General features: G+C 62.0%; 114 protein-coding genes and 2 tRNA genes (2 of these 116 only partly in view). 50 read left to right on the forward strand and 66 right to left on the reverse strand.

What is annotated here, in order from left to right; all coding sequences use genetic code 11:
* On the forward strand, positions 1–593 hold the 3' portion of the coding sequence (locus tag M4J40_RS01055; protein ID WP_251751383.1) for a hypothetical protein. The gene continues 1,585 nt to the left of window position 1, outside the view; the window shows 593 of its 2,178 coding nt (coding positions 1,586–2,178); its start codon lies beyond the left edge, outside the window; it ends in the stop codon at positions 591–593.
* 81 nt (positions 594–674) lie between these two features.
* On the opposite strand, the gene aspS is transcribed toward M4J40_RS01055, so the two are convergent.
* Positions 675–2,456 (reverse strand): aspartate--tRNA ligase, encoded by a 1,782-nt coding sequence (gene aspS / locus M4J40_RS01060; RefSeq protein WP_251751385.1) that lies wholly within the window; start codon positions 2,454–2,456, stop codon positions 675–677.
* Positions 2,457–2,802: 346 nt separating this feature from the next.
* Here aspS and M4J40_RS01065 point away from each other — a divergent pair, with 346 nt between their 5' ends.
* Positions 2,803–4,032, forward strand: a complete 1,230-nt coding sequence (locus tag M4J40_RS01065; protein ID WP_251751387.1) for a DUF3419 family protein — start codon at positions 2,803–2,805, stop codon at positions 4,030–4,032.
* The gene (locus M4J40_RS01070) at positions 4,029–4,691 is read left to right on the forward strand and encodes a class I SAM-dependent methyltransferase (RefSeq protein ID WP_251751388.1); all 663 of its coding nucleotides are present in this window, start codon (positions 4,029–4,031) and stop codon (positions 4,689–4,691) included. The genes M4J40_RS01065 and M4J40_RS01070 overlap by 4 nt, the downstream gene beginning before the upstream one ends.
* A 2-nt stretch (positions 4,692–4,693) precedes the next feature.
* Here the strand turns inward: M4J40_RS01070 and M4J40_RS01075 are convergent, their stop codons facing one another.
* The 4 genes from M4J40_RS01075 to M4J40_RS01090 form a co-directional block, all read right to left on the reverse strand.
* Positions 4,694–5,074 carry a VOC family protein gene (locus tag M4J40_RS01075; protein WP_251751390.1) on the reverse strand — a complete coding sequence of 127 codons (381 nt, stop codon included), beginning with the start codon at positions 5,072–5,074 and terminating at the stop codon, positions 4,694–4,696.
* Positions 5,075–5,124: 50 nt separating this feature from the next.
* Positions 5,125–5,517, reverse strand: a complete 393-nt coding sequence (locus M4J40_RS01080; RefSeq protein WP_251751392.1) for a VOC family protein — start codon at positions 5,515–5,517, stop codon at positions 5,125–5,127.
* A gap of 81 nt (positions 5,518–5,598) precedes the next feature.
* On the reverse strand, positions 5,599–6,630 hold the full coding sequence (locus M4J40_RS01085; protein ID WP_251751394.1) for a histone deacetylase family protein: 1,032 nt from the start codon (positions 6,628–6,630) through the stop codon (positions 5,599–5,601).
* A 103-nt stretch (positions 6,631–6,733) separates the two neighbouring features.
* Positions 6,734–8,323, reverse strand: coding sequence for a hypothetical protein (locus M4J40_RS01090; protein WP_251751396.1), 1,590 nt, complete (start codon positions 8,321–8,323; stop codon positions 6,734–6,736).
* A gap of 264 nt (positions 8,324–8,587) precedes the next feature.
* Between M4J40_RS01090 and M4J40_RS01095 the strand changes: the two genes are divergently transcribed.
* The 3 genes from M4J40_RS01095 to M4J40_RS01105 all read left to right on the forward strand — a co-directional run bounded on the left by M4J40_RS01095 (position 8,588) and on the right by M4J40_RS01105 (position 11,575).
* Complete coding sequence (locus M4J40_RS01095; protein WP_251751398.1) at positions 8,588–10,477, forward strand: ABC-F family ATP-binding cassette domain-containing protein; 1,890 nt, start codon at positions 8,588–8,590, stop codon at positions 10,475–10,477.
* 61 nt (positions 10,478–10,538) lie between these two features.
* A complete protein-coding gene (locus M4J40_RS01100; protein WP_251751399.1) occupies positions 10,539–11,228 on the forward strand; it encodes a DUF599 domain-containing protein in 690 nt (229 codons plus the stop codon).
* Entirely contained in the window at positions 11,225–11,575 is a 351-nt protein-coding gene (locus M4J40_RS01105; RefSeq protein WP_251751401.1) for a DUF3253 domain-containing protein, read from the forward strand. Before M4J40_RS01100 ends, M4J40_RS01105 begins: the two co-directional genes overlap by 4 nt.
* Before the next feature lie 9 nt (positions 11,576–11,584).
* On the opposite strand, the gene M4J40_RS01110 is transcribed toward M4J40_RS01105, so the two are convergent.
* From M4J40_RS01110 to M4J40_RS01140, 7 genes are all read right to left on the reverse strand, one after another.
* A complete protein-coding gene (locus M4J40_RS01110; protein ID WP_251751403.1) occupies positions 11,585–12,385 on the reverse strand; it encodes a YdcF family protein in 801 nt (266 codons plus the stop codon).
* A gap of 40 nt (positions 12,386–12,425) precedes the next feature.
* Entirely contained in the window at positions 12,426–12,767 is a 342-nt protein-coding gene (locus tag M4J40_RS01115; RefSeq protein ID WP_251751405.1) for a hypothetical protein, read from the reverse strand.
* Between the two features lie 237 nt (positions 12,768–13,004).
* On the reverse strand, positions 13,005–13,628 hold the full coding sequence (locus tag M4J40_RS01120) for an ATP-dependent Clp protease proteolytic subunit (RefSeq protein ID WP_251751407.1): 624 nt from the start codon (positions 13,626–13,628) through the stop codon (positions 13,005–13,007).
* Positions 13,629–13,763: 135 nt separating this feature from the next.
* Positions 13,764–14,252, reverse strand: coding sequence for a lysozyme inhibitor LprI family protein (locus M4J40_RS01125; RefSeq protein ID WP_251751408.1), 489 nt, complete (start codon positions 14,250–14,252; stop codon positions 13,764–13,766).
* A 110-nt stretch (positions 14,253–14,362) separates the two neighbouring features.
* On the reverse strand, positions 14,363–15,115 hold the full coding sequence (locus M4J40_RS01130; RefSeq protein ID WP_251751410.1) for a glycoside hydrolase family 25 protein: 753 nt from the start codon (positions 15,113–15,115) through the stop codon (positions 14,363–14,365).
* Between the two features lie 47 nt (positions 15,116–15,162).
* Positions 15,163–16,575 (reverse strand): magnesium transporter, encoded by a 1,413-nt coding sequence (gene mgtE / locus M4J40_RS01135; RefSeq protein WP_251751412.1) that lies wholly within the window; start codon positions 16,573–16,575, stop codon positions 15,163–15,165.
* 187 nt (positions 16,576–16,762) lie between these two features.
* Positions 16,763–18,172, reverse strand: coding sequence for a bifunctional diguanylate cyclase/phosphodiesterase (locus M4J40_RS01140; protein WP_251751414.1), 1,410 nt, complete (start codon positions 18,170–18,172; stop codon positions 16,763–16,765).
* A gap of 674 nt (positions 18,173–18,846) precedes the next feature.
* On the opposite strand from M4J40_RS01140, the gene M4J40_RS01145 reads away from it, so the two are divergent.
* Positions 18,847–20,901 (forward strand): methyl-accepting chemotaxis protein, encoded by a 2,055-nt coding sequence (locus M4J40_RS01145; RefSeq protein WP_251751415.1) that lies wholly within the window; start codon positions 18,847–18,849, stop codon positions 20,899–20,901.
* Between the two features lie 62 nt (positions 20,902–20,963).
* Here M4J40_RS01145 and M4J40_RS01150 read toward each other — a convergent pair.
* Together M4J40_RS01150 and M4J40_RS01155 are read right to left on the reverse strand one after the other, a co-directional pair.
* Positions 20,964–21,048 (reverse strand) — tRNA-Leu (locus tag M4J40_RS01150).
* A gap of 125 nt (positions 21,049–21,173) precedes the next feature.
* Positions 21,174–21,440 carry a FliM/FliN family flagellar motor switch protein gene (locus M4J40_RS01155; RefSeq protein WP_251751416.1) on the reverse strand — a complete coding sequence of 89 codons (267 nt, stop codon included), beginning with the start codon at positions 21,438–21,440 and terminating at the stop codon, positions 21,174–21,176.
* A gap of 154 nt (positions 21,441–21,594) precedes the next feature.
* Between M4J40_RS01155 and lipB the strand changes: the two genes are divergently transcribed.
* The 5 genes from lipB (at position 21,595) to yjfF (ending at position 27,513) form a co-directional block, all read left to right on the forward strand.
* Positions 21,595–22,272 (forward strand): lipoyl(octanoyl) transferase LipB, encoded by a 678-nt coding sequence (gene lipB, locus M4J40_RS01160; protein ID WP_251751417.1) that lies wholly within the window; start codon positions 21,595–21,597, stop codon positions 22,270–22,272.
* 567 nt (positions 22,273–22,839) lie between these two features.
* Positions 22,840–23,796: a galactofuranose ABC transporter, galactofuranose-binding protein YtfQ gene (ytfQ, locus tag M4J40_RS01165; protein ID WP_251751418.1), complete on the forward strand. Its 957-nt coding sequence runs from the start codon at positions 22,840–22,842 to the stop codon at positions 23,794–23,796.
* A 155-nt stretch (positions 23,797–23,951) separates the two neighbouring features.
* Positions 23,952–25,472, forward strand: coding sequence for a galactofuranose ABC transporter, ATP-binding protein YtfR (ytfR, locus tag M4J40_RS01170; RefSeq protein ID WP_251751419.1), 1,521 nt, complete (start codon positions 23,952–23,954; stop codon positions 25,470–25,472).
* Positions 25,472–26,506, forward strand: coding sequence for an ABC transporter permease (locus M4J40_RS01175; RefSeq protein WP_251751420.1), 1,035 nt, complete (start codon positions 25,472–25,474; stop codon positions 26,504–26,506). Before ytfR ends, M4J40_RS01175 begins: the two co-directional genes overlap by 1 nt.
* Positions 26,503–27,513: a galactofuranose ABC transporter, permease protein YjfF gene (gene yjfF / locus M4J40_RS01180; RefSeq protein WP_251751421.1), complete on the forward strand. Its 1,011-nt coding sequence runs from the start codon at positions 26,503–26,505 to the stop codon at positions 27,511–27,513. The genes M4J40_RS01175 and yjfF overlap by 4 nt, the downstream gene beginning before the upstream one ends.
* An 84-nt stretch (positions 27,514–27,597) precedes the next feature.
* On the opposite strand, the gene M4J40_RS01185 is transcribed toward yjfF, so the two are convergent.
* From M4J40_RS01185 to araC, 3 genes are all read right to left on the reverse strand, one after another.
* Positions 27,598–28,638: a UDP-glucose--hexose-1-phosphate uridylyltransferase gene (locus tag M4J40_RS01185; protein WP_251751423.1), complete on the reverse strand. Its 1,041-nt coding sequence runs from the start codon at positions 28,636–28,638 to the stop codon at positions 27,598–27,600.
* Positions 28,639–28,748: 110 nt separating this feature from the next.
* Positions 28,749–29,933, reverse strand: coding sequence for a galactokinase (locus M4J40_RS01190; RefSeq protein WP_251751424.1), 1,185 nt, complete (start codon positions 29,931–29,933; stop codon positions 28,749–28,751).
* 211 nt (positions 29,934–30,144) lie between these two features.
* Positions 30,145–31,011, reverse strand: a complete 867-nt coding sequence (gene araC, locus M4J40_RS01195; RefSeq protein WP_251751426.1) for an arabinose operon transcriptional regulator AraC — start codon at positions 31,009–31,011, stop codon at positions 30,145–30,147.
* Between the two features lie 451 nt (positions 31,012–31,462).
* Here araC and araD point away from each other — a divergent pair, with 451 nt between their 5' ends.
* The 5 genes from araD (at position 31,463) to M4J40_RS01220 (ending at position 36,632) form a co-directional block, all read left to right on the forward strand.
* Positions 31,463–32,164 carry an L-ribulose-5-phosphate 4-epimerase AraD gene (gene araD, locus M4J40_RS01200; protein ID WP_251751428.1) on the forward strand — a complete coding sequence of 234 codons (702 nt, stop codon included), beginning with the start codon at positions 31,463–31,465 and terminating at the stop codon, positions 32,162–32,164.
* A 64-nt stretch (positions 32,165–32,228) separates the two neighbouring features.
* A complete protein-coding gene (locus M4J40_RS01205; protein WP_251751430.1) occupies positions 32,229–33,635 on the forward strand; it encodes an L-fucose/L-arabinose isomerase family protein in 1,407 nt (468 codons plus the stop codon).
* A 191-nt stretch (positions 33,636–33,826) separates the two neighbouring features.
* The gene (locus tag M4J40_RS01210) at positions 33,827–34,813 is read left to right on the forward strand and encodes an aldo/keto reductase (protein ID WP_251751432.1); all 987 of its coding nucleotides are present in this window, start codon (positions 33,827–33,829) and stop codon (positions 34,811–34,813) included.
* 176 nt (positions 34,814–34,989) lie between these two features.
* Positions 34,990–35,083: transfer RNA gene (locus tag M4J40_RS01215), tRNA-Ser, on the forward strand.
* A 280-nt stretch (positions 35,084–35,363) separates the two neighbouring features.
* Positions 35,364–36,632 carry a DNA polymerase thumb domain-containing protein gene (locus M4J40_RS01220; RefSeq protein WP_251751434.1) on the forward strand — a complete coding sequence of 423 codons (1,269 nt, stop codon included), beginning with the start codon at positions 35,364–35,366 and terminating at the stop codon, positions 36,630–36,632.
* Positions 36,633–36,931: 299 nt separating this feature from the next.
* Here the strand turns inward: M4J40_RS01220 and M4J40_RS01225 are convergent, their stop codons facing one another.
* The 14 genes from M4J40_RS01225 to M4J40_RS01290 all read right to left on the reverse strand — a co-directional run bounded on the left by M4J40_RS01225 (position 36,932) and on the right by M4J40_RS01290 (position 51,267).
* Positions 36,932–38,272, reverse strand: coding sequence for a HEPN domain-containing protein (locus M4J40_RS01225; RefSeq protein WP_251751436.1), 1,341 nt, complete (start codon positions 38,270–38,272; stop codon positions 36,932–36,934).
* A 133-nt stretch (positions 38,273–38,405) separates the two neighbouring features.
* The gene (locus M4J40_RS01230) at positions 38,406–38,777 is read right to left on the reverse strand and encodes a hypothetical protein (protein WP_251751438.1); all 372 of its coding nucleotides are present in this window, start codon (positions 38,775–38,777) and stop codon (positions 38,406–38,408) included.
* Positions 38,778–38,960: 183 nt separating this feature from the next.
* Complete coding sequence (locus M4J40_RS01235) at positions 38,961–39,245, reverse strand: hypothetical protein (RefSeq protein WP_251751440.1); 285 nt, start codon at positions 39,243–39,245, stop codon at positions 38,961–38,963.
* Positions 39,242–40,081: a glycoside hydrolase family 108 protein gene (locus M4J40_RS01240; protein ID WP_251751441.1), complete on the reverse strand. Its 840-nt coding sequence runs from the start codon at positions 40,079–40,081 to the stop codon at positions 39,242–39,244. Before M4J40_RS01240 ends, M4J40_RS01235 begins: the two co-directional genes overlap by 4 nt.
* Positions 40,082–40,159: 78 nt before the next feature.
* A complete protein-coding gene (locus M4J40_RS01245; protein WP_251751443.1) occupies positions 40,160–40,582 on the reverse strand; it encodes a hypothetical protein in 423 nt (140 codons plus the stop codon).
* Positions 40,583–40,584: 2 nt separating this feature from the next.
* Positions 40,585–41,640, reverse strand: a complete 1,056-nt coding sequence (locus tag M4J40_RS01250; RefSeq protein ID WP_251751445.1) for a hypothetical protein — start codon at positions 41,638–41,640, stop codon at positions 40,585–40,587.
* Between the two features lie 8 nt (positions 41,641–41,648).
* Positions 41,649–44,909, reverse strand: coding sequence for a host specificity protein J (locus tag M4J40_RS01255; RefSeq protein WP_251751447.1), 3,261 nt, complete (start codon positions 44,907–44,909; stop codon positions 41,649–41,651).
* Positions 44,906–45,496 carry a tail assembly protein gene (locus M4J40_RS01260; protein ID WP_251751448.1) on the reverse strand — a complete coding sequence of 197 codons (591 nt, stop codon included), beginning with the start codon at positions 45,494–45,496 and terminating at the stop codon, positions 44,906–44,908. Before M4J40_RS01260 ends, M4J40_RS01255 begins: the two co-directional genes overlap by 4 nt.
* Positions 45,486–46,214 (reverse strand): NlpC/P60 family protein, encoded by a 729-nt coding sequence (locus tag M4J40_RS01265; RefSeq protein ID WP_251751449.1) that lies wholly within the window; start codon positions 46,212–46,214, stop codon positions 45,486–45,488. The genes M4J40_RS01260 and M4J40_RS01265 overlap by 11 nt, the downstream gene beginning before the upstream one ends.
* Positions 46,215–46,227: 13 nt before the next feature.
* A complete protein-coding gene (locus tag M4J40_RS01270; RefSeq protein ID WP_251751451.1) occupies positions 46,228–46,944 on the reverse strand; it encodes a phage minor tail protein L in 717 nt (238 codons plus the stop codon).
* Positions 46,941–47,288, reverse strand: coding sequence for a phage tail protein (locus M4J40_RS01275; protein ID WP_251751452.1), 348 nt, complete (start codon positions 47,286–47,288; stop codon positions 46,941–46,943). Before M4J40_RS01275 ends, M4J40_RS01270 begins: the two co-directional genes overlap by 4 nt.
* Entirely contained in the window at positions 47,285–50,512 is a 3,228-nt protein-coding gene (locus M4J40_RS01280; RefSeq protein ID WP_251751454.1) for a phage tail length tape measure family protein, read from the reverse strand. The genes M4J40_RS01275 and M4J40_RS01280 overlap by 4 nt, the downstream gene beginning before the upstream one ends.
* 3 nt (positions 50,513–50,515) lie before the next feature.
* Positions 50,516–50,743, reverse strand: a complete 228-nt coding sequence (locus tag M4J40_RS01285; RefSeq protein ID WP_251751456.1) for a hypothetical protein — start codon at positions 50,741–50,743, stop codon at positions 50,516–50,518.
* A gap of 119 nt (positions 50,744–50,862) precedes the next feature.
* Positions 50,863–51,267: a hypothetical protein gene (locus M4J40_RS01290; protein WP_251751458.1), complete on the reverse strand. Its 405-nt coding sequence runs from the start codon at positions 51,265–51,267 to the stop codon at positions 50,863–50,865.
* Here M4J40_RS01290 and M4J40_RS01295 point away from each other — a divergent pair.
* The gene (locus M4J40_RS01295) at positions 51,266–51,733 is read left to right on the forward strand and encodes a hypothetical protein (protein WP_251751459.1); all 468 of its coding nucleotides are present in this window, start codon (positions 51,266–51,268) and stop codon (positions 51,731–51,733) included. The genes M4J40_RS01290 and M4J40_RS01295 overlap by 2 nt on opposite strands.
* Before the next feature lie 3 nt (positions 51,734–51,736).
* On the opposite strand, the gene M4J40_RS01300 is transcribed toward M4J40_RS01295, so the two are convergent.
* From M4J40_RS01300 to M4J40_RS01370, 15 genes are all read right to left on the reverse strand, one after another.
* A complete protein-coding gene (locus M4J40_RS01300) occupies positions 51,737–52,660 on the reverse strand; it encodes a phage tail tube protein (RefSeq protein WP_251751461.1) in 924 nt (307 codons plus the stop codon).
* A gap of 17 nt (positions 52,661–52,677) precedes the next feature.
* The gene (locus tag M4J40_RS01305; protein WP_251751463.1) at positions 52,678–53,091 is read right to left on the reverse strand and encodes a hypothetical protein; all 414 of its coding nucleotides are present in this window, start codon (positions 53,089–53,091) and stop codon (positions 52,678–52,680) included.
* A gap of 3 nt (positions 53,092–53,094) precedes the next feature.
* A complete protein-coding gene (locus tag M4J40_RS01310) occupies positions 53,095–53,772 on the reverse strand; it encodes a hypothetical protein (protein ID WP_251751465.1) in 678 nt (225 codons plus the stop codon).
* Positions 53,772–54,089 (reverse strand): hypothetical protein, encoded by a 318-nt coding sequence (locus M4J40_RS01315; RefSeq protein ID WP_251751467.1) that lies wholly within the window; start codon positions 54,087–54,089, stop codon positions 53,772–53,774. Before M4J40_RS01315 ends, M4J40_RS01310 begins: the two co-directional genes overlap by 1 nt.
* Before the next feature lie 20 nt (positions 54,090–54,109).
* Positions 54,110–54,751, reverse strand: coding sequence for a hypothetical protein (locus M4J40_RS01320; protein ID WP_251751470.1), 642 nt, complete (start codon positions 54,749–54,751; stop codon positions 54,110–54,112).
* Entirely contained in the window at positions 54,748–54,894 is a 147-nt protein-coding gene (locus M4J40_RS01325) for a hypothetical protein (protein WP_251751471.1), read from the reverse strand. Before M4J40_RS01325 ends, M4J40_RS01320 begins: the two co-directional genes overlap by 4 nt.
* A gap of 52 nt (positions 54,895–54,946) precedes the next feature.
* Entirely contained in the window at positions 54,947–56,272 is a 1,326-nt protein-coding gene (locus M4J40_RS01330) for a phage major capsid protein (protein WP_251751473.1), read from the reverse strand.
* Between the two features lie 19 nt (positions 56,273–56,291).
* On the reverse strand, positions 56,292–56,984 hold the full coding sequence (locus M4J40_RS01335; RefSeq protein WP_251751474.1) for an HK97 family phage prohead protease: 693 nt from the start codon (positions 56,982–56,984) through the stop codon (positions 56,292–56,294).
* Positions 56,981–58,216, reverse strand: coding sequence for a phage portal protein (locus tag M4J40_RS01340; protein ID WP_251751476.1), 1,236 nt, complete (start codon positions 58,214–58,216; stop codon positions 56,981–56,983). The genes M4J40_RS01335 and M4J40_RS01340 overlap by 4 nt, the downstream gene beginning before the upstream one ends.
* A gap of 1 nt (position 58,217) precedes the next feature.
* Positions 58,218–59,933 (reverse strand): terminase large subunit domain-containing protein, encoded by a 1,716-nt coding sequence (locus M4J40_RS01345; RefSeq protein ID WP_311134045.1) that lies wholly within the window; start codon positions 59,931–59,933, stop codon positions 58,218–58,220.
* A complete protein-coding gene (locus tag M4J40_RS01350; RefSeq protein ID WP_251751478.1) occupies positions 59,933–60,379 on the reverse strand; it encodes a hypothetical protein in 447 nt (148 codons plus the stop codon). The genes M4J40_RS01345 and M4J40_RS01350 overlap by 1 nt, the downstream gene beginning before the upstream one ends.
* 77 nt (positions 60,380–60,456) lie before the next feature.
* Positions 60,457–60,771, reverse strand: a complete 315-nt coding sequence (locus tag M4J40_RS01355; protein ID WP_251751479.1) for an HNH endonuclease — start codon at positions 60,769–60,771, stop codon at positions 60,457–60,459.
* A gap of 110 nt (positions 60,772–60,881) precedes the next feature.
* On the reverse strand, positions 60,882–61,409 hold the full coding sequence (locus M4J40_RS01360) for a hypothetical protein (protein ID WP_251751480.1): 528 nt from the start codon (positions 61,407–61,409) through the stop codon (positions 60,882–60,884).
* On the reverse strand, positions 61,406–62,572 hold the full coding sequence (locus tag M4J40_RS01365; protein WP_251751481.1) for a helix-turn-helix domain-containing protein: 1,167 nt from the start codon (positions 62,570–62,572) through the stop codon (positions 61,406–61,408). The genes M4J40_RS01360 and M4J40_RS01365 overlap by 4 nt, the downstream gene beginning before the upstream one ends.
* Positions 62,569–62,877, reverse strand: a complete 309-nt coding sequence (locus M4J40_RS01370; RefSeq protein ID WP_251751482.1) for a hypothetical protein — start codon at positions 62,875–62,877, stop codon at positions 62,569–62,571. Before M4J40_RS01370 ends, M4J40_RS01365 begins: the two co-directional genes overlap by 4 nt.
* A gap of 285 nt (positions 62,878–63,162) precedes the next feature.
* On the opposite strand from M4J40_RS01370, the gene M4J40_RS01375 reads away from it, so the two are divergent.
* Positions 63,163–63,387, forward strand: coding sequence for a type II toxin-antitoxin system HicA family toxin (locus M4J40_RS01375; RefSeq protein ID WP_405030704.1), 225 nt, complete (start codon positions 63,163–63,165; stop codon positions 63,385–63,387).
* 42 nt (positions 63,388–63,429) lie between these two features.
* Positions 63,430–63,825 (forward strand): type II toxin-antitoxin system HicB family antitoxin, encoded by a 396-nt coding sequence (locus tag M4J40_RS01380; protein WP_251751483.1) that lies wholly within the window; start codon positions 63,430–63,432, stop codon positions 63,823–63,825.
* A gap of 23 nt (positions 63,826–63,848) precedes the next feature.
* Here M4J40_RS01380 and M4J40_RS01385 read toward each other — a convergent pair whose 3' ends face one another.
* The 7 genes from M4J40_RS01385 to M4J40_RS01415 form a co-directional block, all read right to left on the reverse strand.
* Entirely contained in the window at positions 63,849–64,682 is an 834-nt protein-coding gene (locus tag M4J40_RS01385) for a DNA adenine methylase (RefSeq protein WP_251751484.1), read from the reverse strand.
* Positions 64,679–65,119 (reverse strand): ASCH domain-containing protein, encoded by a 441-nt coding sequence (locus M4J40_RS01390; RefSeq protein ID WP_251751485.1) that lies wholly within the window; start codon positions 65,117–65,119, stop codon positions 64,679–64,681. Before M4J40_RS01390 ends, M4J40_RS01385 begins: the two co-directional genes overlap by 4 nt.
* The gene (locus tag M4J40_RS01395) at positions 65,116–66,954 is read right to left on the reverse strand and encodes an MT-A70 family methyltransferase (RefSeq protein ID WP_251751645.1); all 1,839 of its coding nucleotides are present in this window, start codon (positions 66,952–66,954) and stop codon (positions 65,116–65,118) included. Before M4J40_RS01395 ends, M4J40_RS01390 begins: the two co-directional genes overlap by 4 nt.
* Positions 66,954–67,241 carry a hypothetical protein gene (locus tag M4J40_RS01400; protein ID WP_251751486.1) on the reverse strand — a complete coding sequence of 96 codons (288 nt, stop codon included), beginning with the start codon at positions 67,239–67,241 and terminating at the stop codon, positions 66,954–66,956. The genes M4J40_RS01395 and M4J40_RS01400 overlap by 1 nt, the downstream gene beginning before the upstream one ends.
* Complete coding sequence (locus tag M4J40_RS01405) at positions 67,238–67,753, reverse strand: hypothetical protein (RefSeq protein WP_251751488.1); 516 nt, start codon at positions 67,751–67,753, stop codon at positions 67,238–67,240. The genes M4J40_RS01400 and M4J40_RS01405 overlap by 4 nt, the downstream gene beginning before the upstream one ends.
* 95 nt (positions 67,754–67,848) lie before the next feature.
* Positions 67,849–68,142, reverse strand: coding sequence for a hypothetical protein (locus tag M4J40_RS01410; RefSeq protein WP_251751490.1), 294 nt, complete (start codon positions 68,140–68,142; stop codon positions 67,849–67,851).
* Positions 68,139–68,279: a hypothetical protein gene (locus M4J40_RS01415; RefSeq protein ID WP_251751492.1), complete on the reverse strand. Its 141-nt coding sequence runs from the start codon at positions 68,277–68,279 to the stop codon at positions 68,139–68,141. Before M4J40_RS01415 ends, M4J40_RS01410 begins: the two co-directional genes overlap by 4 nt.
* 410 nt (positions 68,280–68,689) lie before the next feature.
* On the opposite strand from M4J40_RS01415, the gene M4J40_RS01420 reads away from it, so the two are divergent.
* The gene (locus M4J40_RS01420) at positions 68,690–69,394 is read left to right on the forward strand and encodes an XRE family transcriptional regulator (protein ID WP_251751493.1); all 705 of its coding nucleotides are present in this window, start codon (positions 68,690–68,692) and stop codon (positions 69,392–69,394) included.
* Between the two features lie 16 nt (positions 69,395–69,410).
* Here M4J40_RS01420 and M4J40_RS01425 read toward each other — a convergent pair whose 3' ends face one another.
* Positions 69,411–70,028: a hypothetical protein gene (locus M4J40_RS01425; RefSeq protein ID WP_251751495.1), complete on the reverse strand. Its 618-nt coding sequence runs from the start codon at positions 70,026–70,028 to the stop codon at positions 69,411–69,413.
* A gap of 213 nt (positions 70,029–70,241) precedes the next feature.
* On the opposite strand from M4J40_RS01425, the gene M4J40_RS01430 reads away from it, so the two are divergent.
* From M4J40_RS01430 to M4J40_RS01455, 6 genes are all read left to right on the forward strand, one after another.
* The gene (locus M4J40_RS01430; protein WP_251751496.1) at positions 70,242–70,553 is read left to right on the forward strand and encodes a hypothetical protein; all 312 of its coding nucleotides are present in this window, start codon (positions 70,242–70,244) and stop codon (positions 70,551–70,553) included.
* A 623-nt stretch (positions 70,554–71,176) separates the two neighbouring features.
* On the forward strand, positions 71,177–72,301 hold the full coding sequence (gene dnaN, locus M4J40_RS01435; protein WP_251751498.1) for a DNA polymerase III subunit beta: 1,125 nt from the start codon (positions 71,177–71,179) through the stop codon (positions 72,299–72,301).
* Positions 72,298–72,591, forward strand: a complete 294-nt coding sequence (locus M4J40_RS01440; RefSeq protein WP_251751500.1) for a hypothetical protein — start codon at positions 72,298–72,300, stop codon at positions 72,589–72,591. The genes dnaN and M4J40_RS01440 overlap by 4 nt, the downstream gene beginning before the upstream one ends.
* Positions 72,591–73,091, forward strand: coding sequence for a hypothetical protein (locus M4J40_RS01445; protein WP_251751503.1), 501 nt, complete (start codon positions 72,591–72,593; stop codon positions 73,089–73,091). The genes M4J40_RS01440 and M4J40_RS01445 overlap by 1 nt, the downstream gene beginning before the upstream one ends.
* Positions 73,084–73,566, forward strand: coding sequence for a hypothetical protein (locus tag M4J40_RS01450; protein ID WP_251751504.1), 483 nt, complete (start codon positions 73,084–73,086; stop codon positions 73,564–73,566). Before M4J40_RS01445 ends, M4J40_RS01450 begins: the two co-directional genes overlap by 8 nt.
* On the forward strand, positions 73,559–74,062 hold the full coding sequence (locus M4J40_RS01455) for a hypothetical protein (protein ID WP_251751506.1): 504 nt from the start codon (positions 73,559–73,561) through the stop codon (positions 74,060–74,062). The genes M4J40_RS01450 and M4J40_RS01455 overlap by 8 nt, the downstream gene beginning before the upstream one ends.
* A gap of 284 nt (positions 74,063–74,346) precedes the next feature.
* Here the strand turns inward: M4J40_RS01455 and M4J40_RS01460 are convergent, their stop codons facing one another.
* Together M4J40_RS01460 and M4J40_RS01465 are read right to left on the reverse strand one after the other, a co-directional pair.
* The gene (locus M4J40_RS01460; protein WP_251751508.1) at positions 74,347–75,657 is read right to left on the reverse strand and encodes a tyrosine-type recombinase/integrase; all 1,311 of its coding nucleotides are present in this window, start codon (positions 75,655–75,657) and stop codon (positions 74,347–74,349) included.
* 476 nt (positions 75,658–76,133) lie between these two features.
* On the reverse strand, positions 76,134–76,379 hold the full coding sequence (locus M4J40_RS01465; protein WP_251751509.1) for a hypothetical protein: 246 nt from the start codon (positions 76,377–76,379) through the stop codon (positions 76,134–76,136).
* A 95-nt stretch (positions 76,380–76,474) separates the two neighbouring features.
* Here M4J40_RS01465 and M4J40_RS01470 point away from each other — a divergent pair, with 95 nt between their 5' ends.
* Positions 76,475–76,669 (forward strand): hypothetical protein, encoded by a 195-nt coding sequence (locus M4J40_RS01470; protein WP_251751510.1) that lies wholly within the window; start codon positions 76,475–76,477, stop codon positions 76,667–76,669.
* Positions 76,670–76,785: 116 nt separating this feature from the next.
* Here the strand turns inward: M4J40_RS01470 and M4J40_RS01475 are convergent, their stop codons facing one another.
* Positions 76,786–78,336, reverse strand: coding sequence for an amidohydrolase family protein (locus tag M4J40_RS01475; protein ID WP_251751513.1), 1,551 nt, complete (start codon positions 78,334–78,336; stop codon positions 76,786–76,788).
* Between M4J40_RS01475 and M4J40_RS01480 the strand changes: the two genes are divergently transcribed.
* The 12 genes from M4J40_RS01480 (at position 78,308) to M4J40_RS01535 (ending at position 91,701) form a co-directional block, all read left to right on the forward strand.
* Entirely contained in the window at positions 78,308–79,432 is a 1,125-nt protein-coding gene (locus M4J40_RS01480; RefSeq protein ID WP_251751515.1) for a LysR family transcriptional regulator, read from the forward strand. The genes M4J40_RS01475 and M4J40_RS01480 overlap by 29 nt on opposite strands.
* A gap of 89 nt (positions 79,433–79,521) precedes the next feature.
* Positions 79,522–80,565, forward strand: a complete 1,044-nt coding sequence (locus M4J40_RS01485; protein WP_251751516.1) for an extracellular solute-binding protein — start codon at positions 79,522–79,524, stop codon at positions 80,563–80,565.
* Between the two features lie 182 nt (positions 80,566–80,747).
* On the forward strand, positions 80,748–81,590 hold the full coding sequence (locus M4J40_RS01490; protein WP_251751517.1) for an ABC transporter permease: 843 nt from the start codon (positions 80,748–80,750) through the stop codon (positions 81,588–81,590).
* On the forward strand, positions 81,587–82,405 hold the full coding sequence (locus M4J40_RS01495) for an ABC transporter permease (RefSeq protein ID WP_251751519.1): 819 nt from the start codon (positions 81,587–81,589) through the stop codon (positions 82,403–82,405). Before M4J40_RS01490 ends, M4J40_RS01495 begins: the two co-directional genes overlap by 4 nt.
* Positions 82,406–82,412: 7 nt before the next feature.
* Entirely contained in the window at positions 82,413–83,231 is an 819-nt protein-coding gene (locus tag M4J40_RS01500) for a nucleoside phosphorylase (protein ID WP_251751521.1), read from the forward strand.
* Positions 83,228–84,313, forward strand: a complete 1,086-nt coding sequence (locus M4J40_RS01505; protein WP_251751522.1) for an ABC transporter ATP-binding protein — start codon at positions 83,228–83,230, stop codon at positions 84,311–84,313. The genes M4J40_RS01500 and M4J40_RS01505 overlap by 4 nt, the downstream gene beginning before the upstream one ends.
* A complete protein-coding gene (locus M4J40_RS01510) occupies positions 84,310–85,260 on the forward strand; it encodes a carbohydrate kinase family protein (RefSeq protein ID WP_251751524.1) in 951 nt (316 codons plus the stop codon). The genes M4J40_RS01505 and M4J40_RS01510 overlap by 4 nt, the downstream gene beginning before the upstream one ends.
* Positions 85,257–86,297, forward strand: a complete 1,041-nt coding sequence (locus M4J40_RS01515) for an ADP-ribosylglycohydrolase family protein (protein ID WP_251751526.1) — start codon at positions 85,257–85,259, stop codon at positions 86,295–86,297. Before M4J40_RS01510 ends, M4J40_RS01515 begins: the two co-directional genes overlap by 4 nt.
* Before the next feature lie 2 nt (positions 86,298–86,299).
* Positions 86,300–87,106, forward strand: coding sequence for a creatininase family protein (locus tag M4J40_RS01520; protein ID WP_251751529.1), 807 nt, complete (start codon positions 86,300–86,302; stop codon positions 87,104–87,106).
* 446 nt (positions 87,107–87,552) lie between these two features.
* On the forward strand, positions 87,553–88,599 hold the full coding sequence (locus tag M4J40_RS01525) for an ABC transporter ATP-binding protein (RefSeq protein WP_251751530.1): 1,047 nt from the start codon (positions 87,553–87,555) through the stop codon (positions 88,597–88,599).
* Between the two features lie 382 nt (positions 88,600–88,981).
* Positions 88,982–89,992 carry a Fe(3+) ABC transporter substrate-binding protein gene (locus tag M4J40_RS01530; RefSeq protein ID WP_251751532.1) on the forward strand — a complete coding sequence of 337 codons (1,011 nt, stop codon included), beginning with the start codon at positions 88,982–88,984 and terminating at the stop codon, positions 89,990–89,992.
* A gap of 41 nt (positions 89,993–90,033) precedes the next feature.
* Positions 90,034–91,701, forward strand: a complete 1,668-nt coding sequence (locus tag M4J40_RS01535; RefSeq protein ID WP_405030705.1) for an ABC transporter permease — start codon at positions 90,034–90,036, stop codon at positions 91,699–91,701.
* Between the two features lie 21 nt (positions 91,702–91,722).
* On the opposite strand, the gene pdxY is transcribed toward M4J40_RS01535, so the two are convergent.
* Both pdxY and M4J40_RS01545 read right to left on the reverse strand, forming a co-directional pair.
* Positions 91,723–92,571 carry a pyridoxal kinase PdxY gene (pdxY, locus tag M4J40_RS01540; RefSeq protein ID WP_251751534.1) on the reverse strand — a complete coding sequence of 283 codons (849 nt, stop codon included), beginning with the start codon at positions 92,569–92,571 and terminating at the stop codon, positions 91,723–91,725.
* Positions 92,572–92,708: 137 nt separating this feature from the next.
* A complete protein-coding gene (locus M4J40_RS01545) occupies positions 92,709–93,896 on the reverse strand; it encodes an ROK family transcriptional regulator (RefSeq protein ID WP_251751646.1) in 1,188 nt (395 codons plus the stop codon).
* 306 nt (positions 93,897–94,202) lie between these two features.
* On the opposite strand from M4J40_RS01545, the gene M4J40_RS01550 reads away from it, so the two are divergent.
* From M4J40_RS01550 to M4J40_RS01570, 5 genes are all read left to right on the forward strand, one after another.
* Complete coding sequence (locus M4J40_RS01550; RefSeq protein WP_251751535.1) at positions 94,203–95,447, forward strand: ABC transporter substrate-binding protein; 1,245 nt, start codon at positions 94,203–94,205, stop codon at positions 95,445–95,447.
* A gap of 85 nt (positions 95,448–95,532) precedes the next feature.
* Positions 95,533–96,432 carry a carbohydrate ABC transporter permease gene (locus M4J40_RS01555; protein ID WP_251751536.1) on the forward strand — a complete coding sequence of 300 codons (900 nt, stop codon included), beginning with the start codon at positions 95,533–95,535 and terminating at the stop codon, positions 96,430–96,432.
* Complete coding sequence (locus M4J40_RS01560; RefSeq protein ID WP_251751537.1) at positions 96,429–97,301, forward strand: carbohydrate ABC transporter permease; 873 nt, start codon at positions 96,429–96,431, stop codon at positions 97,299–97,301. Before M4J40_RS01555 ends, M4J40_RS01560 begins: the two co-directional genes overlap by 4 nt.
* Positions 97,302–97,323: 22 nt before the next feature.
* Positions 97,324–98,838, forward strand: coding sequence for a DUF5060 domain-containing protein (locus tag M4J40_RS01565; protein ID WP_251751538.1), 1,515 nt, complete (start codon positions 97,324–97,326; stop codon positions 98,836–98,838).
* Between the two features lie 10 nt (positions 98,839–98,848).
* Positions 98,849–99,931, forward strand: coding sequence for an ABC transporter ATP-binding protein (locus M4J40_RS01570; protein ID WP_251751539.1), 1,083 nt, complete (start codon positions 98,849–98,851; stop codon positions 99,929–99,931).
* Between the two features lie 156 nt (positions 99,932–100,087).
* On the opposite strand, the gene M4J40_RS01575 is transcribed toward M4J40_RS01570, so the two are convergent.
* From M4J40_RS01575 to M4J40_RS01600, 6 genes are all read right to left on the reverse strand, one after another.
* The gene (locus tag M4J40_RS01575) at positions 100,088–100,318 is read right to left on the reverse strand and encodes a hypothetical protein (RefSeq protein ID WP_251751540.1); all 231 of its coding nucleotides are present in this window, start codon (positions 100,316–100,318) and stop codon (positions 100,088–100,090) included.
* Positions 100,319–100,412: 94 nt separating this feature from the next.
* Complete coding sequence (locus M4J40_RS01580; protein WP_251751542.1) at positions 100,413–101,123, reverse strand: TfuA-like protein; 711 nt, start codon at positions 101,121–101,123, stop codon at positions 100,413–100,415.
* Complete coding sequence (locus tag M4J40_RS01585; RefSeq protein WP_257235034.1) at positions 101,120–102,283, reverse strand: YcaO-like family protein; 1,164 nt, start codon at positions 102,281–102,283, stop codon at positions 101,120–101,122. Before M4J40_RS01585 ends, M4J40_RS01580 begins: the two co-directional genes overlap by 4 nt.
* Before the next feature lie 55 nt (positions 102,284–102,338).
* Positions 102,339–102,599, reverse strand: a complete 261-nt coding sequence (locus tag M4J40_RS01590; RefSeq protein WP_251751546.1) for a hypothetical protein — start codon at positions 102,597–102,599, stop codon at positions 102,339–102,341.
* A 26-nt stretch (positions 102,600–102,625) separates the two neighbouring features.
* Positions 102,626–104,596 (reverse strand): BTAD domain-containing putative transcriptional regulator, encoded by a 1,971-nt coding sequence (locus M4J40_RS01595; RefSeq protein ID WP_251751548.1) that lies wholly within the window; start codon positions 104,594–104,596, stop codon positions 102,626–102,628.
* Positions 104,597–104,635: 39 nt separating this feature from the next.
* The gene (locus M4J40_RS01600; RefSeq protein ID WP_251751549.1) at positions 104,636–105,082 is read right to left on the reverse strand and encodes a helix-turn-helix domain-containing protein; all 447 of its coding nucleotides are present in this window, start codon (positions 105,080–105,082) and stop codon (positions 104,636–104,638) included.
* Between the two features lie 338 nt (positions 105,083–105,420).
* Between M4J40_RS01600 and M4J40_RS01605 the strand changes: the two genes are divergently transcribed.
* The gene (locus tag M4J40_RS01605; protein ID WP_251751550.1) at positions 105,421–106,980 is read left to right on the forward strand and encodes an FGGY-family carbohydrate kinase; all 1,560 of its coding nucleotides are present in this window, start codon (positions 105,421–105,423) and stop codon (positions 106,978–106,980) included.
* 7 nt (positions 106,981–106,987) lie between these two features.
* Here M4J40_RS01605 and M4J40_RS01610 read toward each other — a convergent pair whose 3' ends face one another.
* Positions 106,988–107,896, reverse strand: coding sequence for an AraC family transcriptional regulator (locus M4J40_RS01610; protein ID WP_251751551.1), 909 nt, complete (start codon positions 107,894–107,896; stop codon positions 106,988–106,990).
* 262 nt (positions 107,897–108,158) lie between these two features.
* Here M4J40_RS01610 and M4J40_RS01615 point away from each other — a divergent pair, with 262 nt between their 5' ends.
* From M4J40_RS01615 to M4J40_RS01630, 4 genes are all read left to right on the forward strand, one after another.
* Positions 108,159–109,070, forward strand: a complete 912-nt coding sequence (locus M4J40_RS01615) for a substrate-binding domain-containing protein (RefSeq protein ID WP_311134049.1) — start codon at positions 108,159–108,161, stop codon at positions 109,068–109,070.
* Positions 109,071–109,175: 105 nt separating this feature from the next.
* Positions 109,176–110,669 carry a sugar ABC transporter ATP-binding protein gene (locus M4J40_RS01620; protein WP_251751553.1) on the forward strand — a complete coding sequence of 498 codons (1,494 nt, stop codon included), beginning with the start codon at positions 109,176–109,178 and terminating at the stop codon, positions 110,667–110,669.
* The gene (locus tag M4J40_RS01625) at positions 110,662–111,660 is read left to right on the forward strand and encodes an ABC transporter permease (protein ID WP_251751554.1); all 999 of its coding nucleotides are present in this window, start codon (positions 110,662–110,664) and stop codon (positions 111,658–111,660) included. The genes M4J40_RS01620 and M4J40_RS01625 overlap by 8 nt, the downstream gene beginning before the upstream one ends.
* A 203-nt stretch (positions 111,661–111,863) precedes the next feature.
* Positions 111,864–112,482, forward strand: the beginning of a protein-coding gene (locus M4J40_RS01630; RefSeq protein WP_251751555.1) for an FGGY family carbohydrate kinase. Its footprint extends 875 nt past the window's final position; 619 of the gene's 1,494 nt are visible here — the first part of the coding sequence; its start codon is at positions 111,864–111,866; the stop codon falls past the right edge of the window.

Consider the following 112,482-nt stretch of genomic DNA (forward strand, 5'->3'; position numbering starts at 1 on the left):
CGTTTACCTCGCTGTCCTTGCCTGTGGCACTGCTGTCCGACGAGACAGTCGTTTCCGAGCTGACCAGCATGGGTTACGAAACCCTCGATATATCTGGCGGTTTGACGTTGTCCTGGGATGCCGACAAGGGCGACCTGCATCTTGAGGACTTGACCCTCAAGGCTGCCGATATGGGGGTCATCTCCAGTGACTTCCATCTGAACGGCCTGCCCCTGTCTCTTGTGGACAGGCCTTCCGAGATCGAGTCTCGCATCAAGAAGGCAGCGCTTGTGTCCGCTTCGGTCACCTACGGCAATGCCGGCATCGTCGAGAAGGCCTTCGAGGCGCAAGCGAAGAAACTGGACCAGGATGGCGACAAGTTCCGTGAGAACACCGCCGGCGCCCTGCCGCTCTTGCTCAACTTCCTTGAGGATCCCAAGCTGCAGGCGAGGTTTGAGAAGCCGATCTCGGATTTCATTCGGGATCCGAAGTCGATCACCCTGAGTGTGGCGCCTGAAACGCCGGTCGCCTTCGATCAGTTGGAGAAGGTCAATACCGATAAGCCGAATGACCTCATTCGGGTGCTGAATGTCGGGGTGACCGCCAACGAGTGATACCTGACTGGCTGCAAAGATCCACGCAGACAAAAGGCCGGGGAGTCGCCTCCCCGGCCTTCTCCTTTGAGATACAGCCGATCAGTTCGGCAGGTTCAGCTTGAGATGCAGTTCACGCAGCTGCTTGGTCGAGGCTTCCGACGGCGCTCCCATCAGCGGGTCCTCGGCGCGCTGGTTCATCGGGAACAGCGTGATTTCGCGCAAGTTCTGCGCACCGCACAGCAACATCACCACCCGATCGACGCCGGCCGCCATGCCACCATGCGGAGGGGCGCCATATTGGAACGCGCGATACATGCCGCCGAAACGCTCCTCGACTTCGGCCTTCGAGGTGCCGACCAGTTCGAAGGCCTTCACCATGGTCTCGGGCGACTGGTTACGGATCGAGCCGGAGGCCATCTCGTAGCCGTTGCAGACCATGTCATACTGGAAGGCCTTGATCGTCAGGGGATCCTGATTGTTCAGTGCCTCCAGGCCACCCTGCGGCATCGAGAAGGGGTTATGGGCGAAGTCGAGCTTCTTCTCGTCGTCGTTCCACTCGTAGAAGGGGAAATCGACAATCCAGCAGAGTTCGAACCGCTCGGTATCGACAAGGTTGAGATCGGAGCCGACGCGAGTGCGGGCTTCACCGGCGAACTTGTAGAACTTCTGGGGATCGCCGGCCACAAAGAACACGGCGTCGCCCTCGCCAAGACCGAGCTGCACGCGAACGGCTTCCGTCCGCTCCGGTCCGATGTTCTTGGCCAGCGGGCCGGCACCCTCGAGAGCGCCGTTTTCCGATCGCCAGAAGATGTAGCCAAGGCCGGGCTGGCCCTGTCCTTGCGCCCAGGAGTTCATGCGGTCGCAGAAGGCGCGGCTGCCGCCGGTCTTGGCCGGGATGGCCCATACTTCCGTCTTGGGATCGGCCTCGATCATGCGCGCGAACACCTTGAAGCCCGAGCCGGCGAAATGCTCGGTCACCGCCTGCATCTCGATCGGGTTGCGAAGGTCCGGCTTGTCAGAGCCATAGAGGCGAATGGCATCGTCATACTTGATGCGACGGAACTGCTGGGAAACCGGCTTGCCTTCGGCGAACTCCTCGAACACGCCCCGGATCACCGGCTCCATCGTGTTGAACACGTCGTCCTGCGTTACGAAGCTCATTTCCAGGTCGAGCTGGTAGAACTCGCCCGGCAGGCGGTCGGCGCGCGGATCCTCGTCGCGGAAGCAGGGCGCGATCTGGAAATAGCGGTCGAAACCGGCGACCATCAGCAGCTGCTTGTACTGCTGCGGCGCCTGCGGCAGGGCATAGAACTTGCCGGCGTGGATACGGCTCGGCACCAGGAAGTCGCGCGCGCCTTCTGGCGAGGAGGCAGTCAGGATCGGCGTCGAATACTCGGTGAACCCGGCGTCCTCCATGCGGCGGCGCATCGAGCGGATGATCTTCGTCCGCTTGACGATGTTGCCATGCAGTGTTTCGCGACGAAGGTCCAGGAAGCGGTACTTGAGGCGCACGTCTTCCGGATAGTCCGGCTCGCCGAACACAGGCAGCGGCAGGTCCTTGGCCTGGCCGAGAACGACGATCTCGTTGGCAAAGACCTCGATTTCACCAGTGGGAAGGTTGGCGTTGACTGTTTCGGGCGTACGGGCGCGAACAAGGCAGTCGACGCGGATGACCCACTCGGCGCGCAGCGTCTCCGCCAGCTTGAACGATCCGCTGTCGGGATCGACCACGACCTGCGTCATGCCGTAGTGGTCGCGCAGGTCGATGAACAGCAGACCGCCGTGATCTCGCACGCGATGCACCCAGCCGGACAGCCGCACATTCTGCCCGACGTCGCTGGCTCGAAGCTGGCCGCAGGTGTGGGTGCGATAGGCGTGCATGGTTATCGTCCTGTCTCTTTGAATCCGTTGGGAACGGCTCCGGATTCCCACCTTGGGGAGGCCGGATCTGTGGGCGCGACAAGCGCACGGCGGGGCGGATTTGTCAAGAATTCTGACAGCCTCTTGCACGCTTCACCTGTTCGTCAGGCCTCCCGACCGGAGCCGGAAACCGGCCCGATGGGCGTGAAGAGAAACTCCGTTGCGGGCGTTTTGCTGGGCAACCGCTCGGCGCTTTGCCGACTTCGTCGGAATAGTGTCATTCGATTGTGAGAAAAGCCTTCGCTCAGACGGCAGGCCGCACAGGCGACTCGCAAGGGGTACCCCGCCGGCTGACAGGGATTTTTCCATGAGCAAGCAAAAGACCAAGGACCTTTTGGCCAACGCGGTGCATGCCAACAAGCTGACCAGCCGGGAAGGCATTCTCGAACGCCTGTTCACCCTGGCGTTCTCCGGTCTTGTCTATCCGCAGATATGGGAAGATCCGGCCGTTGACATGACGGCGCTCGAACTCGGACCGGACAAGCGCATCATCACCATTGCCTCCGGCGGCTGCAACGTCATGAACTATCTGACGGCTTCGCCGGCGGAGATCATCGCCGTCGATCTCAATCCAGCCCATATCGCGCTGCTCAAGCTGAAGCTGGCCGCTGCCTGCCGCCTGCCGAACCACGAGAGCTTCTTCCGCTTCTTCGGTCACGCCGACGAGCGAGAAAATACCGACCGTTACGATCGCTTCCTGCGCGACCATCTCCCGGACGATGCGCGTGCCTATTGGGAAAAGCGCGGCTTGACGGGCCGTCGGCAGATATCGATCTTCACCCGGAACATCTACCGCTACGGCTTGCTGGGGCGGTTCATTGGCGTCATGCACCTGCTCGCCCGCGCCTATGGCAAGAACCCGCGGCTCATGCTGACCGCGCAAGGCCTCGACGAACAGCGTCGCCTGTTTGAGGAGAATCTTGCCCCGGTCTTCGACTCCCGGCTCATTCGCTGGCTGTGTCGCATGCCGGTGTCACTCTATGGCCTTGGCATCCCGCCGGCCCAGTTCGCCTATCTTTCGGCCGACGCCGGTGGCGACCTCGCCGGTTTGTTGCGGAAGCGCCTGTCGCGCTTGGCCTGCGACTTCCCGCTTGAGGACAACTATTTCGCCTGGCAGGCCTTCGGCCGCCGTTATGACCGCGAGAGTCGCCGCGCCGTGCCCGCCTACCTCACTCGTGGGGCTTACGACGCCATCCGCGCCAACGCCGACCGCGTGACCGCCGTGCAGGCCTCGATGACCGACCGTCTTGCGACCATGCCCGACGAGTGCCTCGACGGCTATGTGTTGCTTGACGCTCAGGACTGGATGACGCCGGCGCAGATGGTCGCCCTGTGGACCGAGATCAGCCGCACGGCTCGCCCGGGGGCTCGCGTCATTTTCCGTACCGCCGGGCTCGACAGCCCGCTTGAGACGGTCCTGCCCGCCAAAATACGCTCGCGCTGGTCTTACGATCCCTCGACCGTGCCCGAATATGTCGCCCGCGATCGCTCGTCGATCTACGGAGGGTTCCACCTCTATCTGAGAGATACCGCGTGAGCGCGCCCACCTCTGCGTCTCCGCCCTCGGCCGGCCAGAAGGCGGCGATGGACCGCATGTACCGGCTGACCCGGCACATCTACGACCTGACGCGCAAGCCCTACCTTCTCGGCCGAGATCGCATGATCGGGGCGCTTGAGGTTCCTCCGGGCGGGAGTGTGCTGGAAATGGGGTGTGGCACCGGTCGCAACCTGGTGGCGGTCGGTCGCCGCCATCCGGACGCGCTTCTCCATGGCTTCGACATCTCCGGCGAAATGTTGAAGACCGCCCATCGCAATGTCGAAAGGTCAGGTCTCGACATTCGATTGGCCGAGGGCGATGCTTGTTTTTTCGATCCGGAGGCGACCTTCGGCGTAGCGAGCTTCGACCGTGTCTATTTCTCATACACGCTGTCGATGATCCCCGATTGGACGGCGGCGTTGGCTCACGGTCTCTCTCTGGTCAAGGATGGCGGCCGTCTTTCGGTCGTCGATTTCGGCTTCTGCGAAGGGTTGGGGGCTCCGATCCGCAGCCTCCTGCACGGTTGGCTGTCTCTCTTTCACGTCGCGCCGCGCGTCGCTCTGGAGACGGAAATGGCCCGACTGGCGCAAATGAGCGGCCGGACACTCCATTTCGAACGACCGGCGCGCGGCTATGCGCAGCTTGGCAGCATCCTCTGACGTCAACCTACCGCGCGGCACACGGCCTCAATGTTGTGGCCGTCTGGGTCGATAATGTAGGCGGCGAAATAGTTGGCCGCATACGGCCTCAAGCCCGGCCCACCGTTGTCCTCGCCACCCGCCGCCAAACCTGCGGCATGGAAGGCTGCCACGGCATCACGCGTCGTGGCCGAAAAGCCGACGTGAAGCCGTCCCCTGCGACTGGCATTCGAAAGCCAGAATCCGGCGTGACCATCCCGGCCGTAGCCTGCATTCGACGCACCGCCCGAACCGGGAGCGACTCTCGTGATCAGCCGGGAAACACCGAGTGGCGCGAGCAAAGCGTCATAGAAGGCAATGGACCGGCGAATGTCGGTCACCGGACAGTCGACATGATCGAACATGATGGTTCAGGACGAACCGCGACAATCCGTCGCAGCCCGTCCTCCTTTTCTCATTCCGGCTTGTGGCAGACCGCCTCGATGTTGTTGCCATCGGGGTCCAGGACAAAGGCGGCGTAGTAGTTGGGGTGGTAATGAGGGCGAAGCCCCGGTCCTCCGTTGTCACGCCCACCGGCAGCCATCGCCGCGGCATAGAAAGCGTCGACCGTTGCCCGGTCCTTTGCCGCGAAGGCGACGTGAAAATGCATGATCTCACCAGCAGGGCGACCCGTCGCGACCCAGAAGTCAGGCTTGCCGTCGCTGCCGTAGCCTGCGAAGGCGTCTCCGCCCGTCTCCTCGGCCGATACGGACATCACCACTTCGATGCCAAGTGGTGCCAAAGCCTTGTCGTAGAAGGCCTTCGACTTTTCGTAGTCGACGGCGGGAAAACCCATATGATCCAGCATCTTTGCCTCCGTGAATGACGATGGCAGACATAGCCGCCCCCCATGCCAGACCGTGTCAGGAGTACCTACTGACACAATCCGTCACGCTCCCTCGAAGCCGGAGAGCACGCCGACGGCGTTGTAGCCGATATCCTCGACCGCATAGCCGCCCTCCTGCACGAACAGCGTCGGCTTTCCGAGAGCGGCGATGCGGGCGCCGATCTTGGGGTAGTCCTCGCGCTTCAGCTTGAACTTGGAGATGGGGTCGCCCTCGAACGTGTCGAGGCCGAGCGACACCACGACGACGTCCGGGCCAAAGGTCTCGATCGCCCGGCAGGCATGATCGAGGGCAGCGCCCCACGTCTCCCAGTCGGTCCCGAAAGGCATGGGCAGGTTGAGGGTGAAGCCCTCGCCCTCCCCTTCGCCGATCTCGTCGGCACGGCCGGAAAAGAAGGGGTAGGCGACTGCAGTGTCCGCGTGGAGGTTGACCATCTGCACGTCTCCGCGCCGGTAGAAAATCTCCTGCGTACCGTTGCCGTGGTGATAGTCGACGTCGAGGATGGTGACTCGCTTCGCACCACGATCGAGAAACCACTGCGCCGCGACGGCGGCGTTGTTGATGAAACAGTAGCCGCCCATGGTCGACGAGCCCGCATGATGCCCAGGTGGCCGGCAGAGCGCGTAGGCGGCTTTCTCACCGCCGTGGATCAGCTCGGCGGCGCCAACCGCAGACCAGACGGCCGACTGTACGGCATCCCAGGTTCCCTCCACGAAGGAAGCGCCGCCATCGAAGGAATAATAGCCCATCAAACCATTGAGGTGCTCGGGGCGGATATCCCGCTGGCCGCGAGCAGGCCAGACGTAGGGCATCGTCGGTCCGGTACGCCCTTCGGCGAGCCATAGCTTCCAGAAATCCGCCATGAACCGGAGGTAGCCGGCATCGTGAACCTTCGACGCCGCCGCAACGGCGTCGATGGGTGTTGCCTCGATCACGTCGCCAAGACCAACCGCCGCGATCCGCCGCAAGATGAAGTCGACGCGCGCCGGCAGCTCGAAGGCAGGCGTTATGACCCCGGCGTTGAGTTCCTGGTTGTCGGCGTGGAGACGATGACGGGGGGAGTAGACGGTTTTCATGACGTGAGGCTTTTCGATGCGCCGACGGGTCCGCCGTCGGTTTCGCACCGACAGTAGCCGGTCGATGGCGAACGGCAAGGCGAAACGCGCGGCTTTTCGAAGGTCAGTTCTCGATGTGGCAATGACGTGCGAAGACAGGTCGCTGGAAGACGTCGTAGCCGACGAACAGAAGGTCTGACGCGCCCTTGCCGATATCACCTAGGGCGTCACCGAGCGTACGGTCGATCGTCATCACGGGAACTATGGGCGCCGAACTGTCAGGATGCAGCGCCGAACCGCGGATGCTATCGGCGGTCGACCAGTTCCCGAAGCTGGCGCCTGCGCTCGCCAGGAAACGCCCAACGCTCTGCCTGAGATCGATCACGTCGAGTACCGCCCCCTTGTTGGGCGGATACAGAACGGCGATGGGCTGATCCCGATCGGTGTCCGTTAGCACCGAACCGACGTAAAGACGGAACGAGTTGACGACCGGGTCGTCGGGCAACTCGATCGCAGCTGAAGACTCGACCGAGATGCTATCCACAGCCGGTGCTTCGATATCGCCCCACAGGCGAACCCGGTCAGCCGTTCCCGGCAGGCTGCCCGTTGCCTCGATGAAGCGGAGCGCTGTCGTCGTGCCATCAACGTCGGAGGGCGAACCGGGGTAGATGGCAAAGCCGCCGGTTGCTTCGTCAAGCAGGCGATATCGTTCGGTCAGCGCCACTTCGAGTGCCGAGCGCACCGCTGCCCTACCCGCCTCGTCGAGGTGTCCCCACAGGTGGCGCGTCAGGAGTTGCGTCGCCTGTGCCTGTTCGAGGCTCCATGCGTGTTGCTCGTCCTCGCCGGTCGGCATGGGCGCGGCCATCGCTCCCATCAGGCTACTGGCCAGCTCGCTGGCGTAGAGTAGCGGATGCGATGGATCGCGGTCGGCGCCATCGTCGGTCAGCAGATAGTGCAGAATATGATAGGTGGAGTTGGCGTCTCGCTTGGTCTCGAAGGCGCGAGGCGTCCCCATGCGGGCGCCCCACATGCCGGACTTCGGGTCCTGCGTTGCATCGAGCCAACTACGAAACGCCGCGTGCCAAGCGGGCGTAAAGTGATAGGTGCCTGTCGTCTCGAGGAGATCGACATAAGCCAGTTCCGAAATGCCGGGCCCATAGACTCCCGGTCCAGGGAGGTGCTCCGCCCAGAAACGGCCGATGTAGAGGTGGGCGTCGAGGTAGGCGCGAAGAGCCTCCGGTGTGGCAATTCTGTCAAGGAAGCGAAGAGGGTAGCGGAGCCGCAATGGCTCTCCTACCTCCCTGGCCAATCCGTCGAGCGCTTCGATGACATTGAGCGTCGGTGCGATAAAAGTGAACGAGGGATAGTCCGGGTCCATGAAGGCGCCGGTGGTCTGATCCTGTCGAGCAAGAAGGAACTCGTAGCGCGCCTTGGCTGATTTATCGGCGGGCATTTTGATCAGACCTTCGCCGCTTTCCATCTGCCGCCGCAAGCGACGCAAGGTCGAGTAGGCATCGAGATAGTCGCCGTCGGACAACTTCTTGACGATGCTGAGCATCCTGAACTCGAACTCGGCCATGTAGTAACCGTCGGCCTTGAGTTCGGCGTTGCGATGAAAGAGATAAGGCACCGATCCGATTATCTGGTGGGTTTGGTAGCCGAGGATGCCGACTCCCACGGCGATGGTCGCCAAAAGGGCCGCTGCAAGCTTCAACTTCGGTTTCCGCATCGCGCTCCCCCGATGACGCCGCTCGATTGGAAACGAGGTGGGGATGTCGCGCGATCACCACAAGTGCGGGTTAACAGCGATGGCAGCATGCTCCGATACGTCACAAAGCCAAAGTCTGCGACCACTTCTCCTTCCCGCCTTTGGCCGCGAGCCCGTCTGACCGCCGGACGACCGCATCTAGCCGCTGGGTGCGAATTTTCCTTCGCTGTGTCTTGCCTTTCCTCGCAGTTCGGGCGAAATCGCCGGGCCATGCTGATCATATCCGATCTCACCTATCGTATCGCCGGCCGCACCCTCATCGAGGGCGCCTCCGTCACCATCCATGACGGCGCCAAGGTCGGTCTTGTCGGCCGCAACGGTACCGGCAAGACGACCCTGTTCAACATCGTCGCTGGCGATCTCGCGGCCGAGAGCGGCTCGGTGGATCTCAAGCGCGGTGCTCGCATCGGTCGCGTTGCCCAGGAAGCGCCGGGGTCCGACATCTCCCTGATCGACTTCGTGCTGGCCGCGGATACCGAACGGACGGCTTTGATGGCCGAGGCCGAAACGGCGTCCGATCCACACCGTATCGCCGAGATTCAGCTGCGGCTTGCAGACATCGAGGCGCACTCCGCCGAAGCGCGCGCTGCCACCATCCTGTCCGGTCTCGGGTTCGATGCCACCGACCAGCGTCGCCCCTGCGCCGATTTTTCCGGCGGCTGGCGCATGCGCGTGGCACTGGCCGCCGTGTTGTTCACCGAACCGGATCTGCTGCTGCTCGACGAGCCGACCAACTACCTCGATCTCGAAGGCACGCTCTGGCTGACCAACTACGTTCAGCGCTATCCCTATACGGTCGTTCTGATCAGCCACGATCGCGACCTTCTCGACAGTGCCGTCGATCACATCTGCCATCTGTCCGAGGGCAAGCTGACGCTGTGGAAGGGCGGATACACGTCATTTGCGCGGCAGCGGCAGGAGAAGATGCTGCTGCAGGAAAAGGCGCGCGAGAAGATCGAGGCGCGACGCAAGCACTTGCAGGCTTTCGTCGACCGCTTCCGCTACAAGGCCAGCAAGGCCACGCAGGCACAATCGCGCATCAAGATGCTGGAGAAGCTCGACATCATCGCCGAGGTGGTGGAGGAGCACGTCCAGCAGATCAGCTTTCCCAATCCGAAGGCCAAGCTGGCGCCGCCCATCGTCACCTACGACAAGGTCGACCTTGGCTATGATCCTGACAAGCCGGTGCTCAAGCGCCTGACGCTGCGTATCGACGATGACGACCGCATCGCTCTTCTTGGCAAGAACGGCAATGGCAAGTCGACCTTCGCCAAGGCGTTGGCCGACCGGCTGGCGCCCTTTTCCGGCAACGTCGTCAAGGCCGGCAAGCTGGAGGTCGCGTTCTTCGCCCAGCACCAGCTTGATGAGTTGCGCCCCGACGAGTCGGCTGTCGCCCATGTCCGCCGTCTGATGCCCGATGCGCCCGACGCCCGCGTCCGGTCGCGCGTCGCCCAAATGGGCCTCGACACCAACAAGATGGATACGCCGGCGCGCGAGTTGTCGGGCGGCGAGAAGGCACGCCTTCTTCTCGGTCTCGCCACCTTCCACGGGCCGAACCTGTTGATCCTCGACGAGCCGACCAACCATCTCGACATCGACAGCCGCGAAAGCCTCATACAGGCTCTCAATGACTTCGAGGGTGCCGTCATTCTCGTCAGCCATGATCGACATCTGGTCGAGGCGACCATGGATCGTCTATGGCTGGTGGACAAAGGGACGATTACTCCCTTCGACGGTGATATGGACGATTACAAACGTTTCATTCTCTCCGGTCCGGGCGATGCCGACAGGGCGGCTAAGGGCGATGAGCAGAGGGTCACCAATGCCGATCGCCGTCGTCTGGCCGCCGAGCGACGGGCCCAGCTTGCCCCGCTCAGGAAGCGCATCCAGGGCATTGAGGCGGAGATGGACAAGACGAGGAAACTGATCGCCCGCATCGATGCCGCCCTCGCGGATCCAGTTCTGTTCACCAACGACCCGGCCAAAGGCGCCAAGCTCTCCAAGGAGCGGGCGGACGCCGTACGTAGCCTTGATACGTTCGAAGAAGAGTGGCTGACCTTGTCGGCCGAATACGAAGAGGCCGAGGCGGCGGAGAACTGATCGTCGCACGGCCCGCTTTGCGCTGGATCGCAAGCCTATCCCGTCAATCCGGAAGCCTGCCATGACGATCGCTTTTACGCCTTTCGATATCGCCGCCTTCGTCTGGTTCCTGGCCATGTGGTTCGGGCAGGCCTGGCTTACGGAGCACAGCCCCTGGGCCAAGCATTCGCTGACCCACTTCATCAACATCGGCCGTCACGGCTGGGTACGGCAGGCCGCGACTCGAGACTTGCGGATGGTCGACACGGCGATCGTCGCCGGCCTTCAGAACGGCACGGCTTTCTTCGCGTCGACCTCGCTTCTCGCCATTGGTGGCGGGTTCACCTTGCTGAACTCGGTCGACCATGCTGTTGGCGTCGTTTCGGCGTTGTCTGATCTTACGGCCACCGACCGGACGGCCTTCGAGTACAAGGTGGTTGGGCTGCTCGGCATCTATGCCTACGCCTTCTTCAAGTTCGGCTGGGCCTACCGAATGTTCAACTTCGGCTCGATCTTGCTCGGCGCGTTGCCGCCGCCGGCCGAGGCCGATACCAAGGAAATGGACAAGGCGGTGGCGCGAGCCTCTTCGATCATCGTTGTGGCCGGTACGAACTTCAATCGTGGCCTGCGTGCCTTCTTCATGTCGATCGGCTATCTCGGCTGCTTCCTTGGGCCGATCCCCCTGATCGCCAGTTCCACCTTCATCGCGGTGGTGCTCGCCCGCCGCCAGTTTACCTCCAATGCCGTGAAGGCCATGAGGAGATACGAGTGACCGACGTCGACCCGCACCGCGTCAAGGCAGGACAGATCCGTGATGTTCTGTTGCTGATGGCTTCTGAATCTCCCTCCGGCAAACCGATCGGTCCGGACGCCGTTGCCCGCGCCATTGCCGGCAAGGACGAAAAGATATGGCGCCGGCTGATGAAGCCGATCAAGGACGAGGCGGCGCGCCTCGCCAAGGAGGGCAAGGTCATCCTCCTCAGAAAAGGCAAGCCGGTCGACCCCGACCGAGTGCGGGGGCTTTATCGCATTCGTCTCCGGGCCGAAGGAGAGTCTATGCCCGTCTACGAGGTCCCGAAGTCGGACGATGATCTGCTTGAAGACGATGACGAGGCGTAAACGGCCGACCTACGGTCGCGGTAGCAGCGCGTCGGAATAGCCGGCGAACCGGTAGGCGGCGAGGCCTATCCATTCGCGGACCGCCATGTCGGTCATTGTCAGCCCTTCGGCTGCGGTGCGTCCGCCCAACCAGTCGGTTGCGGCGCCGTTGCGGTAATCGACTGGCCAGGCCACCACGCCGCTCCAGCCGGCAGCGCGAAAGGTGCCGATGGCGCGTGGCATGTGGAAGGCCGAGGTGACGAGTAGCCACTGCTCCCGTGGCTTTGGCTCGACCGTGCTGAAGCTGTAGATTGCGTTCTCTCGCGTGTTGCGGGACCGATCCTCAATCGTAATCCGCTCTGCCGACACGCCGAACTCGACAAGCAGGTCGCGCGCAATGGCCGACTCGGCACGCTCGTCGTTCGCGAAAACGCCATTCGAGCCGCCCGAGAGCACGATGCGCGCGCCCGGATATCGCCGAGCGAGTTCTGCAGTGGCGATCAGACGCTCCGCGCCATCGACCAGCTCCGCCGAGCCTCGTTCAGTCGACAGCCCCGTATCGACAACACCCCCCAAGACCAGAATCCCGGCAGGGGCCAGCCGGTCAGGATCGGCCGGTACCGAGAAGCGCTGTTCGAGGGGACGAAGAAGAAGCGTGGGAACACCGGTCCACGCGCAGATGACGAGCAAGGTCAATGCGATGCCGATCAACTCGGCACCCCGCCGCCGCCAACCAAGCAGCCGCAACCCCACTCCCAGCAGCAGTGCCAAAACAAAGGCATTGGAGGGGCGCAAAAACAGGAACCCAAGCTTGGAGAGCACATAAAACACGCCGCCTGCACTCCCCCTCGAAGCTTTCCTGTCGTTTCGGTTATTGCGGTGTCAGTACCTTGCCCGGCACATTGCCGACCACGCCCTTGTAGGAGACTTCGCACCACCGTGCGTCGAGCAGGGCAAGCTGCGTTTTGCGGCTACCGAACTGCCAGGACCCGAATGGAATCTCGTCGCGGCACCAGCGCAATACGATGCCCTTGGCATCACCTGGAATAGTGCCCTTCTTCGCCGCCTTCTCGCTCATGTCTGCGTAAAGCGAAGTCGCTTTGCCGTCCCGCAGCGCGTAGGTCATGTCGTAGGGACTGGGCGACTGGGCCTGAACGCCCCCGGCAACAAGGACGAGGCCAATCGAAAGAGCGATCTTTTTCAATGCGTTCAATCTCGTCCTCCCGGCCGCCACCCGGCCCGCTGTCACCCCGACAGGGAGATGACCCGACGAACACGAGGTGGTCAATCCGTTGATCGGCCTAGAACGTTCATGTTCCTCAACGAGACGCCGGCTTGGCAAACCAGCTTCTGGCGTCGGTATTTGAGTGCATCAGTTCTCCCCGTGGTCGGGGGCGAACGCGGTAAACAGAAAGAACGGGGCGGTTGTGCCGCCCCGTTCTGAATATCGTCAGATGTCCGAAGCGGTGCGAACCACCCGGCCGACCAGACCGTAGGCGATGCCCTCTTCGGCGCTCATCCAGTAGTCGCGGTCGGTGTCCTTCTCGATGCGCTCGACCGGCTGGCCCGTCGCATCGGCGAAAATCCGATTGAGGCGGTCGCGCATCTTGATGATCTCGCGCGCCTGGATCTCGATGTCGGTCGCCATGCCACCGGTACCACCAGACGGCTGATGCAGCAGGAAGCGGGTGTTGGGGGTGCAGAAGCGACGCTCCTTGGGCACCGACACGTAGATCAGCGCGCCGGCGCTTGCGACCCAACCCGTCCCGATGATGTTCACCGGCGCCGGCACGAAACCGATCATGTCGTGGATCATGTCACCGGATTCGACATGGCCGCCCGGCGACGAGACGATGACGGTGATTGGATCGGTGGCACTCGCTTCCGCCAATGCCAACAGGCGCGAGGTCACTTCCTTCGCCATCTCCTGGGTCACCTGGCCGGTGATCAGAACAGTGCGCGACTTGAAGAGATACTTGTCAACCTGTGGGGCCGGCGCTCCGTCCTTGGCCTTCTCGTCCTTCTCCTCTTCCTCATCGTCGAGGCGGACGTATTCCTGATCCTTGGAAATCATGTGGACCTTCTCGTGGGGTGGCGGCCGCGACGAAGGGGTCGGGCCTCGGGACTCGCAAATCCTGATGGAGTCCATTCGTATCTCATCAGGGGAGCGGACGGCAACCCGACCGGAAAGACAGGGTGAACGGCTCGCTCATTGATCGAGATAGGTACGAAGGGTGGCGAGCGAAACATCGCGGGCGCCAGTTTCACGCAACATGCAGCCCGCAATCGCACCGCCATAGCCCGTGCCGCCCTGCCAGAAGGAGGCCTCGATGTCGCAGGTGGCGTCGCGCACTGTCAGCCAGGACCGCTGGCTGTCGCGCAGCTTGGCGGCCTCGGCCTTGTCGAGGCCTTTCATCAGCGCCTGATAATCGTCGTTGAGGCGCTCGTCCCAGATCGTTGCTTCACGTTCAAGGCAGGCGGCCATCATCGGCGTATTGTCGTTGTCCGGATCGGCAAGGCAGGGATCGGAAACCATGCCGATGCAGCCAAGCGGACTGATATTCTCATGCGGAGCGCTTGCCACGCATTCGGCGATCACCTGCCGATCGGCGTCGGTCGGCTCGGCCGGGTTGCCTTCATCGGCCTGAGCAAGGCCGCCAATGGCCATTGCCAAGCAGAAAGCGACGATACCGCGCATCCTCGTCTCCTATGGAAATGCCGGCGAGGAGAGCTCACCGGCATTTCTTTATCTCCGCGTTTTCAGGCAAATTCCAGCGGAAACCGCCAAGAGTTCGGGCTGACCTTGGCTCACCCGCCCGGAGGGAGACGGCCTTCGAGGAAAGCCTGCCATTCGCGAGGCGATCCGTTGAAGACATTGCGATCCACCCTACCCCGAATGCCGGCAACGCGTCCGGCTTCCGTATGCTGCCAGAAGTTCCAGCGCAGGCTCGGGTCGCGCACCACCGGATGCCCCTTGTAGGAGGCGATCCAGATGAAGTAGCCGGGAAAAGCGCCGCGCAAACGGTCGTTGTAGAAGCTGATCGACGTGTAGATGATCGGACGCTTGCCGTAGTAGCTCTCGATGGCGTCGAGCCAGCTCTTGACCTCCGGAATGATCGCCTCACGCGGAGGATGGCCCGGACACGTCTTGGAGTCGACCCATTCGATGTCGAGGACCGGCGGCAGCGCGTAGGGGTCATAGGGCACGTTCTGCAGGAACCAGCTCACCTGCTCCATCGCCGGACGACAAAAGTACCAGAAGTGATAGGCGCCGCGCGGCAACCCCGCCATGGCGGCACCATCCCAGTTCTGCTGGAATTTCGGATCCGACCAGTCGCCGCCCTCCGTCGCCTTCAGCCATGCGAAGGCGGTGTTGTCCGCCACCACCGAACGCCAGTTGATGTCGTCCTGATAGTAGGAGACGTCGATGCCCTTCACAGGGTAGTCGTCCGGTCCTGGTGGCTCATAACTGAACAGAGCACACGCGGAGAGACCGATAGCAAGCGAGCCGAGTGCGAGCGGATTGACCAAACGGGCGGCAAGGCTGACCCAACGACCCATGCCGATCGGCTTGTCGCGGCGCCGCCGCTTCGTTTGAAACGCCGTCTTTACCCAAGCAAAATCCATGACGCGAGCCCGAGGAACGCCAGAAACCCCACGACATCGGTCACCATCGTCACGAAAACCCCCGAAGCAACCGCCGGATCGATGTCGAGCCGTTCGAACGCCAGGGGTATCAGGATGCCGGCCGTTGCCGCAGACAACAGGTTGACGATCATCGCGGCGCCGATCACGCCTCCAAGGAGCGGATCCTGGAACCAGAGCGCGGCGGCCGAACCGACGATCAATGCGAAACTGCCGCCGTTGAGTAAACCAACGCTTAATTCTCGACCGAAAATCCGCCAAACATTGTGGGCATCGAGATCGCGGGTCGCCAGGGCCCGCACGGTCACCGTCATGGTCTGGGTGGCTGCGTTACCGCCCATCGACGCGACGATCGGCATCAGCACGGCAAGCGCCACCATCTTCGAGATCGACCCCGAGAACATGCCGATCACCGACGACGCCAGGAAGGCGGTCAGCATGTTGAACAACAGCCAGACCCACCGGGTCCGCAGAGTGTAGAAGACGGAGTCCGAGATCTCCTCGTCGCCGACGCCTGCCAGGGCGCGGATGTCTTCCTCCGCTTCGGCCTGGATGACGTCCACCACGTCGTCGACGGTAATGACGCCCACCAGTCGCTCCGACTCGTCGACCACGGCCGCCGAGACGAGATTGTAGCGCTCGAACATGCGCGCCACGTCTTCCTGGTCGTCGGTAGCGAGGACACGCTGTCGCTCGTCGTTCATGATGTCCGACATGCGCGTGGGGCGCGGCGCCCGCAAGAGCCGATTAAGCGCCACGGCTCCCAGGAACCGAAATCCCGGATCGATGACGAACACCTCGTAGAACTCGTCCGGCAGGTCCTTCTGGTTCCTAAGGTAGTCGATCGTCTGCCCGGCGGTCCAGAATGGCGGCACGGCGATGAAGTCGGTTTGCATCCGACGCCCCGCCGTCTCCTCGGGAAAGTCGAGGCTGCGGCGCAGCGCCATGCGGTCGACCGCCGGCAGCTTGGCGAGGATCTCCTCCTGATCCTCGTCGTCGAGGTCTTCCAGAATGTAGACCGCGTCATCCGAGTCGAGATCGCGAACGCCCTCAGCCACCGCTTCGGGCGGCAGTTCCTCGATGAGCTGAACACGAACGGTCTCGTCGACCTCGGTCAGGGCCGCGAAGTCGAAGTGCTCGCCGAGCAGCTGAATGAAGGGCGCGCGCTCGTCGGCCGAGAGTGCTTCGATGATGTCGCCAACGTCGGCCTCGTGAAGATCGGCGGCCAGCGCTTCGACAGTCGGAGCATCCGCCGCCTCGATCGCCGCGGTGATGGCATTGAGGAAAGACGGATCGAGTTCACCCTCCTCCGTTCTGAGCGGCGGCAAGCCGTCAAAGCTCCGCGTTTCAGGCGCGTTGGGCTCGGTTTCGGCCATGGCGCGTCTCCCGTGAATCTCGAGGTGGCGAACAGATTGAATCGACGGCGACGATCAGCACCGTCGCGCGGGAGTTAAGGCCGACAAACCGGATGGTGCAAGGGAGAAATTCCCGAGAGGGCTCGACAGCCAGAGACGGACTCCGCCTCACGTGGCAAACCACTCTCCGCGCAGGTCAGCTCCGCGATCAGTTTGCCGCGGTGCTGTCCTCAGATCTCACGGGCCAGGTCATCTGAAGCATGGAAGCCGCCTGTTCGGCGGGGACGGCGCGGCTGAACAGAAACCCCTGCCCTTGATGGCACCCCAGAAGCTGAAGCGTCTCGGCCTGGGATGCTTCTTCGATTCCTTCGGCGATGGTCTTCATGCCCAACCCTCGCCCAAGGCCGATCATTGCCCGAATGATCATGGCCTGCCGCGCGTCGTCGAGGAAGGACGACACGAAGCTGCGATCGATCTTGAGCTTGTCGAACCTTAGCCGAGACAGTTGCGAGAGGCTCGAGTAGCCGGTTCCGAAGTCGTCGATTGCGATATGAACACCCGCCCCACGAAGTTCCTCGAGCATGGCCGATACCAGCTGCACGTCCTTCACGAACATCGACTCGGTCAACTCGATCTCGAGTTGTTGAGGCGAGAGCCCCGTCTCGGCAAGTGTCTCCAGCATCTTGCGGCCGAAGCTTCGGCTGCTGAACTGGGCTGGAGAGACGTTGAAGGACAACCGAATGGCTCGCGGCCATTTTGCAGCGTCACGACAGGCTTGGCGGAACAGTACATCCGACAACTCGCCGATCATGCCGGTTTCTTCCGCCAAAGTTATGAACTCGGATGGCGGAACGAAGGTCCCGTCCTGACGGCGCCACCGCGCGAGAGCTTCAAACCCGACGATACGCCCGGAGGTCAAGTCAATCATCGGCTGGTAATACGGCCTCACTTCTCCGGACTTGAGCGCTGCGCGCAGTTGCTTGTCGAGTTCCGCATATCTAGCCGTCGCCTCGTCAACGGCGGGGTCAAACCATTTCGGCTCGCTGGAATGCTCTCTCTTTGCCGAGGAGACCGCGGACAGTGCGCATCGAAGAAGAAACTTGATATTGGCGGCATCGTCCGGATACCGCGCCATTCCAATATAGGCAGAGACCTCGTAGTAGCGCTCGTTGACCAGGATGGGTTCGGAGATCTGCTTGACGGCCCGGCGGGCCAGCTTCTCCCAGTCCTTGGTCTGAGAGCCCTCCAGTGCGGCGTAGAACTGGTCGCCACCAAGCCTGAACAGGTAACAGTCGACGAAGATCTCGCGCAATCGGTCGGCAATGTTTACCAGGATCTCGTCGCCTGCCTCGTTTCCGTAGATGTCATTGATATATCTGAAGCCTTGGACATCGATCACCATGGCCAGGTGAGGCTTGCCAGCTTTGTCACTCGCCCTCAGTCGCTCGATCTCCTGCTTGAGTCCGACACGATTGGGAAGGCGGGTCAACGGATCATGGGCCGCGATCCAAGAGACGTCGCGCTCGGCCCGGCTGCGATGTGCCACCTCGTCTTGCAAGTCTCGTAGTCGGCGGTAGCCGAAGACGAAGCCCAGCAGCCCAGCGATCAGCAGTGCCATCAGCACTTCGTCGAGCTGGACGAACTCGTTCCTTCTCAGGAAAGCGGAAAGCGTCTCGAAGAAATCAAGCTGTTCGAAGCCGACAAAGAGAAAAATGCCGACGACAATGAGGGCTGTTGCATCTCGAGCTGCTCGTCCCGCCCTCAAGAGTCGCATTTGCTCACCTCTTCGCTACGCCTTCGCGAACCGCAACGCGTACTTTTCGGTCGATGAATACAAGAAACCACAACCTCAACAAGCATACTTTGTACGCAGATGCATGTTTAATTAATATTTTACGATCCGTTTCAGTGAAATTGGCGAGGACTGGCATTGATGAAGCTCATCGGATGCCGGCAAAGCCTGGGCTCGATTGAATGCGCCAAAGGCATTTGATGACTAGGGAGATAACGACGGTATCTTCAAATTCGTTGATGTTTTTGGACGGCGGATAAGCCGAAATGTATTGTCAGATCATGACGCATCGTGCAATTTCCGTTGTCAACGGTAGAATTGACATGGGTAAAATATAGGATGGCAAGTAGAAATTGCCGGAATACCCCATAAACGTGCGATTAAGACTTTCATGCAATTCGTTATTTCGGGCGCACGGTTTGGGTAAGCAAGTCGACGGCGATTGTCACTTCCCCATGAAACTGTGGCTTTCAATCTCCTTGCGATGAAAAGGCCATAGGATGCAAATCCGCTGGAAGCTCTATCTGACGTTTGCCGCAATGACCGCCTTGTTGGCCATTGAGTTGAAGGAAACGCTTGTCTCCGCCCTTGAAGCCAAATCAAGCGCGAACGCCATTCTTCAATCGCAGCTTGTGCAGGACCAGGCGTTGGCGATTACCACGGCATTCGCGGTGGACCGGGGACAGACGAGTGGAGTTGCCAGCGGAAAGCAGCTTTCTGCGGCGGTCGCCGACAAGCTGGACCAGTCCCGCCGTCAGGCTCGGGAAACTCTCGGTCAGCTTCTGAGCGAGGCGAACCAAGATCAGGCGGATGGGCTGAACTCTCTCGTCTCGGCTGCGGAGGACCTGCGTCGCCAGATCTATGCCGCTGCTTCATCCGGCGCAAAGGCGCCGTCAGATCTCGGGGCACGTTGGTTCGCGGCTCAGTCTCGCATCATCGAGGCGGTTGATGACCTCGCTAGACGTACGGCGGCCGATGGGGTTGGAACGACAAGCTTGGCGCTTGCCCGCGCCATGGAAGCGCGCCGCCAGATATGGGAGGCCAGCGAGTATGTGGGCCGGGAACGGGGCATGCTCAACGGCATCCTTTCGGCTGGTCGCGTTGCGAGTGCCGCGGAACTCGCAACGCTTGCCGAGTATCGTGGTCATGTCATGTCGGCTTGGAACGCGGCCTATTCCCGCCTTGAGATGATCGGCGAACCTGTCCGAACCCGCGCGAAAGAAGCCAATGAGGCCGTCTTCGAACGGTTCGAGACGACCCGCCAGTCGGTGTACTCCGCATTGACGAGCGGCGCCCCCGCCACCCTGCCCGCGCCCGACTGGTTTTCGCAGGCAACCGAGGCGGTAAATATGCTTGCCGGCGTCCAGTCCGAGCTGGGCGAGTATATCTCCTCGCAAACCGCCGAACGATTGACGGTGGCGAACCGATCGCTGGTCTGGGCGATGCTGACCTTGTCTGCCGTCCTCGCCGTGGTGGTTCTGACGGCTGGAGTTATCCATTTCGGACTGGCGAAGCCTTTGGCCAGACTGACTGCCATTACGCGGTCGCTTGCTGGGGGGCACCTTGAGGATGAGATCGACGTTCCGAAGCGGCGCGATGAGATCGGTCAACTGTTCCATGCGACGGCCGAGTTTCGGGCAGCACTTCTGGATTCCGGCCAACTGCGCGCCGAGCAGGAGCAGACCAAGCGCCTGACCGCCGAGAAGAAGACTCGTGAGATGTTGCAACTGGCCGACAAATTCGAGGCAACAATCGGCATGGTCGTCGCTACGCTGGGAGCGGCGAGCCAGCAGTTGGAGGTCGCGGCCAACACCCTCGCAGCCGGCGCCGAAGAAACGTCCAGTCAATCGACGGCCGTGGTCAGGGCCGCGAGTTTTGCGGCTTCGGGCGTACAATCGGCCGCTGGCGCCGCCGAAGAGCTGGCGGCTTCAGTTCGGGAAATCGGGCGGCAGGTTGAGGTGTCGACGGTGGCGGCGACCTCGGCCGTTGCAATGGCCGACGACACCGCAAGAGGGGTTCTTGGACTTGCCGAGTCCGCCGCCCAGATCGGAAACGTGGTGACGCTTATCAGCGATATCGCCGCCCGAACCAATCTGTTGGCTCTCAACGCGACGATCGAAGCGGCCCGCGCTGGCGAGGCGGGACGTGGTTTTGCCGTGGTCGCGCAAGAGGTGAAGCAGCTTGCCGAGCAGACTGCACGGGCGACATCGGAAATCTCCTCTCAGGCCGCGACAATCCAGTCGGCGACCCGCACCTCAGCTGACGCCATCGGCACGATCGCCGCCCAGGTCCGCGACATCGGCCAAACTTCGACGGGTATCGCGGCAGCCGTGGCCGAGCAGGAGGCCGCCACATCCGAGGTGGCAAGAGCCGTGGCCCTCGCCTTCCAGTCGACGCGGGAGGTGGATGCCAACATAGCAGGGGTCGCGACTGCCGCGCGGGAGACCTCTCAAGCCTCCGCCGAGGTCAAGGAGTCGGCGTCGAGCCTTACGGAGCAGATAGACCAGTTGAAGACGGAAGTGTCGAAGGTTCTCGCGGGACTAAGGGCGAGTTAGGCCTATCGATCATCTTCATAGATACAAAAAAGCCGGGCACTCAAATGCCCGGCTTTTTTGTTTGGTGCGGTCGAGAAGACTCGAACTTCCACGTCTTGCGACACAGCGACCTCAACGCTGCGCGTCTACCAATTCCGCCACGACCGCATCTTGGTAGTTGCCACCCCTTCCGGGCCGGCGCCGGGTATCTAGCAAGAGATTCTCCGGGGCACAAGAGGGAGCCAAGAAGAATTTTGCCAGCGTCGGAAAAATCCCGCTAATCCGGGAAAAACTTAGATCTTCACAACCTCGTCGACGCGGCGGTAGGAGGCCGGTCGGGCCAGGACTTCGGTAATCGACACGGTCACGCGATCCCCCTTCAGCACGACCTGCCCCTTGGCGACCGGCAGATTGTTGGCGAGGATATCGACGTCATCGTCGGCGGAATGGTCCAGCTCGATCACCGCGCCGCGCCCCATGCGCAACAGCTGGTGGATCGGCATGGTCTGTCCGCCGAGCACGACAGAGATCTCGACTTTGATCTTCTCCAAATTGGCCATCAGTCCTATCTTCCGTCTCGCCGTCGGCGGGGGCTTGCTCGACCACCGGCGCCACCCGGAACACGAAGCGGCAAACCGACGCGTCGTCGTCCGTTGAGTGTTTGCGGCATAAGGTTACCGAATGGTTAATGAACGATCCGAAATCAGGACGGACATGCACGCCGTCCCCGGTTCACCGCCTGTCGAGTGGCTTATCGAGCCTGATCTCGTCGACTATGAGTTCGCTGTCGCCTTCATGGAGGCGCGTGTCGCGGCGATCGCCGAGGGGCGCGCAAGGGAACTCGTCTGGCTGGTCGAGCACCCTCCTCTTTATACCGCCGGAACGAGCGCGGATCCGAACGACCTTGTCGAACCGGACCGTTTCCCCGTCCACCAGACTGGGCGCGGCGGGCAGTATACATATCATGGGCCGGGCCAAAGAGTGGCCTACGTCATGCTCGACCTCGAACGGCGCGGCAGGGACATAAGGGCCTTCGTCGCAGCGCTGGAGCGGTGGATCATCGGGGCGTTGGCCACTTTCAACATTCGGGGCGAGAGGCGCGAAGATCGCGTGGGCGTCTGGGTCCGCCGGCCGGACAAGGCAAGCACCGCCGAGGACAAGATCGCCGCCATTGGTATCCGGGTTCGCCGCTGGGTCAGCTTCCACGGAATTAGCCTTAACGTCGAGCCAAACCTCGATCATTTCACCGGGATCGTGCCTTGTGGCATCCGGGACCATGGTGTCACCAGCCTCGTCGACCTGGGGTTACCGGTGACCATGGAAGACGCCGACGCGGCGCTGAGATCCAGCTTCATCGAGGTGTTCGGGCCTTGCGAGGGGCCAGCAGGCTGATCGCCTGACGACGACAAGAGAAGACTGTCCCCAACATGGACGGAAGCATTGGCCGTCCGGCGCGAAGCCTCGTCTACGGGAACCAAATCCATCGACGGCACGCGCTTCCATGGCGGATAACCATATGTAGAGCGAATATGAGATCCTCACTCAGACCTGTCGGGGAGGCGTTGGCCGCAAAATCGAGAAACAGGCCTTGGTTGCCGGGGATGAGGCAGACTTTTCAATATATTTGGTACCGATCCCATTCATTTGTCATACTTAAGAAATCGATTCAAAATCGCAAGTCGAAAAGTGGGTATGGTTGGTCATCAATGTACAGGAAGGTGGATGTGCCCGTATTTTGCCAGAAGAGCCCTGAAAAATCCAAAATCGGACACGGATATTATACCTTAGTATAGGTATTGAATTCATGCGGATCAGCAGAATATTCCATGAAGGAGACCGATTTGTCTCTTTTGTGGGGGAGCTCGCTGGGTTAACTTGCCCTTAGCCGGTGTGGAGGCCGGCGTCCGGGGAGTGAAATGGAGTCTTCCGGTTGCTCCCGGAACAAATGTGGAGGAGAGAATGCGCACTCTTAATTTGCTCGCCGCGACCGCCTTTGCGACGGCTCTTTCCGTTTCATCTGCCTTTGCGCTGACCGTTGGTTTCTCGCAGATCGGTTCGGAATCCGGCTGGCGCGCCGCCGAGACGAGCGTCACCAAGCTCGAAGCCCAGAAGCGCGGCATCGACCTGAAGTTCGCTGACGCGCAGCAGAAGCAGGAAAACCAGATCAAGGCTGTTCGTTCGTTCATCGCCCAGGGCGTTGACGCGATCCTGATCGCCCCGGTGGTCGCCACCGGTTGGGACGCCGTCCTCAAGGAAGCCAAGGAAGCCGAAATTCCGGTGATCCTGCTCGACCGTACCGTCGACGCTCCCGAGGACCTCTATCTCACCGCCGTCACGTCCGACACGGTCTTCGAAGGCAAGGTTGCCGGCGACTGGCTCGTGAAGGAAGTCGGCGACAAGCCGTGCAACATCGTCGAGCTGCAGGGCACGACGGGCTCGTCGCCGGCCATCAACCGCAAGAAGGGTTTTGACGAGGCCATCGCTGGCCACGACAACCTGAAGATCATCCGCAGCCAGACCGGTGACTTCACCCGCACCAAGGGTAAGGAAGTCATGGAAAGCTTCATCAAGGCCGAAGGCGGCGGCAAGAATATCTGCGCCCTTTACGCCCACAATGACGACATGGCCGTCGGTGCCATCCAGGCGATCAAGGAAGCTGGCCTGAAGCCGGGCAAGGACATCCTCGTCGTCTCCGTCGACGCCGTTCCGGATATCTTCCAGGCGTTCGTCGCTGGTGAAGCCAATGCCACCGTCGAACTGACCCCGAACATGGCCGGCCCGGCCTTCGATGCCCTTGACGCCTATCTCAAGGACAAGAAGGAGCCTGCCAAGTGGATCCAGACCGAGTCCAAGCTCTATACGCCGGCTGATGACCCGCAGAAGGTCTACGACGAGAAGAAGGGCCTCGGCTACTGATAGCAACCCGGAACGCCGCCCTCCTCGGAACGGGCGGCGTTCACCTTCATTGCCGGGCCGCTTTTCCGGCTGCCGGCGGGCTTGTCCCTCGGGGTGAGGCCGCCGCATCGGAGGGCGGCCCGTTTCTTTGATCGGTAATAGTTGGACCAGCTACCATGGCGAACGCTCAGCCGCTGCTATCCGTGCGCGGAGTCAGCAAGGCCTTTCTCGGCGTATCCGCGCTCGAAAATGTCGACTTCACGCTCAAGGCCGGTGAAGTACATGCCCTTCTCGGCGAGAATGGTGCGGGCAAATCGACACTCATCAAGATCATCACGGGTGCTTATCGTCGCGACGAGGGCGAGGTCCTGCTGGATGGAACGCCCATCTATCCGCGCGACGTCGTCGATGCCCAGAAGCTCGGGATTGGCACCGTCTATCAGGAGGTCAACCTCCTGACCAACCTTACCGTGGCCGAGAACCTGTTTCTCGGGCGCCAGCCCAAGCGTTTTGGCCTGACCGACGTGCGCGAGATGAACCGCCGCTCACGCGCCATCCTCGATACTTACGGCCTCAGCATCGACGTCACCGCACCGCTCGCCAACTTCTCGGTTGCCATCCAGCAGGTCGTCGCCATCGCCCGCGCCGTGGATATTTCCGGCAAGGTGCTGGTGCTGGACGAACCAACCGCGAGCCTCGATGCCCACGAAGTGGAGATGCTTTTCGCCGTGGTCCGGCAGCTCCGTGAGCGTGGCATGGGCATCATCTTCATCAGCCATTTCCTCGACCAGGTCTATGAGATCGCCGACACCATCACGGTGTTGCGCAATGGTCGGTTGATCGACACCGTACCGGTCGCCGGTCTCGACCGTCTGAAGTTGGTTTCCATGATGCTCGGCCGCCAGCTCGAAGCCGACTTCAAGCGCACGATCGATCCCAATACGGCCAAGGCCGAGCCGCTGGTTTCGCTGCGCGGGCTCGGCAAGCGCGGCAACATCGATCCGCTCGACCTCGATATCCGTCAGGGCGAGGTGGTCGGCATCGCAGGTCTCCTCGGCTCCGGTCGAACGGAAACGGCGCAACTGGTCTTCGGTATTGAGCGCGCCGACAGCGGCACCATCAGCGTTGCCGGCACCCCGGTCAACATGTCCTCGCCGCGCAGGGCGATCTCCCAAGGCTTCGCCTTCTGCCCGGAAGACCGCAAGACCGATGGCATCGTCGGCGACCTGTCGGTGCGTGAGAACATCATCTTCGCGTTGCAGGCCCAACGCGGCTGGATGCGTCCTCTCTCCCGTTCGGAGCAGGAGGCACTTGCCGACCGCTACATTGCCGCTCTGGATATCCGTACGTCCGACCGTGAAAAGCCGATCAAGTTCCTCTCCGGCGGTAATCAGCAAAAGGTGCTTCTCGCCCGCTGGCTTGCCACCAATCCGCGCTTCCTGATCCTCGATGAACCGACGCGCGGCATCGACGTCGGCGCCCATGCGGAAATCATTCGCCTGATCGTCGATCTCTGCGAGCGTGGTATGGCGCTCCTGGTCATTTCGTCCGAGCTCGGTGAACTCGTCGGTTATTCGTCCCGCATCATCGTGTTGAGGGATCGCAAGATGGTGAGCGAGCTCACCGGTGACGAGATTTCCACCGAACACATCATGAAGGCCATCGCTTCGCATGGCGCGACCGGGGAGGCAGCGTAATGGCCGTTCCAACCATCGTCCGCGAACGGACACCCCAGATTATCGTCCTGGCGGTGATCCTTGTTCTCAATGCCATCATCTCGCCTGGCTTCTTCTCGATCGAGATCCAGAACGAACGCCTGTATGGCTCGCTGATCGATGTGCTCAATCGCGGCGCTCCGGTGACCCTCCTGGCTATCGGCATGACGCTGGTGATCGCCACCAAGGGTATCGATCTCTCGGTCGGTGCGGTCATGGCCATTGTTGGCGCCGTCGCCGCTTCGCTGATCACCTCCGGTTATTCTCTGCCGGCGACGCTGGCCGGCGCACTGTTCGTGGGGCTTGCCTGTGGTCTCTGGAACGGCGCATTGGTCGCTCTTCTCGACATCCAGCCCATCATTGCCACCTTGATCCTGATGGTGGCCGGCCGTGGTATCGCCCAGCTCATTACCGAGGGGGTCATCCTGACCTTCAACGACAAGCCAGAGCTGATCTTTGTCGGTTCCGGCTCGTTCCTCAGCTTGCCCATGCCGGTGATCATCTGGATCGTCGTTGCGATTTTGGCGATCCTGGTGGTTCGTCGTTCGGCGCTCGGTCTTCTGATCGAGGCGATCGGCGTCAACCGGCGCGCCTCGACGCTCTCCGGCGTCAACTCTCGCGTCATCCTGCTCGCCGTCTATGCGGTGTCGGGTCTTTGTGCGGCAACGGCGGGTGTCATCGCCGCCGCCGACATCAAGGGCGCTGATGCCAACAATGCGGGCCTCTGGCTGGAAATGGATGCCATCCTTGCGGTGGTCATCGGCGGCACATCGCTTCTCGGCGGCCGCTTCTCGCTCGTCGGCTCGCTGATGGGCGCCATGATCATCCAGTCGCTCAATACGGGAATCCTGCTGGCTGGTTTTCCGCCCGAGTTCAACCTCATCATCAAGGCAGCGATCATTCTGATCATTCTGATCGTCCAGTCGCCAGCCAGCCAGGCGGCCATGGCCAATGTCCGGGCCAACCGGCAGGCCGTGGCGATCAAGTCCGAAAGCAGGGAGCACGCGGCGCGATGAAGAATTCCAAGTACTTGCCGCTGTTGGCCACCTTCGTGGTCTTCGTGCTGGCCTATGTCATTTGCATCTCGGTGTTTCCGAACATGCTGTCGACGCGTGTCGCAGGCAATCTTCTGACCGACAACGCTTTCCTTGGCATCACGGCTGTCGGCATGACCTTCGTGATCCTGTCCGGTGGCATCGATCTGTCGGTGGGCTCGGTGATCGCCTTCACAGGTGTGTTCCTGTCGGTGATCCTGCGAGATACCTCGATCCACCCGCTGGCAGCCTTCGTGCTGGTGCTCGCACTCACCACCGCCTTCGGGGCGGCAATGGGGGGTATCATCTTCTTCCTTGATATGCCGCCCTTCATCGTGACTCTGGCCGGCATGTTCCTCGCCCGCGGTATCTCTTATCTGTTGACGACGGAGTCGGTGCCCATCACCCATCCGTTCTATTCCACCTTGCAAGACCTCTACATCAGGATGCCCGGTGGTGGTCGACTGACGCTGATTGCCATGATCATGGTGGCGGTCTTCGCCTTCGGCATCATCCTCGCCCAGCGCACACGCTTCGGTACCTATGTCTACGCGCTCGGCGGCAATCTTACCTCGGCCCAGCTGATGGGGGTGCCCGTTGCCAAGACGACGATCGGCATCTACGCCCTCTCGGGCTTCCTGGCCGGCCTCTCGGGCATCGTGTTCTCGCTCTACACCTCGGCTGGTTACTCGCTGGCAGCCGTCGGCGTCGAGCTCGACGCCATCGCGGCGGTGGTGATCGGCGGGACGCTGCTGACAGGAGGCTATGGCTTTGTCGCCGGCACGTTCCTGGGCATCTGCATCCAGGGCTTGATCCAGACCTACATCGTGTTCGACGGCACGCTGTCGAGCTGGTGGACCAAGATCGTCATCGGTCTTCTTCTGTTCGGCTTTATCGCCCTGCAGCGTGGCCTGATGTGGATGTCCGAGCGCAGCTCCCGCAACATGCGCCATGCTTCTGCTTCGGGCGCCCAACCGACAAGTGCTTGACCGGAGCACCCCTTGCCAAAGTGAAACCGCCGCCGGATCGTTCCGGCGGCGGTTTTGTTTGGGCATGCGCTTGAAGTCGATCGATTACCGATCGAGGTAATGGACGGTGGGAAGGTCGCGCAATCGTTGCGCGGCGGTCTCCGGCGTCAGATCGCGCTGCGGAGAGCCGAGCATTTCGAAACCGACCATGAACTTCTTGACCGTCGCCGAGCGCAGGAGCGGCGGATAGAAGTGCGCGTGGAACATCCACTCTTCATGCGCCTCACCATCGGTCGGCTTCTGGTGGAAGCCCATCGAATAGGGGAAGTTCGTCTCGAACAGGTTGTCGTATCGGATGGCAATGTTGGACAGCGCATCGGCCAGTGAAGCGCGCTCGCCGGTTGAAAACTCGTCGAAACCGCCGATGCGACGCTTTGGCAGCACCATGGTTTCAAACGGCCAGATCGCCCAATATGGCACCAGAACGACGAAGTGATCGTTCTGGTGGATGATGCGCTTACCGAGCTTCAACTCCTTGTCGACATAGTCGAGGAGCATCGCCCTGCCCTTTTCCTTGAAATAGGCAAGCTGACGGTCGGTCTCCTTGGCGGTCTCATTCGGCATGTGCCGGCTGGACCAGATTTGCCCATGCGGATGAGGCTGGGAGCAGCCCATGACCTCGCCGCGATTTTCGAAGATCAGGACCGAGCCGATGTCGGGCTTCGAGCCGAGATCGACAAATTGCTCGACCCAGGCATCGACGACATAGGTGATCTCTTCGACCGACATACGCGCCAGCGTCTGGTCATGGCGCGGCGAGAAACACAGCACACGGCAAAGACCGGACTCGCCCTCGGCAATCATCAGTCCGTCATCGTCGCGGTAGTCGGAGGGCGCATCGGGCGTCAGCGCCGCAAAGTCGTTATCGAAGACGAAAGTGTGCTTGTAGTCGGGATTGCGCTCGCCATTCATGCGCAGGTTGCCCGTGCAGAGGTTGCACTTGGGATCGTGCGCGACGCTGGCGACCGGAGGTAGCTTCTCCACCTGTCCCTGCCAGGGGCGCTTGGCACGGTGCGGCGACACCAGTACCCACTCTCCCGTGAGAGGGTTGAGCCGGCGATGAGGATGATCGGCAAATGCGTTCATGATTGTTCCGTCCTGACCGATGGGCCGGTCGGCGACCGGTTGGAACGCCCGGCGTTCCATGGGCAGAAAGGGGCGGCTTGGTCGAACCGAATCTCCCGCCCCTGTTGAACTCAGCCCGCGAGGGGCCCCACGCCCTGCTGCGGCGAGCAGGCGAAAATCGTCGACTTGAGACCGGTCGCCGTCTCATAGGCAGCCTTCACGTTCTCCATGAAGGACTCGACGGCGCCGGCTTCGACGAGACTCACCGTACAACCGCCGAATCCGCCACCGGTCATGCGGGAGCCGAACACGCCCGACTGTTTCTGGGCGATATCGACCAGAACGTCGACTTCATCGCAGGAGATCTCGTAATCGTCGCGCATCGAAGCATGTGACAGGTTCATCAGCGCGCCGCAGCGGGCCAGGTCACCGGCGGCAAGTGCTTCCGCAGCTTCGATCACTCTCTCGTTCTCGGTGACGATGTGGCGGGCGCGACGATAGGTGACCTCCGAAAGCAGCGCCTTGTTCGCTTCCAGGTCCGTCGGCGTCACGTCGCGCAAGGCCTTGATCGGACCAAGAGCGGGCGCGAGAAGGCGAACGGCCTCTTCGCAGGAGGCGCGGCGCTTGTTGTACTCGCCGGAGGCCAGTTCATGATGGACCATGGAGTTGGCGACGACGATCCGCGCACGCGGATCAATGGGCACCGATCGCTTCTCGAGGCTGCGGCAATCGATCATCAACGCATGATCGTGCTGACCGTTGCAGGAAATGAACTGGTCCATGATGCCGCAGCGCATGCCGACGAACTCGTTCTCGGCCTTCTGGCAGAGCTTGGCGAGCTCGACCGTATCGATTGGGAGCCCGGCAACGGTGAGCAGGCTATAGCCGATCGAGACTTCCAGCGCTGCCGAAGACGACAGGCCGGAGCCGAAGGGAACCGACGAAGCGATCATGATGTCAGCGCCCTTGAGCCTCTTTCCCGCTCCAGCCAACGCCACCGCAACGCCGAAGACATAGTCGGTCCAGTCGTGCTTAGGTTGGGGAGCAGGATCGTCCAGATCGAACTCTTTGGTCACGCCAATCTTTGTCGAGTGGACACGGAGGATTCTGTCCGCGCGCGGCGCCACGGCTGCGCGAGTTTCATACTCCAGGGCGGCAGGCATGATGAAGCCGTCATTATAGTCGGTGTGTTCGCCGATCAGGTTGACGCGCCCGGGAGCCCTGACGAGAAATGGCTCGCCTCCAAAGATATCCTTGAATCCTGCCTTGAGCTCGTCGACGCTGAACATGTTGGCTTCTCGCCTCCCGAAGGTCATGGCCGGCGTTTCCTCCGAAACGACTGCCGGCATGGATGAATGCGCTGATTCAATTGCGCCGCTTCGGGCTCACGCAGCGAGGCGACGCCTTCTTATAGACAGCATAAAACAACCCGGCAAGCTTTGGTCGATTGCGCGCCTTTGCGTATGACCGTGCATTTCCGCTTCCGAGGAGGCGGATGAAGGTGTCATCGGGCAAGCGCTGATTTACTTATGGCAGACCCTGGGTGCGACCATGCTCGGCCCGGAAGGCTTTCGGACTGCATCCGGTGTAACGACGGAACACCCGGCTGAAATACAGCGGGTCCTCGTAGCCCACCTGGGCGGCGATCTGTTTCACCGGGCTGGGCGTGACCAGCAGCAGGTGGCAGGCGAACTGGATCACCTGCTCCTCGCGCCATTTCAGGATCGACCGCCCAAGCGTCTGGGTGAACAAATGCGCCAGACGCGACGGCGACAGGCAAACGGCCTGGGCAATCTCCGCCACGGAAAGCGGCCTGTGCAGGTTGTCGGTCACGAACTTGCAGGCCATCAACAAGCGCTGATCAAAGTGTCCCGGCGGTGCCGTTGCCCGGTCGTTCTTGGCGCAGAGCAAGATCACCCTCTCGAGGAGGTTCATGGCGAGTTCCATGGACAAAAGATCGGTGTTTGCCGACCAACTCGCGACCTCCCCGAACAACGCTTCCAGAGTTGCGACCAGCGACTTGTCCTCGACGCGCTGAACAAAGAATGCACCGCGCGCGTTTCGCCATGAGAGCCAGCCACTCCAGAAGGCGCGCGGCTGAAAATAGATCCAGCGATGCCACCATTCGGACGCGCCGGGCGAACGCCCGTAGTCGTGTATGGCGCCGGGGGGGAACAGCACAAGGTCACCCGGTTCCACCGTGAAGCGGTTCTCGCCGTCGAAGACCTCGCCGCTACCCTTGATCGTCAGGTTGACAATCCAGCCACGCATGCCGTCCGGCCGTTCGATGCGGAAATCGAGCGGCCCTCCCCTTTCGATCGGCGTGATTCCGGCGACGAGGCGCGTGTCGAAATGGAAGCCCGGGAACAGCGGTGCGACGAAGGGATCAGCCATCGTCTCTCCTCCCGCCTGCAAGAGCGACAAACGGCGAATGACGCTTTCGACCTGAGCCGGCGCGGAAAGGGGTGCGGCAGTATCGTCCATGTAAAAAGCTGGATTAGCCCTTTGGGATGCGGATGTAGGGCACTATAATCCTCCCAATCAAAATGAGCAATAACAGCGGCTTGAATTCGATCGCCGACAAGGAGGAAGAGGCTGGGCGTTTCGCGCGGAGGGCGAAATTCGTCCGCATCAGAGCTGCGATCTAGGCGACCCCACTCGGCATTTTCGGCATGCCTTCCGGCACTGCTTGTAGGTCCGCGTGGCGCGAGAGGGGCGCACTCAATCAGATCGGGCATAGTGCCCGGCGATTCCGCCGAGATCCAAGTCCGTCGTTAGGTTTTCTAGCGCTGTTGGCCGTCACGAGTCGCGGCCGGCAAACAAACCATGCTGAAGGCAGCCATCCATGAAACTCAAGGAACTCCGCGAGCAGGTCTGTGAGGCCAATCTGGAACTCGATCGCCGCAAGATCGTCGTTCACACCTGGGGCAACGTCTCGGGCATAGACCGCGAGAAGGGCTACATTGTCATCAAGCCGTCGGGTGTCTCCTACGACAAGCTGACCCCCGACAAGCTCGTGGTCGTGAACCTCGCAGACGGCAAGGTGCTGGAAGGCGACCTAAACCCGTCCACCGACACCAAGACGCATCTGGTGCTTTATCGTGCCTTCCCGACCATCGGCGGCGTTACCCATACGCATTCGCCCTACGCCGTTGCGTGGGCACAGGCGCGCAAGGAAATCCCCTGCTTCGGCACCACGCACGCCGACTATTGCCACGGCGCCGTGCCGCTGACGGCTCCGCTGACGGCCGAGGAGGTTACGGCCGACTACGAAGGCAACACGGGTGAGGCCATTGTCCGTCGTCTCGGCAATGACGATCCGCTTGCCAAGCCCATGGTTCTCGTGGCCGGCCACGGTCCGTTCACCTGGGGCAAGAACGCTCCCGATTCCGTACTTAACGCCGTGTTCCTCGAGGAGATCGCCCGCATTGCCACTACCACCGTGATGTTGGCACCCAATGCAGGTCCGGTCGAGGAGTACGTCTCCGAGTACCACTACCAGCGCAAGCATGGCCCGGGAGCCTGGTACGGCCAGAAGAAGGCCTGATCATTCCCCCGTTTCCGGGAACCGGAAGCGAGGCAAGGACAACAATTTTCTAGGAGGCAAGGAAATGGCGCTCAAGGATATCACGCGGAAGCCGAAGATCGGTTTCCTCGGCATCATGCAGGAACTCTACGACAATACGCTGCCGGGCATTACCAAGCGGCAGGAAGGTTACGCCCGCGAGGTTTCGGCCCGCCTGACCGGCGTTGCCGACGTGCTGTTCCCCAAGGCGGCCCGTTGCCGTGAAGACATCGAGGAGGTGCTGAAGATCTTCGCCGCCGAGAATGTCGACGGCATCATGATCGTCAACCTGACCTATGGTCCGGGCCTTCGCCTCGTCAACGCCTTCCGCGACGTGTCGCTGCCGCTCTTCCTGGCCAACATTCAGCCTGAGCCGCGCGTTACCAAGGCGTGGAACATGGATGACCTCACCTACAACCAGGGTGTTCATGGCGTTCAGGACACGGCCAACTCGCTGATCCATCTCGGCAAGCAGTTCTCGGTCTGGTCGGGTGACTGGAAGGACGAAGAGTTCGTCAAGGCCTTCGACGTGTTCGCCTCAGCGGCCCACGCCGTTGCCGTGATGAAGGAGACCAAGGTCGCCGTCTTCGGTCGTATGCCGGGCATGGGCGACATTCTGACCGACCCGCATACCTTCATGCGCGTCATCGGCCCGCAGGTCGACCATATCGGCATGGGCTCGATCGCCGCCGAGATGGACAAGGTCAACACCCAGGACATCCAGGCCGTCATCGCCTACTGCAAGGCGAATTTCGACATGGACCCGAAGCTGACCCAGCCGCAACTCGAGGAGGCCGCCAAGATCCAGGTTGCCATCACCAAGGTGCTCGAGGCCGGTGGCTACGACGCCTTCTCGCTCTACTTCAACGAGATCGGTCTCGACGGTCGCTTCAAGCAGACCCACATGATGGCCGCCTCGAACCTGATGGCCGACGGCTATGGCTACGCCGCCGAGGGCGACACCAACTGCGCCTCGCTGATGGTCGCCGCCCGCGCGCTGCAGGCCGACCCCCAGTTCACCGAAATGTATGCCATGGACTTCGAGCTCGATGCGGCTCTGCAGAGCCACATGGGTGAAGGCAACTGGAAGGTCGCCCGCAAGGACAAGAAGCCGCGCCTCATCGATCGCCCGCTCGGCATCGGTGGCCTCGACAATCCGCCGACCGTCCTGTTCCAGGGCGAGCCCGGCCCGGCCACGCTGGTCAGCCTCGTTTCGCTCGGCGCCGACAAGTACCGTCTCGTCGTGTCGCAGGGCGAAATCCTCGATACCGAGGAGCTGCCCACCGTCGAGATGCCCTACTTCTTCTTCAAGCCGGCCACCGGCGTGAGGGAGTGCCTCAATGGCTGGCTGAAGAACGGCGGCACGCACCATCAGGTCCTGCACCTCGGCGACACGCGCGCCAAGTGGAAGGCCTATTGCGATCTCGTCGGCATCCAGTACGTCGAGGTCTGATACCCGCTCCTCCCAAGCAAGCGGAACTGGGCCGGCGAAAGCCGGCCCTTTTGTTTGTGGTGCGAAGTGTCCGTTGATCTCCGTCACCGATACCGGCCATCGCCAGAAACCATTTGCGCTGACGCGTCCGAACGGCATTAATCTCCCCTCGAAATCAAAGCCGAGAGGCCAATTATTCAGGGAGAAAAGTCATGCAGTACCGCAAGTTTGGACGCTTGCCGGTCGAGGTGTCCGACATCGGCTTCGGTGCCTGGCAGATCGGCGGCGCCTGGGGCGAAGTGACTGAAGCCGACGGACGGGCCGCCCTCGAGGTTGCCCTTGAAGCCGGCGTCACCTTCATCGATACGGCCGACGTCTATGGCGATGGCCGCTCCGAGCGCATCATCGCCTCTGTGCTGAAGGAGTGGACGGGCAAGCGCCCCTATGTCGCCACCAAGGCCGGTCGCCGCCTCAACCCGCATGTCGCCTCGGGCTACACGCCCGAGAACATCGAATCCTTCATCGATCGCAGCCTTATCAACCTCGGTGTCGAGACTCTCGAACTCGTGCAACTCCACTGCCCGCCGACCGAGGTGTTCTACACTCCTGACCTGTTCCAAGGACTTGAAGCGATCAAGGCCAAGGGTAAGATTCGCAACTATGGCGTTTCTGTCGAGAAGGTCGAGGAAGGGCTGAAGGCCATCGAATATCCAGGCGTCGCCTCGGTCCAGATCATCTACAACATCTTTCGTCAGCGACCCGATCGCCTGTTCTTTGAGGAAGCCAAGAGGCGTGGTGTCGGCGTCATCGTGCGCGTGCCCCTCGCTTCTGGTCTGCTCTCGGGCAAGATCACGGCCGACACGAAGTTCGCGGCCGACGACCATCGCCTGTTCAACCGGAATGGCGAAGCTTTCGATGTCGGCGAAACCTTCGGTGGCGTGCCCTTTGAGGTCGGCCTGCAGGCCGTCGAGGAGATTCGCCAACTTGTGCCGACTGGCCAGAGCATGGCCGCCTTTGCGTTGCGTTGGATCCTGATGGCCGATGCAGTCAGTGTCGTCATCCCCGGCGCTCGCAACGCAGCTCAAGCCCGCGGCAACGCCGCCGCTTCGGACCTTACCGCCATACCGGCCGACGTCATGGCGGCGACGCGGGACATCTATGCCCGGCTCGTCGCTCCCCACGTCCACCAACGTTGGTGATTAAGATCACTACGCTTTCTACGCGGCGGAAATCCTAGCGATTTCCGCCGCTTGTCTTTGGAGGGCAACTGATGGAGCCCCCGGTTGAAATTGTGTTCTCTCATTCAATACATCTGCGAAGCCGGCATCGCCGGGGCTTGACCGAGTGCCGCAGAATCTCTAGACAACTTCGCAACGGAGCTGTGGCCGAGAGGCTGAAGGCACTGGTTTGCTAAACCGGCGTACGGGCTTAAACCCGTACCGAGGGTTCGAATCCCTCCGGCTCCGCCACTTTCTTTTCCCTACCGATACGTCTTCAATAAATTCAAATGGTTACGTCCGGAGCCATTCTCTGTGTTGGACGGTTTGTTGTACGATAATTCGCGCAATAGGTGTCGAAATGGAGAGTACAATTGAATGTGCGCTTTCGGCGAGGCCTCGTTCTTTCTGACATCCGGGAAGCAACCGCACTGACTCGTTTTGTCCGCTGACTTTGCGTGTCAGTTGACTCCATCCCTCGCTCTATATGAGAACATAAAAAGAACATGGCGAGGGCAGTGGATGGCGAAAAATGCGGAAGCCCGAGACGATTGAACGCTTGTATCTTGATTTTGATGGCTTTTTTGCCAGTGTCGAGCAGCAATGCGATAGACGACTGAGAGGCCGCCCGGTTGGGGTTGTTCCGTTCGAGGGGCTTGGCGACCGGGGAATGTTGATTGCTGTCTCGCGTGAGGCGAAGGACGCCGGAATCACTTCCCTGATGTCGATTCGCGAGGCGTCATCCATCTGTGCTGATCTGGTCACAGTGCCCCAGAAGCCAGACCTTTATCGGCGGGCTCACAATGCCCTTTTGAGCGAGATTGAAACAGTCATCCCTATCGACACGGCGAAGTCGATCGATGAGCTTACATGCATCTTGGACCAGGACGGCCGACGCGAACCCGAAGATCTGACGCGTCGAATCAAGGCAGCCTTGCGAGACAATATCGGCCCTTACATCACAGCGACGACCGGCTTTGCTGCAAACCGGCAACTGGCGAAAATGGCGTGCAAGGCGGGGAAGCGCTCACGAGGTCGCTACGGCGATGGTTTGGCGATCTGGAAGCCGGAGGACATGCCGGCCCCTCTTTTCACGGTGCGGATGGAAGACATACCCGGCGTGGGTAGTCGTCTGGCCTCGCGCCTACGCGGCATGGGCATTTTTAGTAGCGAAGATCTGTACAACCTCCAGCCAAAGCACATGCGCAAGATCTGGCGCAATGTCACCGGCGAGCGGCTTTGGTACGCCCTACACGGCTATGACATTCAAGCGCAGGCCAGCCAACGCGGCATGTTCGGCCATGGCAGAGTTCTGCCACCGGGTGCGAGAAACCCCAAAGCGGCGCGGGAGATAACGCGGCTTCTTCTGATCAAGGCCGCGCGGCGCCTCCGTCGTGAGTACTACTACGCTGGGGGCATCTGGCTTTGGCTTTCCATCACTGATGGATCTTGGTTTCGTCAAATGCCGCTTCCGATCGTCAATGACGATCAAGCCATTCTCTCCGCCCTCAGTACTCTTTGGGGGCATTTCGCCGACGATCATCCAGGGCGAACGACAATCTTCCGGGTTGGCGTCACCCTTTACAACCTTTCGCCGGCCGGGGAACGACAGCTCGATTTTCTGTTGGCCGACGACGAGGAACGACGCCGGTGGGAAGCGGCCACCACGGCAGTCGACGAACTCAATGCGAAGTATGGCGGCACTGTCGTCTCGCTCGGGCCTTGGAACCCGCCGGCCGGCGGCCACGTCGGCGGGAAGATCAGCTACACTCGCATTCCCTCGGCTGAAGATTTCTGGTGACATCATGGGCGGCTGGCAGACGAAGTTTCAGGTCCAGGATCTGGCAGAGGGGCAGAGGCTCGAATGCCTCTGTCGACGGTGCGGGCATTTGCACTATCTGACCAAGGCCAGTCTTCCCGGCCGAGGCCAGGAGTTCATTGATGAGATCCAGCGCGGGGAGAAATGCCGCGCGCGAGGATGCGGCGGGCCGGTGAGGATCTCTCTCGTGCGGCTCGACGAGATGTCGGGTTTCGTTGGGGGGATGGCGTAACATGGTATATTCATGCGCCTGAGAATAATATAAAAGGATCTACACTAACTTATTCTTTTTCTAGATAGCCCTTAAAAGGTAGTCCATGGCTGGCTTCGGATAAGAATTGATCAAATTCTGATTGGGTCATGTACAAATCACAGTTCAATAGAACTTTAGAGAATATGCTCTCAACAAGATTCTGTAGTAAATTTACTTCGCTCCAAAGAACATTTCGTTTTCCGCCGTGCACTACGTCGGATCTTAATGAATATAGCGACTTCATTTTTTTAAATATAGTAACGCGATTTGGTATGTCTTGGCTGCATATCACCGCCGCGTGCCTACTGATAGTCTGCGTGATCGGGTCTGACTTGTCTTTCGACGTCAGTAACGCTTCAAGGGACGTGAAGAAGAAGAGCAGCCTCTCCGAACGATCTGAAACCTGCCGACCTCTTGTCATCCAACCGAGCCCGTTTGCAACGCGGTCTGCAAGAGTGTTTTCGGGCGGATCGAACAGAATCGACGCCTTCGACTGAATGATGGAGCCGGACAATTGCTCGATCACGTCGGGGCTTGTTTCATACCAGCCGTGAAGTGTACCTCCCCCACAGGTCAGCCCGTTGTCTTCCATCACAAGGAAGGGGTGGGGATGCTGGATCTGGCGTGTCGGATGAGCCTCAACGTCACCTGTATAAGGATAGTTTCCAGGCCAACTGTTTGTACTGAGACGCATTAAACTGACCGCGACATCGATCAGCCATTTAGCTTCTTCGCTAGCGTTTTCCTTAGTGGCAGGAACACTCACAACCCAAACACTGTCCGGCATTCCCAACATGAGGCTTCCATTCTCAATGGTTTGCTCCGGGTACGCCCCTTCCTTAATTATGTACGTACTGAATTTATGTAGTGGTGTGTTGTTTTCGACCAAAGAGGCGGGCATAGACCGGACGCGCCCCAGCGAGATTATGTCGTTCACGGTATGACGAACGAGGAAATTGGGCTCTATGTAGGTGTATTCGTGTCCCGCCTCCGCCAAAACACTGTCGGCTAGTTTTTTGGCGGCTTTGTCAAGCGCGTCTCCCGGAATGTTCTCGGTAGCAGCGACCAGCATTACATACTCCTGGCCAGCCTCCTGACACAACCGGCTGATTGTTCTCTCATGCGCGCACTTCGCATTCAGAACTTTGACCGCAGCCGATGAAAATGCTCGACGAGCATCTATATATTTCTCAGAGTATCGAACGACATGCGGGCCAAATAGAGATATACCAAGTTCGTTGAAATCAATTGCAGATATATTCTCTACAGATGTCGTTCCATTATTGAATTCAGAAAGTACATCTCGCGCCAAATGTATCAAATTCTTGAGTTTATCGTGATTTAGTTTTGGATTTGTTTTACTCATCATTGAGTACCCCAGCAGTCCATTTCCGATCAGAAAACGCTACGCTTCTAGTTTAGTCCAGCGATCAACAAGCTCCATTGTTGGTTGAAATGTGCACCTCATTTCAAATCTCGTCGAACTCAAAAGCGAGGTCACTTTATGTTCCTCTCTTCTCCACCCACCTTCGCGCATAGTGAAACCCGCCTTCCACTGCCGTCATACCCGTCAGGCCAACGAGAAACGCGGCCAGAAGGTCACTCTGCGGCCGATTGACGAACTCGCCGACATCAACCACGCCGACGAAGCCGCCGGCCCATTTCAGCACCGCCCATGTTGCCCCAGCCGCCACCTCGCCACCGTAAAAGACCAGCAGCACGCCGCCGGCAGTTTCGAGCAGCCGTTGTCGCCACGACTTGCGAGGCGGGAACAGGTTGCGAATGTAGGCGCCCGCGAGCGCCGGAGCCACCTTGCCCATGATCACCCCCAGAATTTCGGCCGCGCCTGGGATATGCGGCCCGATGTCTGCCATGTCTGCCCCATTGATCTGATTGCATGGACGGCGGAGCGCCCTGCCCCGCCGCCGGGATCGAGCGGTCACCGTGACCGCTTGATTATCTCGTCATTACCGAGGATGCGCCGGAGCGCGGCCGGGTCGGTCTCGGCGAGGCAGACGGCCGCCGCCGGCTGGAGAGGCGTGACGAGTTTCAGCCCGTCACCGAGCCGGCTGGTCACCGGGTTGCAGGCCGAGACAGCCAGCGCCGCCGCCGGCACGGCGGCACAGATCCTCAATCGTCGCCCGATCGAGCTTTTCATCAATCATCACCCTTTCCCGGAGAGCTTCGAGGCTTCCGGCGTTCTGCCGGGCGACCTCGGACGCGGCGCCGGCCGCGTAGATGCGCCAAGCGGCAAGGCCGAGGCAGGCCGCCAGCGCAAGGAGAAGGACAAGCCGCCAGTCGCTCTTGACGAAGGCGATGGCGCCGCCGAGGAGACCGGTCACGCCAGCGCCTCGGCGAGTTCGGCCCGGCGCCGACGTACCCACCAGCCGTAGACGGCGCCACCGATCGTCAGCACGGCCGAGACCACGACGATGCCGGCGACGATGTTGCTGATGGCCGCGCTGCCGGCGGCGAGCGGGGCAAGCTGCGTTTGCGCCGTCTGGAGCGCGCCAACAATGGCGCTGCCACCGATCGCGCCGCCACCGGTCACCGCGTCGGCGAGCGCCGCCGAGGGCACCGCCTTGGCGTCGGAGGAAAGCGCCTTGGCAGAGCCGGCCGCGTCATAGACCACCTCCGGGCCGACCGAGCCGCGCGCCCACGCCTGCCCCACGGCGAGCACTTGCCGGAGCCGGTTGGTCCAGCCCTTGCCGAAGGTCGACCATGTCTTGAGCGCCTTCAGGAAGGCGTCGCGAAGCTTCAGGATGCGCTCGATCAGCGCGTCATGGTCATTGACGGCGGCGACGGCTTGCAACGTCTGCGGGCCAACCAGGCCGTCAACACGATCGAGGCCGAGCGCGCGCTGGAGCCATTTCACCGATTGTGCCGGGCCGGAGTTGACCGCACCATCGAAGACGACGAAGCCGACGCCAGGCGGCAGGCTGTCGCCCTTGATGAGGTTCCAGTAGCGGCCGCGATAGATGGCCCTCACTTCGTCATCGGAGATACAACGGACACTTTGCCGGCCGGCGCCAACGGACTTCCGATAGGTGTCATAGACGGCCTGTGTGACACCCTTCATGGTGGCGCGGCCGGGGTCTTTGGGATGGTTCACGAAGCCGCCCTCAAGGATGAGTTCCTTGGTAAGCGCGCGGTCGAATTCGGTCGTGATCGCAGTCATGTTGCGTCCTTTCAGGCAACAAAAAACCCGCCAGAGGCGGGCATGGGCATTCCTGTCTGTGAGGCTTCAAGAGGGGCGTCAGAGCGCCATGGCATCGCGCCAAGCCGCGTCAATCTGATCGGCGGAGAGGCCGAAGGTCTGCCCGAGCGTGGCGATCAACGGGTGGTTCCTTCGGTACTCACTGGCATAGTCCCATTCGATTTCAGCTTCATCCCGCTGGTCTGTCGGCAAGACGGAGATCGCCGCCGCCACATCTGCCGGCTTGATGCCGATCTTGAGGAGACCTAGCCGGAGCTGGCGCGCAGTCAGAGGAACGAGCGGGGCTGGTTCGGCCGGAGGCAGGTCCGGTGCAGCCCATTCACCATCCACCAGACGGCAACCGATGCCAGTACCAGCAGGGATGCTTTCATCCACGACGTAGCCAACAGGCGCCAGGGCATCGTCGCCAAGCGAGACGACATCAGTGATCACGCCGTCAGTGATCTTGAGAGAGACTCTCACAATCAGCCCCCCTTGCGGCGATAGAAGATGATCACGGCACCACCAGCACCGTATCTGTTAGTAGCATCGTTGCTGTAACTACCGGGGACGTAGCCGCTAGACGGCGTCCACGGCGTTGCTGATGTATATTCCGTAGTACTGTAGATTGACATAAACGCGTCACCCGCTCCGGAGAATATCTGCGCCACTGGCACGGGCAGGCTGAAAAAAGCACCCCAAAATGCTCGGGCAGCGAACCGAGCTAGACTCTGGGTAAGAGGGGCACCTATGAAGCCGTTGTATAGATTGCCGCCACTTCCGGTTCCCGCGCCCGGAGTTACGCCCCCCCCGGCAAGCCCGCCTGTAGCAGACAGACTCTTGAACACGGATGATCCAGCTCGCCCCGAAAGAACGCTAGCCCCGACTGTTACAGGGACAATCTCAGACGCGGCAATCGATACGGTCCCGATAGAGAGGCCGGCTGCACCACCGGCTGTCGAGCTATATCCGCCGCCAGCAGCCCAAACAAACACAAGTGGATCAAGTCCCTCATCGAGATCGGCGGGAGCCACGAAGTCTCCACTCGTATTGACGTAATCTACGTCCGTGTAGCCGCCCCTCGGTGCCAGTGCTGCAATTGCAGCCTTGAGGCCGGCGGGATGCACTGGCAGATCGTCGCGCTCGCCGGCAATCGTTACGGCAGGGGGGGCGAAAGCCATCGTGAAGGTCAGATCGGCAGTCAGGTCCGCCTCTGCCGGCTCCGCATCGGTGCCGGCGACGCCATCGAGGACGAGGCCAGCGCCAACCTTGAGTTTGCGTGCGGCCGGCACATATGCCGCGACGACCGTATGCGTATCCGGATCGATCGCGGCGATCGCCACGTCGTTCGCGCCGTCGAAGAGGTTGAGCAACCACTTCGAACCGGAGTCGTCGATCCACATCATGCCCGGCTGAACGTAGCCGGGCCGCGCCGGTCCCTTGTGGTTGGTCACCAGCGCCGGCACCACGCCGTTGATCCGCTCAAGCAGGGTCGATCCGCTGTCGGTTGGCGACAGCGGCTCATAGCCATATTGTGTCATTGATCACCTCAGGTTTTGAGCTGCCCGTAGCCGGCAGCCACATAGTCGAAGGTTCGCGCCACGGCCGCGCCGCTGGCGTCTCGGAAGGCGATGAAGAAGCCGCCTTCGCCCTTGTCGGTCAGTTCGTAATAGTCGCCCGTCGCCATGCCCTGCGCCGATACCGAAAGCCCGGTCAGGCGCTTGTAGGGCGGCGCGAACGCCACCCGCAGGCCTTCGGCCGGCACGGCGAGATCGTTGCCGCTGACGATGCGGTCGGGCATATCGACCAGAAGCCGCGCCCGCGTGACCACTGGCGTGACGGTCGGGGCGCCGCTCGTCAGCACCAGTCGCGTCTGGTAGGCGCGAGCCGCCACGTCACCGGTGGCCGCCTCCCGCCACTCGCTCCAGGCCGGATCGGCCTCGGGATCGTCGTTGGTGGTGCGGATCTCCATCGCCGCGCCCCAAAGGGTCGAGCTCGCACCGGACAAGCTCTCGACGTCGCCGAGGCGAGCCCACGATCCGACCGTGTTGGCGAGGTTGTCGCCCGAGGCGACGATCTCCGGCGTGACGCGTGAGGTGTAGACCTTGCCGAGATCCAGGACGGTTTCGCTCGTGTAGATGCCCGAGGCGCGAATGCCGTTGATGCCGAGGGCGATGCGTATCACTGCGTCGAGCGTCGACCAGTCGGCCAGCGAGTCGACGCTGTCGAGCCGCAAGGCGCCGCCTGCGGTATAGGTGCCGTCGTGGTCGCCCGTCCAGGTGGGATCCTCGGCGATCACATCGACGACGTTGCGTGTCGCTCCCTCCACCGTCGAGACGATCAGCGCCGCCGCAAGGCTCTCGACACCCTGCGTGCTCACCGCCTTGATGAGATAGGTTCCCGGCCGTGTCGGCACTTGCGCGCTCGTGCTGGTCACATGCGGCAACAGAACGGCCGCACTCCCCCACGTCGCCCCCGCCGTGGCCGGCGTGTAGCGCACCAGGTAGTGCGAGAAGTTGAGCGAGGCGACCGCCCGCCATGACAGCGTGGAGAGATCTCCGAGCACGGCAATGCCGAAGCCGTCGACATCATCAGGCGGCGCGTTGACGCTGGAGATCAACAGCGAAGGTGTCTCCAGCCACTGCGAGCGGAGGCCACCGAGCGAGGCGACCGATTGCACCCGGAAGCGATAGAGGCCCGGCAGAAGGTCCGAGACATCGATCGAGGCCGACGACGTCGAGCCGGCCGGCGCCCATTCGAGATCCGGCGTTTTGATCTGCACGTCGAACCGCTCGGTGCGCGCATCAGTCGGCGGCGTCCATCCGATGGTGGCCGCGCCGCGCACCGTCGTTCCGCCGGCCAGATAGAGATACTCCCGAACGCTGATGTTGGCGGGCGCGGCGAGCGGCCCCTTCGGATAGGCCGAGAAGGACGGCTTTTCGAGAACGAGGCCCTGTTCGACACGCGGATATTTGGTCTCGTCATAGACCAGTGCCGAGATATCGAACTGATGCTTTTCCGCCTCGGTCACCGACAGCACCCGGAACGGACGAGGCGCCACGTCGGAACCGGTCATGAGCCACAGCGCCCCGGCGATCGGCGCCGCAGGTAGCGCCGAGGCAAGCGACAGCGTCGCCGTTTCGCCGGCCGGGTTGGTCACGTCGCGATCGGCGAGCGAGCCATCGGCCATGACGACGGTCACCGAGTAGGTCTCCCCCTCGCCGAGCGTCACCGGCGCGTCGAGCGTCAAGGTCAGAAGGTCGGCCGAGACGCCCGCCAGCCGGCCGCCGAAGCGGACGCCGGCATAGGAGGGATCGGCGATCAGCACGACGTCGCCGGGCACCACGTCGGCGTGGTCGAGGCCGGCGCGATAGGTCACCACTTCGGTTTCGTTCTGTTCGGTGTCGAGCAGCCAATCGCCGTAGCGGTGCGCCTGTCCGCGAGAGGTGCAGCCGATCGCCTGGATCTCGGTTTGGCGGGCGCCATAGAGCGCGATGGCGTCGGGATCTTCGACCACCTCGATCGCCGGCTTGTAGCTGTTCTCCGGATCGAACCACTGGACGAGCACTTGGGTATGGCGGGCACTCAGCGAAGAGCCCTGATAGGTGAAGGCGCCATCGATCACATTGGCCCGCGTCACCAGCTTGCGCGCCTCCGAGGGCTTGTCGCACACCGGCATGATGGAGCCGGCGCCCCAATAGACGACGCCACGGAACACGCCGGCCATGGCGGTGAGGACGTTGATCGCCTCGTCACGGTCGGAGATCATGCCGTTGAAGGCGAAGCGCGGCTCCTTGCCGCCGAAGCCGTCGTCGACCAACTCGTCGCAATAGCGGGCGATCTCATAGAGCTCCCACTTGGTCAGCGAGTAGAGATCGGGGAACGTGACGGAGAAGCCGGCGAGGTACTTCTTGAGCCCATAGCGGTCGTTGTCGATCAGGTCGAAGAAGATCCACGCCGGGTTGTCGGAGACCGCCCGCTTGAAGGTGCCGTCCCAGATCCCATCATAGGCCCTCGTCTCCGGATCGTAGTTCGCCGGCACCTGGATCTCGATCCCCGCCCAATCGGCGGTCACGGTCGGGATGGACGACGAGCCGAAGGACGACGCGTCGACCACCAGGCCAAGCAAGGCGCTGTCGGGATAGATGAGCTGGTAATCCTCGATGATGGTGAAGGATGACCAGTAGGTGGCATTGAGCGAGGTGGTGCCGTTGCTGTCCTCGGAGAGCCGCCGCACCCGGACATACCAAGGCCCTTTGTCCGGAAGGTCGAAGCGATAGGCGCGCACGTATGGCGAGGTGCATTTGCCGGAGATCGTGTCGGTGCGAACGACGGTCCAGGTGCCGCCCTCCGATCGGCAGTCGATGGCGATCGAAACCGAGTTGCCATTGACCGAGCCGGAGCCGGTGTCGGTCTTGGTCAGCGACGGCAGGCGGATCGAGACGCGCGCTGCCGTGGCGTCGAGATTGGTGATCGCCTGGGTGATCGAGACGTTCTTCTTGACCTCGGCGCCGACCGAAACTTCGGTCTCGACGGCCGGAAAGCCCGACATCGGCGTCTGATCCGGCAGGCCGATGCGCGTCTCGAAGCTCACGCCCTCGAAGTTGAAGCTGCCATCGGCGTTCTGCACCGGTACGTCGTCGCAATAGATCGACTTGGCGCCATCGACGAGGCCGCCGGTCACGCCTTCGGAGACCAGCGTCAGCAGCCGCAGGGTTTGCTTGGCGCGCAGCGTGTTCGGCGACTCCGAGTAGCCGCCGCCGCCGGACTTGCCGCCGGCACCCGCAAGGCGAAGATCGTGGAAGCTCATACCGCGATATCCTCGGTGGAAAGGCCGACACCAACGAGCACCGGATTGACGCGGAAATGCCCGTAGACGAGCGGCACCGGCCCGCCCTCGGTGGTGACGTTGGCGCCGCCATCGAAGAGGTAGGAGGATTGATCCTTGGTGGACTTGGGCTTGGGGGCCAGCATCTGGCCGAGACCGGATAGCGCCAGGGCGACACCAAGGCCGGCCACCTGTCCCGCCGTGATGCCGAGGCCGGTCGAGGTGCCGATCGCCGCGATGGTGCCGGGGAAGAAGAAGGCGGCGCCGATCAGGAAGACGCCGGCAATGATCTTGCCGAGCCCGCCGCGTCCGCCCCTGCCGGCGAGCACTGGCACGATATGGAGATCCGCCGAACCGAGCTCGAAGGCGAGATCATCCTCGCCGAGTGCGAGCCCGGTGCGCCGATCGCCGCGCACCACGCGGAACCATTTGCCGACGGCGAAATCGCGGAAGCCCGGTAGCACGGCGGCGAGTGCCCGTCCCGCCTCGCCGGCCGTCGCCACGTCGAGGAGATGGACGCGGCCGAAGCGTTTGCCGAGGGCGCCATGGAGATGGATCTTACGCCGCATGGCGCACCCAATGGGTGATACGCGCCCGCCAGCGGCCGGGCACGTCATGACAGGACAGGCACCCGTCGAGGTGATGCAGGATCAACCCGTTCTCGTCGAGCAGGCCGGAATGGCTCGGAACGCGTGAGCCGGCGCGGGCGAAGAACACGTCGCCGGGCCGGGGTGTCTCGCCGTCGAGCAGCACGAAGCCGGCCTCCCGGAAGTGCTCGACGAGCATGTTCTCGCCGGAACCCCACCAACCATCATCGCGAGCGAAGTCCGGCAAGGTGACCCCGCGCCGCTGCCGGTACCACGCCCGCACCAGGGCGTAGCAGTCGCGGACACCCGGAACGAAGCTCCGGCCGACCAGCGGCTCGTCGAGCACGTGATCGCCCCACCACAGGATATCGCTCGCCGTCTCGCCATCGATCGAGACGATCCCGAAGGGCAAGCCGGCCGCGATCTGGCTTTCCATGTCGGCCCGGCTCGGGTGATGCGGATGGCGCGGGCGCGCGCGACCGTTCTCGTCCTTCACCGTCGAACCATCATGGCTATGGATGACCGCCTCGGGCGCGAGATCGAGCCACACACCCGCCGGCATCTCGAAAGCGTTGAGCGGATCGGCCGCCACGTTGGCGATCGGTTGATAGACCCCGCCTGACACCACCCCGCAGGCTTCGCGCGGCCATTCGGACAACGCGTGATCACGCGCCGCCCTGGAGACGTCGTTACCGAACATAGTCTGATCCTTCTTAGGTGGAGGAGCCCCGCCCGACTCCCGGGAACCCTCCAAACGGCAGCGGCTTGCTCCCGTACCGCCTGATACACCCCGACTTGAGCCGCTTGCTGCATCGATCCTTGGCCGGCGTTGTCGCGGCGCCGGTCGCATCGAAGCACGCCTCGCCGTTGTAGGGGCACGTCGCCGCCGAGTAGTCGAAGCCCGTCCCGGTCCATCGCCGATAGATCAGCGGACAGGCGCTTTGTAGGACCTGCCGGCCGGGCAACATGCGCCCTTCCTGGTCGAAGGCCGCCGCGAGCGTCCACTCGACATAGACGCGGTTCTGGTTGGTCTTCTGCTCGATCCGGAACACGTCGATCGGGAAGTGAGCATCGGGATCGGCATCGGCCTCGCCGTCGAGGAAGCGCCGGAAGGTGCGTATCCGCCGGATGACGCAGCCGACGAGGTCGCCGAACTCGTTGATGGCGGCCGAGAAGATGCCGGCGACGTTGGCGACCTTGATCGTCGGCCGAGGCAACGTGCCTTGCGACGTCATCTCGAAGCCCGACGCCTCAACCGGCGTCGGCGAGTAAACCTCGCCACCGAACGAGACAGGCTGATCCTCCAGGACCGATGAGGTGAAGCGGTAGACCGGCCCGCCGATGAGCGCCAGATCGAGTTCGAACAGATGCACGATCTGATCCGCCTCGAGGCTTTGCGCCGTCGTTGCAACAAGTGCCGGCACCGTCATAGGTCATTCACCAGTTCAATCTCGGCGCGGATGCTGTCGACCAGCGCAGAGACGTTGTCGCGCGACCACTTCTTGCAGCGGTAGCGGCGCAAGACGCCATCGCGCGGCCCCTGCCACAGGAAGGCTTTGTAGCCGAGATGTCGGGCGAAGAAGCCCTCGATCGCATCGGCTTCGGCGATGTCCAGCGTTTTCCATTCGGCCACGAACTTCCGCTGTTCGGGATTGAGGCCGTCGCCCGAGCGCTGGGTGTATCCTTCCCCGAAGGTCGACTCCGCGACCTTCATCTCGACGTTCTTGGATGTGCCGGGGGATGGCGCCGTTGGCGGGGCGAATGTCTCGATCACTTGAACGCACTCCGAGAGAGCAGCCCGCCGGAGCGCGATTGATCGGCTATCCGCTGGTCAACGATCTTCATCAGCTCTTGTCGTACCGCACTGCCGACTTGAGCCGCGTTCTGCGGATCGGTGCCCTCGGGAACAGTCACGTGCACGTCGCCGATCGAGAGACTCACCGAAGGGCCATTACCATCCGAAGGCCCCATCATCGCGTAAACGCCGAGCTGTCCGCGCCCGTTGCGCTTCAGCGGGAGGATGCCTTCGCCGTCCCCTCCTGCCTCACCCATGAGGCCGCCGCCGTTGGCAAAGGCAAACAGCGTCGGGCGATTGACGATGGTGTTCCGGTAGGCGGAGAGCCCGCCGGGAGGAACGCCGCCATCCGCGTAGAGGCCGAAGGCGGCAGCCTGACCGGACAGCCCCCAACCGCCGCCGAACAACCCGCCGAAGAGCCCGAGCAAGCCGGAACCGCCGCCGCTGCCGAGGCCGTTGAGCAACATCGAAAGAACGTTGCCGAAGCCCGGAAGGAAGCTGTCGACGAGGCTACCGAGTCCGCCGGTCAACTGCTCGAACACGCCCGACAGCCCCGATAGCTGTTGGTTCGCCCAGCCGGCGCCATAGGGCGACACGCCGGCCGGCATCATGGCTGCTTGCGCCGAGGTGAGCGGCAGGCTGGCAGGATAGTTCCCGCCTTGCCCGAGCTGATTGCCGTTGTTGGTCGCCTTGGAAGCAAACCCTTCCAGACCGCTCGTCGCCCGGCCGAGCGCCTGATTGAAGCGGTCGACGTAGACGCTGCCGGTGGTGCCGGTGATGTCGGCAAGCCCGGCGCCAGAGGCCAGCGGCCGGCCGGTGAACCACATCGACGCCGCGTCGTTGGCATTGCCGAACTTCGACAGGTAGGAGCCGAAGTAGCGGTTGAAGACGGCGTCCTGTGCCTGAGGGTTGCCGAGGAACTGTTGCGGCGTCATCGAGGAGCCGAACGTCGCCTTGGTCCAGCTCGGGATGTTGGCGCCCATCACCTGATAGGCGCCATAGGCCCGGTCGCCGCTCTTGGTCAGAGGGCCGAGCGCGCCATAGTTCCCGCTGCTCTCGATCTCCGCGAGCGCCTTGCGATAGATCGAGAGAGCGTCGGTGCCGCCGATGATGCCGAGGGCATTCGAGTTCGCCGCCGACATGGGCGCCGGCAGAAGACCATTCGCCTTTGCTGTCCCGCCGAGCAGAGCGGAGAGCCCGCCATCCCCGAAGGAGACATAGACCGGGTTACTCGCCGAGGCGCCTCGCGTTGCACCGCCGCCGAACAATCCCATCAGAGCGTTGCCGAAGGCACCGCCGCCCGCCTCGCCCTGTCGACCGAGCAGGCCTTGGGTGAGCTGCGAGGTGAACTGATCAAGGAAGAAGTCCCGGAAGCTGTTCAGTGCGCTCGACCAGTCGCCATCGAGCAGACTGCCGAGAGCCGACTTTGTCGCCGAACGGAAGCCATCCATGCGGTTGATGGCGTCAGCCTGTGCCTTGTTCATGCGATCCTGCATCGCCGCATTCTGCCCGGCCGCGCGCGATTGCGCCTCGATCGCGGCAGACAGGCGCGGTGTGATCTCGACACCCTGCGCAATATACTGGTTATAGAGCGCCAGCTTTTCATTGAGATAGCCGACCGTCTCGGCGCTTTGGCCGAAGGATGCGGACTGGACGGCGAGCGCCCTTGCTTGTGCGTCGCTGCGCATCTTCGCATCCTGAAGCGGCTGGATGGTTGCCGCGCGGATTGCTGCCTCGCTCTCCAACTCCTGTGCCTGACGGAGCAGCGTCAGGGTGTCGGCGGTGACACCAGCCTTCTTCGACATCTCGTCATATCGGGCGCTGATCTGAGCAAGCGTCGCCGGCAGGCCGGTAAGCCCGACGTTGTTCAACGCCCGCTGCGCATCGGCCACCGCCTTGGTTGCCGCGATGAACTCGTCGGCGCCGAAGTCGACCGATCGCCGGGGGTCGGGCTGCGGTAGCATCGGAGGCGGCGCCGGCATGCCAACGGCTTCCGTGTTCGCCCCCAGAGCGTAACGGTCGTTCTCGCGACCGCGCCAACGGTCGGCAATCGCCCCCATCGCAGGGTCAGCCATCCAGGTCGTATTGCGGATGCGGTTGAGGGCCGCCTGTGCGTCGGCCATCGCATCCGTGTTTTCGAGCCATTTCTTGATTATGGCGTCGATATCATGAATGCCCGACGTCTTGAGCGCGGTGAGATCGTCGCGAAACTGAAGTACCGCCGGGGAGCCTGCCCGTATCGACTCCACAAATCGGTCAAACGTGGTGCGCAGCGCATGCTCACCTGAGGGACCGCGCGAGAAGATGTCTACCGCCCACCGCAGTTTCGCGTCGAGATCTTCAGCCTGCTCCCGGAGGTTATTTTGGAGATCCTTTTCGTTGGCCCCGCCGCGATAGGTAAGGACGTTCGCCGAGTCCCGTGCATACTCTTGCGCCGCCTCGCCGGCACCCTTGAACCGCTTGGCTATCTCGGACACAAGGTCGGCCTGTGTCTTGAGGTCATCCTCAAGGGTGTCGGCGCTGGCGTTCCACGTCGAGAAGTATTGGAGCGCAGCGGCAGCGGCGGCAGTCAGGCCGATCGTGACCAACGAGACCGGCGACACAAGCGCCGCCAGGGCGGCGCCAACACCCATCAGAGGTCTTTCCATCGTCGAGACGATGGACGCCATCTGCATGCCCTGCTGAAGGCCGATGGTCATTGCCGGCATGCCGTTGAAGGCGCTAACGACTGTGTCCTGAAACTGAGCTGCCATGTTGGCGGTCTGGAAGGACGGTGTCACCGCAATCGGCATCGTCGCGGCGACGGGGGCCACTGCTTTCCGCGCGTTGGTCTCCATGATGGCGCGCGTCTTCGCCGCCGCCGCCGTGCGCTCATATTGTGCCTGCACAAGGCCAAGGGTGCGGGCGTGCTCGGCCTCTGTGATCGAGCCCTGTGCGAGCGCCCGGTCAAGGAGGCGCATACTGGAATCTAGCTCGCGCGTTGCGCGAAACAGCGGGTCGATGCGCCCCTGAAGGCGCTGAAGCTGGCGATCCATCGACAGCGTCGAGCGAGCGACCTTGTCCTCGCTCGACACCATCTGTGCCCCGGTCTCCGCAACGGCGCGCTGCCCGTCAGCGATGCCCATTAGGTCGCGTGTGACCTTGTCCGCACCATCCGAGCGAGCCTCTACCGTGAGGCGCCGCACCTGCGAGAGAGCGACCATCGTTCATTTCTCCGGGGGGCGACGCCGTCTGAAGTCGTCGATGAGCACGGCGTCCATGTGCTGAATAAGCTGCATGAACATGCGGAAATCGTCCGGCGCGTCGATTCCGAGGCGCCGGGCATATGCGTCGATGGAGGTGAAGGGAATGGCGCCGATCCCGCCAAGGCCGATCGGCCGATCCTTGTCGAGGTCCGCGAATGCGTCGAAGTAGAGATGAAGGCCCGGCGACAAGTCGGGCCGGTCGACGAGCGCTTTCGGCGGCGCCTCTCCAGCCTCTCGCCGGTCTTCAGCGAGATCGGCGAGAAAGTCTTCGCGCCCGCCCCATTCCAGTTGCCAGGCGAGCGCGGCGGTCAGTTTCCCGCTGCGGTCTCCGCATCGAGACGGCCGTTCTCTTTCACGACGGTCGCCGCCATGCGCACGGCCGACCGGAATATCTCAAAGTCGGGATCGGTGAGCAGTTCGCGCGCCTTGGATGCGGTGAAGGGAATGGGTGCGCCATCGTCATCTTCGATACCAACCCAATCATGCAGCACTTCGGCGAGGAGTTCGGTCTCAACCGCGTGGGCGTCCTCGGGTGTGAGCGTGCCCACCCGGCGACCGAGCGGCAGATCACGCATGGCGCGCGCCTGTGCCTTCTGTGCGGTAAAGCCGTCAATGGCTTCGACCTTCAGCCGCATATCCGGCAGGCCGGGGAGATCGTCGACCCAGGCGCCGAGGGCGAGGCGATGGTCGCGCTTGAGTTTAGAAAGCTTCATGGCTATTCCTCATGCTTGTGCTATCCGCAGGTTGAGTTTTCTTAGCCTGCAAGTTGGTATGCGTGTGAGACGCGAGATTGAGTTGGGGGCGAAGATGAAGGGTGCTTATCTGGCTTTGGCGGTTGTGGCCGGCGTGGTTGTTTCTGGCTGTGCATCGACAAAGATTCAGCCGCTAACGAGGACGTCGTTCAGCGTGTCAACGATGGCCGCCCCCGCATGCGGACAAGCCGGGGCAGCCAAGGTTGCAAACCGTGTGGCGGCTGTCGAAGTCATCAAGCGCGGTGGTGATCGCTTCTTCTTCAAGGCCGCAAGCAGCGACTATCGGATCATCGAGGACAGCCTGATTGTGCAGATGGTGGATAAGGGCGACCCCGAGTATTCCGAGTCCTTCTCTGCCCGCGAAGAACTTGGGCCCAAGTGGCAAGAGATCGTAGCGAAGGGGACGCCGCTCACCTGCTCGGGCTAGTCGTCACAGGACGGCGCGGGTCATCCGGATCGAACAAGCGGTTGCCGGATCGAGCACGCCCTGGAACGGCAAGGTCATCATGACGTCGGTGTTCTTGCGCCGCTCGCCCTTGGAGACGTCGCCGAGAACGGCCTTGGGGATCTCGATCTTGTATTTCTCGCCAGCGACGCGGCCGAGAACAGCGGTGATGGCGGCGCTCTCGTGGTCGAGCGCCCGCTGATAGACCTCGTTGCTCTCGAAGTAGGCCTCGATCGAGCCGGTGACCTGGACCGAACCCTTGCCGAACTCCGCCGAATAGAGATCGTCGATCGACTCGCGTGTTCTGAGGTTGTTGTTGATGTCGAGCGTCATGCTGCGGACGCGGAAGGTACTGCCGGCGACGGCCAGCGAGGCAACGCCGCGCGGCGCGGCCATCACGCTCTTGGTCGGTGCCGGCGCATAGGTCGCATCGGCAAGTTCCGCGGTGCCGGTGACCTCCGACCGCCCCATGATCGACGCCGTCATGGTGATCGGCTTCTTGGGCTGGATCGAGAACGACAGCTTGTTGACCATGCAGCCGTTGAAGCGGCTGAAGAGGTCGTTCTCGCCCGCTTCCAGCATCTCCTCGAACAGGAGCGACTTGGTCAGCATGGCGTTCGCCAGAACGTCGCCGGTCCAGTCGTTCTTGAAGGCGGCGGCGAAGAGGTCATCCCAGGCGCCATAGGAGAGTTCACCGCCGACGTCGCCGGAGACGTCATAGCCGCCGAGCATCAGGTCGGTGATGTTGCCATCGGCCCGGATCTCGTCGGACTCGACGGTTGACTTGACCGTTTTGAGCCCGGAACTGGTGATCCGGAGCAGTTTGAAGGCGGGTGGGGTTGCCAGCTCACCGAAGCTGGGTTCCGCCAAGTAGGCAAAGCGGAGCGCGCTGCCGTCTGCGAAGGCCATGACCTGTCCTTTCCATATCAGCCGACGAGGTCGAACTCGTAGGCAATCGAGAAGCTGAAGAGGCTGAAGGCGCCGGAGTCGTCCGGGCCGAACGGAATGGGCGGGGTTGCCGCGCGCATGCGGACCTCGCCGAGTTGCTTGCCGCGAAACGCTCGCCGGAGATCGTCGAGGCGGATATCCCAGCCGTCGACACCGGCGCCGACCGGAAGCCAGAGGATGAAGCGGGCGGCGCCGCTCTCGCGCCAGATGTCGGCGCCCGGCGAGCCGATCGAGGCTTGCTCCTCGTCGCCCACCGGGAACTCAAGATCGAGGATTGCCGAGCCGTCCGCCGGAGGCGTGCCGGTGCCGTCGTTCGGCCGGCGGATAGGCGTGTGAGACCAGCTTGCCGTGAGGCGATCCCCCACGGCAGCCATGACAGGCGCGGACGCCATGCTTCACCTCATCCGGATCAGAATTGCAGGATTGCGCCGGTTCCAGGCGATGCGGCCGGCTTCCGCCTTGCCGCCACCCTGGAACCGCTTGCGCGTTTGCTTGGTCTTCGAGGCCCAGGCCTCAAGATGCGTGCCGCCGCCGAGCGGCGACGCGAAGGTGAACTTGATCGAGGCCATGTTGCCGTAGCGGCTCATCGCCATGGCGGCGACGCCCTCGAAGACGCCGCCGGGCGCGTATCCCTTCCGCCCGCGCTCGATCTTGCGGGCGTAGGCCACCGTCGACACGACGATGATTTCTTCGGCGTCGAGGGTGCCGCCAACCCTCTCCACTTCGACGCCATCGGCGTAGACCGCCAGTGACTTCGCATAGCGCCCGCTCCGCTTCGGCGCGGTCTTGGCGATCAGTCCGACGACGTAGGCGACGACATCCGAACCGGCGTCGAAGTCATAGTCGATGCGGCCGGGAACCTTGACGGTCTCTTCAGTGGCGCCGGCCCGGCCGTCGACGGTGGTTGTCCACGTCGGCTCTTGTCCGGTCAGGGCGCGGTTTGTCGCCGCCGCCTCGTCGCGAAGCTGCCGGGCCATGGCCGCCACGTGCCGCGACTGCGCTTCCGGTGACAGCTCCTCGTCGATGATCAGCGACACGTCGCGATCAAGCGCGTCGATACGGGTGCGGACCATCAGGCGCCGGCCAGGTAGAGCTCATAGGCGATCAGCTCGCCGGCAACGCGCCGCTTGGCGTCGTCGACGAACTTCACGGCAAGCGCCCTACCGTTCCAGAGCACCCGGTCGTTGACCTGAGGCGCAACCAGGTCGGACGCGGCAACATCCTCGGCGAGGAGCAACAGCACCCGCTCGCCCTGCATCAGGCCGGCCACGAGCAGCTCGCCCGCCTTGAGCATACGCCCCGGCAGGCCATCGACCTGACGGGCATTCGGCGAGCCGAAGCCACGAACGAGCGAGACGGTCTCGCCCGGAACCAACTGGCTACGGTACATCGCGCGAGCAGCGGAGGGTGTCATAGCAAGCCAAGCCGCGAATAGGGCGCCAGCATGCGCGAGATGATGTCGGCAATCTTGCCGTCGAGTGAGTTGGAGACATCCCATTCCTGCGAGCCCACGCCTTCTACAACCTCTTTCTTGAGATCGGCGCCGGCTTTGAGGGCGCCATAGGCGCGGCGCACATCGAGGAGGATCGCTTGCTTGATCGGGTTCGGAAACGTCTCGTAGCCCGCCGAGAATGTGACGAACACGGCGGCCCGGTCGGCTTCGATGGTAGCCGGCCAAGCGAAGCCCTTGGCGCGGGCGACATACGGCAAGCCGGCCGGGTCAACCAACTGATAGCAGGCCGGATCGATAGTTTTCATCGCCCCGTCTGCGTCGAGATAGGCCACCTCAGAAACCGTATTCACCGGAACCGGCAAAGGCAGGCGGTCACGAAAGCCGGCGAACGGCTGTCGCCATGTCTGCGGCATCAGGCAACGGCCGAGAGTGCCGGCGGGGCCATCAAGCGGCTCGACGGCCGCGCTGATCAACCCTGCGACAATCGCGTCGTCGGCATCTTCGCTCCGGCAATAGGCCTTGGCTTCCGAGAGGGTTACCGGCAACGCCGGCAGCGGCGCCAGCCTTTCCGGGGCGAACCGAGCAGTCGGACGGCTCATTTGGTGTCCTTCACGAGCGCGGCGCGATTGTCGAGCGGCGGCAGGGCCTTGTTGCGGAGATCCTGTGCCGCCTTGCCCTCATGCGGGCGTAGCCGCGTCGGCAAGGTCTCAGGGCTTGGCTTGGTCGGGCGCTGATCAGTCATGACATCCCCCAGAAGGCTGACCGAGAGGCCGAAGCCCCTCGGTCGTTAAGGGTCAACCGCCCTCGGCGACGCGGCCGAAGTCGCCATAGATGAATGCCTCGGGGCGATACATCGCGAGCGCGAGACGTTCCTCGGCGAGGATCGTGATCTTGTTCCTGGTGAAATCGTCGTTTTCGAAGCCGGCCTCGATCGCCGCCGACCACTGATCGAACACCTGCGCACCCATCTGGAAGGCGCCCGTCAGGAACTTGTCCTGTGCGATCGCCTGCGTGGTCACTACCGGCAGGTTCCACAGCGTCGGCGACGTCGTGCCCTGCGGATTGCCGATGATGTAGCGCCCCTGTGCGTCCTTCAGCGTCTCGATCACAGCCCAATCGCTCGGGTTCAGTATGTGACCAGTCGCAGGATACTCGGCGAGTACAGCCTGAAGCATCGCGAGGCGAAGCATGTCGATCGACGTCATACCGGCGACGGTGACCGGGGGGGTGAAAGCCGTTGCCTGAGGAATGATACCGTGAAGGTTCTGGCCGGCACCGTCGCCGTTGAGCAACTGGTTTTCCTCCTCAAGGCCGAGGCCATAGAGAAGACGCGAGTCGATGAGCGACCGAAGCTGCGAGACGTCCGAAAGCGCCTGCTTGGACGCCTTCATGAAGTGGGCAATAACCTTGGTCGAGGTCTGCTTGTCGATGAGCTGAATGTCCGACTGCGGCTTCTTGGCGCCTTCGGCGGCAGGTGCGGCGTTGTTAGTGAAGCCGACCTCCTGCACATACTCGATCAGCGGGCCATCGGTACGGCCCGGCGAAAGCAGATTGCGCACGGTGAGACGTCGGCGCGGCTGTTCGATGATGCCAGGCAGACGGTTTGGCGCGATGGCGCCGCCGACCGAACCAGCCGCGTTTGTGTCCGAGGTAGTGATATCCGCCTTGACCCGCAGCGACGCCTTGCCGGAACGGGGGCTGTTGGCGACGAACGACTTGTATTCCTCACTCTCGACGAACTGCTCGCCGAGCGACTTCACCTCGTGCCCGTCGCCGCCAGGATTGCGGGCGAGCTTCTGTTCGAGCGTGGACACCTGCTCGCCGAGGGCGTTCATCTTCACAAGGGCTTCGTCGACGGTCTCCTTGACCTTTTCAGAAACGCCACCGGCACTCTTGGACTCATGAAGCGCCTTCTCGGCAATCTCCTTGACCTTGTCGATGGCCTTCTGATGGTCGGCCTTGATCTCGGCGGCGAGGTCGGACACCGATTTCGTGCCGCCACCTTCACCACCCTCGCCCGGAGGCGCGAGGCAGATTCGGGGACCGCGAAGAGCGTTGGTCATCGACATAATGGTAGCGATGCCGCCGACGGCGCCGGCAGTCTTGGAGAGGGCATGCATGTAAGTTTCTCCTGAGGGGTCAGTGCGTCCGGAGGGCTTCCAGGAACGCCAGTGCCGTGGTGTCAGGATCCCCCTGACCGTGCTTCAGGTTGACGCGCACGGCGCGCTCAGCCTGTGAATTGGAAAGGCCGAAAGGCCCCGCCTTCAGAAGGGCTTCCCATTCGCGCAACGACAGCCGGTCCCCGGCCATCAGCTTTTGGATGAGAGGCAGCGCCGCCGCCTTCACCGATTGGATCTTCGCCGGCTCGCAGGCCTGGAAGGTCACGATGCTGATCTCGAAGAGGTCGAGCTTCTTCAGCATCAGAACGTTCTGTTTGTCGGGGTGCGGTGCCGCCTCGATCGTCCGATAGCCGATTGACAAGCCGTCGAGCACGCCCGCTTTGACAAGCTCGTAAGCTTCCTTGGCGTCGGTCACCTTGTCCTTGAGCAAGCGCCCCTTGCAGTAGAGCCCCTTGTTGTCCTCGGCGAGATCTTCCCAAAGGCCGATCGGACGGCGCGGATCGTGCTGGTAGAGCATCTTGATCTTGCGCCCCTTCCGGCGCGCTTCGACCAGGGAGTCGACAAAGGCGCCGGGCTGCACCACCTCGCCATAGCTGTCGACGGCACCGAACACCGAGCCGTAGCCCTCGATCACACCGTCATCGCCGACCGCCTTCAGCTCCAGTGGAATGGCGCTCGACTTTGTCTCGAACTCCGCTATGGCGGTCTTCATGGCATCTTCTCCAATGAGGCGGGCTGTTGCTTTCCGGCGTCGGTGATCGGCACGTTCTGCATCTGCATGCGAGGCACGTCGCCGCCCGGAACCGGCGGAAGGTTCTCCAGGGCGCGGACCTCGTTGATGGTCATCCAGCCGTTGTTGAGAGCCGAGGCGTAGAAGCTTGAGCGCGCCGCGCTGTCGCCCCGAAGAAGGCCCTCCAGGTTGAACTCAACGACGATGCCGCGCGTCCGGTCTTCCTGCGTGAGCAGTTGCTTGCCGATCGCCTGTTCGATCCGCTTGAGGCGCCGCCGAAGCGCATAGCGCTGAAAGCCGATCGACTGTTGTTCAAGGCCGGTGCCCCAACTCGTCGATTTCGACGTGTGGCCGATCATGTGCGGCGGCACGCCGAAGAAGCGGCAAACCTCCTCGACCGAGAAGCCGCGCGACTCCAGCATTTGCGCGTCATCGGGGCTGATCGACAGCGAGGCCCACTTCCAACCGCCTTCGAGGATCAGCGGCCGGCCGGCGTTCATGGCGCCGACGTACTTCTCGGTCAGTCTGGTCTCGGCGATCTCCCGTTGTTCCTTGGTCAGGAACTTGTCGAAGGCGATCACGCCGGAAGGACGCATTCCATTCCGGAACGTGGTCCCGGCCGCCCGATCGATCGCCGAAGCCAGGCTGAAGGCGTTACGGCCGACCGACAGCGTCGAGAGGCCACCGAGCGGGGTTCCGCCGAAACCGCGCACGTGGAAGACGTCGCGGTCGCTCATGTTGTAGCTGTGGCCGTCTTCGCTCCAGCGGTACCAGATCGAGCCGTCCCGCTCGCGACGCGGCGCCACGGGCGCATAGATCGGCGTCAAGGCGATGATCTTGGCGCCGCTTCGCTCGATCCTCGCATGGAAGTTGCCGCGTAGCTCGATCGCCGCGCAGGCAAACTCCCAGAATTCGAGCGAGGTCTGGTCATAGTTCGGGCTGTCGTGGATCAGCCGATAGAGCGGGTGATCGCTTGCAACATCCCGACCGCCGCCGGAAGGCCGATAGACCATCAACGGCAGCGAGGCGATGGTGCCGGCCAGAAGGTTGACGCAGGCGAAGGCCGCCGAGATCGCCAGCACGCTCGACTCGTTGACCGGCTCGCCGGCATAGCCGTCCGCGCCCCGATTGCGCCAGTGCTCGGGGTCTTCCAGAGACAGCGGTCGGCCCGCCGCCCTTCCGAGCAGCGTCATGGTCTTGCGAAGAAGGTTCATGTCAGGCCGCCAGAGAGTTGAGATAGTCGTCGAGGCTGCCGCCGGCCGCCTGCGGGTTCTTGGACATCAGCGCGACGGCGTCATAGACCGCCATCAACGGATCGATCTTCGCCGTCCCGGCCGCCTGCTTGGTCACGATCAGAGCATTCCCGCGAACCTCGGTTTTGGCGTTGCCCACGGCGTAGGTCATGAGTCCCTGATTTGCCGGAATGAGAGTGCCATCAGCAAGCTTGCGTTCGGTCGTCTTCACCGCGCCCTGAAGCTGGTAACCCTGACTGACACCAACGACGCGTGCTTCATCGGTTGAGTCCGTCTCGGCCGAGGTGGAAATCCCCTTTTCCCCCAGTGCATCGACGATGGCGCCTACGCCGGCCGGATCGAGACCGACCATGGCCAGTTTACCTGTATGGTCTAGCCGTTCGGCGAGCTCGACCAACTCGTCCAGATCCCGCCCCAACTCCTCGACGATCGTCAGCTCTCCAGCCGCCTCGAAGTCGCGGAACTTCTCCGCCTCGCTTTTGCGGCGCTCCAACACTGAGGTATGCGCCCACGAATGGCCCCACGAGTACCATATGCGCGGGTCAACCCTGTCGCGCCCCACAACGCCGGCTGAAAGAAGGTCGTCGAGACCGCCGCCGTCTATGCCGAGGGTGAGAACGGACGAGCGTTCGATTATCTCATCCAGGGTGAGCGACTGAACCTTCGCTTCCCAGAAGTCGGCGCCGGCCCAGCGATCGGCTCGAAGCGCGATACCGATTTCGATGTTGAGGTGCTGCGAAGCCCAGCGTCGCAACTCCTCTTCGCCCTTCTCCTTGGCGGTCGCGCAATCGGTACGAAGCACATCCAACGTGATCGAACGGCCGAGGTTCGGCGTCACCATGTGCCACAGTTCTGGGTTGAGCCATGGCTTTTTCCGATCGCGCTGGATCGCCTCGGGGAACTCGTAGAGTACCGGCAGGACTTGCGCCGCTTCGCCTTTAACCTTGCCGTCCCGGACATTGCGGGCATGGTTCAGTTCGGCCTTGAATGCGCCTGCCGGCGGCTCGTCCGACTGCGTGGTGATTATCAGGAAGAAGCCCTCAGGACGCGTTGCGATGCCGCCGCGTATCTGCCCGATGACACGCGAAGCGAACGACATCGCCGACATCAGATGGATTTCATCAAGCAGCACCGCGACCGGCTTGGCGCCAGTCATCACCTTCATATCGAACGTCTTGATCTTGAGTACCGAGTGGTTGACCAGGTCGACGATCGTCTTATTGTGTTCCTTGGCCTTGAACCTCGCCTGCAAGTAGCCTTCCGGATCGGCGTCGATCATGCCTGAAGCCTGTTGAAAGGCCGTATCGGCGACCTCCTGCGTCGGCCCAACCAGGATGAACTCGGCTCGCGGACGCTTGTTGAGGATCAAGGCCGTCATCATGATGCCGGCGCCGCCCGTGGTCTTGCTGTTCTTCTTGGGCACCAACGTGAAAACATCACGAACGTGCCTGAAGCCGGCTTCATCCAGCGAACCGAAAATTGCACCGACGATATCGCGGAACCAATCGCCCGCCGCCTCCGCCATAGCCGGCGTATCGATCACATCGGGCAACCGAAGCTTGTTGAATACCGAGATCGCCCGTTCCGCCTCGTCATGATCAAGAGGCAGATCCGGCACTAGCGAACGACCAAGCCGAAGCCTTGTCTCCCAATCCGGACACGAGAAATCCCACAGCATCAGTTTACCAGTTGCCCCCAACTCGAATTTTCGTGCGCAGTCTTGGCGAGACGGTCAGCCTCTTCCTTTTTGCCGAGTGGCTTTGCCTTCGGTGCCTTGCCCTGTGCGGACTTCGGCACACGAGCGTCATGCTTCTCGAAGCGCTTGAAGTATTTATCGATCGCCGAGACGTTTCCGCCTTCGGCTTCCTCCATCAACTTCGTCAGAAGCTTGGCTTCGACCCGGAAGCGGGCTTCAGCTCTCGACTTCAGCTCCCGAAAATAATGTTTACGCAAAGTCGGAGGCGTGATCGAAAGCGCCGCCGAGATCTGCTCGACCGACCAGTCAAAAGCCATTAACTGTATGACAAGTCTGCGCTTTTCGGCGGTCGGCGTATGGACCGGCCGCCCGCGCTTGCCGAACCCCTCGGGGATCGGGTCGCCAAGGAGGTCAAAATCCACTGCCATCGAAAAAAAACCTCCGCGTGAGACCTATGCCGGTTGGGAGGGTAGAGGCCCCTCAGAGTTCGACCCGCCCCCCCCTGTCAGCTCCGACCGCGCCGCTCGCCGAGGTGGTTCTCCTTCAGGCGGTTGTCGCAGCTACGGCAGACGGCTCGGAGGTTTGACAGGTCATCGGCGCCGCCGTTGTGGCGGCTGACGATGTGGTCGGCGATGGTGGCCGTGTGGGTGCAGCCCGGCAAAGCGAGCTGGCAGACGAAGCCATCACGGACAAGGCACTGCTCGCGAAGGTCTCGCCATGCGGACGTGTGATAGTAGGCGTCGGCCGTCTTCAGCGGGATCTTCGCCGATGACGTGTTGAGCCGAGGGGCAATGCCCGTCAGCCTCGTGAGCTTAGCCATGTTGGGTGTGTTCCAAATGAAAAGCCGGACTGGTGAGGACCAATCCGGCTTAGCCGCCCCGAGGCGGAATTCTTCAATGTGCCGAAAACTGCTCAGCTTCCCGCTGGAAGTCAAGACGAACCCGTCTTTGGCCTCAGGGCTTTGGGGATAAACCGATCGCCAATCGCCTCCAGCGCGTCACGAAGACGGCGACCGACAGCCTCTCTAGTCTTAGCATCAGCCTTTCCATTCAAGACTTTAGCGGTATGCCACCCCCTTGCGGCCTCTTCGACTGTTAGCCCTTCGACACACACCGCCATGAGGATCGACCAATCGGGTTGACCAACGTAGGCCGCGATCATCGCAAGCTCAGTCTTCGCACCAAGGATCGAATCGGCCGGGCCGTCAAAGGACTTGGTAGAGGTATCGACCTTGATCACACGGTAATCGATGGCCGTTGCCCCACTCGCGCTTGCTGCCTCGACCAAGGAGACGACATATCCCGATGCCACCACGGCAAGACGGGAAAGACCGCCGCGTTCCGGGGACTTGGCCGCCAGACGACGGACAGTCTCCGAAGCACGAACGAACACTCTATCCGTTTTATCGGTAAACCAAGGACTTGCGACAGATATTTCAACTCTTGCATTAGAAGTCATCGCCCGCCCTCGCGCTGCATTTCCTGAGACTGCCCGACTGCCGCCTCATCAGGAGGCCTCGCCGATGGCATCCAGATCCGGTCTACCGTCGACGGCCGAGGAAGCCTGAAGCCACGATCGGCAAACCACTCCCGCCACGCCACGAACTCGGGAGAAGCGACGAGCACGTAAACGTATCCGGCGGAGGCCGCTTCCCATCGCTGCAACTCGCCCAGAGGCACGGAGACGCCGATCCCTTTTTCCTCCGCCATCTTTGCCATAAACTTGGCTTTCGCGGCGTTGGGGTGCCGGCTTCCATACCGGGCGAACTCGTAGAACCGGCACCACCAATGCCGCTTGAAGGCGCCCATGGGGACAGGCAACACACCGCCAGCCTCAACCTTCGGGACCTGCGTCCAGTGCTTTTCGTTGAGATACGTCGCCGGCCCCATGAGCTTTTGCCGTCCGCTTCGCCGTTGACCGGCGACAACTGCCCGAATGGTGTCGAGATCGCCGGCTATCCGCCTTTCGTCAGCCGTTAGCCGTTTCCAGGCAGCGCGTGCTCCACCGATTTTGTCGAAGCGCTGTTTCTCGTCCGCACCTCTCCACGCCTCAACAAACCGTTCGAAGCCTTCCTCGTCATCTTCGTTCGCGCGCGTCTCTCTCGCCCCTCGGGGGGCTTTGGGGGGAATCGTTGAATCTCCCGTTAAGACTCTCGTTAATGGTGCCGCCCCATGGATCGGCACCCCTGCCGGCTCATGGGTCGGCAGGGGTGCCGGCATACCGGCAGGGGTGCCGACCTGTCGGCAGGGGGTATCCTCATCACTTCCCGACGCGTCGGATGCCGGTTCACAAGCGCCGGCATCGACGTAAAGTTCCACTTCGGCTTCCGGCGTGGCCTGCATGTCGAGACGAACGCGATACCAGCTGGAGGCATCGCCGCCATCGCGCCGTTGATTGTAGTGAATCTCGACGTAGCCCGCATCGACGAGCCGCTTCATGGAAGCCTGCACCGTCGAGCGCGCGCATTTGATCTGGGCGGCAATTTTCACTTGGCTGCGGATTGCCCATCCTCCGTCATCAGTGTGGGAGCCCAGCACACAGAGCACCTGGAGATCCCGCCCTTGAAGCCGCTCGTCGAATGCGGCGCCGCGCGGGATGATCGAATATCGCGGCCCGCTCATGCGGCTTGCCTCCCCGCATCATCTGCGCCATTCACGGCTTCGAGTTCCGCCGCGCGTTCGCGCTCGAATGCCCGCTCCGCTTCTATGAGGTTGCGAAACGGTGCCTTGTAACGACGGACAAGGGATATCGTTGCATAGGCAGCGCCGAGCACGTCGAGACGCCATTGCGCCGTATCCGGTCGCATCAGTCCGCGAGACACCTTGTTCTCAATTCGGTTTGCCTCGGCATCGATCAGTTGCCGAATGGCCGCCGCCTGATCGTCAATCGTCGGCTTAGCCCGCGTGGCAGGCGCATTCGCGGTCATGGCGCATCCTCGTCTATCACTGCCAGGATGAAGGGGTGCGGGGCACGCGGAACGGCCGGGGCTTGCGACCGCACGGGCAGGTGATCCCGCACGGCAGCGATAATTTCGCCGTCCGTAGTACCCGGTGGCAAACCGAGCATGCTCCATAGCGCCGAGCGAAGATTGGTCAGCCGGAACGCCGGCCTGCAATGGAGATCGGTCATGCCGTGCCCCTTTCTGATGGCGGAATAGTTGGATTGAGTGTGTATTCACATACACATTATTATTGACGCCTCGGCGCATTGTGTGTATAAACATACACATCAACAACGGAGGTCGCAGATAGAACGAAGCATCCAAGACATACGCCGCAGGCTCTTTTCGGAGGGCTGGGTGATAGAGCGAGAGGGCGACCACACGATCTTCACCCACCCAGACAAACCCGGAAAAAGAGTCACAGTCCCGAAGGGACGCGGCGACCTCCCGATAGGGACGGTGAGAAGCATCGAGAAACAGGCGGGGTGGCGGTAAGCCGCCCCGCTCATCTGCGACAGAGGCAATGGAGACCGAGGAATGGTCTATTACGGCATCTTGGAAAAGGAACCGGACACGCTCTGGGGCGTGTGGTTTCCCGACGTTCCCGGCTGCGTCACGGCCGGCGAAACAGCCGATGAGGCAACGGAGAAGGCCATCAGCGCACTGAGGGAGCACCTGGAGGGGACGGAACCCCCGTACGCCTCCGAGGCCGAAGCGTTGATGGTCGATCCGGACGTCATCGAGGCACGAGGGCGCGGAGGTATCTTGATCCGCATCCCGTACCTGCCCAACGAGGCGGCAACAGTGCGCGTCAATGTGACGCTGGAGCGCGGCACGTTGGCGGCGATCGACGCGGCGGCAAGCGCACGGGGAATGACCCGTAGTGCTTTCCTCGCCAACGCGGCCCTTGAGAAGGTGCGCGCTAGCGTCTGAGATCACAGGGCGGCGGGACGCACTCATTCCGCCGCCCCCGCGAACATTTCAAACTGCTCACGTTCGTCGTCGAGAGCTTTACAACAGGCGGGATTGAGCCACAGCACTTCCGTTCGCGGCCGGGCACCGTCCGTAAACGCAGCGAGTTCAAGACGACGCCAGTCAGAAAGCGCCCTATCATAAGCCGGGTGAGGGTATCCCGACAAAACTACTTTCCCGGCGAGACCACATAGCGCCTCGAGCAGCGCCGAATGATCATCGCACGTCATTTCATGATTGTAGTGTTTCTCGCGATCCGACAGGTAAGGAGGGTCGACGTAGAACAAAACATCCCGGCGATCGTAAAGTTTCAGAACCTCCAATGCCGGACGCTGCTCTATAATCACGCCGCCGAAGCGCTGTGCAATCAGCGGCAACTCTTCAGGGAGCGCACGTAGGCACCGAATGCGGCTAGCAAACCCATCCGGGTTGATGCGTGTATCGAAGCCGGATTTTCGAAGCGCACCCTTGCTCGATTGCCCCATGAAAGAACGAGCAATGAAACGGCGGGCACGCTCTAGCGGATCGTCTGTCGGCTCATACAGCGTAGAGTATTCAACCCGAGCAAAAGGCGTGAGGCGGAGAAGATCGCCGAGTTCTTTCGGCTGCTCTCGGAGAACACGGAAGAGCGAAACGACGCTATCGTCTAGATCGTTCCATACCTCCGTGGTGGCCGGCTGCTTCTGCAGCAGCACACTTGCCGCGCCACCGTATGGCTCGACATAGACCTTATGCGGCGGGAAATGGCTAATGATCCAAGGGGCGAGGCGCCACTTGCCGCCATGCCAACGGAGAACCGGGCGGGTCGGCGTGTTCATGCCGCCACCTCATAGGGGTACTGGACCTTGAAAAAGCCAAGGCGGCCCTTGCAGGGATGGAAGGGGAGTGGGCAGGCGTTGCGCAGCACGAAGCCGTATCGGCCGAAGAACCACGGGCTATCGGACTGCTCGACGCAATCGACGATCTCGGCAATGCCGACGATGCCGCCCAACTGCGCGTCATCAGAACGGAGCGCGGAGGCTTTGCGGCTGAGAAGCGACGCCATGCCGAGGTGGCTGACTTCATTGAGCGGCGCTATCCGGTCTAGCAGATCCATGCAGGCGCCATAGTCGGCCCAAGATCGTTTCGCGCTGGCATGGATGAAAAAACGCCCGCGAAACTTGGTCCACCAGTTGCGGTTTTCGATGTCCTTGCCAGCGTTGATCATCACCCACGGCCAAGGCTGGCGGATGGACAGAGCAGGCAGCTCGGTCATGACCGGGCCCTCCCCGCCACTTTTTCGGCCACCTCGGCAAGTTGCGCCGCAAGCTCCGCATCAGCCTGGACCTCACCTATTGCAGCCAAGCGCAGTTGTGCCGCCGCCTGCTTGGTCCCTCCAAGAACGGCCGCAAGGCGTGGGCAGGAGATCTTGAAATCATCTACGGCGATGCGGATCGCATGCCGGCGGATCAACCGCTCATCAGGCGAATGAAAGCGGCTGTCGCCCATCTGTAAAGTCGCGCCGACGTTGAGGGCAAAGGCGACCGCATCGCCAATCACCGCAACCAACCGGGCATCGGGTGAGGCAGCTTCTATCGCCACTGACGAACGAGCGGGATTTCCAACCTTTTCAGCACAGCAAGGCGCCGACGATGCTTTAGCGAGGCGCACTCGTCGAGTAGACGGAACCGTATCGCCAGACGCGCCCGCCGACGAACCCGGATCGACACCAGAAACGGGCACACCTTCGCCCCGATGATCTGCCGGAGGTGAATCCCCCCTATCGCGAAGAAGCCCAGCCTCTCGGTCAATCGGGGGAGCGGCCAGAGCGACAACCTTGGGGGTGACGTCCTGATATGGTGTTTCGAGCGCAACATCGCCTCCATCCGCCTCGTTGCCCCAAGCATCCCAGCCCGGCCGGCGGCGACGGGCGTTGAGTTCGATCTTGGGAAGGTTCGGGAAGTAGGCTTCCGCGATTTCATGAACGCGGTCTGGTTTGGCCGAGTGCTCGCCAACGGGGGCCACGAAATAGCTCGGGAACTGTGTGCCCGGCGTTGGTGCCGGCGGATTCCCGCGCTTGCCGACCAAAACGACTTCATGTTCGCCAGAGAACCAATAGGCGGTCCCTCTGGCGTCGCCCGGCCGTTCCTTAATCCAGATGAGGTGCGTGACATACTGGAACCCGTGGTGCTCCATCAGCTCAATGGCGAGCTTCAGAAACGGCGCCGGCACCCATCCAAAATACATGCAATCGTCGGCGGCGAGAGCACCCACGTCGCGCGCCCTGAGCGCTTCCATATCCGAGCATGGGTAATGATTGTCTGGCGAGCGATCGCGGCCTGTCGCCTCGCCATAGACGACATACTTCCATTCGAAATCCGTCAGGATGACGCCGTACTTTTTGTCTGGCAGCGCGCGTTGCTTGCCGCCCAACGCGTGCTCGCGTTCGGTTCGCCTCTCCGCCTTCTCCCGTTGCTTGTCGGCGCGGAGATCCTTGGCGACCTTCGATAGCGCCTTGGGGTCGGCATGCTCGCGCATCAGCCGCACTTGCTCATCCACCGGCAGGCGAGCCAGTTGCGCAGCGGCCGACACGGCGAGATCGCCGCTTTGCACGGCGGCGTTGATGTCGTCGATGCCCTTTTCCCGGACAACGCGCGCGTCCTGCACCGAGCGCTCGGAAACGTGCAGCCGTTCGGCCGCCTCGGCCTGCCGGTAATTCCGCAAATTTGCGGGTTTGTCCGCTTCTTGTCGCCCCGGTCTCAGGCCCGCCAGATTGGCCGCCACCATCGCCCTTTGGGACTCATTGAGGTGGCGCCGATGCAGGTTTTTGGACAGGACGAATTCGAGGGCTTCGGCCTCGGTACCGACAAACCAAGTGAAGAACTCACCCTGTTCTAGGTCCGCCACCGTGAAAGGCTCGCCTTTGTAGGACAGCCCGAGCTTGGCGATTTCGACAAGCCCGCGATACCGATTGCGGCCGTCGAGGATTTCGTCATGCAACAGCACAACCTTTTCCCGCAGGCCATGGGCGGCGATATCGGCGCGCAGCGCGTCGGAATCGGCGGCATCGAGCATCGGGAAGATATCGGCGAAGGGATGCGGTTTGAGCATCAATCCGCCCTCCCCGCCGCGTCCTCTTCGGCGAGCACCACATCGCGGCATTCGGCACAAAGCCAGATCCCGGCCCGGCTTGCGTCGCCGGAATCCATCGCGGCGCCGAGAGAACAGAGGAAACCGAACGGAGCTTCCAGATCTCCGCACCGCGCACACCAATGGACGAACAGCGCCGCTTTGCCGTGCTTCTCGAAGCGGCCAGAGGGTTTCAGCGCTGCAAAGCCGGTTTCCGGCCGAGGCGCCGGGCGCGCAGCTATCGCGGCGGCCTGGAACAGGTCGGTCATCGCCCGCCGCCTTCCACCACATTGACCTTGAAGCCGGCAAGACCTTGCCGGAACTCCCGGACTTTCTGCTCGGTCTTCGCGGCCTTACGGTCCATCACCTCGGCCTCCGACGGAGTTACGCGCCCGTCCTCAAAAGCCTTCTGCACCTCCAGCCCTGTTTCGCTCATGGCGAGATCGGCTTCGGCATGGAGCCTTTGAAGGCTCACGCTGACGGCTGCGCCTCCAGACGCATCGCCAAGGCGCCGGCCGTTGACCTCAGCCATTGCCGAAGTGACCCACGGCACGCCGCATTCAGCCTCAAGGACGAGTGCCGCCATGATCGGGATCACGTCCCCATAGGTAGACAGCGTCCAACGGCTGATCGACGAATCCGAGAACCCGCATATGCGCTCGCAGCGCGTCAGGCCGCCGCAAGCTTTGACCAGATCTCTGGTTGCTCCCTTGATCAGCGAGAGCGCGTCATCGATAGGCGACATGAAAGACCTCCGTTCCCGCTTTTGGAAAAACGGCAATAGTTTCCCGTGGCGGGAAACCGCATGAAATGTTGTGTTGTGGGCGAGCCGGATTGACCGGCGAGGTTGTCAGAGCTTGGGGCGTTTCCGCCGTGTCAGTCGTCAAACCTCCTCATGAGTTGGTCGAGCCGTCGTTCGGCGGCAGGATCGATTTCAAGGGCGACGCCCGCTTCGGTGATCAGCACCAGAAGGCGGCATTCGAGGATGTCGGCCGGAAGTCGCATTTGAACGAGGCCCGCGTGGTCGAGATGGCCGAAGGCGGGAAACGTGATGGGGCAGTCCTTGCGGCCCGCGGACACCGTGCCGGCGCGGTCGCACTGCGCACGGCCACCGGCTTGCCGCAGCCAGAGCAACGCGGCGCCCTGATCGATGGTGAGAGGTGGCTTCATCGCAGCGCCCCCGCGACAACTATAGTGCCAGCGAACACCGCCATGCCGAGTGAAACGACCAGCGCCAAGCCAGGGCGATCGAGCGGCATCAGCGCCGCCCGAACAAACAGGGAGACAAGGCGCGAGCGGGAACTCATTCGGCTGCCTCCATCCCCGCGCCCTCGCCGCCCGCTGGCGCGATGTCACAAGCGCCAGCGGGGGCGCCAGCCGATGACACATCGGCCGGCACGCCGGGGGAGGATGCCGGCGGGAGAAGAGGAGAGCGCGAAGCGCCATCGGGCCAGTTGTCGGCCATCCAGGATACGGCGGACTGTAGGCGGCGAGCCCCAATGTCACGGCCATGCCGGATCGCGGATAGCCGCTTGCCGTCGTTCAGCATGCGCTTTGACAGCGTTGCTTCACGGATTCCCATCGCTGCCGAGGCGTCTGCGCAGAGTGAAATGAAATCATCGACCCACATGATGCGCGATCATGCGGTGCATATACCGCACAAGTCAAGGGTCTATGTACCGCTACTGCTCACGAGCCACAGAGGTTTAAATACCGCATGGACAAAAGCCTGATCATCTCCCTGAAGACGGGCATACGTGAGCGCGTAAAAGAGCGCCTTGCAGCTCTGAACATCAGCGCTCGACAAGCCGGCATTCGCGCCGGCCTCGGGCCTGAAGGTGTCCGCAATTTCCTTCGCGAGGATCTGGACGACACAAAGAACCTTCCGAGGCTCGACACGATCGTGAAGCTTTGCGAGGCGCTAGATTGCCCCCCGGCGTGGCTGTCGTTTGGCGGTGATTCCCAGTCTGAAAGCCACGAATCCAGCTGGCGCATCGACGTAAAATTGAAGCTGCAAGCAGGGGTTTGGAGGGCTGAGAAGACCGATTTACCAGATCATCTCGGCGAAATCGCCATCCCACCTCAGGAGGGTTTGCTGAAGTCGACACTCTACGGCGCGGTGGTCGAAGGGCTTTCGATGAACCTAGTGTACCCACCCGGGACGATTATTGTTTTTGAAACGGTCATCGACCGCCCGGATGAAGTAATAGCTGGCGCGCGCTATCATATTGAGCGCAGCTCAGCGGATGGACTGGTCGAGAACACCATCAAAACTGTAGAAAGGGACGCCTCCGGACGTCTGTGGCTGGTGCCCGAATCTTCTGAGCCAGAATTCAGAGCGCCGATACCGGCGGTAGCGCAACCCGGCGGCGACATGTTCTATGTCGGCAGGGCCGTTTGCGCCCTAATACCAGCTAAATAATAGCAATATAGCGTATTTACTTATTTACCCTCACTGTCAGACGTCCACTGAAAGTGTAGTCGCAGACGCCCAACTTGAACGGCGCCTTGCCTGCAACCGGATAAATGAAGAGTGTCGTCGATCCATCTGGATTAGGCCACTTTTTAGCCTCCGCAACATCACTCTCCATCAGATCCAGGGCAGAGACACACTTCTTTTGACGGTCGACGTCGCGCTCCAGAACCTCTCCAGGCGAAGGGAGTATAACCTTGGGGGACTCTCGGTTTGGGGACTCCGGACGAGGAGGTTCCTGCAATGACGTCTGGTCAACAGGAATAGAGCCCAGCGAAACAGCCGAGATCACGAACTCAGTAGGGGATTCCAGTCTCCAACCTTCGCTGGACTTCGCAAAGCGACAGGACGCACTGTGGCGCAGCAATGCGCCATACATGTTTTGAGCATCAAACACGACAAATGCCATATCGCCCGAAACCCAACCGCGAACGTGCCTGTACGTGGCTGGGGAGATCGAGTTTTGCCGCACAGCCTCGGAACAAACCACAGCAGCCCGATCTTCTTTGGTGCCGATATCGGAATAGGCGGCATCAAAACAATCCAACCGTTCAACGGCCGAGCGAATCGACACACAGCCCATAGCGGCATCCCGTGCCGTTGCCACACTTGTTCCAGCCCATGAACCCAGAACTACGACAAGTGAAGGTATGAAAAACCATCCTGACCGTGCAGACATTGTCGTACACTATCAGAAATAGCCGAGTCCAAAAGCGGTACATAAACCGTCTTTCTATTGACAGCGGTACATGACCCGCGATATCGCTCCCTAGGTCAAATCCGGAAAGGGAGCACGATGACCGCCGCCACGACCCCGAAAACCATATCCATTCGGCCAGGGGCATCGGTCGATAAGATTGCCACAGCGCTCAAAGCCCTGCACGACGGTGAAGTTGATGCGGTCACTTTTCCCTACCCGATAGAGTTCCGCCGATCAGCCGATGACTGCCCAGCTAAGGCCGGAGAGCGCTGCGAGGAGATTGGCAAGGCCACTCTCGCGCACCCACCGATGGGCGAGTCCATGAAGTTATGGCTGGCCGAACAGAAGAGATCGTTGAAAGCAGCCGCACCATCTTCCGGCATGGATGCCACCGCCGGCGGCAAGTGAGTGCGCGCTTGCGGACAACGTTTGTAGCCGCAGCACTCGCCATTCACTTGGCGGCAGGAGAGCGAAACCCAGAGGGACCGAAGCTGTAGCGCCCTCAGATGACCCACGGCATGGGATGAACCGTGGGGCGGCATTAAGCGGCTAACCGGGGAACGCGGCTCGGGAACCTGCCAACCGCCGAAAGAGAGAGCAATGCGTGACGGGCGGAGAGAGTGCCGCAACCAATTCGCCCGAGGGGGCGAACGAGGTGGAGTGACGGCGGTAGTCTTTCCCGCACCGACCACGCAAACGGGCACATGGAAAGGCGGCTTTGCCAATCGAGCCTGATCGATCGGCCGAAATGCCAACGCGACGTCAAGCGTAGCAGGTCGAGGACTCCTAGATCGCCCTCCAATCTGGCAGCGGGATGCCGCTGCCAGTGAGTTTCGCCCTCAGGGGCAACAGCATTCGGCGCCAGCCTTACCCATGGTGCCGACCAGCCCGGCGGCTGAGTAGACGAGTGCCAGCAACGCAGCCGCCGGGCACCCCATCCTTTCCGCGCTTTATGCGCGGATAGGCGGCGCCGGAAGCTCCATCGCCTCAACAAGCCCGGCGCCGCCAGTCCTTTCAAAGGAGTGCTCTCTGTGAAGGTCACCATCGCCCGCGACGCCGCGCATGCCGCCTTCGCTAAGGCCCGGCGTACAATGCCGCGAAAGGCCGACATGCAGATCCTCGGCACCGTGCTTCTGTCGGCCTACGGCAACGCGATGACCGTATCGGCGGCCGACTTTGACCGCCGCATCACCATCGCCATAGCGGCCGAGGTGGAAGAGCCGGGGGAAATCTGCGTTGAAGGCAAGACGCTTGGCGACGCGCTGAAGCATTGGCCTGAGGGCGAGCGCGTAACGATCAATCACCCCCTTGCCGAAGGCGATACCCGCTGCGTCGTCTCCTGCGTCAGGAACCGCGTCCGTATCGGCACCCTGCCCGCCGAAGACTTCCCGGAGATCGAGCGCGGGTCGGCCGATATCGCCTTCGAGATGGCCGGCGCGGATCTCGCCAGGGCTATCGAGCTTTGCCTTCCTCACGCCTGCGATGACGGCACCCGCCACTATCTGCATGGCGTCGCCATCGGCGAGGACCGGCAAGGCGACCTCGTCTTTGTCGCCACCAATGGCCATACGCTGCTGAAACGCACCTTGCCCATACCGGATGATGCCGGCGGCCTGACGCTCCGCATCATCCCGACAGAGGGCGCAACCGAGATTGCCAAGGTGGCCGCCGACCGGAAAGCCGAGCCCGTCGAGCTGGCGTTCTCCGACCGTGCGATACACATGAATGCCGGCGACACCACCTATACGGCTTTGCTCATCGACGGCACCTATCCCGATTACGAAGCCATCATTCCCCGAGATTTCGCCCGGTCAGTGATGGTCTACGCCGGGGCGCTTGCCGGCGCCGCCGAACGCGCCGGGGTGGTGCTGAAAGGCAAGGCGACGGGGATAGCGCTCCACGTTTCGGCCGAGGAGATCTTGGTCAAGGCTCGCCATGCGGACGCCGAGGCGGAGAGCGAAGCCGACGCAGTCTATGACGGCCCGGAGTTCGTGGTCGGCGTCAACGTCGACTATCTTCGCGACTGCCTCGCGCCGATCGGGGCCGGCGAAGCAGCCCTGTCATTTCAGGCGGACGCAGCCTCTCCCATCGTCATCACCGCCGAGGGGCTACCGGGCGTCACGGCGGTGCTGATGCCCGTAAGGCTTCCGCAATGAGCGCGCGACCCTACCCGCTCGACCTTGCCGCCCTACCCCTCGGCGCCATCGTCATTGCCGTCGACTGCTGGGGCGAGCAGCCGATAGCGCTGCGTGTCATTGAACGCGGGAAGCACAACGTCACAGGCCGCACCGCGACAGGCGGCACGATGTTCGTCGGCGGACCTTTGGTGCGCCGCATGGCGACGGCCGAAGAAGCCGAGACCTTTGGCAAAACCACTTCCCCCGCTCCCCAAGCCAACCCGGCGACGCCGCCGGCCGGCACCACCATGCAGATGGAGCTTTTCTGATGCCCTCCACAGCGGTCCTGGAGAAAGTCACCATTAATGCCTCAGCGCGCCAGCGCGAAACCGAGGCTATCGTTCAGTTGTTCAATGGAGGTCTTAGCCGCACACAGATAGCTCATCAGATGGGGATGGCCACCAGTACCGTCTCCGACCGGCTTGTTGACGCAGGTTTCCCAAAAGGCGAAGCCGGCCGGCGATGGACCGAGGAGGAAAACGCAGTGATCGCCGAAGCGGCCAGAGATCCGGCCGCCACGGCTAAATCCATCGCGCATCGCCTGCCCGGCCGGAAGACCGTCGTCATCGTGCCGAAGTTGCGAGCGGCGCGCCAAGCGCTCAGCGATAAGCGGGGTCGAAAGCAACCGACGCCCCAGCTTCGCACCCAGCCAACCGAAGTCCTCGAGGCAGGCATGCCCAATTGGCCGCTGCCACCAGGGGCGATGCGCGATCGGCGCGGCATCACCCTCCCCCGCATCTCCATTCAGTTCGAGGTGCGCCATGGGTGAGCCCATTTCCGAGAAGTGGTTGCCAGCGGCATGGATGGATGAATGGGTGCCGGCGCCCCAGCAAGATCCGAGCGCCTTCATACGCGGGCCGGTCGGCGACCTATGGCTGATCGCGCCGGAGGGCCAGGACGATAATGATGCCTATCGGATGCTGGTTTCTCCCGGCGATCTCGTCGAGTTCGAGTTGTGCCGCGTGTGGCCTGATATCGAGGTGACGATAGGAACAAACCACAAAGTTGAGAGACACGGACATATCCCAGATGGCGCGACGCTTTTCTGGTACGACCGCGACCCCGACACGATATCCGACAGCCTGGACGCGCTGATCGAAACACTTGCCGGCGAATACGAGCTTGAGCCCGGAACGATCGAGGTCGAATTCTACGATTGGTCCATCAGCGCGCAGTTTCGCCTCGTCGTTGATGACGGCGGCGCCCGTTTGGAGAGGGTTGAGGAGGCCAGCGCCAATGGCTGACTTCCCTGACGACATCATTCTGTCCGCACGCAAAGCGGCTGCGAGCATCAGTGAGGCCGAACGCGGCTTTCGGATCGCGGCACTATACTTGGCCGGCGAGCTTGATCATGGGCACATTATCCAGGGTATCGCCCATGCGATCCTCTCCGAGCGCGAGCGGTGCCGGGGGATCACTGACGACTATGACCAAGGTCCCGGCGACGACAGCCCCACGGGGCCAGTCATGGCCGGACAGGTGCAAGTGGCTCAATCGATCGCCCGGCGCATCGACGGTGGCAGCGGTCACACCGAGTCCGCGCTGACCGGAGTTCTGGTAGCCCAAGCGGTCGAAGCCGAACGGCTACGCATTGCCGAAACCCTTGACGCAGAAGCCGAAACTACACCATGCGAGGAAGATGCGGTGATCGTGCGCGATTGCGCGCGGTTGGTGCGCACCGACTTCAATTACGAGATGGCGGAACGGCTGGCAGAAGCGGAGGAGGTCAGTTATGGCTGACCGCCCGGGGACCCACGACCTTCTGTCGATGGCGGCCGCCCCGATCCGGACGGCCGCCGATCTGAAACTCATCGGCAAAGAAGTCTGACTGATGCCGACGCCCCCTATCTCTGACGAACGGCTGGAGCGCGCCCTAGTGGCCGCCGCGCTTGTCGTCGAGACGTATGGGGAGGTTTACGCGCCTATTTTCGAGCGGTTGGAGAAGGAAGTTGCCGCTAGGAAAAGCGCTGATGGTCCGGTGGCGCGGGCGCGGCGGCTGCTGGCATCCCGCACCGTTGAGAACCTCATAGCGCCCGCACAGGAAACACGATCTTTGTCAGCCACTCGTGCTTGAGTTCAAGCGTCGGCCCGAGACCGTACTTGGGGCGCTGATGCTTATGACCCATCATCACAGCTATGACCTTGTCAGGCGCGTTGACGGCCGTCAGGCGATCTTCAAAGGTGTGCCGAAGGCTGTATAGGCTATGGCCGCTCGTCGGCCGCAGCCCATTCTCACCGAAGAACTTATTGACCACGGCAGAAAGCGTGCCGCCTTTGTCGCGGTACCGCTTAAAGCCTGTAGGCCGGCATCGCATCGCCTCTAGCGCAATCCCGACGAGTGGTATTTCACGGGCGCTGTGCTGCGTTTTCATTCTGCGACCTTCAGGCGCCACGATGACATACGGCACAGGCCCATTGAGGCGGATTGTCTTGGAGGTGAGATTGACCGCCTCTGAGAGGCGAAGACCTGTCTCAGCTATCAGATACACAATCAGTCGTGCATCCTCATTGAGACCATCGAGTCGGCCCGGCGCCAATATCTGCTCGCGAACGAATTCGGGAGTGAAGGCCGTCCGCTGACCGCTCGCGCCGCCGGCAATGCGGAGCCCCTTGAACACCGGGTCCAGGCCAAGAAGATAGGTTTCGTCGAGGCACGTCAACATTGCCGAGAGCGCGCCGAAATCCTTGTTTGCCGTGTCGATTTGAAGATCTTCATGCACAATCCGATCCGACCACCAGGTTCGGAAGTCAATCGCATCTGAGCGGGAGATCCGGTCGATCTGCTTGTCACCCAGAACGGTCACCAGGTTGGCAATGGCACGTTTTTTGGGGTTTGCCCATTTGCGCAGTTGGTCCGTGGATAGATCGGCGATGGTCGCTGACTGCAAGCGGCGATAAGCGTCGAACAAGCCCGTCAGCATGAATGCCGGCCGATCGGCGCCACCGAGGACGGCTGCGACATCGGCGCCATTGTCCATGCCAAGGCGACCACCCATTACTGCTTCCAGCCGGGAGACAATCTCATCGAGTGGCCGAGTAGAGAGTTCGCCTGCCGAGATATAGTCAAAGCCGAGGCGCCGCGCCCTCGCCCTCGCCGCCGCATAGCCTGCCTGTGCCTCGCCGACACGACCAGACGACAAGCCGCGCCAGTATGCTTCCAAACTTGCATCCATGGCCTTGGCGACACTAGCCGCCCGAACCCCACGAGGATCGTCCACGACACGAATCTTTGTCGATTGACGAACGACCCCCCGCCGATCCAGTTCGGCGAACGCGGTCGGCACACGACGCACGAAGTGCCAGAAGCCTGCCCTTTTGGTTAGTAACTCAGCCATAACGCCCGTTATACGTTTTGTTGGACGTTTTTTGCGCTAGCCGGGCACCCCCTGTCAAGAAGACCGCCAAAAATGGCGCAAATCAGCCAAAAATGACCGACGAAGTTGACTCCCTCCGGCTCCGCCATAAATTCTTGGTTTTATTGGTATTTATGGATTTCCGCCTGCTTCGGCGACTTCCTCCAACTTCTCAAAGACATGTGGCAGGGGCCTTTGGCCAATCTTTCCGTGAGACCCATTTGGTACGGAACTGCCAGCTTACCATGCGCCTTTATCTCAACTGACCAGATTGGTGGTACGGTTCGGGGCCATGATCGCCATCTCAGACCGGGACGCGGTTCCCGACCACTGATCCTCTTCCATCGGCAAGGTGTATCCCAAAGACGACATCGCGATGCAGTCGCCACGATTGCAAACGCCCCGCTGAGTGGCGGGGCGCTTCGTGTTTGTTGTCGTCCTGCGGCATGGTGTGCCGTTCAGCATCTTGGTGGGAAGCCGAGCGCGACTCGCTGCGCCGGCCAGTCGGGTGGCGGGTTGCTCATCGCGCTGAGACGCTTGGCCGAGAGTTCGATCGGCTGGCGACTGTCAAGGATTGCATCGGTGATGTCGGGAGCGAGCCAGACCAGCCGCAGGATGCGCGTGAAGTCGGAGGGGATCACACTGTCGACTTCGATCACCACGGCGACCAGGGGGGGGCGGATGAGCTTGGTCCTGTCGAGCACCGACTGATGCTCCCAACCCGACGCCGATGTCGATCTTCCCGCCGAAACGGCCTTCCTGAAGGGGCTATGACGCCTTCAAGCGGTAGGTGTCGGCATTGGTCGACATGCCCGGCGGGCTGATGGACCTCCTCTTCGGCTTCCTCCACCAGATCGACGGCGTGCTGTCGATGCTTGCCCGGGAGCGAGAGTTCGCGCAGATGACCGATGTCGAGGTACAGAGGTCGATGCGATCTATGCCGGGGTTCGCGTGGCGTTGGCGAAAGGCTCTTGAAAATGACCCGATGCCTTGAAGGGCAGCGGGCGTCTGCGACCGGCGAAGGCCAAGGTCTTGCGCCTGCTGTACCTTCAGTCTGACCAACCGCTTAGGCGATCAGACGTCTCGGAATTCCATCCTTAGACTTTGCCATTACTTCGCGGGATAGCTCGCAGCCTTGGCTGCCGCCGGAGGCAACCGCAGCGGCAGATGCCCAGCCGGCACAGTCATCCCGGTCGCCTTGAAATGCATGGCTTCGAGCGCTGGCCTCACCGTCGCTGCACCGACGCTCATGGACGGGCAATAGTCGCGCCTGAACCGCTCGGCGGCTTCGGAAATCTCGGAGCGGAGAGCGTCTTCGTCGACACGCGTCAGCTTCCGGTCGGCCATCACCACCCGACCATCCGTGATGACCGTCTTGACGGCCTCGGAGTTGACGGAGAAGGCGATCTGATTGCGGAAATCATGCAGTGGCAGGAAACCCCAGTCGTAGCGATCAAGCAGGATGATGTCGGCTTTCTTGCCGACCTCGAGCGAAGCGACCTCGTGCTGCATCAGGCTGGATCGGGCGGCGGCATGCGTCGCCATGTCATAGACCTCGTGCGCCGAAACCCAGGTGTGGAAGTCATGGCTGCCGATCTTGTGCAGACCCGCCGCCACCTTGATCGCCTGGAAGATGTCGGCGCTGTCGGCCGAGGCGACACCATCACATCCCAGAGCCACGTTCACGCCGGCCTGTTTGAGCTTGCGGATTGGCGAAACGCCGGAGCCGAGCTTGAGGTTGGCCAAGGGATTGTGGGTGGTTGACGCTCCGACGGATCCCATCATTTCCATGTCGGCGTCTGTCAGCCAGATGGCATGGTTCATGGTGAGGCGGTGCGTCATGCAGCCGACCTTGTCGAGGAAGGCGGGCAGCGTCATGCCATACTTGGTCTCGCCGGTGACCGCCTGCGTCTTGGTCTCCAAGACATGGCAGTGGATCGGCAGGTCGAGCGTGCGTGACAGTTCCCCGACTTCTTCGAGCAGTTCCGGCGAGCAGCGCTGCGGTCCGCAAGGGCCGAGGATGATGCGCATGCCGTCCTTGTCGTGCCAGAGCCGGCGTAACTCTTGGAAAAGCGCGATCTGCTCGGCGCGTCCCGGCGTCGTCAGCTTGCTCAGGCGCTCTCGCAGATCGGCATCCATCAGCTCGGCGGTGAAGGGAGGCAGGCTTGCGAGAAAACCCTCGTCCCACATGGAGGCGGTGATCCAGCCCTTGAGACCGAGATCGCGATAGGCGGTCGCGGTGGCATCCACCGCGTCGGGCGTGAAGGCCATGTTGATGACGTCGTCCTGCAACGACGTGACGCCGGATCGCAGCGAGACGATGCCGACAAGCATGGCCCTGAGGTAGTGCTCGCGCCAAGTCAACGTCGGAGCGCCGAACGGCGGGTAGACCTCAGACAGCCAGATCTCCAACGGCAGGTTGTCGTAGCGCCCCATCTCGAAGCCTTCGTTCGAATGCATGTGCGCATCGACAAAGCCCGGCAAGACGATCGAGCGTCCGGCGTCGACCACTTCGAGATCCGGATGGTTCGCGGCCTCGGCCGACAGGTCGGCGCCAACGGCTGCAATCCGGTCGGCAACCACCAAGATGTCACCGCTCTCGTACTCAGTACCGGCAGCGTCGTTCGAGAAAATGTGTCCGTTTCGGATCAGAAGGGCCATGTCTGCTTCCTTGTTAAGGCATGGGTGCGCTGGGTGGCGGCACGAAATCTGCTTTGAGAAGGCTGTCGAATTTTTCGATGGCCTGATTGCAAACCTGAGGTGTAGGAAGCCGATGCTTCGCCCGATCGAACATGGACTTGACGTGCGCTTGATGCGCATCTTCCTGATTCTGATCGAGGAATGCTCCGTTTCCCGGACGGCGGTCCGCCTTGGTCAGAGCCAACCGGCCATCAGTCTGGCGCTGAAGCGCCTCAGGGAAATCCTGGGTGATCCCCTTCTCGTTCGTTCCGGGGCCCATTTGGTACCAACCGAACGAGGCGCGGAGATCGGCCGGCGCGTGACGGACATTCTTGCTGAAATAGACAGCATGGTGCTCAACGCTGAGACATTCGAACCGTCTACCGATGTGCGCAGCCTGCGCATCCAGGCTGCAAACTGTCTCGGCACCTTCTTCCTGCCGCGTATTGCCGCCGCCCTGCGCTCCGAGGCACCGGCCATGCAGGTGGATTTCAGCGCCATCCCGGATGAACGCGACATATTCGAAGAAATGGAGACCGGCTCCATCGATCTGACCATCGGCAACTGGCCGGCGCCGCGCGAGAATCTCAGGATCGCGCCGCTGCTCGATGCCGACATGGTGCTGGTCATGCGGCGAGACCATCCGTTCGCGCAACGGGCCAGCCTGACGCTCGAGGAATACCTTACGCTGGAACACCTGTCGCCCACGCCGACCGCATCGGCGGCGATCAGCCCGGTAGACGGCCGTCTCGCCCAGCTCGACCGCAAGCGCCGCATCTCGATGACGGTTCCGGAGTTCACGCTGGTGCCATGGGTGCTCGCCGCTTCGGCCGGTCTGGTATTCACCTCCAGCCGACCCTTCGCCGAGGAGATGGCCAGCAACATGGCCTTTGCGCTGGTGGACGCGCCGCCGGAGCTCGGCTTGATGAAATTTTATCTGCTCTGGCATGAGCGCGCCCACCACTCGCCTTTCAATCGCTGGCTCAGATCACTCGTTCGGAGGGTTTCGCAGGACCTCACCGACCGCGGGTCCTTACCGTCGCCGAAAAAAGAGGCGGCTTCCATATTGCCCACCTGATAATCATTATTAGCTGCGAAGGCCTTTCTCCGAGCGGAAAATCCGCTTCAATCGGTGTCCGTCCAAGCAAACATCGGGGAACAACCAACATGTCGGACAATGGACTTTCGAGGGTAGCCGCGGCCTGTCTTGCGGCCACGATGCTCGTAACGGCGGGCCTTCCCGCCGTCGCTCAGGATTTCAAGGGCAAGACGCTGGTGGTCGGCACCTGGGGCGGCGACATCGAGCGCCTTCTGCGACAGAACGCCGCCGAGCCGCTGGAGAAGGAAACCGGAGCCAAGGTTGAGTTCGTGTTGGGCGGCTCAGGCGACCGCATGGCCCGCATCTATGCCGAGAAGGCCAACCCGACGATGGATGTCGCCTTCGTCAACATCTACGAGGCGCCGCAGGCTCTCAAGGATGGCATGGTCGAGGCGCCAGACCCGAACGCCCCCTATTTCAAGGATGTCTGGGACGGCATGAACAATGGCTGCTACGCCATGTCCTTGGTCGGACTCGGCATCGCCTACAACAAGAAACTGGTCTCCAAACCGCCGGAATGGGCCGACATGTGGAAGCCCGAGTTCAAGGGCAAGATCGCCCTGTCGAGCTATCCCGGCTCTGAAGGCGATGGCGTGCTCGGCGTCGCGGCCCGCCTCGCCGGCAAGGATGAGCATGATCCGGATGCCGCCTTCGGCAAGCTCAAGGAGCTGACGCCGATCGCCATGACCTACACCAATCTCGACGAGATCTTCGCCATGATGGACGCTGGCGAAGTGGCGATGGCTCCGATGATCTCGGGTTACGTGCTCGCCGCCCTCAAGACCCACCCCGACATCGGCTTCTCCTTCCCGAAGGAGCCCGGCCCGGTGCTGGTGCGCGACATGCTGTGCCTGGTCAAGAACTCGCCGGAGCCGGAACTTGCCAAGAAGTTCGCGGCCCTGGCCCTCGGCGTCAAGAACCAGACGGACTACGCCGAGCAGCTCTACTTTGGTCCGACCAACAAGAACGTCAAGTTGTCGCCGGAGGTGTCGGCCGACGTCATCGACACGCCGGACGAGGTCCAGGGTCTCCTGCAGCTCGACTGGCCCTACGTGATCTCGCAGCGTTCAGACTGGACCCAGCGCTGGAACAAGGAAATCCTCGGCCAGTAATCGGCCCTGTCGCGGCGGCCCGTCGGGGCCCTGCCGCGCACGGCAGACGGCCATTCCCAAACTGCGGTGCTCGCTCCCCTGCCCGAACCGCAGCCGGCTACCGCCGGTCGAGGCACCTTCCGGCGCGCGATCTCTCCCCCTCGTGCGCCGGCCTTTTCATCCACTGAAGGTTATCGCCGCCGATGCCGCCGTCAATTCTGCTCCTGCTGCCGGCACTCGCTCTTTCGGCCGTGGTGTTTCTCGCCCCCTTCGTCTGGTTGGCGAGCACATCCTTCCGCACCCAGGCGGAGGGATCGTTGCTGCTCGCGGACGGGCTATCCTTCGACAACTACATCCGCCTTCTCGCCGATCCGTTCTTCCTCGAGGTTCTTCTGCGGACGCTGGCCTACAGCGTCATCACGACAATCCTCTCGCTGATTGTCGCGCTGCCGGTCGCACGCTTCATCGTCACCCGCGCCGGTCGTCTCAAAGGCATCTTGCTGGCCTTGATGCTGGTGCCATTGGTGTCCGGAGCGCTGCTGCCTTCGCTCGGCATGCTGCACCTGATGGGGCCTCTCGGCGTGGTCAACGGCGCCTCCCGGCTCATGGGCCTGCCGACCGTGAAGCTGCTCGGCACGCCCACCGGCATCCTGATCGGCCTCGTCCAATCCTTCCTGCCCCTGATGGTCCTGCCTCTCGTCAACACTCTGGCTCGTCTGCCAGCTGACCTCGAGCAGGCTGCCGCTTCGCTGGGGGCGCCGGCAACCGCCATATGGCGCCGTGTGATCCTGCCGCTCGCCATGCCCGGCGTGGTGGCGGGCTCTGTGCTGGTGTTCTGTGCCACCTTCACGTCCTTCGTCACGCCGCAGGTGCTTGGACAGGGACACATCGCCACATTCGGAACCGTGGCCTACCAACAGGCAGGCCAGGTCCTCGACTGGCCGTTCGCCTCGGCGCTCGCCATGGTGGCGCTCGTCATGATCGGCCTCCTGCAAGTTGCCATTGCCATCGGTAGCCGCCTCATTCGCCGTCAGGAGGCTCAATGATGTCCCTGGCCACCACCCAGACATTGGTTACGCGTCTCTGGCGAGGCCTCCACGTTCTGTGGATTGTAATTGCCTACTTCGTGCTGCTTGCACCGATCGCCGTTCTGATCCTCGCGTCTTTCGACGACGGCAGCTTCTTCCGCTTCCCGCCGCAACGGCTGTCGCTCCGCTGGTTCGAAGCGGCGACCGTCAGCCGCGAATACCGCAGCGCTCTCGGCATATCCTCGGTGGTGGCGGTGCTCGCGGCGACCATCGCGGTGGTCGCGGGGTCGCTCGCCGCCTACGTCCTCGTGCGTCACCGGCCTCGCGGCGCCAGGATCATCGAGGCCATCCTGCTGGCCCCGCTGGTACTGCCGCTGATCGTCTGGGCGATCGCGCTGATGCAGATCTATTCGGCGCTGAGCCTCACCGGCACGCTGACCGGACTGGTGCTCGCCCACACGGTGATCACCCTGCCCTATGCTGTCCGCATCATGCATGCCACGTTCGAGCGTATCGATCCGGTGTTCGAGGCGGCGGCAACAAGTCTCGGCGCCCGTCCCTTCGACGTGGCGCGGCGCATCATCATTCCGCTCGCCCTGCCCGGCCTGCTGACCTCCACTGCCTTTTCACTGCTGGTCTCGTTCAACGACGTCATCGTCTCGGCCCTGATTGCCGGCGGTCGCTGGATGACCTTTCCCGTCCGCCTCTATTCGCAGTTGCGCGGACAGGGTGTCGATCCAACCACGCTCGCCATCGGCGCGGGCATCATCGCGATCATCCTTCTCGCCGCCATTGTCGGTGAGCTGACCATGAAATGGTCGCGGCAAGTGTGAGTGCATCATGACTGACTATCCCTACCTCGATCGCATGCCGAAGTTCGAACGCGACGGCATTCCCTCGCTGACCGGTTTCCGGCGCGACAGTGTCGCCGCCAAGGTGGTCCTTGCTGTCCGCGATCCGCTGGTCGTCGGCGAAGGGGCAGACGAGGACCAGATCGTGGCCGAGCTCGAAGGCACCGAGCAGGTGGCACGCACCGGTCTTTTCACCACCTACACCGGCCGCTTTCGCGGCATACCGATTTCGGTCGTACTCGGCGGATCCGGCTCACCGGAAGCCGAACTCGCGCTCATGGATCTCTTCAATTACACCGATTGCGATACGGTGATCCGCATCGGGGGCTGCGGTGCCTGGGGCGAGAAGGTGCGTGTCGGCGACATCGTCATTTCCTCCGGCGCCGTGCGCGACGAGGGTATGACCAAGGCCCATGTCCGTGCCGAGTATCCCGCTGTCTCTGACTGGCGGGTGGTCGCCGCCATGGCGGCGGAGGCCGAGGCCATCGGTCACCCCTTCCACGTCGGCATCACCCGTTCGGGCGACAGCGAATATTGCGGCTGGGGCAAGCCCGGTCCGGGCGGCTATCTGCAGGATGAGCACAAGCAGATCATCGACTACTGGCGGCGCGCCGGTATCCTCAATACGGACCGCGAGGCGGCGGCGATCCTGACGCTGTCGAGCCTCTACGGTCGGCGCGGCGGCGCCGTGTCGTCGGTCGGCGACAATGTGGTGACCGGCGAACCTCATCGTTCGGGCTCCGGCCAGCGCAACGCCATCCTCGTCGGGCTCGGCGCATTGGCGCGCCTCGCCGAGGAGGGGCAATGAAGGACTACCTCCACATCGAGGACGTGACCAAGCGTTTCGGTGAAACCGAGGTGCTGAAGGGGATTTCGCTCACCATTCCCAAGGGCGATTTCGTGGCTCTGCTCGGTCCGTCGGGCTGTGGCAAATCGACACTGCTCAAGATCATCTCCGGCCTGGAAACCGAGACGGCGGGTCGCATCCGTCTGGCCGGTGAGTGGCTGGCCGGCGTGCCTGCCTTCCGGCGCGACATCGGCGTCGTCTTCCAGAGCTACGCGCTGTTCCCGCATTTGAGCGTCGCCGAGAACGTCCGCTTCGGCCTCGACATGCGTCGCATGGGGCGGGCGGAGGCCGACGACCGCGTGCGCGAGGCACTCGATCTCGTCAAGCTCGACGGCCTCGGGGACCGCATGCCACGCCAGCTATCGGGCGGCCAGCAGCAGCGCGTCGCCATCGCCCGAGCGCTAGCCATTCGCCCTCGCCTTCTCCTGTTGGACGAGCCGCTCAGCAACCTCGACGCCATCCTGCGCAAGAGCGTGCGCGTCGATCTCCGCGAGCTTCACGCTCGCGTCGGCGCCACCACTGTCATGGTCACCCACGACCAGGAGGAGGCGATGAGCATGGCCGACAAGGTGGCGGTGATGCATGACGGGGCCATCGAGCAGTGGGGCAGCCCGGAAGATATCTACGAACGCCCTGCCACTGCCTTCATCGGCACCTTTGTCGGCAATCCACCTGCCAGTCTGGTAACGGCCCGCCGGCATCTTTCCGGAGGCTGGAGCGTTGGCAAGACGGCTTGGTCCCCGGATCCCCTGCTGGGCGAAAGGCTGGATAGGGTAAGAAACCTCGAAGTTAGGCTTGGCCTTCGGGCCGAGCGGCTCGACCTCGTCGAGCACGACGCGCCGGGCGCTTTTTCGGCCGAACTTACGTCGTCGGAGTATCTCGGCGGCGAACGCTTGCTGCACTTTCTCGTCGAGGGTCATCGCGTTGCAGTGGCTCATGCCGGCGCGTCGCCCGAGGTCGGCGCGGTTGTGGGCCTCCGACCGCGCGCCGCCGACGTGATGTTGTTCGACATCAATACCGGCCTCAGGATCGACACCCAATGAGACGCTCCGAGTTCCTCTGCATCGGACCGGTCGTCCTCGATCGGGTCATCGAGGTGGATCGCATTCCTGGCCCAGACGACAAGGCCTTTATCAGTGCGAAATACGACACGGCCGGTGGTCCTGCGCGAAACGTGGCCTTCGCGTTGGCCGGCTGGGGCGAGCGTGTGGTCGCCGCCTCCGTCGTTGGTGACGACTCCGTCGGTCAGCGGCTGCTCGACAGACTGAGCGAAGCCGGTGTTGGAACCGACGCCATCGAACGTGTGCCAGATCTTGAAACGGCAAGCTGCACCATCATCGTCGACGGCACCGGGGAGCGGGCTATCCTCATCGACCCGATCGACGATGCCGTGCTTGCCCGCATCGGATCGAATCTGCGGCCATCGTCAGGCGACGCCGTTCTTGCCAACCTCTTTCATGATCACGCCGCCTTCGACGCGCTGACGGAGGCCCGTTTAGCTGGGGCCTTGGCGTTTATTGATCTGGAGTGGCCCGAAATCGGGCGGTGGGGCTGGGCGGCAGCAAAACGCGCCGCCGCAGCGGCAGATGTCGCCGTCACCAATCGACAGGTGCTCAAGGCCTTTGCCGAGGAGCGGGGTATTGCGCCCGACGACAAGGCAGCGGCAGCCCTTTCCGATGAGCTCAAGCCAGCCGGCGGTCGCGTCTGCGTCACGCTCGGCGCTGATGGCGTGGTCGCCCGTGATGGCGACCACCTCTTCCGCCTGGCGGCGATGCCGGTGACGCCGAAGAACACCACCGGAGCCGGTGACCGCTTTCTCGCCGGGCTTGCTCGGGCGCTGACCGTCGGGACCACCTTCGAGCGCTCGCTCGCCCATGGTGTCGCGGCAGCCGGTCTCCATCTCGCCGGTGCTGGCGGCACCTGGGCCGAGGTGGAACGCGCAGCCGTGACCGTCAACGTTTGTCCTCTTTCCGCAGGAGCCCTGCCGTGAACACTTCCGCCGAGGCGATCCGCCGCGTATTCGCCGCCGCATGTCTGGGCGATGCTCTGGGCGCTGCCACCGAGGCCATGCACCCGAACGACATCGTCGCCGTATTCGGCGGCCGGGTGGATCGCCTGTTGCCGCCACCACCCAAGGCGCCCTTCGCAGCTGGCCTGACGCCCGGCCGGCTGACCGACGACGCAACGCAGATGCTGGCCATGGCGCGGCGCATTATGGCCACCCATGGCCGACCGACGGTCGACGATGCCGTCGCTGGCATGCTTGACTGGGCCGAGGATGCCGACGTCTTTGCCCGCTTCGCCGGACCGACCACCCGCATCGCCGTCGAGCAGTTGAAGGCCGGAGCCGATCCGGCCGCCGTCGCCAGCCCGTCCGTCTACTCCTGCATGTTCGGCACATCGAATGGCGGCGCGATGCGCGCCCCAGCCGCTGGTTGCGCCAGGCCGGGCCGCCCGGAGGAGGCGGCCAAGCTCGCCGCCGTTCTGTCGGCCCCGACACACAACACGCAAGTGGCCTTCGGGGGCGCTGGTGCAGTCGCCGGAGCCATTGCTGCCGGTCTGGGCGGTGCCGAATTCAGCGATATCGAAGAGGCGGCCGTCATTGGCGCGCGTGCCGGCGAAGCTGAGGCCGCCGCGTGGGGCCGCGTTGTCGGCGGGGCCGGCGTAATCCGGCGCATCGGCATGGCGGTCCACATTGGTCGACGCCTCGCAGGCGATGTTCACGCCGCTTCAGCCGAACTGACCGAAGTGATCGGCAACGGCGTCGCCATGGCCGAAGCCGTCCCGCATGCCTTCGGCCTCGTCGTCGCAGCACAGGGAAATACCTGGCAGGCCATCCTTGGAGCCGTCAATGGCGGCAATGACAGCGACACCATCGCCATGATCGCCGGCGCCATCGCGGCTGCTTATGAACCGGCAGAAAGCTGGCCGGCCGACATTGTCGCTGAAATCGAGCGGCAGAACGGCCTCGACCTTGCGACCTTCGCAGCCGAATTCGTCGCCTCGTTCTCGCCGGAGATCGTCTGACCATGCATCGTTATTGGACCGACCTCACAAGCCGCGACGCGGCGGCGCTGCCATCCGATACCGTGGCCATCCTGCCGGTTGCAGCGGTCGAGCAGCATGGGCCGCACCTCCCCGTCGGCACCGACGCCTTCATCAATCGCGGTATGATTGTCCGCTTCCTGGAACTTCTTCCGGACAATGTGCCGGCCGTCGTCCTGCCCGAACAGACGGTCGGCGCCTCCGCCGAGCATCTCGACTTCGCAGGCAGTCTGGCGCTGTCGCCGGCTCGGCTCATCGACAACTGGACGGACATCATCGCCTGTGCCGCCCGTGCCGGCGTCAAGCGCTTCCTGATCTTCAACAGCCATGGCGGCCAGAGCGGCTTCCTCGCCCACGCCGCCCTGGATCTGCGCGTCCGCCTCGGCCTGTTCGTGGCCTATGCCGCCTGGTTCGACGCCGGTTATCCCGAGGGTATGTTCACGCCCGAGGAGATCGCCTACGGCATGCACGGCGGCGCCATCGAGACCAGCCTGATGCTGCACCTCCGACCGGATCTGGTTCGTCTGGCGGAGATTGCCGACTTCCAGCCGAGCACGCGTGAGATCGAGGCCGTGGCGCGCCAGTTCTCGGCCAACCCAGGCAACGGTCGTCTCGGCGGTTTCGGCTGGAAGGCGCAGGATCTCCAACGCTCGGGCGTGACCGGCAACGCCACCGCTGCGACGGCCGAAAACGGCCGCATCCTGCTAGACCATGTGGCGACGCGCCTTGTCGAACTGGTCAGCGATCTCGGCAAGGCCGACGATTTCGTGACCCGGTACAAGGGCGCCTGACGGCTTCTTTCCGGCTCCTTGTGGATTCGCGTCCGAGCTTCCAGATCGAGGAGGACGGGCCGCCGCTCTGGGTTCGGGTGAGCGGCGGGTCGATCTCCGTTCATACGGGGATGCCGTTCGTGCTTACCGTACCGATCGCTGTGGCAAATAGGCTTGTCGCCGCCGGGTGATAATCTCCTCCTCGCTGAGGGATCTGGCCAGTGTGAGTAAAACACCATGAGCCGGCGCAGCGGCCCGATACTCTCTTTCAGATGCCGGTAGATGGCGCTGATTGCCTTGTGCTCGCAGCCCCAAGAATAAGACTTCGTCCCAGTTTTCGGGCCATACGAAAGCGATCTTCCCGGATCGTTATCGTTCTCACTGTGACTGACCGAAGCTTTTGGCTTGCCGCTCATCTGCAATTCGGATGTATTGGCAACAATGCCTTTCACCCACGAGGTCGATTGTTGACAGCGCCCGCACTTGAGATCGTGTCACTGAGCCGTCGCTTCGGAGAGACGGCTGCGGTGCGGAATGTCAGTCTTTCTATCGAGCGGGGAACACTGGTCTGTCTTGCCGGGCACTCCGGTTGCGGCAAGTCGTCGCTTCTGCGCCTCGTTGCCGGCGTAGACGTGCCCGACGCGGGAGACATCCGAATCGATGGTGAGGAGGTGGTGGGATCCAGACGGTTTGTCGAGCCGGAACGGCGCCGCGTCGGTTTTGTGTTCCAGGACTACGCGTTGTTTCCTCACCTGACCGTTCAGGAGAACGTCCGGTTCGGCCTGAGGGGGATGACGATAACTGACGGAAGCCGTCGGGTGGGAGATATGCTCGACCGCGTTGGGCTTGGCAGCCACGCCAATCGCTATCCGCATGAGCTGTCCGGCGGAGAGCAGCAGCGGGTAGCGTTGGCGCGAGCCCTGGCACCCTCCCCCCGTCTGGTCTTGATGGACGAACCGTTCTCGAACCTTGATCGCGCGCTTCGGGAAGGCGTCCGGCGCGACACCTTGGCGCTGATCCGCAGGTTGGGAATCACGGCAATCATCGTCAGCCACGATCCGGAAGAGGCTCTCTCGTTGGGCGACAGGGTCGTGCTGATGCGGTCTGGCGAAGTCGTTCAAACCGGAAGCGCCTACGATCTGTACGACCGGCCGAATGGGATCTACGCCGCCAGTTTCTTCGCCGCCTGCAACAACTTGCCCGGTCTCGTCCGCAATGCAACGGTCGAAACGGCGATCGGTGTTCTCCCTCTCCGGGACTGTTTTTCCGAAGGCGACCGCGTCGCCGTCCTAGTGCGCCCATCGGCCATCGAAGCCGTTCCAGCCTCCGAGGGGGAGAGACAGGTCTGCGAAGTGATGGCGCGGCAGATGCGGGGGGAGATGGAGGCTCTTTGGGTCTCGGTGCCGGGCCTCGACGAGCCGCTGGAGATCCGTTCCACGCGCCGGCTGCCGGCCGACGTGCGCCACGTCGCCATCCAGATGGCGCCGGAACAGGCCATGATCTTCAGGACGTGAAACGCACCGCTGCGGCGAACTCGACATCACCAGGACGACACACCCGGCGGACCCTGGATGGTCTTTGCCGGCCGCGAGTTGTCCTACTCTCATTCCATGTGCCAACAAGAGTCACCTCTTGTAATAAGAATAATTCTAATAATGTGGACTATTTTGCTTTCATTCCCAAATCGAACGAACTGCCGCATGAGCGAGCCAGTTCAACTCAGAAGGTCACTTTGTCGCTGAAAAGGCGGAAAAATCTCCTGTCGCCTGACGAGTTACCCCGATCTGCGATCGATGGTTCTTAAATGGATTCAAAAGTGCGACCAGATCTATAAAGTTGACTGAAATTATCAACTATGATTGCCTCCTCCCCGTTCGATACTGGGAGAAAAGAAATATGCGACAGATTCTCCTCGGCCTGACGGCGTTCGCAACCTTCGCCGCAGTCGGTCAAGCCGCCGCCGACGTTAACATTTACACGACGCGCGAACCGGGGTTGATCCAGCCGCTTATTGACAGCTTCAGCAAGACGACGGGCGTCACCGTCAATACCGTCTTTCTCAAAGACGGCCTTGCCGAACGCGTAGCCACCGAAGGTGAGAGCTCACCGGCGGACATCCTGATGGCCGTCGACGCCGGCAATCTGGTCGACCTCGTCGACAAGGGAGTGACGCAAGCAATCGATTCCGAGGTCCTCAAGACAGCGGTGCCAGCCCAGCTTCGCGACGAGAACGATCACTGGTTCGGCCTTTCCTACCGCGCTCGCATTCTGTATGCGGCTAAAGATCTCGACATCTCCACCTTCAACTACGAGGATCTTTCCGATCCCGAATGGAAGGGCAAGGTGTGCATCCGCTCTGGTCAGCACCCCTACAATACGGCTCTGTTTGCCAGCCACATCGTCCATCACGGCGCCGAGGCCACCGAAACCTGGCTCGCCGGTCTCAAGACGAATCTCGCCCGCAAAGCAGCCGGCGGCGACCGCGATGGCGCCCGCGACATTCTTGGGGGCATCTGCGACATCGCCATCGCCAACTCCTACTACGTCGGCCTGATGCGGTCGGGCAAAGGCGGAGAAGACCAGGTGAAATGGGGTGAGGCGATCAAGGTCGTGCTGCCGACCTTCCGCGATGGCGGCACGCAGGTGAACATCTCGGGCGCGGCCGTCGCCAAGCATGCTCCCAACAAGGAAGACGCGGTGAAGTTCCTGGAGTATCTCGTTTCCGACGAGGCTCAGGAAATCTATGCCAAGGCCAACTACGAGTATCCCGTGAAGGCCGGCGTGGTGGCTGATCCAATCGTCGCCTCCTTTGGCGAGCTGATTGTCGACAAGACGCCGCTGAGCGAGATCGTCAAGCATCGCAAGACGGCCAGTGAGCTGGTCGACAAGGTCGGCTTCGACAGCTGATTGGAGCGGGCGGGACGCGCCGCGTTTCGCCCTTCCCCGCCATGAGCAGCGCTCTCGCAGAAACGTCGGTATCCATGGCCGTCCCGCGTCGTGCGTGGAAGGGCTGGCATGTTGCGGCCGGACTGACGGCCATTCTTGTCCTGCTGCCGGTGTTGGCGCTTGGCGCCGAAGCGGCACATGGCTCGGTAGGACTGTGGTCGCATCTCGCCGGCACGGTCCTTCTCTCGGCGCTTGCCGATACCATGGTGTTGCTGACCGGCGTCGGCCTGATCGCCGGCTGTCTAGGCGTTGCCCTCGCTTGGCTTGTCACTGCCTACGATTTCCCAGGGCGCCGTCTTCTCGAATGGGCGCTACTGCTGCCGCTCGCCGTACCGACCTACATCGTCGCTTACGCCTATCTCGACATCCTGCATCCGATTGGGGCGGTTCAGGGCACGATCCGCTGGATCTTCGGCTACGCAGGACCGCGCGAGTTTCGACTGCCCGATGTTCGCTCGCTCGCCGGCTGTGTGTTGCTGTTGTCGCTGGTGCTGTACCCCTACGTCTATCTGACCACGCGGGCGATGTTTCTCACGCAATCGGCCAATCTTTGCGATGCTGCCCGCACGCTCGGTACCCCGCGTCGTCAGCTGTTTCGGCGCGTCGCGCTGCCGCTCGCCCGTCCGGCCATTGCCGTTGGCGTCAGTCTGGCGCTGATGGAAGCGCTCAATGACGTCGGAGCCTCGGAGTTTCTCGGCGTCCGCACGCTGACGGTGTCGATCTACACGACCTGGGTCACGCGAAGCGATCTCGCTGGGGCCACGCAGATCGCGCTTTTGCTCCTCACCATCGTCGTGGCGCTCGTCTCACTCGAACGTTGGGCGCGGCGTCGACAAGGCTATGCTGCGGGCGCCCGCAGTCGGCCGATGACGCCCATCGAGCATCGAGGCTTTAGGGGGATTGGCCTGTTCATGCTGGGCGTACTGCCTGTGTGTCTCGGGTTTGCGGTGCCTGCCGGTTACCTCGCTCTGGAGGCCTTCAAGCGCTGGCGGTTCTCCGGTCTGTCGCCCCGCCTTATCGACGAGGCGATAAACACCGTTCTCTACGCCGGCGGCGCAACCGTGTTGACCCTCATTGCCGGAATCACGACCGCCTTCGCATTGCGCCTGTCATCGGGGCGGCTATCTCCCCTGCTCTATCGTCTGTCGACGATCGGCTACGCCATGCCGGGCACGGTGGTCGCCATCGGCGTGCTGCTCGTCGTGGCCCCGTTCGACCGCTTCATCGACGGCACGTCGAAGCAATGGTTCGGCATGTCCACCGGCCTGCTCTTCATCGGCTCCGGCGCGGCCCTGATCTATGCCTACGCTGTTCGCTTCCTGGCCATCACGACCGGCAGTGCCGATGCCGGCCTTGCTCGTGTGCCGCGATCTCTCGATGACGCTGCCCGTACGCTCGGCTGCACGGCCGGCGGTGTGTTGCGCGCCGTGCATCTGCCGCTGACGCGCGCCTCGCTCTCCGCTGGCGCCCTTCTGGTCTTCGTCGACTGCGTCAAGGAACTGCCCGCGACTTTGCTTTTGCGGCCGCTCAACTTCGAGACGTTCGCCACTCATCTTTACGGCGAAGCGGCGCGCGGCACCTATGAGGAAGCCTCGATCGCCGCACTGGCTATCGTCGTTGTCGGCATATTGCCGGTCGTCTTGCTAGCAAGGGTTGGGCGAAGGGCGTGACGTTTATTGCGCGAACCTCGGTCAGATCGGAATGGCGGCGATGACGGTCGAGGGCTGAACGATCTCGTCCTGGGCCGCGATCATCACGATTTCCCGGCTTCCGGCTTCAACGGTTTTGTCGAGCAGGCCGAACACCGAGGATACCGAGCGCGACAGTGCCTCCGGGACGGAGCGCGTCGTCAGCCAGTGTATGTAGAACAGAGCGGCTATGGCGTCGCCCGCCCCGTTGATCGACAGTGGCAGTCGCCGCGAACGAGCAAGCCACAGGTTGCTGCCGTCGGAAGCTACGATGTCGAGTGCCTCATCCGGCGTGCTGTCGACGATCAACGAGGTCACAAGCACCACCTTGGGCCCAAGTGCATGCAGGTCCGCGATGGAGCTTCTCACATCGTCCATGGTGGCCGTTGGCCGACCGACCAGGAAATCCAGCTCGAAGTGATTGGGAGTGACGAGGTCGGCTGCCGGCATCGCCTGATCGCGGAAAAACTCGGGTACGCCGGGGCGCACGAAAACGCCTCGCCCGACATCGCCGATTACCGGATCGCAAGCGTAGGCCGCCTTTGGATTGGCGTCTCTTACCAGCTTCACGGCCCTGAGGATCGAAGCGCCAATGTCCGGCTCGCCGACATAGCCCGACAGCACGCCATCGCAGTTGCCCAACACGCCCCGCTCGGAAATGCCATCCACGCAGTCGTCGATCAGCGAACTGTCGAACACCTGACCTTTCCAAGAACCGTAGCCGGTGTGGTTTGAGAACTGGACGGTATGGATCGGCCAGACCTCGTGTCCGAGGCGCTGCATGACGAAAGCGGCGGACGCATTACCAACATGGCCATAGGCGACGTGGGACTGAATGGACAGGATGTTCATGGAGTGTACTTCGAGAGAGACGACAGGAACCAGCGCCACGGGAGCGAGCGTTACCCCGCAGCAAAACGACTCTCGCAACTCTCAGGCAACAGGCGAAGCCGCGCAAGTCGGTCGCAGTGGCTTTCCCGCCGGACAACTCACTTCAGACGGCTACTGTGGCGAAGCACGAGGCCGGCCGCGCCGAGGCAGTTGTCGTTGTCAAGAAACTTGCCGGCCTTGAATACCGGATAGTGAGCCTCGTCGACGTCCTCGTGCTTGACGAAGGAGTGCTTCTCATAGCTGGCGCGCAAGGGCGCGAGCAACAGTTCGCCGGCACTGGCCAGGACCCCCGAAATGATGAACAGCGGCGGATTGATCATGGCGCCGGCCATGCTGAGTCCGCGTCCAGCCGCTTCGCCGGCATCGGCAAGAAGACGCCGGAAGCCGGTTTCACCCTGAATGGCCCTTGAAACGATCTCGCTCACGGGCATCGAGCGGCCAAGCCAATCGGTTGCCATTCTCGAAACGAACCCGGCGCCACAGTAAAGCTCGAGGCATCCCCGGTTGCCGCAGCGGCAAAGCGGGCCGTGCGGATCGATGACGATATGGCCCATCTCGCCAGCCGAGCCGGAAGCGCCGACAAGCGGCTTCCCGTCGATGACGATGGCTCCGCTGACGGTTTGGTTCAGCTTCAGCAGGACAAAGTCGCTGCTCCCGGTGGCGGCGCCCCACATCATCTCGGCCAACGCGGCGCAGTTGCTTTCGCTGTCGGCGAAAATCGGCTTTTCCAACACCGGCTGGAATGCCTCACGGAAATCGATGCCTTGCCAACCGTGCAGGGTCGAGGAGCGCATGATGCGGCCGTCGGGCGCCAGTGGCGCCGAGAGGGCAAAGCCGATACCGATCAGGCCACCGTAGGCAAGGCTATGCTCCTTGTAGAGCGTATCGACGGCATGCTTGACGACGCGAGCGGCTTTCGTGGGCGAATACTCACGCTCCACCGGCATCGCCAGGTCGGCTACCACGTTGTGCGCCACATCCGCCACGATCACCCGGATCTCGTCCACATCCAACAAAGCGCCGACACAAGTCCCGGCTTCCGGATTGAGTGAGTGGGCGATGGCCGGCCGCCCCGGACCAGGATTGCGCGTTTCCATCTCGACGACGAGATTCGACCGTTTCAGGTCGGCGAGAATGGTGGAGACGGTCGATCGGGCAAGGCCGGTATTGCGAGCGATCTGCGATGTGCTCACCGCGCCATGCCCGCTCAGGGCCCTCACCACCTTCACAACCGGCGAGTCCAGCTCGCGGCCGTAGAGCAGCCCCTCTAGTTCGCTGGTGAGCATGTTGGCCAATTTTGTCTCCGACGAACTTAAGGGATAGTGTTCACCGACGCTTTAACGTTCCCCGCGACAAAACGGTAATGTCGCGCCTTTCTTGCGTCAATGACATAATAGGGGCGCGCCAAGCGATATAAATCTTATCTCTCTTTGATTGACCGGAAAATTCAATCATCTAGTTCATAATTCGGCGTAAATATCGGGTCTTTGCGTGGTCTATTATGTCGTAGATGACAAAATGATCCTTGACAGAGTATGAACGCGAGCCATACTCCGTAACCAGTCGCGCTAGAAACGACTGGGAGGAATGCCATGACAATGAAATCTGCTGCCGCGCGTGCCGCACTTGTCGGAGGACTGCTGCTGACGGGAACCAGCCTGGCTTCGGCTGAGGAATTAACGCTATGGACACTGAACTTCAGTTCCGAAGCGTCCAACGAAGCATTCAGCAAGATCACCAGCGGCTTCGAGGCGGACAATCCCGGCGTCAAGGTCACCATCGTCACCCGTGGCACCGACGATCACAAGACCGCCATCCGTGTGGCCGCCGGTACCGACAAGGGACCCGACATTTATTTCATGTGGGCCGGTCTCGGTCTGGGTGGAGAATATGTAAAGGCGGGCCTCAGCCTGCCTCTCGACAAGTACTACGCCGAATACAAATGGGACGATGAGCTGGTTCCGGCTGCCGCCTCATTCTCCCGCATCTACGAGGGCGGTCGGCATGGCGTGCCGTTCACCTTTAAGGGAGAGGCACTCTATTACAACAAGGTGCTGTTCGAGAAGGCAGGCATTACCGGCACACCTGCCAATTACGATGAACTCGTCGCGGACGCCGAAAAGCTCAAGGCGGCCGGCATCCCGGCGATCGCCTTCGGCGGCACCGTCAACTGGCACGTCATGCGCCTGATGGACGTGATCCTCGAGGCCAAATGCGGCGCCGATAAGCATGACGCGCTGATGAACATGGCGGTCGACTGGACCAAAGAAGCCTGCGCGACAGATTCGTTCGTCGAGTTGGACAAGTGGGCCAAGAACTACATCCTGTCGCCGTTCATGGGCATCGATCAGGCACAATCCTTCAACCTGTTTGTCGCAGGTCGTGCCGCGATGATGCTGGAAGGCGACTGGCTGGTGCAACAGCTCGCTGAGGCCGGAAATCTTGACGACTACGATCTGTTCCCGTTCCCGACCGGAACCAATCGTCTCTACGGTTTCGCCGAATACCACTATGTGAGTACGAAGAGCAAGAATCCGGATCTCGCCGCCAAGTTCCTCGACTACTTCAACTCGACCAAGGTACAACAAAGTGTGCTCGGAAAGTTTAGCACATCGTCCATCAACAAACACGTTGTCTATGACAACCTCCGGCCGATGGACAAGAAGTGGCTCGACATCTTCAACACCTACGACAAGGTCTACATGAATGGCGACCAGGCCTTCCCACTCGACGTGACGACGGAGTATTTCCGCGTCATCAACGAAGTGGCCAGTGGCAATATGGCTCCCGCCGACGCCGCTGCAGCTCTGCAGACCTTCATCGCCAACAAGGGCTGATCTCCCCCTGAAGCCCGACGCGGCCGGCTGCCCTTCCCGCTGCCGGCCGCATTTCTCGACGCCCCAATACACTGGGAGGAGCCCTATGGCCTCGCGCGCCATTTGGTCCGACACTCGCGTTCAGGCCGCACTTCTGTTGGGGCCAGCGCTCGTCATCTACGTGGTCTTTGCCGTTTTCCCGATGATCGACGTGATCTGGCTGAGCTTCTTCAAGTGGAATGGCCTTGATCCGGTCAAGGTCTACGTCGGGACCTCCAACTACGTCGACGTTTTCACCAAGGATCCCGTCTTCTGGGGAGCCTTCCGGAATACCGTCATTTGGACCGCGCTGTCCGTGGCCATTCCGCCGATGATCGGACTCGCTTTGGCACTCGGCCTCAATCAGCCGATCTTCGGCCGCAATACCTTGCGTGCCGTCTACTACCTACCGGTCATCATCGCGCCGATCGCCGTCGCGACAATGTGGCGCTGGATGTACGACCCCTTCTTCGGACTTTTCGGCCAGATTCTAGCTTCACTCGGTCTCCAGTCCTTGATCATGGATTGGCTTGGCAACCGCGACATCGCCCTCTATTCGGCCTTCGGCGCCTATGTCTGGCAGTCAGTCGGCTTCTCGATGGTGCTGTTTCTTGCTGGCCTTCAGAGTGTCAACAAGTCGCTCGTCGAGGCGGCACGTATCGATGGCGCAGGCCGCTGGGCCATCTTCCGCTACGTAACGCTGCCTGCCTTGCGCACGACCCTCACCATCGTGCTCGTTCTTGCCATCATCTCTTCGCTCAAGGCATTCGACATCGTCTACGGCCTTACCGGCGGCGGCCCCGCCCAATCTACGCAGGTGCTTGCACTCTGGGCGTTTACCCAGTCGATGCAGATTTTCGACTTCGGCCGCGGCAGCGCCATATCCGTCGTGCTCTTGGGCGTCACGCTCGCCATCGTCATCCCCTACATGCGCTGGACGCAGAAGCGTGAGGAGGCCTCGGAATGACGCCCATCCCGTCTCCTTTCGCCGACGAGACCGTCATCAAGCCTCCGCGTGACTGGGTGCTGGTCGGCTTGTGGATATCGCTCTTCGTCGTAGCGGTGATCTGGATCGCCCCTTTCGTCTTCATCGTCTTCACCTCGCTGAAATCGACGACTCAGGTGATGACGACCAGCGCCTTCTCCCCGCCGGTCGATCCCCAATTCGGCAACTTTGCCTCGGCCTGGGCGCGCGGGCGTTTCGAGACGACCTTCGTCAACTCGGCCGTCATCGCGGCGATCAAGGTGCCGCTTGGTCTTATCCTGTCGGCCATGGCCGCCTATGCGCTGGCCAAGATTCCGATGCGCTTCGGCAAGCTGGTTCTGATGCTGATCCTGTTCGGAACGATGATCCCCTTTCAGGTGATGCTGGCGCCGATCTTCACCCTGGTGAACGGCCTCGGGCTGATCGACACCTATCCCGGGGTCATCCTGCCTTACCTTGCGTTCGGCATCCCCTATCAGGTGTTCATACTGCATGGCTTCTTCCGGGCCATCCCACATGAACTGAGCGAAGCGGCGCGCATCGACGGAGCCTCGCATTTCGTGACCTTCCGGCGCGTCTTCCTGCCGGTGTCGCTGCCGGTGCTGGCGGCCCTGTTCATCCTCGACTTCGTCGCAACCTGGAACGAGTTCGCCATGGCGCTGGTCCTGTTGCAGGACCGGGAAATGTGGACGTTGCCGCTCGGCCTATCCGCCTTCCAGGGACAGTTCTCGCGCGACTACGGCCAGCTCAACGCGGCGATCGTCATGACCGTACTGCCCGCCACAATCGTCTACCTGATCTTCCAGCGCTATTTCGTGTCCGGCCTGACGTCCGGCGCCGTCAAAGGCTGAAACTCAACGGGATAATCAGAACATGTCCAAGCAGAGCGTATCCAAGTGGGGTATTTTTGAGGCTGCCTTTCGCGGCCCGGTTGCCGGAAACCCCTATCTCGACGTTAGTTTCGAAGCGTTTTTCAAGCAAAACAGCCGCGTTATCCGCGTGCCCGGCTTCTACGACGGAGAGGGGACTTACAAGGTTCGCTTCATGCCCGACAACGAGGGCGAATGGACCTTCGCCACCATTTCCAACGTTGCCGAACTGGATGGACAGAGTGGTGCCGTCAGCGTTGAAATGCCGGCGCCGGGCTGCCACGGCCCGGTCCACGTCGCCAACCAGTTCCATTTCGCCTATGCCGACGGCACGCCCTATCTTCCCTTCGGCACCACGAGCTACGCCTGGACGCATCAGCCGCTCGAGTTGCAGGCTGAAACGCTGAAAACGCTGGCCGAGGCGCGCTTCAACAAGATGCGCATGGCGGTCTTCCCGAAGGACTACCCGTTCAACGTCAACGAACCTCTGTTCGATATCTTCGAGCGTGACGACGAAGGAGAGCTCGACTTCGACCGTCCGAACCCGCTGGCCTTCCGTCACTTCGAAACGCAGGTGGCGGCGCTTCGCGATCTCGGTATCGAGGCCGACATCATCATCTTCCACCCCTACGATCGCTGGGGTTATTGCGAGATGTCGGCGGAACAGGACTACCGTTTCGTCGCATATCTCACGGCGCGCCTCGCCGCATTCAGAAATGTCTGGTGGTCGCTCGCCAACGAGTACGACTTCCTGCTCAACTCCAAGCCGATGTCGCAGTGGGATCGCTATTTCCAGATCATCGAGGAGAACGATCCTTACCGGCATCTCAAGTCGATCCACAACGGAGACGTCAAGGCCAACTACGACCACCGCAAACCGTGGGTCAGCCACGTCTGCATCCAAAACTGGGACGTCAAGCATACCCAGGAATGGCGCGACGCCTATGGCAAGCCTGTGGTCAATGACGAGCCCGAGTACGAAGGCAACATCCTCTTGTGTTGGGGCAACATCTCGGCCGAGGAGTTGGTCCATCGCTACTGGATCACGTTGCTGCGCGGCGGATATGCCGGTCATGGCGAGACCTTCATGCACCCCGAGGACATCCTGTGGTGGGCGAAGGGGGGCAAGTTGCGCGGCGAGGCCTGGAAGCGGATCGGTTTCTTGCGCGATCTCCTCGAACAGGACGTCAAGAAGGGCCTTACGCCCCTGGCCTCCTCCGACAACTGGCCGTGGAGCCGCGTCTCCGGCGCCAGCGACGGCGACGTCGTCTACATCTATCTTGGCGAGCATCAGCCGGTGATCTGGGCTCCGGGCCTGCCCACCGAGCCGGGCGACTACGATGTGGATGTCATCGATACCTGGAACATGACGGTCAGCCCGGCGAAGATCGTCGATGCGCCGGCCAACCATCCGACCCGGCATGGTGCGCAGACGCGGTCGAGGCGGCCAGACGCGGTTTTTGCCGTCGAGTTGCCCGGCAAGCCGCATCTCGCCATCCGCGTTCGTCGCCGCCGTTGAGGAGAAGGCAATGGCCAGCGTAACGATCAGCAATGTTCGCAAGAACTACGGCGCCGTCTCCGTCATCCATGGCGTCGACATCGACATCCTGCATGGCGAATTCGTTGTGCTCGTTGGGCCGTCGGGATGCGGCAAATCAACGCTCCTGCGGATGATCGCCGGCTTGGAGGTCATCTCCGCCGGCACCATCTCCATCGAAGGCAAGGTGGTGAACCAACTGGAGCCAAAGGACAGGGACATCGCCATGGTGTTCCAGAATTATGCCCTTTACCCGCAGATGACGGTCGCCCAGAACATGAGCTTTGCTCTGGAGCTCGCCAAGGTCGACAAGGCGACGATCAAGCAGAAAGTGGATGCCGCCGCCGCCATCCTGGGCCTGGAGCCCTTGCTCGACCGCAAGCCCGCGCAGTTGTCCGGTGGCCAGCGCCAGCGCGTCGCCATGGGGCGCGCTATCGTCCGCAATCCCAAGGTCTTCCTGTTCGACGAGCCGCTTAGCAACCTCGACGCCAAGCTGCGCGTTGCCATGCGGGCCGAGATCAAGAGCCTGCACCAGCGGCTCGGAACGACCGTCGTCTACGTCACGCACGATCAGATCGAGGCCATGACCATGGCAGACAAGATCGTGGTGCTGAACGCCGGTCGCGTCGAACAGATCGGTACACCGCTCGAACTCTACGACCGCCCGATCAACCGCTTCGTTGCCGGGTTCATCGGATCGCCGGCCATGAACTTCGTTCGCGGCACGCTTCTACCGGGACAGGCCGGTTTGAAGGTCGCCTCTGGCGCCGTCATGGTTATCGGGGCCTATCCCTCGGAGTTGGTCGGACACGAGGTTGAGTTTGGTATTCGGCCGGAACACATACAGGTCGCCGATGGTGGCGACCTCCAAGCCCGCGTCGAGGTCGTCGAGCCGACCGGTTCGGAAACGCATGTCGTTGTCGACGCTTATGGCGAGAAGCTGGTTGCGCTGATCCGTCGCCGTATGCCCATATCGGTGGGGGACACGCTTCCGATCGCCTTCGAGGAGGGACAGGCTCATCTCTTCGATGCCGAGAGCGGGAAACGGCTCGGCGTCGAGGCAAGTTCTTGCTGAGGCGTCCTCGATCGACAAGTGCGCATCCGATCAAAAGCCAAGGCGCCGGAAACCTACGTTTCCAGCGCCCTGAAGCGAACCAACAGACTTTGGCCCGAACGTCGAACTGATGCGATGAATGTCACGGGCGACCGCCCGCGTCTGTCTGAAAGACTATCAGTGCAGATCGCCGATCACTGACTCTGCATTCGGGGCCATGATGGATGTGTCGAGACCGGCTTTCTCCATCTCGTCGATGACCGCGGCAAGTGCGAGGTCGAGACAATAGGAGGTGAACTCGGCGTTCAGGGTCTTGGACGTCTGGCGAGCGTAAATGATAAGGCGCGCAAGGGCGGCAAACTCTTCTGTATCGGCCAGGACGGCCTTGTCGGTGGTTCTATCCAGCATCTCGATCCCCTTCCATGCCCGCAAGACTGCGACAACGGAACGGACATAACCAAGCCAGCCGTGACAGCGCCGTTACAGATGAGAAACACGGGGCCTACCTCTGGGTAGCAAGCATGTCGAAATAGGACGTATGCGAGAAGTCCCATCCCGGCGCCTGAACTGCACGCTGGTCATCCGCCAGTTCCACCGCCCTCACGAGCGCCGCCGCGTCGAGAGCTTTCTGGTCGACACGAAACGCCTGTACCAACTCACCAATACGCGAGCGATCGTCCGGAGAAAGCGATGCCCCCGCGAGGATCGTCTTCCACGTGCGCTCCTTGTAGAAGATCGACGAGGCCGCTTCGATCAGGGCGTGGGTCTGGCGATCATCGACGAGGCCGGCGTGATGCAAGCGATCGATCGTGGCTCTCACGTTGACCAAGGGTTCCGATAACGGCGCATAGTCAAGCTCTCTTGGTGCATGCAAGAGAGCAACTTCGGCGTCGTCTTCCACGCCGCCGTTGGAGTAGGCTTCATAGATGGCCCCTATGCCCTTCATCCCGAAAGCGGCGCATTCGGCGGCCCGCAGCGCTCCTATGCTCGCCGCGCCGAACATGCGTACGCCGACGGACAGGCCGTGAAGGATTTCCTTGTGCCAGACGGCCGCCGTTGTCTCAAAGTAGCCGTCAACAAGACCGATGACGTTGGCGCCCTCCTCTACCGCCCGACGGATGTCGCCCTTTGCCGCTGGCGGACGCAGTTCGATGTCGGGCGCGATCTGCGCATTCATCCCTTGAAGCGAAGGACCGGCAAATATCAGTTTCATCGGAACACCAGAAGACGTGAGAGCGCCCTAGCCCCAAACCGGCGTTGCCGTCGGCCCTCGGGGTGCTCCAGCCCCGGTACGATCATCTTCACCACCGCGAACCGATCCTCGTGGGGATTCATCCGAACCGCGATGACGTGGCCGATCCGCCGTTCCCTAAGCCTGCTCAGCACGCGTGACAGCATAGCCTCCACCCCGTCGCCAGGAGAGCTCAAGTCTTCGGGGGCCGAGCTTTGGGGGCTCAAGTTCAACTTGTGCCGAAGAAACTCGGACGCGTTTCCTTCATAGACGCCGTCCTCGACGTCATCTCGCGTTCCGGTGATCAGGGTCAGCCGCGACTGGACCGCTTCGGTCATGGCGCGGAGCGCGGCGCGATAGGCGACCGGATGGGTCCCGCTTCCCATCGTTACGTCCATATAGCGAAGGGAACGACGTTTCGATGCCTCGGCCGGAGACATGAGGGCGGAGATGGTCGGCACGCCCAAATCGCTCGTCATGTCGAAGAGCTGCAGGCGGAAACCCGCCCGTTCGATCCGATCCGCCAACTCGCTTGCAACGGGGTCTCCAAGATCGGCGCAGGAGAAACAGGTCTCAGCTTGCTGCTCCATGCGGCCCAGAGACCATAGGGTGTCGGCGTCTCGCTCGATGCGTTCGAGAAGGCCATGGAAGATCGCCTCCCTCTCGGTATTGCCGGAGGCAACTCCGTCCGACGATTGCCAGAAGTGGGATGGGCGGGTGAAATTGAGCTGGACCGCTTCGAAGGGAACCCAGACGGTGCCGCCGTCCATCAGGTCTCGTCCCACGACCCAACCCAACCGGCAGATGCGATCCATCGGCTGGTGACCGGCCGCGATGAGGTCGTCGAGCGGATCACAACGCTCGCCTGCCTGCGAAAGCTCTTCCGCTGACGCGAACCGAACCGGCAGGCTCGGGCGCTCCGCGCACGCTCGCTCAAGCGCTTCCATGACGGCCGAAGCTTTGGCGTCGACGTCGGATATGCCCTTGCCTTGATGAACCGAGAGCGCGCGAGCATTTGGGCGCATGGCATTCCAGACCGGAATGCCTATGCGATCCAGGCCTGTTACCTTGGCGATACGCGTGATGCCGTGCTCCGCGAGGGCTGGCATCACGCGCGCCAACGTTTCTTCCGGACGGCACATGCGGTCCGAGTAGTTGTGTCCGTTGGATGTCACTTACGTCGGACCGCAGGTGCAATTAACCGTTGAGACGGCCCGAATAGGCGCTGAGACGACCGGAGAAAGCTTCGCCGTTGCCGGTGAAAGCCTCGTCCCCGCTGTCGAGCGCCACGGCGAGATCGACGCCGGCGACGAGCTTCGCGCCCTTGTCGCGAGCGGTCTTGGAGAAGTCGAACGGTTCCTTGGCCGTATCAGGAAGGGCGGATACCGTTCCGTTCTCGAAATCGACAAGCCAATATCCGGACTCGCCGGATACACCAATAACTGCCAACTTAGCCATGTTCGTCTCTCCTCATAGTACGGGCATCACCTGAAGCCCGATCTGCGCAGGCCGTCTCGAAACATGTCCATCTTCCATTTCTCGCGGATGGGCACTTTCATCAGCCAATCGTCGACCGTAAAGTCGGGATAAATTGCCAGAGTACGGCGCATCTCCCTTCTGGCGTTGCGTTGATCGCCGAGCATCGCGTAGGCAGCCGCCGCCAGCCTTCCCGCCTTGGCTTGATCGGCCATGCGGCCGATGCAGGCGATCGCCTCGCCAAACTCCTCCAGAAAGAAGTTCGCGCCGGCCGCCGTCCACCAATAAAGGTCGGGACACAGGGGGTTGAGCTCGATCGCACGCCTGATCTTGTCGAGAGCGAGGATCGGATCCGCTGCGTGAACGAGAGTGTCGGCATGGTCGGCTATCAGATCGGCATGCGATGGAGCGCGACTTTCCGCCTCCATGAAAGCTTCCATGCTTTCGAAGAACTGCCCCTGATAGAGTTTGGCGACACCGAGCTGATGATAGCCGCCGGCATCATCCGCGCCGATCCTTATCGCGTCCCGTGCGTGAGCTTCCGCAGACTGAAGCAGGTCTCTGTCGCCTCTGGCCGTCAGGAGCCACTCGAGATGCTCGGTTCGCGCCAGTCCTGCGATGGCCGAAGCGTATTCCGAAGCGTCGAGAAGGGCAGCCCGGAAGAACTTCCTGGCGCGACGAATGCCGGGTAGATCGGCAACGGAAAGGCTATGCTGGCCAAGTAGATAGTTCTGATAGGCCGTTGGTCTCGACACTGTGTGGATCTTGGACAGTTCCTTCCTTTCGATCGAACCGGCGGTCTCGAGCACGATGCGGGCGACGAGTTCTCCGTAAGTATCCGGGAGGTCGTCCGGATGGCCGCGAAATTTCTCCGACCAGAGAACCTCGTCGCCTTCGACATGGACGAGAGTTGCATAGAGTGCCGCCTTGCCATTCCGCTCCTGAAGGCGCGTCTCCAGAACGTAGGAGACATCATACTGTTTCAGAAGGTCGATCTCCTCCGTCGCCATGGTGGCAATCCGCCTTGCGGTGTAGGGAGCTACAATCGCCATCGTGCGGATGCGGCAAAGACCGATAGTGACGTCTTCGATCAGGCCGGACATGAGCGCCCAGTTGTGCTGCTCGTCGGGCCTCCTGGGGGGCAATAGCAAGAGGCGCGGCAGGCGTGGCCGTGACGACGCCGCCGATTCCTGTGGGCGAGGTTCCTCCCGTTCCGGCGTCGGCGTCGCGGCGACGGCAGCAACCCTTTTTTCCTCGTCATTGAAGAGCAGGCGGGCGAAACGAAGCATATCCTCCGATGGCTGGGTGTTGAGCTCGGACCAGAGTTGCTGGCGATAGCGATCGTATATGAGGCGCGCCTGCGACAGCCTCCGGTCCTTGGCGTAAACCCGCATCAGCACCTGATGGGCGACATCGCTGTAGGGGTCGAGTTCGATCAGCCGAGCGGCGGCCGCCTTGATCGACGCCCCGTTCTGTCGCGACAGCATGGCCGCGGCGTCTTCCAAGGCTGAGGCGAACTCGCCCAGCCAGAAGTCTCGCCGCTCGAGCAGCCAGAGTTGGCCGGCCTCCGAGGGAATGTCGAGATCGGCGAGAAACTGGCCCGTCATGCTCCGCAGGAACAAGTCGAGGCGCGCGACAGGATCCAGGAGACTCCTTGTCTGCATCTCCTCGAAATCGAACCGGATGTCACTTCGGTTGAGAGTGATATCGGTCGATTCTATGTCAAGAAACGTTGCGCCCAGCTCGCGTTGGCGCGTTCTGACCCGTGACAGGAGCTGGCGGAGATTGCCCAACGCCTTTGCGCCACCATCCTCGTCTTCTCCCCAAAGGAAAGACGCCAGCTCGGCACGGGAAACCCGGCCGGACGGCCGGAATCCCATGAATACGATTGCAGTGAGACCCTTGTCGGGAAATCCGGCGGGCTGCCCGTCGGGACCGATCAATCGCATATCGCCGAAGGTCTTCAGTCCGAAGGGCACGCGGTCCCTCCCCTCCTTGGTATGAAAGCGACCAGAGGCTCAATGAGAGCGAAGTCTGCCGGCATCCGCTTCGGTGGCGTGACTCGTGAGCGACTCGTTGCAGTCGTCGGCGAGCAACTTTACGAGATCGACGATCGAGCGCCTGACTTTTGCACTCCTGATGCGAACAAACGCCTTATTGAGAGCTACGCCATCCCGTGTCAGCAACGAAGTCTCCGCAGCATCCGACAGCGGGTCGCTCTCGAGCTCGGGGTAGTCGGCCATGTCTTCGAAGAAAAAGCTGATCGGGACCTCGAAGACGTTGGCGATCGTCTGGAGACGAGATGCACTGATCCGGCTCGTCCCCTTCTCGTATTTCTGTACCTGCTGAAACGTGACCCCCAACTGCTCCGCCAGCCTGCCCTGACTCATTCCAACGAGAAACCGGCGCATTCTGACGCGGGCACCAACGTGGATGTCGATCGGGTTCGGCGACTTGACTGTCATGGGAGTCTCCGGCTTTGCAATGGTCGTCAGGTATCGTAGCGATCAAGAGAGCTTGGGAAGCTGGCAGGGAAAGCCACACCACGAATTAGTGTATTTCATGATGCATACAAAATAAAGTAGCGAGGGCGCTTTGATACTCAATGTCGAGGCCTGCTTGCGATTTGTACCGAGGCAGAAAAAGAAACAAGGAAGCAAATTTAGCCTTCTCAATCGGCCAATTGTTTGAATCCCTTCATTGCCCCTGTGACGAGGAATGGACTACTATGACTGGACTTGAGCAGGTGGGCACAAGAATCCCGCCGCCAAAGGGATGAAACAAAAGGGAGGCCTGGTACGAAATGACCGGGGCCGATTGCGTTTTGGGCGTGGACCTGGGCACGTCGTCGGTGAAGGCGGTCCTCGTCGATCGGGACGGTCGTATTCTTGGCCAAGGCCGAGCGGAGTACGGCTTTGTCAGTCTTCACAGCCTGTGGGCCGAGCAATCCTCGGAAGTCTGGCTTCATGCCTTCACGGAGGTCGTGCGGGAGACTCTCCTGCGCTCGGGCGTCACCGCGCAGAACGTGAGGGGCATGGCGGTATCGGCGATCGGTGGCGGCACCGGCATACCGGTCGACGTCGGCATGCAGCCGATCCGTCCTTGCCTGCTCTGGCTCGACCGCCGCGCCAAGATCGAGAGCGAGCGGGTCCGCCAGATGATCAGCGAGGAGGATCTCTACTCCATCACCGGCAATGGCGCCGATTCCTATTTCGGCTTTACCAAGATCCTCTGGATCAAGAACCACGAGCCGGAAGTCTGGTCGCACATCAACTATTTCCTGCCGCCAAATGCCGACATCATTTACCGCCTGACCGGTGAAATCGCCATCGACCACTCGCAGGCGTGCAATATTGGCGGCGTCTATGATCTCGGCAAACGGGCCTGGTCCGAGGAAATGGCGGATATTCTGGACATCCCTCCCTATTTCTTTCCGGAACGGCTCGTCGGATCGCAAGAGATCGTCGGGCGGCTGCACAAGGCCGGCGCTCGCATGCTGGGCTTGATGGAGGGGATGCCGGTTTGCGCCGGTGGCGTCGACGCCGCGGTTGCGACGCTCCGAGCCGGTGTCGTGCATGAGGGGCAGCACGCGGCCATGTTGAGTTCGTCCACCTGTTGGGGCTTCATACACTCGAGTGCCGACCGTTTCCCCGGCCTCGTCTCGATGCCCTACGTGATCGACAGCGAGACGCTCACCTATTCCTACGGCGGGTCGGCGACATCGGGTTCGGTCGTCCAATGGTTCCGCGACAACTTCGCCGACAATGAGCGGCTGGTCGAATCTCTGACCAGCGGCGGCAAGCGGCGCATATCGGCTTTCGATCTTCTCGACGAACATGCCTCGACCATTCAGCCGGGTTCCAATGGCCTGATGGTGCTTCCCTATTTCATGGGCGAGCGAAGCCCGATCTGGGACGTCGATGCGCGTGGCACCATCACCGGGCTGACGCTCAACCACACCAAGTCCCACCTTTACCGGGCCATGCTGGAAAGCGTCGCCTATGCGCTCAAGAACAATATCGAATATGGCAGCGCTGCCTTCAGCGGTCTGGAGGATCAGTTGACCGTCGTCGGCGACGTCTCGAAGTCCGACTTGTGGGTGGAGATCATCACCAATGTCACCGGCAGGCCGGTGCGGGTCCTGCCCAACAGCGGCAAGGCCGCCTATGGCGCGGCGGTAATCGCCGCTTACGGGATCGGGATGATAGATCGTCAGCAAATGGCGGACTGGCTGAGCGTCCAACCCGCAAGGGTCCTGACGCCCGATGCGGATGCGAATGCCGTCTACGAACGTAGTTTCGAGAACTTCAAGCGGCTCTACGAGCACATGAGGTCCTACTTCCCGATGGCAACGGAGACGTGACGTCGCCTCAGGCGGCGGCAAAGCCCTCAAGCGGGAACTCGTATTCCTGCGCCTCCTGCGACTTGTGGCGGAACTCGCTGGGCGTGACGCCGATGACCTGCCGAAACAAGCGATTGTAGTTGGACACGTTGTTGAAGCCCACGAGGTAGCAGATCTCCTGGATCGAGCGAGACGTCGAGAACAGATACTCGCAGGATTTGTTGATCCGCGTCTTGATAACGTAGCGACGAAACCCGATGCCGGTGCATTCGATGAACCAGCGAGAGAACATCTTGTAGCTCATGCCGACAAGTTGGGCCGCTTCCTCCATCGAGACGTCTTCGTCAATGTGCTCGCGAATATAGTCGACCACCTTGTTGAACCGCCTGAGAGACGCGGTACGCATGTCGATGAAATAGCGTGACGTTCCCAGCACCGTCTTGCGGCGGCATTGTTTCAACTGGTCGATGATGCGCATGAACGAGATCAGTCGCTCCAGCGGCTCCTGCGTGTCGATCGTGTTCATCAGGCCGTAGACTATCCGCTGCGTCTCGCCGCCGTATTCGACGCCGAACACCGCCTCGTCGAAGGCGGGACGGAGCAAGCGTAGCTCTGTCAGCACGTTGGCGCTCGCCTCGATCCACTCCTTTCGGAACTGCAAGATTAGGTCGCGTTCGGGAACCATGGTTCCGCTGCGGGCATCACTGACGAAGTTGTGCGGCGTGTACGGGCCGATCAGGAACAGGCTGCCGGGCCGGAAGTTCAGCACGTTGTCGCCTATGAACAGCTTGCCGCTGGTCCTGACGATCTGATGCAGTTCGTATTCGGGATGGAAGTGCCACTTGTCGCTGTCGTTCGGCCATCCGCAGCGTTCGAAGCGAAAGGAGTTTCCGAGGTTGTTGTCGTTCACGACGAGCGACGGCTTCATTTCCGGCATGGTCGATCCTTCATCCGTCCAGTCTGCGACAGCTCGCCTTCCTCCGATGATCGGAAGCTGGTGGCACGTCTGTCAAGTCGGAGGCAAACCCACCCGATCTACTCAGACTAAAGGCCAAGCGGCAGGCCTATTTCCCTAGATGACTCAATGGTTGAGTAGAAAAAGTACAAGACAAATCAGGAAAATCGTCTAGGGGCTCCCGCGTCAGTCGGCTAGAACGAATCCGCCGAAAGGCAATAATTACGGAGGAGACGTTATGAATATCAATGCAAAAGCGGCGCTTCTCGCCGCTTCGGCGACGCTTGTTCTGTCGGCAGGCGCAGCTCTCGCCAAGGACGCTCCCAAGATTGGTGTTTCCTTTCAGGAAATGAATAACCCTTACTTCATCGTCATGAACGAGGAAGTCACGGCATTCGCCAAACTGCTCGGCGATAATACTGAAGTTTACGTCGCCGACGCCCGCCATGACGTTTCCAAGCAGCTCAGCGACATCGAGGATATGGTCGCCAAGGGCGTGAACATCCTGGTGGTGAATCCGACCGACTCCGAGGGCGTGCGCAGCGCCGTCGAAGCCGCCAAGGCCAAGGGCGTGACGGTGGTGTCCGTTGACGCGCAGGCTGCCGGCGTCGATGCCTTCGTCGGCTCCAAGAACTACGACGCTGGCGTGCTTGCTTGCGATGCGATGGTCAAGGAGATCGGCGGCAAGGGCGAAGTCGCCATTCTCGACGGCATCGCCGTGGTTCCGATTCTCGAGCGTGTGCGCGGCTGCAAGGACGCCCTCGCCAAGGCACCGGACGTCAAGTTGGTCGACATCCAGAACGGCCGCCAGGAGCGCGACATCTCCGTCGGCGTCGCCGAGAACATGATGCAGTCGCATCCGGATCTGAAGGGCATCTTCTCGGTCAATGACGGTGGCGCCATGGGCGTTCTCGCCGCCATCGAGGGCTCGGGCAAGGACGTGGTGCTGACCTCGGTCGACGGCGCTCCGGAAGCGGTCAAGGCGATCGCCGCCGGTACTGCCTTCAAGGCGACGGCCGCCCAGTTCCCGCGCGACCAGATGCGCATTGGCCTCGCGATCGCTCTTGCCAAGTACATGGGCGCCCATGTTCCGGCCGTGATCCCGATCGACGTCGAGCTCGTCGACAAGTCCAACGCGGAAACCTTCGCCTGGTAATCGATCCGCCGCGGGGAGACTTAAGCCCCTTCCCGCGGCGAACTCGCTTTCCGGACAGTTCGATCAGCACCGCCGTCCCGGACGGCGCGTTCCGAGGGTTTCGCCATGCTCGAAATGAAACACATCACCAAGAGGTTCCCCGGCATCGTCGCCCTCAACGATGTCTCCCTCTCGCTGAAACGCGGCGAGGTTCACGCGCTGGTCGGCGAGAACGGTGCCGGCAAGTCGACGCTGATGAAGATCCTGTCGGGCGTCTATCAGGCCGATGAGGGCGAACTGCTGATCGACGGAGCGGCAGTTCATCCGACGCGGACTCGAGAGTCGGAGAAGCTCGGCATCAACATCATTTTCCAGGAGTTCAGCCTGGTTCCCGATCTCAACGCCTTCGAGAACGTCTTTCTCGGCCGCGAGATTCGCACGAAGCTCGGTACGCTCGATCGTCGCACCATGCGTCGCATGGCACGTGAGGCTCTCGATCGACTCGACATGCATTTCCCACTCGATTGCCCGGTCGCAGAACTGACGGTGGCCGAGCAGCAATCGGTTGAAATCGTCAAGGCGACCATCTTCAAGTGCAATTTCCTGGTGCTGGACGAGCCGACGGCCACCTTGACGCCGCGCGAGGTCAAGAAGCTGTTCGAGGTGATCGAGCGCCTGAAGGCCCTCGGCGTCGGCTGCTTCTTCATTTCGCACCATCTCGAGGAGATCTTCGAGATCGCCGACACCGTGTCCGTCCTGCGCGACGGCTGTCATGTCTACACCGGGCCGGTCAACGACTGCACGCAGGACGAACTGATTTCCAAGATGGTCGGCCGTGAGGTGACGCAGGCCTTCCCGGCCAAGCGCGGCGTCGCCGATGCTGCCGAGCCCCCGATCATGGAAGTGCGCAAGCTGCGTTTTCCGGGATCGCAAGACATCTCCTTCGAGGTGCGTCGCGGCGAAATCCTGGGTGTTGCAGGGCTGGTGGGCGCCAAGCGCACCGAAAGCTTCCTGGCGCTGATCGGTCGTGATGCCTCCATCGAGAAGGAGGTCTTGTTCCAGGGGAAGCCGATCGAGTTGCGCTCGCCACACGAGGCGTTGAGCCACGGCATCGGCTACCTGCCGGAGGATCGCAAGCGGACCGGCCTGTTCCTGCCCTTCTCCATCCGCTCCAACATCGTCATCAGCACACTGACCCGGCTGACCAACAAGTTCGGCATGGTGCTGTCGCGCGAGGAGAAGGCGCTCAGCGACCGTTTCATCGATCGCATGCGCATCCGCACCACCTCCGATCTCAAGACAGTCTCGGAACTGTCGGGTGGCAACCAGCAGAAGGTCATCATCGCCCGTTGGTTGGCCAGCAACTGCAAGCTCCTGATCTTCGACGAACCGACGCGCGGCATCGACGTTGGCGCCAAGGCGGAAATCTACGTCATGCTTCAGGAACTGGCTGCGCAGGGTCTTGGCGTCGTCGTCATTTCCTCGGACCTGCCGGAAGTGATCGGCCTTTGCGACCGCGTGCTCGTCATGCGTTACGGCTCAATCCGCGCCACGCTGACCGGCGCCGACATCAACTCAGAAAAGATAATGACTTACGCCTCGGGAGGTGAAAATGGGTGAAGCTGCTGCCGCCGGTGCAACGCCGCGCGAAGAGCCCACCGGAGTGGTTGGCCTTGCCAAGGCCGTCGTCGCCCGGCCGGAGTTCGTGTCATTCGTGGCGCTGATCGTTCTGATGATCATCACCTCGATGATGAACGAGAACTTCTTCACGGTCGACAACCTGATGAACATCACGCGTCAGGTCTCCACCACCGGTATCATCGCCGTTGGCATGACCTTCGTCATTCTGACCGGCGGTATCGACCTGTCGGTCGGCGCTATCGTGGCGCTTGCCTCGACGCTGATGGCCGGCATGATCGCCAACATGGGGTTCCCCTTCTGGGCCGCGGCCCTGGTGGCAATCCTCGGTGGCGCGCTGACCGGCGCCGTATCGGGCTTCTTCATTGCCCGCTTTGCCCTGCCGCCGATCATCGTCACGCTGGCAATGATGGAGATCCCGCGTGGTCTCGGTCTCATCTACACCAATGGCTATCCGCTTCCCATCGACCGCGAGTTTGGCTTCCTGGGCCGGGAATACGTCCTTGGCTTGCCGATCCCGACGCTGATCATGCTGATCGTCTTCGCGGCTGCCTACTTCGTGCTCAACCGTCTACCGATCGGCCGCTATGTCTACGCCGTCGGCGGCAATGAGGACGCGGCCATACTCTCGGGTATTCGGACGGCGCGTATCAAGCTGATGGTCTACGCCGTCTCCGGCCTCACCGCCGCCATCGCCGGCATGATCCAGACGTCGCGTCTCCTGTCCGGCCAGCCCAACTCGGCCATTGGCGTGGAGCTCGATGCCATCGCAGCCGTGGTGCTCGGCGGCACAGCAATCACCGGCGGCCGCGGTCACATCGTCGGCACCCTGATTGGCGCTCTGTTGCTCGGCGTCCTCAACAACAGCCTCAACATGATTGGCCTGTCACCCTACAGCCAGCGCGTCGTCAAGGGTGTGATCCTGCTGGTTGCCGTTCTTATCGGCTACCTCCGCAAGCAGAACTCCCGCTGATCCGGAAACCCGACCGGACCACCGGCCCGGTCGGAAAACGCGGCCAGTCAGTCGAGTGCCGCAGTCATCCTGCCGCCGACTGATCGCCACCGAGCCGCCTGAAACCGAACACCTCCGAACGCCGGACCATCGGTTCGGTGAGCGACCTCGCCTTGCCCGGCCCAGCCGGAACAGTCTCGCGTTTCTCCAGAGGATCAAGAGCCGTGACCTACTTTCTCGGAATCGACATCGGCGGAACCGTCATCAAGAGCGGCCTCTATGACGCCGAGGGACACGAAAAGGCCGTAGCCTCCGAGGTCGACAACGGCGTTGCCGCTCACCTTGGCTGGTCCGAGCGTGACATGAACGCCATGTGGCGGATCGTTGCAGGCACCATCCGCGGGGTCGTCGCCGAGGCCGGAGTTTCCGCCGACGAGATCGCCGGCATCAGCTTCTCCGCCCACGGCAAGGGGCTTTACGCGCTCGACGCCGATGGCGAACCGGTGCGCAACGGTATCATTTCTTCGGACAACCGCTCGCTGTCCATCGTCAAGGACTGGAAGGCGAAGGGGCTGGATGCGGCGAGCTACCCCTTCGGCTATCAGCAGCTCTGGACGGGGCACCCGGTGTCACTGCTCGCCTGGATGAAAGCCAACGAGCCGGACAACTACGGCCGGACGCGCCACGTGCTGATGGCTCACGACTTCATCCGCTACAAGCTGACCGGCGTCTTTGCCGCCGAAGTCACCAACATCTCTGGCAGCAATCTCTACAACATCGAGAAGGGGGCCTACGATCCGGCGCTTTTCAAGATGTTCGGCATCGACGAGATGGAAGGCTGTC

The organism is Pleomorphomonas sp. JP5 (genome assembly GCF_023721815.1).
Lineage (GTDB): Bacteria > Pseudomonadota > Alphaproteobacteria > Rhizobiales > Pleomorphomonadaceae > Pleomorphomonas.

Coding starts and splice junctions, on each gene's coding strand:
- aspS (WP_251751385.1), bottom strand. CDS start 2,456: ATGCACGCCTATCGCACCCACACCTGCGGCCAGCTTCGAGCCAGCGAC.
- M4J40_RS01065 (WP_251751387.1), top strand. CDS start 2,803: ATGAGCAAGCAAAAGACCAAGGACCTTTTGGCCAACGCGGTGCATGCC.
- M4J40_RS01075 (WP_251751390.1), bottom strand. CDS start 5,074: ATGTTCGATCATGTCGACTGTCCGGTGACCGACATTCGCCGGTCCATT.
- M4J40_RS01080 (WP_251751392.1), bottom strand. CDS start 5,517: ATGCTGGATCATATGGGTTTTCCCGCCGTCGACTACGAAAAGTCGAAG.
- M4J40_RS01085 (WP_251751394.1), bottom strand. CDS start 6,630: ATGAAAACCGTCTACTCCCCCCGTCATCGTCTCCACGCCGACAACCAG.
- M4J40_RS01095 (WP_251751398.1), top strand. CDS start 8,588: ATGCTGATCATATCCGATCTCACCTATCGTATCGCCGGCCGCACCCTC.
- M4J40_RS01100 (WP_251751399.1), top strand. CDS start 10,539: ATGACGATCGCTTTTACGCCTTTCGATATCGCCGCCTTCGTCTGGTTC.
- M4J40_RS01120 (WP_251751407.1), bottom strand. CDS start 13,628: ATGATTTCCAAGGATCAGGAATACGTCCGCCTCGACGATGAGGAAGAG.
- M4J40_RS01125 (WP_251751408.1), bottom strand. CDS start 14,252: ATGCGCGGTATCGTCGCTTTCTGCTTGGCAATGGCCATTGGCGGCCTT.
- M4J40_RS01130 (WP_251751410.1), bottom strand. CDS start 15,115: ATGGGTCGTTGGGTCAGCCTTGCCGCCCGTTTGGTCAATCCGCTCGCA.
- mgtE (WP_251751412.1), bottom strand. CDS start 16,575: ATGGCCGAAACCGAGCCCAACGCGCCTGAAACGCGGAGCTTTGACGGC.
- M4J40_RS01140 (WP_251751414.1), bottom strand. CDS start 18,172: ATGGCACTGCTGATCGCTGGGCTGCTGGGCTTCGTCTTCGGCTACCGC.
- M4J40_RS01145 (WP_251751415.1), top strand. CDS start 18,847: ATGCAAATCCGCTGGAAGCTCTATCTGACGTTTGCCGCAATGACCGCC.
- M4J40_RS01155 (WP_251751416.1), bottom strand. CDS start 21,440: ATGGCCAATTTGGAGAAGATCAAAGTCGAGATCTCTGTCGTGCTCGGC.
- lipB (WP_251751417.1), top strand. CDS start 21,595: ATGCACGCCGTCCCCGGTTCACCGCCTGTCGAGTGGCTTATCGAGCCT.
- ytfQ (WP_251751418.1), top strand. CDS start 22,840: ATGCGCACTCTTAATTTGCTCGCCGCGACCGCCTTTGCGACGGCTCTT.
- ytfR (WP_251751419.1), top strand. CDS start 23,952: ATGGCGAACGCTCAGCCGCTGCTATCCGTGCGCGGAGTCAGCAAGGCC.
- M4J40_RS01175 (WP_251751420.1), top strand. CDS start 25,472: ATGGCCGTTCCAACCATCGTCCGCGAACGGACACCCCAGATTATCGTC.
- yjfF (WP_251751421.1), top strand. CDS start 26,503: ATGAAGAATTCCAAGTACTTGCCGCTGTTGGCCACCTTCGTGGTCTTC.
- M4J40_RS01185 (WP_251751423.1), bottom strand. CDS start 28,638: ATGAACGCATTTGCCGATCATCCTCATCGCCGGCTCAACCCTCTCACG.
- M4J40_RS01190 (WP_251751424.1), bottom strand. CDS start 29,933: ATGACCTTCGGGAGGCGAGAAGCCAACATGTTCAGCGTCGACGAGCTC.
- araC (WP_251751426.1), bottom strand. CDS start 31,011: ATGGCTGATCCCTTCGTCGCACCGCTGTTCCCGGGCTTCCATTTCGAC.
- araD (WP_251751428.1), top strand. CDS start 31,463: ATGAAACTCAAGGAACTCCGCGAGCAGGTCTGTGAGGCCAATCTGGAA.
- M4J40_RS01205 (WP_251751430.1), top strand. CDS start 32,229: ATGGCGCTCAAGGATATCACGCGGAAGCCGAAGATCGGTTTCCTCGGC.
- M4J40_RS01210 (WP_251751432.1), top strand. CDS start 33,827: ATGCAGTACCGCAAGTTTGGACGCTTGCCGGTCGAGGTGTCCGACATC.
- M4J40_RS01220 (WP_251751434.1), top strand. CDS start 35,364: ATGCGGAAGCCCGAGACGATTGAACGCTTGTATCTTGATTTTGATGGC.
- M4J40_RS01225 (WP_251751436.1), bottom strand. CDS start 38,272: ATGATGAGTAAAACAAATCCAAAACTAAATCACGATAAACTCAAGAAT.
- M4J40_RS01230 (WP_251751438.1), bottom strand. CDS start 38,777: ATGGCAGACATCGGGCCGCATATCCCAGGCGCGGCCGAAATTCTGGGG.
- M4J40_RS01240 (WP_251751441.1), bottom strand. CDS start 40,081: ATGACTGCGATCACGACCGAATTCGACCGCGCGCTTACCAAGGAACTC.
- M4J40_RS01250 (WP_251751445.1), bottom strand. CDS start 41,640: ATGACACAATATGGCTATGAGCCGCTGTCGCCAACCGACAGCGGATCG.
- M4J40_RS01255 (WP_251751447.1), bottom strand. CDS start 44,909: ATGAGCTTCCACGATCTTCGCCTTGCGGGTGCCGGCGGCAAGTCCGGC.
- M4J40_RS01260 (WP_251751448.1), bottom strand. CDS start 45,496: ATGCGGCGTAAGATCCATCTCCATGGCGCCCTCGGCAAACGCTTCGGC.
- M4J40_RS01265 (WP_251751449.1), bottom strand. CDS start 46,214: ATGTTCGGTAACGACGTCTCCAGGGCGGCGCGTGATCACGCGTTGTCC.
- M4J40_RS01270 (WP_251751451.1), bottom strand. CDS start 46,944: ATGACGGTGCCGGCACTTGTTGCAACGACGGCGCAAAGCCTCGAGGCG.
- M4J40_RS01280 (WP_251751454.1), bottom strand. CDS start 50,512: ATGGTCGCTCTCTCGCAGGTGCGGCGCCTCACGGTAGAGGCTCGCTCG.
- M4J40_RS01295 (WP_251751459.1), top strand. CDS start 51,266: ATGGCTATTCCTCATGCTTGTGCTATCCGCAGGTTGAGTTTTCTTAGC.
- M4J40_RS01290 (WP_251751458.1), bottom strand. CDS start 51,267: ATGAAGCTTTCTAAACTCAAGCGCGACCATCGCCTCGCCCTCGGCGCC.
- M4J40_RS01300 (WP_251751461.1), bottom strand. CDS start 52,660: ATGGCCTTCGCAGACGGCAGCGCGCTCCGCTTTGCCTACTTGGCGGAA.
- M4J40_RS01305 (WP_251751463.1), bottom strand. CDS start 53,091: ATGGCGTCCGCGCCTGTCATGGCTGCCGTGGGGGATCGCCTCACGGCA.
- M4J40_RS01310 (WP_251751465.1), bottom strand. CDS start 53,772: ATGGTCCGCACCCGTATCGACGCGCTTGATCGCGACGTGTCGCTGATC.
- M4J40_RS01315 (WP_251751467.1), bottom strand. CDS start 54,089: ATGTACCGTAGCCAGTTGGTTCCGGGCGAGACCGTCTCGCTCGTTCGT.
- M4J40_RS01320 (WP_251751470.1), bottom strand. CDS start 54,751: ATGAGCCGTCCGACTGCTCGGTTCGCCCCGGAAAGGCTGGCGCCGCTG.
- M4J40_RS01325 (WP_251751471.1), bottom strand. CDS start 54,894: ATGACTGATCAGCGCCCGACCAAGCCAAGCCCTGAGACCTTGCCGACG.
- M4J40_RS01330 (WP_251751473.1), bottom strand. CDS start 56,272: ATGCATGCCCTCTCCAAGACTGCCGGCGCCGTCGGCGGCATCGCTACC.
- M4J40_RS01335 (WP_251751474.1), bottom strand. CDS start 56,984: ATGAAGACCGCCATAGCGGAGTTCGAGACAAAGTCGAGCGCCATTCCA.
- M4J40_RS01340 (WP_251751476.1), bottom strand. CDS start 58,216: ATGAACCTTCTTCGCAAGACCATGACGCTGCTCGGAAGGGCGGCGGGC.
- M4J40_RS01345 (WP_311134045.1), bottom strand. CDS start 59,933: ATGCTGTGGGATTTCTCGTGTCCGGATTGGGAGACAAGGCTTCGGCTT.
- M4J40_RS01350 (WP_251751478.1), bottom strand. CDS start 60,379: ATGGCAGTGGATTTTGACCTCCTTGGCGACCCGATCCCCGAGGGGTTC.
- M4J40_RS01355 (WP_251751479.1), bottom strand. CDS start 60,771: ATGGCTAAGCTCACGAGGCTGACGGGCATTGCCCCTCGGCTCAACACG.
- M4J40_RS01360 (WP_251751480.1), bottom strand. CDS start 61,409: ATGACTTCTAATGCAAGAGTTGAAATATCTGTCGCAAGTCCTTGGTTT.
- M4J40_RS01365 (WP_251751481.1), bottom strand. CDS start 62,572: ATGAGCGGGCCGCGATATTCGATCATCCCGCGCGGCGCCGCATTCGAC.
- M4J40_RS01370 (WP_251751482.1), bottom strand. CDS start 62,877: ATGACCGCGAATGCGCCTGCCACGCGGGCTAAGCCGACGATTGACGAT.
- M4J40_RS01380 (WP_251751483.1), top strand. CDS start 63,430: ATGGTCTATTACGGCATCTTGGAAAAGGAACCGGACACGCTCTGGGGC.
- M4J40_RS01385 (WP_251751484.1), bottom strand. CDS start 64,682: ATGAACACGCCGACCCGCCCGGTTCTCCGTTGGCATGGCGGCAAGTGG.
- M4J40_RS01390 (WP_251751485.1), bottom strand. CDS start 65,119: ATGACCGAGCTGCCTGCTCTGTCCATCCGCCAGCCTTGGCCGTGGGTG.
- M4J40_RS01395 (WP_251751645.1), bottom strand. CDS start 66,954: ATGCTCAAACCGCATCCCTTCGCCGATATCTTCCCGATGCTCGATGCC.
- M4J40_RS01400 (WP_251751486.1), bottom strand. CDS start 67,241: ATGACCGACCTGTTCCAGGCCGCCGCGATAGCTGCGCGCCCGGCGCCT.
- M4J40_RS01410 (WP_251751490.1), bottom strand. CDS start 68,142: ATGAAGCCACCTCTCACCATCGATCAGGGCGCCGCGTTGCTCTGGCTG.
- M4J40_RS01415 (WP_251751492.1), bottom strand. CDS start 68,279: ATGAGTTCCCGCTCGCGCCTTGTCTCCCTGTTTGTTCGGGCGGCGCTG.
- M4J40_RS01420 (WP_251751493.1), top strand. CDS start 68,690: ATGGACAAAAGCCTGATCATCTCCCTGAAGACGGGCATACGTGAGCGC.
- M4J40_RS01425 (WP_251751495.1), bottom strand. CDS start 70,028: ATGGGCTGTGTGTCGATTCGCTCGGCCGTTGAACGGTTGGATTGTTTT.
- M4J40_RS01430 (WP_251751496.1), top strand. CDS start 70,242: ATGACCGCCGCCACGACCCCGAAAACCATATCCATTCGGCCAGGGGCA.
- M4J40_RS01440 (WP_251751500.1), top strand. CDS start 72,298: ATGAGCGCGCGACCCTACCCGCTCGACCTTGCCGCCCTACCCCTCGGC.
- M4J40_RS01445 (WP_251751503.1), top strand. CDS start 72,591: ATGCCCTCCACAGCGGTCCTGGAGAAAGTCACCATTAATGCCTCAGCG.
- M4J40_RS01450 (WP_251751504.1), top strand. CDS start 73,084: ATGGGTGAGCCCATTTCCGAGAAGTGGTTGCCAGCGGCATGGATGGAT.
- M4J40_RS01455 (WP_251751506.1), top strand. CDS start 73,559: ATGGCTGACTTCCCTGACGACATCATTCTGTCCGCACGCAAAGCGGCT.
- M4J40_RS01460 (WP_251751508.1), bottom strand. CDS start 75,657: ATGGCTGAGTTACTAACCAAAAGGGCAGGCTTCTGGCACTTCGTGCGT.
- M4J40_RS01480 (WP_251751515.1), top strand. CDS start 78,308: ATGTGTCCGTTTCGGATCAGAAGGGCCATGTCTGCTTCCTTGTTAAGG.
- M4J40_RS01475 (WP_251751513.1), bottom strand. CDS start 78,336: ATGGCCCTTCTGATCCGAAACGGACACATTTTCTCGAACGACGCTGCC.
- M4J40_RS01485 (WP_251751516.1), top strand. CDS start 79,522: ATGTCGGACAATGGACTTTCGAGGGTAGCCGCGGCCTGTCTTGCGGCC.
- M4J40_RS01490 (WP_251751517.1), top strand. CDS start 80,748: ATGCCGCCGTCAATTCTGCTCCTGCTGCCGGCACTCGCTCTTTCGGCC.
- M4J40_RS01495 (WP_251751519.1), top strand. CDS start 81,587: ATGATGTCCCTGGCCACCACCCAGACATTGGTTACGCGTCTCTGGCGA.
- M4J40_RS01500 (WP_251751521.1), top strand. CDS start 82,413: ATGACTGACTATCCCTACCTCGATCGCATGCCGAAGTTCGAACGCGAC.
- M4J40_RS01505 (WP_251751522.1), top strand. CDS start 83,228: ATGAAGGACTACCTCCACATCGAGGACGTGACCAAGCGTTTCGGTGAA.
- M4J40_RS01510 (WP_251751524.1), top strand. CDS start 84,310: ATGAGACGCTCCGAGTTCCTCTGCATCGGACCGGTCGTCCTCGATCGG.
- M4J40_RS01520 (WP_251751529.1), top strand. CDS start 86,300: ATGCATCGTTATTGGACCGACCTCACAAGCCGCGACGCGGCGGCGCTG.
- M4J40_RS01530 (WP_251751532.1), top strand. CDS start 88,982: ATGCGACAGATTCTCCTCGGCCTGACGGCGTTCGCAACCTTCGCCGCA.
- M4J40_RS01535 (WP_405030705.1), top strand. CDS start 90,034: ATGAGCAGCGCTCTCGCAGAAACGTCGGTATCCATGGCCGTCCCGCGT.
- pdxY (WP_251751534.1), bottom strand. CDS start 92,571: ATGAACATCCTGTCCATTCAGTCCCACGTCGCCTATGGCCATGTTGGT.
- M4J40_RS01545 (WP_251751646.1), bottom strand. CDS start 93,896: ATGCTCACCAGCGAACTAGAGGGGCTGCTCTACGGCCGCGAGCTGGAC.
- M4J40_RS01550 (WP_251751535.1), top strand. CDS start 94,203: ATGACAATGAAATCTGCTGCCGCGCGTGCCGCACTTGTCGGAGGACTG.
- M4J40_RS01555 (WP_251751536.1), top strand. CDS start 95,533: ATGGCCTCGCGCGCCATTTGGTCCGACACTCGCGTTCAGGCCGCACTT.
- M4J40_RS01560 (WP_251751537.1), top strand. CDS start 96,429: ATGACGCCCATCCCGTCTCCTTTCGCCGACGAGACCGTCATCAAGCCT.
- M4J40_RS01565 (WP_251751538.1), top strand. CDS start 97,324: ATGTCCAAGCAGAGCGTATCCAAGTGGGGTATTTTTGAGGCTGCCTTT.
- M4J40_RS01570 (WP_251751539.1), top strand. CDS start 98,849: ATGGCCAGCGTAACGATCAGCAATGTTCGCAAGAACTACGGCGCCGTC.
- M4J40_RS01575 (WP_251751540.1), bottom strand. CDS start 100,318: ATGCTGGATAGAACCACCGACAAGGCCGTCCTGGCCGATACAGAAGAG.
- M4J40_RS01580 (WP_251751542.1), bottom strand. CDS start 101,123: ATGAAACTGATATTTGCCGGTCCTTCGCTTCAAGGGATGAATGCGCAG.
- M4J40_RS01585 (WP_257235034.1), bottom strand. CDS start 102,283: ATGTGCCGTCCGGAAGAAACGTTGGCGCGCGTGATGCCAGCCCTCGCG.
- M4J40_RS01590 (WP_251751546.1), bottom strand. CDS start 102,599: ATGGCTAAGTTGGCAGTTATTGGTGTATCCGGCGAGTCCGGATATTGG.
- M4J40_RS01600 (WP_251751549.1), bottom strand. CDS start 105,082: ATGACAGTCAAGTCGCCGAACCCGATCGACATCCACGTTGGTGCCCGC.
- M4J40_RS01605 (WP_251751550.1), top strand. CDS start 105,421: ATGACCGGGGCCGATTGCGTTTTGGGCGTGGACCTGGGCACGTCGTCG.
- M4J40_RS01610 (WP_251751551.1), bottom strand. CDS start 107,896: ATGCCGGAAATGAAGCCGTCGCTCGTCGTGAACGACAACAACCTCGGA.
- M4J40_RS01620 (WP_251751553.1), top strand. CDS start 109,176: ATGCTCGAAATGAAACACATCACCAAGAGGTTCCCCGGCATCGTCGCC.
- M4J40_RS01625 (WP_251751554.1), top strand. CDS start 110,662: ATGGGTGAAGCTGCTGCCGCCGGTGCAACGCCGCGCGAAGAGCCCACC.